At 50.7% G+C, this 115,343-nt stretch carries 108 protein-coding genes, 2 tRNA genes, 1 rRNA gene, 1 other RNA gene, 3 pseudogenes and 1 riboswitch; of the genes and pseudogenes, 46 read left to right on the top strand and 69 right to left on the bottom strand.

Annotated features, from left to right (window positions below):
• Positions 1 to 25: 25 nt before the first annotated feature.
• Positions 26 to 1,129, top strand: coding sequence for a L,D-transpeptidase family protein (locus BM191_RS00595; RefSeq protein ID WP_092873753.1), 1,104 nt, complete (start codon positions 26 to 28; stop codon positions 1,127 to 1,129).
• 52 nt (positions 1,130 to 1,181) lie between these two features.
• Here the strand turns inward: BM191_RS00595 and BM191_RS00590 are convergent, their stop codons facing one another.
• From BM191_RS00590 to BM191_RS00575, 4 genes are all read right to left on the bottom strand, one after another.
• Positions 1,182 to 2,354 carry an MFS transporter gene (locus BM191_RS00590; RefSeq protein ID WP_092873749.1) on the bottom strand — a complete coding sequence of 391 codons (1,173 nt, stop codon included), beginning with the start codon at positions 2,352 to 2,354 and terminating at the stop codon, positions 1,182 to 1,184.
• A 110-nt stretch (positions 2,355 to 2,464) separates the two neighbouring features.
• Positions 2,465 to 3,430 carry a tRNA dihydrouridine(16) synthase DusC gene (dusC, locus tag BM191_RS00585; protein ID WP_092873746.1) on the bottom strand — a complete coding sequence of 322 codons (966 nt, stop codon included), beginning with the start codon at positions 3,428 to 3,430 and terminating at the stop codon, positions 2,465 to 2,467.
• 16 nt (positions 3,431 to 3,446) lie between these two features.
• A complete protein-coding gene (rhlE, locus tag BM191_RS00580; RefSeq protein ID WP_092873743.1) occupies positions 3,447 to 4,835 on the bottom strand; it encodes an ATP-dependent RNA helicase RhlE in 1,389 nt (462 codons plus the stop codon).
• 221 nt (positions 4,836 to 5,056) lie between these two features.
• Entirely contained in the window at positions 5,057 to 5,443 is a 387-nt protein-coding gene (locus tag BM191_RS00575) for a YbhQ family protein (protein WP_092873740.1), read from the bottom strand.
• Between the two features lie 180 nt (positions 5,444 to 5,623).
• Here BM191_RS00575 and BM191_RS00570 point away from each other — a divergent pair, with 180 nt between their 5' ends.
• Positions 5,624 to 6,004: a hypothetical protein gene (locus BM191_RS00570; protein ID WP_092873737.1), complete on the top strand. Its 381-nt coding sequence runs from the start codon at positions 5,624 to 5,626 to the stop codon at positions 6,002 to 6,004.
• Here the strand turns inward: BM191_RS00570 and BM191_RS00565 are convergent.
• The 7 genes and pseudogenes from BM191_RS00565 to moaA all read right to left on the bottom strand — a co-directional run bounded on the left by BM191_RS00565 (position 5,969) and on the right by moaA (position 10,966).
• The gene (locus BM191_RS00565; RefSeq protein WP_092873734.1) at positions 5,969 to 6,679 is read right to left on the bottom strand and encodes a Bax inhibitor-1/YccA family protein; all 711 of its coding nucleotides are present in this window, start codon (positions 6,677 to 6,679) and stop codon (positions 5,969 to 5,971) included. The two genes, BM191_RS00570 and BM191_RS00565, sit on opposite strands and share 36 nt — an antisense overlap.
• A 524-nt stretch (positions 6,680 to 7,203) precedes the next feature.
• Positions 7,204 to 8,250 (bottom strand): annotated as a pseudogene (locus BM191_RS00560) (DUF1615 family protein).
• Positions 8,251 to 8,270: 20 nt separating this feature from the next.
• Complete coding sequence (gene moaE / locus BM191_RS00555) at positions 8,271 to 8,720, bottom strand: molybdopterin synthase catalytic subunit MoaE (RefSeq protein WP_092873731.1); 450 nt, start codon at positions 8,718 to 8,720, stop codon at positions 8,271 to 8,273.
• A 1-nt stretch (position 8,721) separates the two neighbouring features.
• Positions 8,722 to 8,967: a molybdopterin synthase sulfur carrier subunit gene (gene moaD, locus BM191_RS00550; protein WP_092873728.1), complete on the bottom strand. Its 246-nt coding sequence runs from the start codon at positions 8,965 to 8,967 to the stop codon at positions 8,722 to 8,724.
• On the bottom strand, positions 8,960 to 9,445 hold the full coding sequence (gene moaC / locus BM191_RS00545) for a cyclic pyranopterin monophosphate synthase MoaC (protein WP_092873725.1): 486 nt from the start codon (positions 9,443 to 9,445) through the stop codon (positions 8,960 to 8,962). Before moaC ends, moaD begins: the two co-directional genes overlap by 8 nt.
• A gap of 2 nt (positions 9,446 to 9,447) precedes the next feature.
• Positions 9,448 to 9,963 carry a molybdenum cofactor biosynthesis protein B gene (moaB, locus tag BM191_RS00540; protein ID WP_092875126.1) on the bottom strand — a complete coding sequence of 172 codons (516 nt, stop codon included), beginning with the start codon at positions 9,961 to 9,963 and terminating at the stop codon, positions 9,448 to 9,450.
• Between the two features lie 16 nt (positions 9,964 to 9,979).
• Positions 9,980 to 10,966 carry a GTP 3',8-cyclase MoaA gene (gene moaA, locus BM191_RS00535; protein WP_092873722.1) on the bottom strand — a complete coding sequence of 329 codons (987 nt, stop codon included), beginning with the start codon at positions 10,964 to 10,966 and terminating at the stop codon, positions 9,980 to 9,982.
• Positions 10,957 to 11,091, bottom strand: a riboswitch (molybdenum cofactor riboswitch). (Overlaps the previous gene by 10 nt.)
• Before the next feature lie 202 nt (positions 11,092 to 11,293).
• Here moaA and yvcK point away from each other — a divergent pair.
• Positions 11,294 to 12,229 carry a uridine diphosphate-N-acetylglucosamine-binding protein YvcK gene (gene yvcK / locus BM191_RS00530; protein ID WP_092873719.1) on the top strand — a complete coding sequence of 312 codons (936 nt, stop codon included), beginning with the start codon at positions 11,294 to 11,296 and terminating at the stop codon, positions 12,227 to 12,229.
• Positions 12,230 to 12,248: 19 nt separating this feature from the next.
• On the opposite strand, the gene uvrB is transcribed toward yvcK, so the two are convergent.
• Positions 12,249 to 14,273: an excinuclease ABC subunit UvrB gene (gene uvrB, locus BM191_RS00525; RefSeq protein ID WP_092873716.1), complete on the bottom strand. Its 2,025-nt coding sequence runs from the start codon at positions 14,271 to 14,273 to the stop codon at positions 12,249 to 12,251.
• An 897-nt stretch (positions 14,274 to 15,170) separates the two neighbouring features.
• Here uvrB and BM191_RS00515 point away from each other — a divergent pair.
• Complete coding sequence (locus tag BM191_RS00515; RefSeq protein ID WP_092873710.1) at positions 15,171 to 15,890, top strand: ABC transporter ATP-binding protein; 720 nt, start codon at positions 15,171 to 15,173, stop codon at positions 15,888 to 15,890.
• Here BM191_RS00515 and bioD read toward each other — a convergent pair.
• Genes bioD through bioB form a run of 4 tightly spaced genes read right to left on the bottom strand, consistent with a single transcriptional unit; the run spans position 15,839 to position 19,424 of the window.
• On the bottom strand, positions 15,839 to 16,510 hold the full coding sequence (gene bioD / locus BM191_RS00510; RefSeq protein WP_092873706.1) for a dethiobiotin synthase: 672 nt from the start codon (positions 16,508 to 16,510) through the stop codon (positions 15,839 to 15,841). The two genes, BM191_RS00515 and bioD, sit on opposite strands and share 52 nt — an antisense overlap.
• Complete coding sequence (bioC, locus tag BM191_RS00505) at positions 16,500 to 17,255, bottom strand: malonyl-ACP O-methyltransferase BioC (protein WP_230479467.1); 756 nt, start codon at positions 17,253 to 17,255, stop codon at positions 16,500 to 16,502. The genes bioD and bioC overlap by 11 nt, the downstream gene beginning before the upstream one ends.
• The gene (bioF, locus tag BM191_RS00500; RefSeq protein WP_092873700.1) at positions 17,242 to 18,393 is read right to left on the bottom strand and encodes an 8-amino-7-oxononanoate synthase; all 1,152 of its coding nucleotides are present in this window, start codon (positions 18,391 to 18,393) and stop codon (positions 17,242 to 17,244) included. Before bioF ends, bioC begins: the two co-directional genes overlap by 14 nt.
• On the bottom strand, positions 18,393 to 19,424 hold the full coding sequence (gene bioB, locus BM191_RS00495) for a biotin synthase BioB (RefSeq protein ID WP_092873696.1): 1,032 nt from the start codon (positions 19,422 to 19,424) through the stop codon (positions 18,393 to 18,395). Before bioB ends, bioF begins: the two co-directional genes overlap by 1 nt.
• Positions 19,425 to 19,511: 87 nt before the next feature.
• Between bioB and bioA the strand changes: the two genes are divergently transcribed.
• From bioA to BM191_RS00480, 3 genes are all read left to right on the top strand, one after another.
• Positions 19,512 to 20,807 carry an adenosylmethionine--8-amino-7-oxononanoate transaminase gene (gene bioA, locus BM191_RS00490; RefSeq protein WP_092875124.1) on the top strand — a complete coding sequence of 432 codons (1,296 nt, stop codon included), beginning with the start codon at positions 19,512 to 19,514 and terminating at the stop codon, positions 20,805 to 20,807.
• Between the two features lie 63 nt (positions 20,808 to 20,870).
• A complete protein-coding gene (locus tag BM191_RS00485; RefSeq protein ID WP_092873693.1) occupies positions 20,871 to 21,914 on the top strand; it encodes an NADP-dependent oxidoreductase in 1,044 nt (347 codons plus the stop codon).
• Between the two features lie 73 nt (positions 21,915 to 21,987).
• Positions 21,988 to 22,464: a kinase inhibitor gene (locus BM191_RS00480; protein ID WP_092873690.1), complete on the top strand. Its 477-nt coding sequence runs from the start codon at positions 21,988 to 21,990 to the stop codon at positions 22,462 to 22,464.
• A gap of 174 nt (positions 22,465 to 22,638) precedes the next feature.
• Here BM191_RS00480 and pgl read toward each other — a convergent pair whose 3' ends face one another.
• The gene (gene pgl, locus BM191_RS00475; RefSeq protein WP_092873687.1) at positions 22,639 to 23,637 is read right to left on the bottom strand and encodes a 6-phosphogluconolactonase; all 999 of its coding nucleotides are present in this window, start codon (positions 23,635 to 23,637) and stop codon (positions 22,639 to 22,641) included.
• A gap of 153 nt (positions 23,638 to 23,790) precedes the next feature.
• Here pgl and BM191_RS00470 point away from each other — a divergent pair, with 153 nt between their 5' ends.
• Complete coding sequence (locus BM191_RS00470; protein WP_092873684.1) at positions 23,791 to 24,609, top strand: pyridoxal phosphatase; 819 nt, start codon at positions 23,791 to 23,793, stop codon at positions 24,607 to 24,609.
• A 138-nt stretch (positions 24,610 to 24,747) separates the two neighbouring features.
• Here BM191_RS00470 and modC read toward each other — a convergent pair whose 3' ends face one another.
• The 4 genes from modC to BM191_RS00450 all read right to left on the bottom strand — a co-directional run bounded on the left by modC (position 24,748) and on the right by BM191_RS00450 (position 27,579).
• On the bottom strand, positions 24,748 to 25,806 hold the full coding sequence (gene modC / locus BM191_RS00465; RefSeq protein WP_092873681.1) for a molybdenum ABC transporter ATP-binding protein ModC: 1,059 nt from the start codon (positions 25,804 to 25,806) through the stop codon (positions 24,748 to 24,750).
• The gene (gene modB / locus BM191_RS00460) at positions 25,806 to 26,501 is read right to left on the bottom strand and encodes a molybdate ABC transporter permease subunit (protein WP_092873678.1); all 696 of its coding nucleotides are present in this window, start codon (positions 26,499 to 26,501) and stop codon (positions 25,806 to 25,808) included. Before modB ends, modC begins: the two co-directional genes overlap by 1 nt.
• Complete coding sequence (gene modA / locus BM191_RS00455; protein WP_407927848.1) at positions 26,498 to 27,217, bottom strand: molybdate ABC transporter substrate-binding protein; 720 nt, start codon at positions 27,215 to 27,217, stop codon at positions 26,498 to 26,500. Before modA ends, modB begins: the two co-directional genes overlap by 4 nt.
• Positions 27,218 to 27,423: 206 nt before the next feature.
• Positions 27,424 to 27,579: an AcrZ family multidrug efflux pump-associated protein gene (locus BM191_RS00450; RefSeq protein ID WP_092873672.1), complete on the bottom strand. Its 156-nt coding sequence runs from the start codon at positions 27,577 to 27,579 to the stop codon at positions 27,424 to 27,426.
• 134 nt (positions 27,580 to 27,713) lie between these two features.
• Between BM191_RS00450 and modE the strand changes: the two genes are divergently transcribed.
• The 6 genes from modE to gpmA all read left to right on the top strand — a co-directional run bounded on the left by modE (position 27,714) and on the right by gpmA (position 34,420).
• A complete protein-coding gene (gene modE / locus BM191_RS00445; RefSeq protein ID WP_092873669.1) occupies positions 27,714 to 28,496 on the top strand; it encodes a molybdenum-dependent transcriptional regulator in 783 nt (260 codons plus the stop codon).
• A gap of 75 nt (positions 28,497 to 28,571) precedes the next feature.
• Positions 28,572 to 30,047 (top strand): molybdate ABC transporter ATP-binding protein ModF, encoded by a 1,476-nt coding sequence (modF, locus tag BM191_RS00440; protein ID WP_092873666.1) that lies wholly within the window; start codon positions 28,572 to 28,574, stop codon positions 30,045 to 30,047.
• 236 nt (positions 30,048 to 30,283) lie between these two features.
• Positions 30,284 to 31,333 carry a galactose-1-phosphate uridylyltransferase gene (galT, locus tag BM191_RS00435; RefSeq protein ID WP_092873663.1) on the top strand — a complete coding sequence of 350 codons (1,050 nt, stop codon included), beginning with the start codon at positions 30,284 to 30,286 and terminating at the stop codon, positions 31,331 to 31,333.
• Positions 31,333 to 32,481, top strand: coding sequence for a galactokinase (gene galK, locus BM191_RS00430; RefSeq protein ID WP_092873660.1), 1,149 nt, complete (start codon positions 31,333 to 31,335; stop codon positions 32,479 to 32,481). The genes galT and galK overlap by 1 nt, the downstream gene beginning before the upstream one ends.
• Complete coding sequence (galM, locus tag BM191_RS00425; protein WP_092873657.1) at positions 32,475 to 33,509, top strand: galactose-1-epimerase; 1,035 nt, start codon at positions 32,475 to 32,477, stop codon at positions 33,507 to 33,509. The genes galK and galM overlap by 7 nt, the downstream gene beginning before the upstream one ends.
• A 158-nt stretch (positions 33,510 to 33,667) precedes the next feature.
• Positions 33,668 to 34,420, top strand: a complete 753-nt coding sequence (gene gpmA / locus BM191_RS00420; RefSeq protein ID WP_092873654.1) for a 2,3-diphosphoglycerate-dependent phosphoglycerate mutase — start codon at positions 33,668 to 33,670, stop codon at positions 34,418 to 34,420.
• Positions 34,421 to 34,544: 124 nt separating this feature from the next.
• Here the strand turns inward: gpmA and aroG are convergent, their stop codons facing one another.
• On the bottom strand, positions 34,545 to 35,597 hold the full coding sequence (gene aroG, locus BM191_RS00415) for a 3-deoxy-7-phosphoheptulonate synthase AroG (RefSeq protein WP_092873651.1): 1,053 nt from the start codon (positions 35,595 to 35,597) through the stop codon (positions 34,545 to 34,547).
• Between the two features lie 296 nt (positions 35,598 to 35,893).
• On the opposite strand from aroG, the gene BM191_RS00410 reads away from it, so the two are divergent.
• Together BM191_RS00410 and zitB are read left to right on the top strand one after the other, a co-directional pair.
• Positions 35,894 to 36,253 carry a protein YbgS gene (locus BM191_RS00410; RefSeq protein ID WP_092873648.1) on the top strand — a complete coding sequence of 120 codons (360 nt, stop codon included), beginning with the start codon at positions 35,894 to 35,896 and terminating at the stop codon, positions 36,251 to 36,253.
• A 402-nt stretch (positions 36,254 to 36,655) separates the two neighbouring features.
• Positions 36,656 to 37,594 (top strand): CDF family zinc transporter ZitB, encoded by a 939-nt coding sequence (gene zitB, locus BM191_RS00405; RefSeq protein WP_092873645.1) that lies wholly within the window; start codon positions 36,656 to 36,658, stop codon positions 37,592 to 37,594.
• On the opposite strand, the gene pnuC is transcribed toward zitB, so the two are convergent.
• The 28 genes from pnuC to sdhC form a co-directional block, all read right to left on the bottom strand.
• Complete coding sequence (pnuC, locus tag BM191_RS00400) at positions 37,591 to 38,310, bottom strand: nicotinamide riboside transporter PnuC (RefSeq protein WP_092873642.1); 720 nt, start codon at positions 38,308 to 38,310, stop codon at positions 37,591 to 37,593. The two genes, zitB and pnuC, sit on opposite strands and share 4 nt — an antisense overlap.
• A 31-nt stretch (positions 38,311 to 38,341) precedes the next feature.
• Positions 38,342 to 39,385: a quinolinate synthase NadA gene (nadA, locus tag BM191_RS00395; RefSeq protein ID WP_092873639.1), complete on the bottom strand. Its 1,044-nt coding sequence runs from the start codon at positions 39,383 to 39,385 to the stop codon at positions 38,342 to 38,344.
• 119 nt (positions 39,386 to 39,504) lie between these two features.
• On the bottom strand, positions 39,505 to 40,029 hold the full coding sequence (locus BM191_RS00390) for a methylated-DNA--[protein]-cysteine S-methyltransferase (RefSeq protein ID WP_092873636.1): 525 nt from the start codon (positions 40,027 to 40,029) through the stop codon (positions 39,505 to 39,507).
• 405 nt (positions 40,030 to 40,434) lie between these two features.
• Positions 40,435 to 41,244 carry an aldolase/citrate lyase family protein gene (locus tag BM191_RS00385; protein WP_092875122.1) on the bottom strand — a complete coding sequence of 270 codons (810 nt, stop codon included), beginning with the start codon at positions 41,242 to 41,244 and terminating at the stop codon, positions 40,435 to 40,437.
• A gap of 341 nt (positions 41,245 to 41,585) precedes the next feature.
• Positions 41,586 to 42,734 (bottom strand): lactaldehyde reductase, encoded by a 1,149-nt coding sequence (fucO, locus tag BM191_RS00380; RefSeq protein ID WP_092873633.1) that lies wholly within the window; start codon positions 42,732 to 42,734, stop codon positions 41,586 to 41,588.
• Positions 42,735 to 43,252: 518 nt separating this feature from the next.
• The gene (gene rhmD / locus BM191_RS00370) at positions 43,253 to 44,458 is read right to left on the bottom strand and encodes an L-rhamnonate dehydratase (protein WP_092873627.1); all 1,206 of its coding nucleotides are present in this window, start codon (positions 44,456 to 44,458) and stop codon (positions 43,253 to 43,255) included.
• 31 nt (positions 44,459 to 44,489) lie between these two features.
• Positions 44,490 to 45,758, bottom strand: coding sequence for an MFS transporter (locus BM191_RS00365; RefSeq protein ID WP_092873623.1), 1,269 nt, complete (start codon positions 45,756 to 45,758; stop codon positions 44,490 to 44,492).
• A 1,904-nt stretch (positions 45,759 to 47,662) separates the two neighbouring features.
• Positions 47,663 to 47,738: transfer RNA gene (locus BM191_RS00360), tRNA-Lys, on the bottom strand.
• 50 nt (positions 47,739 to 47,788) lie between these two features.
• Positions 47,789 to 47,864, bottom strand: a tRNA-Lys gene (locus BM191_RS00355).
• 165 nt (positions 47,865 to 48,029) lie between these two features.
• Positions 48,030 to 48,830, bottom strand: a complete 801-nt coding sequence (gene cpoB / locus BM191_RS00350) for a cell division protein CpoB (protein WP_092873620.1) — start codon at positions 48,828 to 48,830, stop codon at positions 48,030 to 48,032.
• Positions 48,831 to 48,839: 9 nt separating this feature from the next.
• Positions 48,840 to 49,355 (bottom strand): peptidoglycan-associated lipoprotein Pal, encoded by a 516-nt coding sequence (gene pal / locus BM191_RS00345; protein ID WP_092873617.1) that lies wholly within the window; start codon positions 49,353 to 49,355, stop codon positions 48,840 to 48,842.
• Positions 49,356 to 49,402: 47 nt separating this feature from the next.
• Positions 49,403 to 50,695, bottom strand: a complete 1,293-nt coding sequence (gene tolB, locus BM191_RS00340) for a Tol-Pal system beta propeller repeat protein TolB (protein WP_092873614.1) — start codon at positions 50,693 to 50,695, stop codon at positions 49,403 to 49,405.
• A gap of 123 nt (positions 50,696 to 50,818) precedes the next feature.
• Positions 50,819 to 51,952, bottom strand: coding sequence for a cell envelope integrity protein TolA (gene tolA, locus BM191_RS00335; protein ID WP_092873611.1), 1,134 nt, complete (start codon positions 51,950 to 51,952; stop codon positions 50,819 to 50,821).
• A 28-nt stretch (positions 51,953 to 51,980) separates the two neighbouring features.
• Positions 51,981 to 52,409 (bottom strand): colicin uptake protein TolR, encoded by a 429-nt coding sequence (gene tolR / locus BM191_RS00330; protein WP_092873608.1) that lies wholly within the window; start codon positions 52,407 to 52,409, stop codon positions 51,981 to 51,983.
• A gap of 14 nt (positions 52,410 to 52,423) precedes the next feature.
• Positions 52,424 to 53,110, bottom strand: a complete 687-nt coding sequence (gene tolQ / locus BM191_RS00325) for a Tol-Pal system protein TolQ (protein ID WP_092873605.1) — start codon at positions 53,108 to 53,110, stop codon at positions 52,424 to 52,426.
• Complete coding sequence (gene ybgC / locus BM191_RS00320) at positions 53,107 to 53,511, bottom strand: tol-pal system-associated acyl-CoA thioesterase (protein ID WP_092873602.1); 405 nt, start codon at positions 53,509 to 53,511, stop codon at positions 53,107 to 53,109. Before ybgC ends, tolQ begins: the two co-directional genes overlap by 4 nt.
• Positions 53,512 to 53,729: 218 nt before the next feature.
• Positions 53,730 to 54,023, bottom strand: a complete 294-nt coding sequence (gene ybgE / locus BM191_RS00315) for a cyd operon protein YbgE (RefSeq protein ID WP_092873599.1) — start codon at positions 54,021 to 54,023, stop codon at positions 53,730 to 53,732.
• Positions 54,020 to 54,124 (bottom strand): cytochrome bd-I oxidase subunit CydX, encoded by a 105-nt coding sequence (cydX, locus tag BM191_RS00310; protein WP_092873596.1) that lies wholly within the window; start codon positions 54,122 to 54,124, stop codon positions 54,020 to 54,022. Before cydX ends, ybgE begins: the two co-directional genes overlap by 4 nt.
• Before the next feature lie 17 nt (positions 54,125 to 54,141).
• A complete protein-coding gene (gene cydB, locus BM191_RS00305; protein WP_092873594.1) occupies positions 54,142 to 55,281 on the bottom strand; it encodes a cytochrome d ubiquinol oxidase subunit II in 1,140 nt (379 codons plus the stop codon).
• A gap of 16 nt (positions 55,282 to 55,297) precedes the next feature.
• The gene (gene cydA, locus BM191_RS00300) at positions 55,298 to 56,866 is read right to left on the bottom strand and encodes a cytochrome ubiquinol oxidase subunit I (RefSeq protein ID WP_092873591.1); all 1,569 of its coding nucleotides are present in this window, start codon (positions 56,864 to 56,866) and stop codon (positions 55,298 to 55,300) included.
• A gap of 692 nt (positions 56,867 to 57,558) precedes the next feature.
• Positions 57,559 to 58,434 carry a succinate--CoA ligase subunit alpha gene (sucD, locus tag BM191_RS00295; RefSeq protein WP_092873588.1) on the bottom strand — a complete coding sequence of 292 codons (876 nt, stop codon included), beginning with the start codon at positions 58,432 to 58,434 and terminating at the stop codon, positions 57,559 to 57,561.
• A complete protein-coding gene (gene sucC, locus BM191_RS00290; RefSeq protein WP_092873585.1) occupies positions 58,434 to 59,600 on the bottom strand; it encodes an ADP-forming succinate--CoA ligase subunit beta in 1,167 nt (388 codons plus the stop codon). Before sucC ends, sucD begins: the two co-directional genes overlap by 1 nt.
• Before the next feature lie 94 nt (positions 59,601 to 59,694).
• On the bottom strand, positions 59,695 to 60,918 hold the full coding sequence (gene odhB / locus BM191_RS00285) for a 2-oxoglutarate dehydrogenase complex dihydrolipoyllysine-residue succinyltransferase (protein WP_092873582.1): 1,224 nt from the start codon (positions 60,916 to 60,918) through the stop codon (positions 59,695 to 59,697).
• The gene (gene sucA / locus BM191_RS00280; RefSeq protein WP_092875120.1) at positions 60,918 to 63,740 is read right to left on the bottom strand and encodes a 2-oxoglutarate dehydrogenase E1 component; all 2,823 of its coding nucleotides are present in this window, start codon (positions 63,738 to 63,740) and stop codon (positions 60,918 to 60,920) included. Before sucA ends, odhB begins: the two co-directional genes overlap by 1 nt.
• A gap of 236 nt (positions 63,741 to 63,976) precedes the next feature.
• The gene (locus tag BM191_RS00275; protein ID WP_092873578.1) at positions 63,977 to 64,693 is read right to left on the bottom strand and encodes a succinate dehydrogenase iron-sulfur subunit; all 717 of its coding nucleotides are present in this window, start codon (positions 64,691 to 64,693) and stop codon (positions 63,977 to 63,979) included.
• A 16-nt stretch (positions 64,694 to 64,709) separates the two neighbouring features.
• The gene (sdhA, locus tag BM191_RS00270) at positions 64,710 to 66,476 is read right to left on the bottom strand and encodes a succinate dehydrogenase flavoprotein subunit (protein WP_092873575.1); all 1,767 of its coding nucleotides are present in this window, start codon (positions 66,474 to 66,476) and stop codon (positions 64,710 to 64,712) included.
• The gene (sdhD, locus tag BM191_RS00265; RefSeq protein WP_092873573.1) at positions 66,476 to 66,823 is read right to left on the bottom strand and encodes a succinate dehydrogenase membrane anchor subunit; all 348 of its coding nucleotides are present in this window, start codon (positions 66,821 to 66,823) and stop codon (positions 66,476 to 66,478) included. The genes sdhA and sdhD overlap by 1 nt, the downstream gene beginning before the upstream one ends.
• Positions 66,817 to 67,206, bottom strand: coding sequence for a succinate dehydrogenase cytochrome b556 subunit (gene sdhC / locus BM191_RS00260; RefSeq protein WP_092873571.1), 390 nt, complete (start codon positions 67,204 to 67,206; stop codon positions 66,817 to 66,819). The genes sdhD and sdhC overlap by 7 nt, the downstream gene beginning before the upstream one ends.
• 655 nt (positions 67,207 to 67,861) lie before the next feature.
• Between sdhC and BM191_RS00255 the strand changes: the two genes are divergently transcribed.
• Entirely contained in the window at positions 67,862 to 69,136 is a 1,275-nt protein-coding gene (locus BM191_RS00255; RefSeq protein ID WP_092873569.1) for a citrate synthase, read from the top strand.
• Between the two features lie 51 nt (positions 69,137 to 69,187).
• Here BM191_RS00255 and nei read toward each other — a convergent pair whose 3' ends face one another.
• From nei to BM191_RS00225, 6 genes are all read right to left on the bottom strand, one after another.
• A complete protein-coding gene (gene nei, locus BM191_RS00250) occupies positions 69,188 to 69,967 on the bottom strand; it encodes an endonuclease VIII (protein ID WP_092873567.1) in 780 nt (259 codons plus the stop codon).
• Positions 69,968 to 69,980: 13 nt separating this feature from the next.
• Positions 69,981 to 70,628: a pyroglutamyl-peptidase I gene (gene pcp, locus BM191_RS00245; protein WP_092873565.1), complete on the bottom strand. Its 648-nt coding sequence runs from the start codon at positions 70,626 to 70,628 to the stop codon at positions 69,981 to 69,983.
• A 128-nt stretch (positions 70,629 to 70,756) separates the two neighbouring features.
• Complete coding sequence (locus BM191_RS00240) at positions 70,757 to 71,500, bottom strand: type 2 GTP cyclohydrolase I (RefSeq protein ID WP_092873563.1); 744 nt, start codon at positions 71,498 to 71,500, stop codon at positions 70,757 to 70,759.
• A complete protein-coding gene (gene phrB / locus BM191_RS00235) occupies positions 71,500 to 72,933 on the bottom strand; it encodes a deoxyribodipyrimidine photo-lyase (protein WP_092873561.1) in 1,434 nt (477 codons plus the stop codon). Before phrB ends, BM191_RS00240 begins: the two co-directional genes overlap by 1 nt.
• 19 nt (positions 72,934 to 72,952) lie before the next feature.
• Positions 72,953 to 73,909, bottom strand: a complete 957-nt coding sequence (locus tag BM191_RS00230) for a DUF523 and DUF1722 domain-containing protein (protein WP_092873559.1) — start codon at positions 73,907 to 73,909, stop codon at positions 72,953 to 72,955.
• Between the two features lie 152 nt (positions 73,910 to 74,061).
• Positions 74,062 to 74,268, bottom strand: coding sequence for a DUF2517 family protein (locus tag BM191_RS00225; RefSeq protein ID WP_092873557.1), 207 nt, complete (start codon positions 74,266 to 74,268; stop codon positions 74,062 to 74,064).
• Positions 74,269 to 74,531: 263 nt separating this feature from the next.
• On the opposite strand from BM191_RS00225, the gene kdpE reads away from it, so the two are divergent.
• Complete coding sequence (kdpE, locus tag BM191_RS00220) at positions 74,532 to 75,224, top strand: two-component system response regulator KdpE (RefSeq protein WP_092873555.1); 693 nt, start codon at positions 74,532 to 74,534, stop codon at positions 75,222 to 75,224.
• Between the two features lie 77 nt (positions 75,225 to 75,301).
• Here the strand turns inward: kdpE and pgm are convergent, their stop codons facing one another.
• Together pgm and seqA are read right to left on the bottom strand one after the other, a co-directional pair.
• Entirely contained in the window at positions 75,302 to 76,942 is a 1,641-nt protein-coding gene (gene pgm / locus BM191_RS00215) for a phosphoglucomutase (alpha-D-glucose-1,6-bisphosphate-dependent) (RefSeq protein WP_092873553.1), read from the bottom strand.
• Positions 76,943 to 76,967: 25 nt separating this feature from the next.
• Complete coding sequence (gene seqA, locus BM191_RS00210; RefSeq protein WP_092873552.1) at positions 76,968 to 77,501, bottom strand: replication initiation negative regulator SeqA; 534 nt, start codon at positions 77,499 to 77,501, stop codon at positions 76,968 to 76,970.
• 249 nt (positions 77,502 to 77,750) lie between these two features.
• On the opposite strand from seqA, the gene ybfF reads away from it, so the two are divergent.
• The 4 genes from ybfF to fur all read left to right on the top strand — a co-directional run bounded on the left by ybfF (position 77,751) and on the right by fur (position 80,388).
• The gene (gene ybfF, locus BM191_RS00205; RefSeq protein WP_092873550.1) at positions 77,751 to 78,515 is read left to right on the top strand and encodes an esterase; all 765 of its coding nucleotides are present in this window, start codon (positions 77,751 to 77,753) and stop codon (positions 78,513 to 78,515) included.
• A 117-nt stretch (positions 78,516 to 78,632) separates the two neighbouring features.
• Positions 78,633 to 78,914 carry a LexA regulated protein gene (ybfE, locus tag BM191_RS00200; protein WP_092873548.1) on the top strand — a complete coding sequence of 94 codons (282 nt, stop codon included), beginning with the start codon at positions 78,633 to 78,635 and terminating at the stop codon, positions 78,912 to 78,914.
• 134 nt (positions 78,915 to 79,048) lie between these two features.
• On the top strand, positions 79,049 to 79,579 hold the full coding sequence (gene fldA / locus BM191_RS00195) for a flavodoxin FldA (protein ID WP_092873546.1): 531 nt from the start codon (positions 79,049 to 79,051) through the stop codon (positions 79,577 to 79,579).
• Positions 79,580 to 79,944: 365 nt separating this feature from the next.
• Complete coding sequence (gene fur, locus BM191_RS00190) at positions 79,945 to 80,388, top strand: ferric iron uptake transcriptional regulator (protein ID WP_092873544.1); 444 nt, start codon at positions 79,945 to 79,947, stop codon at positions 80,386 to 80,388.
• A gap of 100 nt (positions 80,389 to 80,488) precedes the next feature.
• On the opposite strand, the gene BM191_RS00185 is transcribed toward fur, so the two are convergent.
• Positions 80,489 to 80,782, bottom strand: a complete 294-nt coding sequence (locus tag BM191_RS00185; protein ID WP_092873542.1) for an RnfH family protein — start codon at positions 80,780 to 80,782, stop codon at positions 80,489 to 80,491.
• Entirely contained in the window at positions 80,775 to 81,209 is a 435-nt protein-coding gene (locus BM191_RS00180; protein ID WP_092873540.1) for a type II toxin-antitoxin system RatA family toxin, read from the bottom strand. Before BM191_RS00180 ends, BM191_RS00185 begins: the two co-directional genes overlap by 8 nt.
• 158 nt (positions 81,210 to 81,367) lie before the next feature.
• Here BM191_RS00180 and smpB point away from each other — a divergent pair, with 158 nt between their 5' ends.
• Both smpB and ssrA read left to right on the top strand, forming a co-directional pair.
• Complete coding sequence (gene smpB, locus BM191_RS00175) at positions 81,368 to 81,850, top strand: SsrA-binding protein SmpB (RefSeq protein ID WP_092873538.1); 483 nt, start codon at positions 81,368 to 81,370, stop codon at positions 81,848 to 81,850.
• Positions 81,851 to 81,897: 47 nt separating this feature from the next.
• Positions 81,898 to 82,261, top strand: a transfer-messenger RNA (tmRNA) gene (gene ssrA / locus BM191_RS00170).
• Positions 82,262 to 82,669: 408 nt separating this feature from the next.
• Here ssrA and BM191_RS00160 read toward each other — a convergent pair.
• Positions 82,670 to 83,890, bottom strand: a pseudogene (locus BM191_RS00160) (ISL3 family transposase).
• A gap of 23 nt (positions 83,891 to 83,913) precedes the next feature.
• On the bottom strand, positions 83,914 to 84,795 hold the full coding sequence (locus BM191_RS00155) for a hypothetical protein (RefSeq protein ID WP_092873534.1): 882 nt from the start codon (positions 84,793 to 84,795) through the stop codon (positions 83,914 to 83,916).
• 1,047 nt (positions 84,796 to 85,842) lie between these two features.
• On the opposite strand from BM191_RS00155, the gene BM191_RS00150 reads away from it, so the two are divergent.
• Entirely contained in the window at positions 85,843 to 86,373 is a 531-nt protein-coding gene (locus BM191_RS00150; RefSeq protein WP_092873533.1) for a hypothetical protein, read from the top strand.
• A gap of 38 nt (positions 86,374 to 86,411) precedes the next feature.
• Here BM191_RS00150 and BM191_RS16675 read toward each other — a convergent pair whose 3' ends face one another.
• Entirely contained in the window at positions 86,412 to 86,561 is a 150-nt protein-coding gene (locus BM191_RS16675; RefSeq protein ID WP_177203265.1) for a hypothetical protein, read from the bottom strand.
• A gap of 200 nt (positions 86,562 to 86,761) precedes the next feature.
• On the opposite strand from BM191_RS16675, the pseudogene BM191_RS16670 reads away from it, so the two are divergent.
• The 3 genes and pseudogenes from BM191_RS16670 to BM191_RS00125 all read left to right on the top strand — a co-directional run.
• A pseudogene (locus BM191_RS16670) lies at positions 86,762 to 87,548 on the top strand (primase-like DNA-binding domain-containing protein); the annotation flags it as partial.
• A gap of 1,465 nt (positions 87,549 to 89,013) precedes the next feature.
• Positions 89,014 to 89,370 (top strand): hypothetical protein, encoded by a 357-nt coding sequence (locus tag BM191_RS00130; protein WP_092873529.1) that lies wholly within the window; start codon positions 89,014 to 89,016, stop codon positions 89,368 to 89,370.
• Between the two features lie 767 nt (positions 89,371 to 90,137).
• The gene (locus tag BM191_RS00125; RefSeq protein WP_092873527.1) at positions 90,138 to 90,434 is read left to right on the top strand and encodes a hypothetical protein; all 297 of its coding nucleotides are present in this window, start codon (positions 90,138 to 90,140) and stop codon (positions 90,432 to 90,434) included.
• Positions 90,435 to 90,515: 81 nt separating this feature from the next.
• Here BM191_RS00125 and BM191_RS00120 read toward each other — a convergent pair whose 3' ends face one another.
• A complete protein-coding gene (locus BM191_RS00120; protein WP_092873525.1) occupies positions 90,516 to 90,980 on the bottom strand; it encodes a putative T6SS immunity periplasmic lipoprotein in 465 nt (154 codons plus the stop codon).
• 323 nt (positions 90,981 to 91,303) lie between these two features.
• Here BM191_RS00120 and BM191_RS00115 point away from each other — a divergent pair, with 323 nt between their 5' ends.
• From BM191_RS00115 to speG, 3 genes are all read left to right on the top strand, one after another.
• Entirely contained in the window at positions 91,304 to 91,744 is a 441-nt protein-coding gene (locus BM191_RS00115) for an L-alanine exporter AlaE (protein ID WP_092873523.1), read from the top strand.
• 365 nt (positions 91,745 to 92,109) lie between these two features.
• The gene (locus tag BM191_RS00110; protein ID WP_092873521.1) at positions 92,110 to 92,961 is read left to right on the top strand and encodes a nucleoside-specific channel-forming protein Tsx; all 852 of its coding nucleotides are present in this window, start codon (positions 92,110 to 92,112) and stop codon (positions 92,959 to 92,961) included.
• A gap of 141 nt (positions 92,962 to 93,102) precedes the next feature.
• Positions 93,103 to 93,663, top strand: a complete 561-nt coding sequence (gene speG / locus BM191_RS00105; protein ID WP_092875118.1) for a spermidine N1-acetyltransferase — start codon at positions 93,103 to 93,105, stop codon at positions 93,661 to 93,663.
• 63 nt (positions 93,664 to 93,726) lie between these two features.
• Here speG and BM191_RS00100 read toward each other — a convergent pair whose 3' ends face one another.
• Both BM191_RS00100 and BM191_RS00095 read right to left on the bottom strand, forming a co-directional pair.
• Positions 93,727 to 94,146, bottom strand: a complete 420-nt coding sequence (locus BM191_RS00100) for a peptidase associated/transthyretin-like domain-containing protein (protein WP_092873519.1) — start codon at positions 94,144 to 94,146, stop codon at positions 93,727 to 93,729.
• 168 nt (positions 94,147 to 94,314) lie between these two features.
• Entirely contained in the window at positions 94,315 to 94,650 is a 336-nt protein-coding gene (locus BM191_RS00095) for a DUF2002 family protein (RefSeq protein WP_092873517.1), read from the bottom strand.
• 553 nt (positions 94,651 to 95,203) lie between these two features.
• On the opposite strand from BM191_RS00095, the gene nrdH reads away from it, so the two are divergent.
• The 10 genes from nrdH (at position 95,204) to emrB (ending at position 106,693) form a co-directional block, all read left to right on the top strand.
• Complete coding sequence (gene nrdH / locus BM191_RS00090; protein WP_092873515.1) at positions 95,204 to 95,446, top strand: glutaredoxin-like protein NrdH; 243 nt, start codon at positions 95,204 to 95,206, stop codon at positions 95,444 to 95,446.
• A 4-nt stretch (positions 95,447 to 95,450) separates the two neighbouring features.
• Positions 95,451 to 95,855 (top strand): class Ib ribonucleoside-diphosphate reductase assembly flavoprotein NrdI, encoded by a 405-nt coding sequence (gene nrdI, locus BM191_RS00085; RefSeq protein ID WP_092873513.1) that lies wholly within the window; start codon positions 95,451 to 95,453, stop codon positions 95,853 to 95,855.
• Positions 95,831 to 97,981 carry a class 1b ribonucleoside-diphosphate reductase subunit alpha gene (nrdE, locus tag BM191_RS00080; protein WP_092873511.1) on the top strand — a complete coding sequence of 717 codons (2,151 nt, stop codon included), beginning with the start codon at positions 95,831 to 95,833 and terminating at the stop codon, positions 97,979 to 97,981. Before nrdI ends, nrdE begins: the two co-directional genes overlap by 25 nt.
• Positions 97,982 to 97,996: 15 nt before the next feature.
• The gene (gene nrdF / locus BM191_RS00075; protein WP_092873509.1) at positions 97,997 to 98,962 is read left to right on the top strand and encodes a class 1b ribonucleoside-diphosphate reductase subunit beta; all 966 of its coding nucleotides are present in this window, start codon (positions 97,997 to 97,999) and stop codon (positions 98,960 to 98,962) included.
• Between the two features lie 395 nt (positions 98,963 to 99,357).
• Positions 99,358 to 100,557, top strand: a complete 1,200-nt coding sequence (gene proV, locus BM191_RS00070; protein ID WP_092873507.1) for a glycine betaine/L-proline ABC transporter ATP-binding protein ProV — start codon at positions 99,358 to 99,360, stop codon at positions 100,555 to 100,557.
• Complete coding sequence (proW, locus tag BM191_RS00065) at positions 100,550 to 101,677, top strand: glycine betaine/L-proline ABC transporter permease ProW (protein ID WP_092873505.1); 1,128 nt, start codon at positions 100,550 to 100,552, stop codon at positions 101,675 to 101,677. The genes proV and proW overlap by 8 nt, the downstream gene beginning before the upstream one ends.
• Before the next feature lie 70 nt (positions 101,678 to 101,747).
• Entirely contained in the window at positions 101,748 to 102,746 is a 999-nt protein-coding gene (proX, locus tag BM191_RS00060; protein WP_092873503.1) for a glycine betaine/L-proline ABC transporter substrate-binding protein ProX, read from the top strand.
• Between the two features lie 499 nt (positions 102,747 to 103,245).
• Positions 103,246 to 103,776 carry a transcriptional repressor MprA gene (mprA, locus tag BM191_RS00055; protein ID WP_092873501.1) on the top strand — a complete coding sequence of 177 codons (531 nt, stop codon included), beginning with the start codon at positions 103,246 to 103,248 and terminating at the stop codon, positions 103,774 to 103,776.
• A 188-nt stretch (positions 103,777 to 103,964) separates the two neighbouring features.
• Positions 103,965 to 105,137, top strand: coding sequence for a multidrug efflux MFS transporter periplasmic adaptor subunit EmrA (gene emrA / locus BM191_RS00050; protein WP_092873499.1), 1,173 nt, complete (start codon positions 103,965 to 103,967; stop codon positions 105,135 to 105,137).
• A 17-nt stretch (positions 105,138 to 105,154) separates the two neighbouring features.
• A complete protein-coding gene (gene emrB / locus BM191_RS00045) occupies positions 105,155 to 106,693 on the top strand; it encodes a multidrug efflux MFS transporter permease subunit EmrB (protein ID WP_092873497.1) in 1,539 nt (512 codons plus the stop codon).
• 70 nt (positions 106,694 to 106,763) lie between these two features.
• On the opposite strand, the gene BM191_RS00040 is transcribed toward emrB, so the two are convergent.
• Complete coding sequence (locus BM191_RS00040; protein WP_092873495.1) at positions 106,764 to 107,792, bottom strand: tRNA/rRNA methyltransferase; 1,029 nt, start codon at positions 107,790 to 107,792, stop codon at positions 106,764 to 106,766.
• Between the two features lie 202 nt (positions 107,793 to 107,994).
• On the opposite strand from BM191_RS00040, the gene trxC reads away from it, so the two are divergent.
• From trxC to BM191_RS00015, 5 genes are all read left to right on the top strand, one after another.
• Positions 107,995 to 108,417 (top strand): thioredoxin TrxC, encoded by a 423-nt coding sequence (gene trxC, locus BM191_RS00035; protein ID WP_092875116.1) that lies wholly within the window; start codon positions 107,995 to 107,997, stop codon positions 108,415 to 108,417.
• Between the two features lie 55 nt (positions 108,418 to 108,472).
• Entirely contained in the window at positions 108,473 to 109,159 is a 687-nt protein-coding gene (locus BM191_RS00030) for a tRNA-uridine aminocarboxypropyltransferase (protein WP_092873492.1), read from the top strand.
• Positions 109,160 to 109,204: 45 nt separating this feature from the next.
• A complete protein-coding gene (locus BM191_RS00025; protein WP_092873489.1) occupies positions 109,205 to 111,871 on the top strand; it encodes a bifunctional acetate--CoA ligase family protein/GNAT family N-acetyltransferase in 2,667 nt (888 codons plus the stop codon).
• 105 nt (positions 111,872 to 111,976) lie between these two features.
• Positions 111,977 to 113,332, top strand: a complete 1,356-nt coding sequence (gene pssA, locus BM191_RS00020) for a CDP-diacylglycerol--serine O-phosphatidyltransferase (protein WP_092873486.1) — start codon at positions 111,977 to 111,979, stop codon at positions 113,330 to 113,332.
• Between the two features lie 44 nt (positions 113,333 to 113,376).
• Positions 113,377 to 113,697 (top strand): YfiM family lipoprotein, encoded by a 321-nt coding sequence (locus tag BM191_RS00015; RefSeq protein WP_092873483.1) that lies wholly within the window; start codon positions 113,377 to 113,379, stop codon positions 113,695 to 113,697.
• Here BM191_RS00015 and BM191_RS00010 read toward each other — a convergent pair whose 3' ends face one another.
• A complete protein-coding gene (locus BM191_RS00010; RefSeq protein ID WP_092873480.1) occupies positions 113,698 to 115,017 on the bottom strand; it encodes an MFS family transporter in 1,320 nt (439 codons plus the stop codon).
• 215 nt (positions 115,018 to 115,232) lie between these two features.
• Positions 115,233 to 115,343, bottom strand: a 5S ribosomal RNA gene (rrf, locus tag BM191_RS00005); the annotation flags it as partial.

Genomic DNA, 115,343 nt, shown 5'->3' with positions numbered 1-115,343 from the left:
CTGAAAAGGCTTTAACCAGAGAATTATGAAAAAGAGCATTCACGCAATTGTCACTATGGCCCTGGTCGTAATGGCCTGGAGTCAGACAGCTTTGGCTGTGGTTTACCCTCTGCCAGCGGCGAACAGCCGTCTGGTTGGCCAGAATCTGGAAATTACCGTTCCCAGCGACAACAAACTACCACTTGAAGCCTTTGCAGCTCAGTACCAGATGGGACTTAGCAACATGCTGGAAGCAAATCCGCACACGGACGTTTATCTGCCTGAACCGGGTTCTAAGCTGATTATCCCACAGCAGCTAATCCTGCCGAACGCACCGCGTGAGGGTATCATTATTAACAGTGCCGAAATGCGCCTTTATTACTATCCGAAAGGCACCCACACGGTGGTGGTGTTACCCATCGGCATTGGCGAGCTGGGTAAAGATACGCCGATGAACTGGACGACTAAAGTGGAAAACAAACGCGCGAATCCCACCTGGACACCCACGGCCAAAATGCATGCTGAATATGTTGCGGCGGGTACACCGTTACCAAGGGTGGTCCCGGCCGGCCCCGATAATCCAATGGGCCTCTATGCACTTTACATCGGCCGTTTGTATGCCATTCACGGAACAAATGCCAATTTTGGTATCGGCCTGCGCGTCAGCCACGGCTGCGTGCGTCTGCGTGCCGATGATATCAAATGGCTGTATGAAAACGTTCCAGTTGGAACCCGCGTGCAGTTTATCAATCAACCGGTTAAAGCGACCGTCGAGCCAGATGGTTCGCGCTGGATAGAAGTCCATAATCCGTTATCCGCTAATGAAGAAGAATTTAATTCACGCGCCCCCGTTCCGATTGATATTACCCCAGCGGTGTATAAGGTAATTTCTGACAACAGCATAAGCGCTGAGGCCCTCGACAGAGCGCTGCGACGTCGCAGCGGAATGCCGGTAGACGTTAACGGTTCTGAAGCTGCCGCCCGGCCTGTCTCTGTACAGGAAAACAGCGATGCGCTGCCTGAAGAAGAAGCGTTGACTCCGGTGACATCTCAGGGTAGCGCCGCGGTACAGCCAGGTCAGGGCCCGACGGCAGATGTTCCAGTCGATACGCCTCAGCCAAGGGGTAGCAGGTTATCCAACGCCGGTTAATCTTCTTCGCGTCGAACTGTCGAATCCTGAAAGGCCGCAATTGCGGCCTTTTTTATGCAGTTCGCAGGCGAAGCGTCAGCAGGCAGGCAATTGCCACCACAACCGAGGCCGCCAGATAAATGGCGTCAACCCCCCAGTATCCGATGATCAAACCAGCGAGCGGCCCGGTAATACCGAGGCCAAAATCAAGAAAAGCGGAATAGAGGCCAAGTGCAGCCCCCTGGCTCTGGGATGAAACCTGGCGGATCGCCGCTACGCCCAGCGCCGGAAATACCAGTGAAAAACCGACGCCGGTAAGAAACGCGCCAAGATCGACCAGCCACACACTCCCGGCATGCCAGATGATAAGCAGTCCCATCGCTTCGATAGAAAATGAAACCAACGCTACACGCACACCGCCAAAACGCGAAATAGTAGAGCTGAATATCAGCCGCGCAATAATGAAGCCAAAGCTGAACAGCGTTAGCGAAAAGGCGGCACCTTGCCACTGGTGACTGGAAAAATAGAGAGTAATGAAGGTTGCGATAGTACCAAACCCTACCGTTCCCAGGCCAAGACAAAAGCCGAAGATCCAGATACGGGAAAACACCCGGCTGAAAGGGAGGCGTTCGCCGACAGTCACATTCACATCAGGACGCTGTGATGCCAGCCAGAACCCAACGATGGCCATCAGCATAATCAGCAGCGCAAAACCAGCAATATTGAATGCATGATCCAGCAAAACCCCCAATGGCGCACCAATAGCCATTGCCAGGTAGGTAGCAACGCCATTCCATGAAATAACCCTGGCGCTCTGGGCACTGCCGACCATATTAATCCCCCAGAGTATAGAGGACGTAGACGTCAAACTTTCACCAAAACCCAGCACCACACGTCCAATCGCTAGCAGTAACAGGCTAAACAGCGGGTGTGCAGAGAACAGCATCGCCAGCACGGTAAACAATCCGCTGGTACCGCATAACAGCAAACCAACTCGCACCACTCTCTTCGGCCCAAGCAAATCCGCATAGCGCCCGGCCTGAGGCCGGCTTATCAGGGTAGAGAAGTACTGTATGCTGATGATGAGTCCGGCAATGAAAGAGTTGTAACCCAAGGTGTTATGTACATAGCCTGGCAATACGGCTAACGGTAAACCTATCGACAGATAGCAAAAGAACGTGAAAATAACAACGGAGAAAATTCGCTTATTAAGCTGTGCATTGCTCAGTGCCGGACTGTTGGTCATGATCAAACCAAAAAGATAACGTAATTTTCAGCCTATCTTACACCTGTTAAAGGCAGAGATCCCGCCTAGGATCGCAGGAATTTATCTCATCCAATCAGAAGCATGACGGGTTAAATCACTGGCTGGCGGGTTATTCGTCGGGCGTATTCGTACTCAATGGTCCTGGCGATATCCGCTGAATGATTCAGCGCACGGATTAGGGTAAACAGATCTGTCGCTTCTGCATATGCCTTGCGCAGATAGCCCAACCACTGTTTGATACGCGCAACGTGGTACTGGCCGGTATCACCCTGCTTTTCCAACTGAACATAGCGGTGGAGCAGCTGCAAAACCTGCAGCCAGGGCATAGTCGGCGCGTTTTCCTTAATCACCTGGCTGAGGTTAGGTACATTGAGCGCCCCGCGCCCCACCATCACATCCTGACAGCCAGTGATCTGTAAACAGCGTTGTGCACTTTGCCAGTCGAAAATTTCACCGTTAGCGATAACCGGAATTGTCAGGCGCTGGCGAATTTCACCAATCGCCGCCCAGTTTATGCACTCCGCTTTGTACCCCTCTTCTTTGGTACGGCCATGCACCACCAGCTCGCTGGCACCCGCCTGTTGAACTGCATCGGCAATTTCAAAGCGCCGGGAATCAGAGTCCCATCCCAACCTCACCTTAACCGTTACCGGCAAATGCGCCGGGACGGCAGCACGCATCGCCTTCGCACCGCGGTAGATAAGCTCGGGGTCCTTGAGTAAGGTCGCCCCGCCGCCACTGCCGTTAACCGTTTTTGACGGACAACCGCAGTTCAGATCCACCCCCAAGGAACCCAGCTCCACTGCCCGTGCGGCGTTTTCTGCCAGCCACTCGGGATATTGCCCCAGTAGCTGAATGCGAACCGGTGTGCCAGACGGTGTGCGGCTGGCACGATATAGTTCAGGGCAGAGCCGATAAAAAAGTTTTGCCGGCAGGCGCTGATCGACCACGCGCAGAAACTCACTGATGCAAAGATCGTAGTCGTTAACGCTGGTCAGCAGTTCACGAACTAACGAATCAAGCACCCCTTCCATCGGCGCCAGTAAAACGCGCATCTCAACGCTTTTTCCGTCAGGCGTTACCGGCCGGTTTACGGCGCGGTGGACGTGAACGGCGCGGCTGGCCGTTACCCGGCGCGGCGCTTTCGCCTTGCGGGCGTCCGCCCTGTCGGGCTGTACGTGGCCGATCGCTTCTGCCGCTCCCATCGCGGTTACCACTACTGCGGGCAGCGCCTTGACTTCCACGCCCGCCATTACCTTCTCGCGTACCATGACCGCCACGGGCTTGTCGTCCGTTGATGATCGGCTCAGCTTTGATACTCGGATCGGGATCGAATCCGGCTTCAGCAATACGCGGGATCTCACGCTTGAGCAGGCGTTCGATATCGCGCAGCAGTTTGTGCTCATCGACGCAAACCAGAGACAGCGCTTCGCCCGTGGCTGCCGCACGGCCGGTACGGCCAATACGATGAACATAGTCCTCCGGCACGTTTGGCAGCTCATAATTAACTACGTGCGGCAACTCTTCGATATCCAGACCGCGTGCGGCAATATCGGTCGCCACCAGCACGCGGATAGTATTCGCTTTAAAATCCGCCAACGCCCGTGTCCGCGCGCCCTGGCTTTTATTACCGTGGATGGCGGCGGCGGTAATGCCATCTTTATTCAGCTGCTCCGCGAGGTGGTTAGCACCGTGTTTGGTGCGCGTAAATACCAGCACCTGACGCCAGTTATCGCGGCCGATAAGATAAGAAAGCAGCTCGCGCTTACGTTTTTTATCGACAAAATGGACGTGCTGTGTGACCTGCTCCGAGGCGGTATTACGGCGGGCGACCTCAATCTGCGCCGGATTATGCAGCAGCTTTTCCGCCAGCGCCCGGATGTCATCAGAGAAGGTTGCGGAAAATAGCAGGTTCTGACGTTTCGCCGGCAGCTTAGCCAGCACGCGGCGGATATCATGAATGAAGCCCATGTCCAACATACGATCGGCTTCATCCAGCACCAGAATTTCAATCTTCGACAAATCGACGGCATTCTGGTGTTCCAAATCCAACAGTCGTCCCGGCGTGGCAATCAAAATATCAACACCGCCGCGCAACTTCATCATTTGCGGATTGATGCTGACGCCGCCGAAAACCACCAGCGAACGCAGGGACAAATATTTGCTGTAATCAAGCACGTTGTCCCCCACCTGTGCCGCCAGCTCGCGAGTTGGCGTCAGGATCAGCGCCCGAACCGGACGCCGTCCTTTTATCGCACCGCTGTTGGCGCTCAGTTTTTGCAACAAAGGCAGAGTAAAACCGGCTGTTTTACCCGTCCCCGTTTGCGCACTGGCCATCAGGTCACGCCCCTCAAGTACCACGGGGATCGCCTGACGCTGTACCGGTGTAGGCTCGCGATAGCCCTGTTCTTCCACAGCACGCAGGATATCGGCACTCAGGCCGAGAGTATCAAATGACATAAAATTGACTGACTCCGAATCCGCCCTGTCTGCAAATGGCAGCGTAGTTTCCAGGGGGAATAATGATCGCCAGGAAACCCTATCCTGACGTTTGAATAGATGCACAAACCACAGTGCGTTAGCTTGGCAGTGTAGCAGATTGAACGGAGTTCGGGGATTTATTTATCAGGCTGGCTGGCCCGATGGCGTTGGCTCAATGCCATCGGGCCAGCCAGTGCAGTTCAGCGGTGGCGGCGTTGAGAATGCGGATCTTTTGCCAGCAGCGAAAACAGCGCTGGCCCTGCTAACACCACAATACCGAGACAAGCCAGCAGCAGGTTGTTATGTACGATACGAGAAATCTGATACAGCACCAGCATTGCTGCACCGAAATAGTAGGTCGTGGTGAAATCTTCAAAAAAATCCCCGAAAGGACGCAAAGAAGCCACGCGCTGGGTGAGTAACATGCAGGCAAAAATCAGCCCATACAGCCCTAAAAGCCCGGCGCTGACCTGCATCAGCGTATGGTGCTTCCACCCCCATATCAGCGCAGCGATAAGCGCAAGATGCACCACAATGTGCAGGCAGGTTTGTCCAGTAACTATCTGAACACGGTTAAACCATCTCATTAATTTCTCCTGGCAGCTCAAACAAAGAGCGCCCAAGTGGTTTACGACCAGGTCGCAATGGGTTTCCTCAGACTAACGTAATTTTCGGAAAAAGCCGCAAATAGCCGGAAGCTACTGCCCCCTTTTGTGACTGAGACTACACTTTACTTTTGATTAGATGAAAAAAATAGCGGACTCAGTATGCCACAAAACGATGAAAAAATTTCGCTCACCGTCCTGGCCATTATCCTCCACCCTGGGTCCACGCGCTTTAATCGTCGTTTCATACTGGTCGAATTACACGATTCTGTACACGCCAGCTCCGCCGCTACCGTCTTTGCAACAGATTATGAGTATACCGATGATCCATCCGTTACGGGGGAGAACGGTCTGGAACCTTTCCACGACGTACTCCTCGCTGATTTCATGTTGAACCGTTACGCCCGTGACCGTAACGATGAGCAACCACGTTTAAACAACTTAACGGAAGCGCTAGAAAAAAGGCTGCCTGATGGCAGCCTGATTTCTGTACCTGCCTTCCGACAATCAGCGGCGGTCGCCGAGAATACGGAGCAGCATTAAAAACAGGTTGATGAAATCAAGATACAGCGTCAACGCCCCCATAATCGAGTAGCGCCGCATATTTTCGCTATCGCGGCTGTCGATATTTTCACCTATATTTTTCAGGCGCTGGGTATCATAGGCCGTCAGACCAACGAACAGCAAAACGCCAATGTAGGTTATTGCCATTGTCAGCCCGCTACTTTTGAGCCAGATGTTAACCACCGAGGCCAGTACAATACCAATAAGCCCCATAAAAAGCATGCTGCCAAAGCGGCTTAGATCGCGTTTAGTAGCATATCCCCACAGGCTCATTACCCCAAAAGTACCCGCGGTAACCGCAAAGGTACTCACGATTGAAGTCCCGGTGTAGACGATGAAAATGCTGGATATAGTCAGACCGGTTAAGGCCGAGTAGAGCATAAAAAGCGTGGTAGCCAGCGAACCGCTCAGGCGATGAACCATCCCCGACAGTACGAATACCAGCGCCAGCTGAGCGATAATCAAGCCGAAGAAGGTTATCTGACTGGAAAAAATAAACTCCTGCACCCGGATATTATGCGCAGCGAACCAGGCTACGAAAGCAGTCAGCAGCAGGCCGCTGCTCATCCAGCCATAAACCTGAGCCATGTAAGTCTCAATACCGCTGCGGGTCTGGCGCAACAGCGAGTCATCCGATCGTGAAAAACGATCCATGATAGTCCCTTTTTATTCGTTGAGAGTGACAATCTGACGTCGGGAAAAACCCGCCATCCCCGGCTAAGTCTGGCACATTTCCCCCCCAGCTGACCAGCAGCCACCGCATAATTGTTAGTAATGATAAGTTTCATTCAATTTCGCTGATGATGACATTGCTCTGGCAGTAAAATACCCACCTGTTTTACTGCTAGCAGCGTTGTCTCACCACAGGATGTCCATTTTTAGCTCACCCCGGTCTTACCATCCAGCCTCGTGAACGTCGTCTACCTGAGCTGACAGGCCTGTCATCAGCCAAACGCGCGGACGGGAAAATATTCAGGGAGATCGCCCAGATCTGCGCTTGACGAATGCATTCTGATTGATGATGCGCATGCCGTGGCACGCGGTCTGACATGTCGCCGCTACCGGTGAGCAGGCGCCCAGCACCGGGCGGATGGCATATAACGACAGACCGTGCTGTGGACGTCTGAATCAGCGTTCTGATCGTATGTGCACACTTTCCTGTCATTGTGGGTCTGAAATTATCGGCACTTGAGGCACTGCTGATAGCGACTATTCACCCGCCGATCAAAGCAGAACGTAGTGAGATTACGGGTGAACTTCGGACTCTCCAGCCGGAGGAGAGGTAATATTTCGCGTGGCGTTTTCGCGGACTCTGCTTATCGACCAGAGCAAAGACCCGCTGATACAGCCTACGGTTGGAAAACGCCGCCTCTTCGCCCTGCTGCAGTTCGTCGTGAATAACGCTGAAGCTCAAGTCGAGTCGCTCTGCCAGAGTCCGTACCGCTTTTTCGGTTGCCCCCGCACGTGCAGAACCAGGCAGGATTAAATCCCCGTCCAGCGCCAGTTTCATGCCAGTCAGATGATTAACTGCGTTCTGAAAAGCGACGTTGCGACTGGCATATCAGCCGGCATTATCATCCGCAAAGCGATAAAGCGATTCGCGGTAATCTGCCGGGTAGCCCAGCAGAGGCATTATGCCGAAATAGATGTCGCCGTTGCAGGTAAATACCTCGCGGCGAACCGTTTGATCCACCGGCCAGGGATAGCCTTCAGCGTGGGCTTGTGCAAATACAATGCCAACCTGCATCGGCCCACCGGTATGGAGCGGGTTGTGACTGCCAAACAGCGTTTGCCCCAGTGGCAGCCTATCAACCAGATCATCCACGATCGCGCGCAGACCTCGTTCATTGCGCACGTTATCCCGCCGCTCGCGGTAACTTCGTCCATCGGATGACTTAATGAGCAGCGCGGTATGCATGATAAAGGCGGGAATATGCAAGGCTGAGGTCCGGCGGTCAATCTCTTACTTAACCCTGACAACTGACGCATCAGCGTTGCAAATTCGACTCCTGCCCGGCCACGGCAATCGCGGCACACAGGTTTTCTTTCTGCAGTAGACTATGCTGAGTACTGAAGGCGATATAAATATCGCGTGCCCAGTCCTGACGATCATGGGTTCCTGCAGGTAGCTGGCGGGCAATGTGTGCTTCCACCGTTTGCGGGCTGACAGACGTTGTATTCTGCTCATGACGACTACAGCCTGCCAGTAGCGAAGCCCTGCGCATTCATGCATATTACATCACTGCTACCAGCGCTGTGCCGCCTGGTGGTCGCTATCGCGTGCCTCTACCCAACGATTGCCCTGTTCAGTGGTTTCGCGTTTCCAGAACGGTGCGCGGGTCTTCAGGGTATCCATGATAAACTCAGTAGCGGCAAAGGCCGCGCTACGGTGTGCCGCGCTGATGCCAACCAGCACGATGTCGTCACCTGGACAGAGAGCACCCACCCGATGAATAATTAATGCCCGTTGTAGAGGCCAGCGGCTGCGCGCCTCTACAACCAATTCGTCCAGCACTTTTTCGGTCATCCCCGGATAGTGCTCCAGCGTCAGTGCTGCAACACTGTCGCCGAGGTTATGGTTACGCACCTTACCGGTAAAGGTCACGATGGCGCCATCCTGTGCGTTCTGACTGAGCCAGCTGTATTCGTCAGCCAGCGAAAACGGCGCCTCGCCGATGCGGATACGGGTATTCATCTTAGCCTCCGGTAACCGGGGGGAAAAAGGCCACTTCATCGCCCGCACTCAGTGGATGATCCGGCGCAACCAGCGTCTGATTGACCGCCGCCAGCAGTTTGCCCGGTGTCAGAGCCAGCGCCCAGCGCTCATCGCGCGCCGCCAGTGCATCCCGCAGCGCGGCGACATCAGGATAGCCCGCCTCCAGCGTTAAGGATGCGGTACCAACCCGTTCACGCACCTCAGCAAAAAACAGAACGTTAATCATTGCTATTTACCTCAAAATCACCCGATTTCCCGCCGCGCTTACTTAGCAACCGCAGCTGTTCAATGACGATATCCTTTTGTACCGCTTTACACATGTCATAAATGGTCAGCGCCGCGACCGATGCTGCAGTCAGCGCCTCCATCTCAACGCCGGTTTTTCCGCTCAGACGACAGCATGACTCAATACGCACACGTTGATGTTCTGGCTGTGCCTCCAGCATCACCTCTACCTTGCTCAGCATCAGCGGATGGCACAGCGGAATAAGCTCCCAGGTCCGTTTTGCCGCCTGAATGCCAGCAATACGCGCAGTAGCGAACACGTCACCTTTGTGATGTTTGCCATCGACAATCATCTGTAACGTTGCCGGGCGCATAACGACCAGCGCCTCCGCGCGCGCTTCGCGTACAGTTTCCGCTTTGTCTGACACGTCCACCATATGCGCCTCACCCGCCTGATTGATATGGGTTAACCGCGTCATAACTACATTTTCTTCAGGTGAGAAACAAAAGTGCAGGGTCCGGTGCGCGCATCAAGCTGATCGCTAATAATGCGCTCCCACGCCGTGCGGCAGGCGCTCGTTGAACCCGGCACCGCGAAAATTAATGTCTGATTGGCCAGCCCGGCCACGGCGCGTGATTGCAGAGTGGCGCTACCTATCTCCTCCCAGGAGACCATTCTGAAAATCTCACCAAAGCCTTCCACTTCCCGATCGAGTAACGGCAGAAGCGCCTCAGGGGTACAGTTTTTAGCGTTAAATCCGGTGCCACCATTGACGATAACCACCTGCACGTCGCGGCTGGCTATCCAGTTAGAAACGACTGCGCGAATGCGGTAGAGGTTATCGGGTACTATGGCATGATCGGCCACCAAATGGCCGGCTTCGCCGATGGCTTCACGTAGAAAGTCACCGGAGGTGTCATTGCTGGCATCACGTTTGTCGGATACCGTTAGCACCGCCACATTTAACGCTGTAAATACTTCACTGCCTTTTCCCATCATCATTCTCCAAAATTCAGCCGCCAATAAATGAAAGATTCTGCGTTATGCCGGTATTGCCCTGATGCAAAAAATGCCCCTCGCTTTTCTGCTGCAAACTGCGTGCAATTCGCTGCTGCAAAGCGAGCTGCTGCTCATCGCTTGCCAGCAGATCGCGCAGCGGCACGCCACCATCGCCAAACAGGCAGAGATGCAGATTACCCAGCGCGGAAACGCGCAGTCGGTTGCAGCTGACGCAGAAATCTTTTTCATAGGGCATGATAAGGCCAATTTCACCCCGGTAATCCGTATGCGAAAAAACCTGCGCGGGTCCGGCACTACGCTGCCGTGGCTGAGCGGTCCAGCCCGAAGCCAACAGCTGGTCGCGAATGACTGCACCGGAAACGTGATGCTGACGAAATAGCGCGCTGCCTTCCCCGGTTTCCATTAACTCAATAAAACGCAGCTGAATTGGCCGCGGACGGATCCAGTCGAGAAACTGCTGCAGCCGGTTGTGATTAAGATCACGCATCAGGACGGTATTGACTTTTATCTGGCTAAAACCGGCGGCAAATGCTGCATCGATACCCGCAATCACCTGCCGTAATTTATCCTGACCGGTAATGGCATGAAACTGAACGGGATCAAGGCTGTCGATACTCACATTCAGCGCACTCAGCCCGGCGTTACGCCACCTGACGACATCACGCGCTAAACGGTAACCGTTAGTGGTCATGGCAATTTGCCGGATCTGAGGATTCTCGTTTATCGCCGCAATAATGTCGGTGAGGTCGCGCCGCATTGAGGGTTCACCGCCGGTAATCCGTACCTTTTCAGTGCCAGAGGCCGCAAATGCACGGGTAACACGGCGTATTTCATCCCGCGACAGAAAGGATTTTTGCGCCCGGCTATCGGGCCTGTAACCATCAGGCAGGCAATAAGTGCAACGAAAATTGCACACGTCAGTGATCGACAAACGCAGGTAATAAAACCGGCGGGCAAAGCTATCGGTAAATTGTGGCAAGAGAAACACCTTTCCAGAATCGGGAGATGCCGTCATTTCTTTCTGCACCCTGGCAACACTACGTTGCGGCCTGGATACCCTATCCGATGGACTTAGGTATTCAGGCTTAAGTGTCATTACACCTGCGTGTAATAATTCCTGCTGATTCTACTGCCAACAATCAACTTTGCCAAATGCCGTTTTCGCTATATATATTGATATATATCGTTTTTTTCACCGCATTCACGACGCCGAATACGTTAACATAAGCGCGACCATCAGGCAGTGATAACGGCGGATCTCTCCGTTAGGCGCTGTTTTTGTACGGACTATGATCAAAGGAAATTTATGCGTAATCGCTCATTGGCCGATCTCGACAGAGTGGTGGCCTTAGGCGGCGGGCATGGCCTGGGCCGTGTCATGTCCTCGCTCTCTTCGCTCGGCTCCCGGCTGACCGGCATCGTTACCACCACCGATAATGGCGGTTCGACGGGACGTATCCGCCGTTCCGAAGGCGGCATCGCCTGGGGTGATATGCGCAACTGCCTGAATCAACTGATTACCGAACCCAGCATTGCCTCTGCCATGTTCGAATACCGCTTTACGGGTAACGGCGAACTGGCCGGTCATAATCTGGGGAATCTGATGCTCAAAGCGCTCGATCACCTGAGTGTACGCCCCCTTGAGGCCCTTAACCTGATCCGTAATTTATTAAGAATCGACGCTTTTCTTATTCCGATGTCGGAGCAGACGGTGGATTTGGTCGCGGTCGACGCTGAAGGCAACACCGTACAGGGTGAAACGTCCATTGATCAGATGCCGCAACCGCCACAGAAGCTGCTGCTGGAGCCTGCTGTGGACGCGACGCGTGAGGCGGTCGAGGCGATCAGTGAAGCCGATCTAATCCTAATCGGTCCCGGCAGCTTCTATACCAGCCTGATGCCGGTACTGCTGGTCGCTGAGATTGCCCAGGCGCTGCGCCGTACGCCCGCCTCCCTGATATTCATCGATAATCTGGGCAAAGAACTCAGCCCGGCAGCAGCCAGTCTGACACTGGCTGGTAAGCTGGAAATAATGGAGCGTGCGATCGGTAAAAAGGTCATTGACACGTTGCTGGTCGGTCCGCATGCAAACGTCGACCCCCTTAGCGAACGTATGGTGGTGCAGAAACCGCTGGAAGCGGATGATATTCCCTATCGTCACGACCGCCACCTGCTGCATATCGCTCTGGAGCACGCCCTCCAGGCTAATAAACCGCCATTACATCACGACAAGTTGGCCTAAATCGTCAACCGCCCCAGAATCAGGAGGCGGCAATAAACTGTTCGCGTAGCTGGTGTAGCAGGTCGCGTATACGGGCCGCCTCTTCGAACTCCAGATTCTGCGCATGCTTTTGCATCTGAGATTCCAGCTGCTGAATCTTTTTTTGTAGTGCTTGTGGCGTGAGCGACTGATATTCAATATCCGATTCAGCGACAATCTTAGTTTTGGCGCCCATTCTGCCGTTTCGGCTTTTACTGACGCCCTGGCCCAGTTCGAGAATATCGGCGACTTTTTTGTTCAGTGCCTGCGGCACAATGCCATTTTCTTCATTGTAACGCTGTTGCTTTTCTCGGCGGCGCTCTGTCTCCTCAATAGCACGTGCCATTGAAGGCGTAATTTTGTCGCCGTAAAGAATGGCTTTGCCATTAATGTTACGCGCTGCACGCCCAATGGTCTGGATCAGTGAACGCTCTGAACGCAGAAAGCCTTCCTTATCGGCATCAAGGATCGCCACCAGTGACACTTCAGGCATATCCAACCCCTCGCGCAGCAGGTTAATACCGACCAGTACGTCAAACTCACCAAGACGCAGATCACGGATGATCTCCACGCGCTCGACGGTATCAATATCCGAGTGCAGATAGCGGACCCGCTCGCCATGCTCCTCCAGATATTCGGTCAAATCTTCGGCCATCCGTTTAGTCAGCGTCGTCACAAGCACACGCTCGTTTATTGCCGCGCGCTTACGGATTTCCGACAGCAAATCATCGACCTGAGTGCTCACCGGCCGGACTTCCAGCAGAGGATCAAGCAAGCCGGTAGGTCGTACCACTTGATCGATCACATCGCCGCCAGATTTTTCCAGTTCATAGTTTCCGGGCGTCGCAGAAACATAAATCGTCTGCGGTGCCAGCGACTCGAACTCTTCGAACTTCATCGGGCGATTATCCAGCGCTGAAGGCAGGCGAAAACCATACTCGACCAGCGTTTCTTTCCGCGCACGGTCACCGCGATACATACCGCCAATTTGCGGAATAGTAACGTGTGACTCGTCAATAACCAGCAATCCATCTGCCGGCAGATAATCAAATAGCGTCGGCGGAGGTTCGCCCGGTCCGCGCCCGGAGAGGTAGCGGGAGTAGTTTTCAATTCCCGAGCAGTAGCCAAGCTCATTCATCATTTCTAAATCAAACTGCGTGCGCTGCGACAGGCGCTGCTCTTCCAGCAGTTTATTGTTCGCCAGCAACGTGTTACGCCGGTCAGCCAGCTCAACTTTTATCTCTTCCATTGCCTGAAGCATACGCTCACGCGGCGTAACGTAATGCGTTTTGGGGTAGACGGTAAAGCGGGCGATCGTGCTTTCTATCTGACCGGTCAGAGGATCGAATAGCGACAGACGTTCAACCTCATCGTCGAACAGTTCGACGCGCAGTGCAATATCGTCGGATTCAGCCGGGAAAATATCGATGACCTCACCGCGAACGCGAAAGGTGCCGCGCTGAAAGGCCTGGTCGTTGCGCGTGTACTGCAACTCAGCCAGTCGGCGCAGGATAGAACGCTGATCGATAATCATGCCACGGGTAAGATGCAGCATCATTTTTAAGTAAAGATCTGGATCGCCCAGGCCATATATGGCGGAGACCGATGCCACCACCACGACATCGCGACGCTCCAGCAGCGCTTTAGTGGCAGAAAGCCGCATCTGTTCAATGTGTTCATTGATCGAGGCGTCTTTCTCAATGAAGGTATCTGAACTGGGGACATAGGCTTCAGGCTGATAGTAGTCGTAATAGGAAACGAAATATTCAACCGCATTTTCCGGAAAAAACGCTTTCATTTCACCATACAGCTGAGCCGCCAGGGTCTTGTTAGGTGCCAGCACCATCGTCGGCCGCTGTAAATCAGCGATCACATTAGCCACAGTAAAAGTTTTACCCGATCCTGTTACGCCCAGCAGCGTCTGATGGGCCAGACCATCTTCCAGCCCCTCTTTCAACCGGCGGATAGCCTCAGGCTGGTCGCCGGCCGGTTTGAAAACAGAATTCAGTTTTAAAGCTTTACTCATTTGCGCGCTGCCTGCCGTCGGGAGAAAGTGGGGAGACCACTATTCTAGTTCGCGACTAACTTTTTACCAACTTCCTTCTCTGTATGAATATACAGTAAAGGCCGATTTTACCGTATGATTTGGCTTTTACTCTTTCTTCATCGCGATAAGAAGCCTCCGCTTGCAGCAATAGGGGTTATCCCCAAAAGAGAAGAAGATTTAACAAATGTCAAGGGTAAATAGTCCGAAGTCTCATCAGGCATCAGAAAATTCTCACCCGTATTGATTTTATTTAACTTATTGATTAAAAAGATAAATTCATTTCAGATGGCTTTCGCGGCACTTCAAGCCTAACCCGCGTCCACTCTCGCTTACTGCGAGTTTTCACTCGCTAATGCACATGGTTATCCACAGGAATGGTGGATAACTGATGACAGCACTTGATGCTGCTGAGGTGTATAAATCACCATCGAATTGCGCAACGCGGGCTAAATAATTTTTTTTGTTTTTTTTTCACTGTAACGTCAGTAAAAAAATCAGTCTGGATGGGTAAAAAGTTGGCAATTTCGCCGATGCAAGTGATACTTAATCCCCCGCCGATAACAGTCTGCTCCGCTGACTGGCAATTGCACCAGCTGCCGTTTAATCCGGCACCAAAAATGTGCAATCATTTGCTGCGCTATCCTCCAATTTTTCTCCTCTTATTAACCTGATATTCGGCCGCAATGTCAGGTTTACACAGCATTCTACCCTGCGTTAATAAACTGGCCTGATAATTGCTTGGTTAACCTCGGGGCATTCAGGTTTACCGGGGGAATACCCGTGAGGCTCCAGCATCCCCGGAGTCAGCACGCATTGCCTTTTGCCAGACGACGCAGAGCGTGCGCAATCAGGTTTGAACTTTCCGGAGAAGAGAGCATGCTGAGTGTACGTTCAGTCAATCAGTTTTATGGCAAGCAGCCTGTCTTGCGCGATATCGACCTCGATCTCCTGCCCGGAACCTGCACCGCCATCATCGGGCGCTCAGGTACCGGCAAAACGACGCTGGTCAACTGCATTATGGGTCGTTTACCCATCAACAGCGGTTCTATCACTTGGCACCAGGCCGGATCACCGCCCGCTAACCTGCTCAATCAGCCTGGTGAAACCAGAGCGGCAATGGGCATCGGTTGCTTATCGCAGCGAAGCCAAATTTTTACGCAGATGACAGTGGAGGAGAATTTACTGATTGCCCTGCTGGCCGGGGTTCAGCAGCGGACCATTCCGCCAATGCTTTATCAACTGTTTCCGGTACTGTTTTCGCTGCGACATCAGCGCAGCGGCCAACTACCTGCCGACCTGCAGCGACAGCTGGCACTGGCGCGCGCGCTGGTACCGCAGCCGCAGCTGCTGATCCTTGATGACCCCACCGGGGGGATGTCCCCCCGGCGGGAAGAGGAGATGGTCACCCTGATCCATCGTCTTAATCACGATTTTGGGCTGACCATTCTACTACTTCAGCAGCGCCTCAGCCTGATCCAGCGCGTTGCCGATCATTTTCTGCTGCTACACGTGGCGTATGGTCAGCACATAGCTCACGGTATGAATCAAGGTAATCTCAGAAAACCGCTCAGATCGTGCGAGTCAGGATCAGGCTGATGGGGTAACTCGCCCAGCCACGACGCAGGCAGCCTCTGCTGCAAAGCTTGCAGGTACGCCTGATGACGTTTTCCCGGCATCACAACATCGTTAGCAATCCAGCCTGCCAGCCTCAAGCCGCAAGCACGGACGGCCTCGGCGGTCAGCATGGCGTGGTTGATACAACCAAGTCGCATACCAACCACCAGAATCACCGGAAGTTGCTCCGCGACTACCCAGTCAGCAAAGGTTTGTGAGGCTGATAGCGGCGTATACCAGCCACCGGCCCCCTCGACCAGTATCCAGTCGGCGTGCCGTTCAAGCTGGCGTAGTCCTTCAGAAAGCACCGTGAAAGAAATGGGCTGGTTCAGCGCTTCGCTGATGATGTGCGGCGCAGTCGCTTCAGCAAAGGACAGGGGATTAACCTGATCATAAGACACATTCGGCACGCTGTTGCGCTGCAAGGCCAGTGCATCCTCATTACGTAACCCCTCTGCCGTCATGTCACAGCCGGAAGCCACCGGCTTGTAACCTACCGGACAATATCCGGCTGATTTCGCCGTCTGAAGCAGCGCACAACTGACAACGGTTTTCCCTGCATCCGTATCCGTACCGGTAACGAAAAAACGTTTAACCCCCATCAATCACTCCCAGAATAATTTCATAAGTCAGCTTAAAACCCGTCGCATCGCGTGGCCAGTGCTGCGCCAGCATAGTCAGCCGACTACGGGTCAGCGGCTGACGTGCCGGAAAGCGATGTAAATGGGTCGCACCTATGCCTTTCAGCGACTGTAACGCCAGACGAATATCAGCAAAATGCAGCGTCAGTTCATCACGCCGCCAGCGCACCGCCAGTCCTGACAATTGTTGCTGGATTGCGCCCAGCGTCCTGAATGCATTTACCGGCGGAGGCGCTCCAAGCCCACACCATGCCTGACGCATTTCTCGCAGTGATTCAGCACCCAGGGTGGAGAACAGTACCTGCCCCCCCGGCCGCGTCACGCGCACCAGCTCACCGATGGCCTGACGGAGATTAGCGCACCACTGCACCGCCAGATTGCTCCAGCTCAGATCAAAACGGCCAATGTCAGATGGTATGTCTTCAATGTCGCCACAGATATAGCGCCATGCCGAGGCCTGACGTTCGGCTTCGGCCAGCATCGCCGGGGAAATATCAAGGGCGGTCACCTGCCAGCCGCCGGCGCTGAAATGGCGGCTGAATCCTCCCGGGCCGCAGCCCGCATCCAGTAAACGTCCGGGCGTTTGAATGGCGGCCAGCCGCAGCAGCCGTTCGCCGCACAGACGCTGCAAAACATCATGCTGCTGGTACATTTGCGCCGCACGGCCAAAAGCCTGAGCTACCGCGCGTTTATTAACCTGTTGCATCACCGAGCGCCTCCAGCAAACAGTCAATTTCCCGCTCACCATGCGCCGCGCTGAGCGTAATACGCAGTCGCGCACTGCCAGCGGGAACCGTCGGTGGGCGTATCGCCCCGACCCAGCATCCGCGCTCACGCAGAGCCGCAGCAAGCGCCAGCGTCGCCGTGTCATCGCCAATAAGCCACGGCTGTATCGCACTGTCGGAGTCCATTAACCTGCCCGGTAAACGGGTAGCCTGCTGGCGGAAATAGCGGATATTGTGTTGCAGCCGTTGGCGATACTCGTCGCCGTGCTGCACCAACTTTAACGCCGTCTGCAGTGCATAGATTTGTGCCGGTGGCATGGCGGTGCTGTAGATCAGATGGCGACAAAATTGCAGCAGGTATTCCGCCAGCGCCTGACTACACAGTACCGCCGCGCCGCTGACGCCGAAAGCCTTGCCAAAGGTTACCACCAGTAGGTCTGGCTGGATTTGCTGCTGCCAGCAGCTGCCGCGCCCCCCTTCACCCAGGACGCCGATACCATGCGCATCATCAATCAGCAGCCATCCCTGATGCTGGCGGGTCAGATGCTGTAAATTCACTAGCGGAGCGCTATCGCCATCCATACTGAAGATCCCTTCGCTGACGACCAAGGTCTCTCCACTGCAAGGCAATGCCAGCAGGCGCTCCAGCGCCGGAGGCTGATTGTGTGCAAAACGCCGAAGGCTAGCCGGGCTGAGTGCCGCCGCCTCTAACAGCGAGGCGTGCATCAGCCTGTCGGCAAGAATGCGATCGCCAGACGCCATCAAAGCGGCAATCACAGCCTGGTTGGCAGCAAAGCCAGAACTAAACAGTAGCGCGCGGGAATAACCCAACCAGTCCGCCAGCTGCCGCTCAAAATCCGCTTGTAAATGGTAATAACCGGTAACATGGGTTGACGCACCCGCTCCTGCACCATAGCGCACCACGCCATGCTGCCAGGCGGTTGTCAGCTCAGGATGCTGGCTTAACCCCAGATAGTCGTTACTGGAGAAATTAAGATAGCGCTTGCCAGCGATCTCGATCTGGCTACCACCGCGCAGGCTGACAGGATGGCGCTCACGCCACAGGCCCGCTGCTCGCCGCTGCTTGCAGGCTTCGTCTATCCGTTGCTGCCAGCTCATTACAGTGCCGCATTATAGAATTGCTCAGTGTCGGCATGGACTAACTGATCGACCAGAACCTGCTGCTGAAGATTATCGCCGTGCTGTGTCTGAGTAGGCTGTGGATTCAGACCCAGCTTACGGAATAGCAGTAAATCTTTATCTTCCTCAGGATTGGGCGTAGTGAGCAGCTTGCAGCCGTAAAAAATTGAATTAGCGCCAGCCATAAAACACATGGCCTGGGTCTGCTCATTCATTTGTTCACGACCGGCAGAAAGCCGGACGTGCGAGGCGGGCATCATGATACGGGCGACGGCTATCGTGCGGATAAAATCAAAGGGGTCAACATCCTCGTTTTCGGCCAGCGGCGTTCCTTTCACCTTCACCAGCATATTTATCGGCACGCTTTCAGGCTGCACTGGCAAATTAGCCAGCTGAACCAGCAGACCCGCGCGGTCACGCACTGTTTCTCCGAGCCCAATTATCCCCCCCGAACAGACTTTAATACCGGCATCGCGCACCTTATCAAGCGTATCCAGTCGCTCCTGATAGCTGCGGGTGGTGATGATGTTGCCGTAAAATTCTGGCGAGGTATCAAGATTATGATTATAAAAATCAAGTCCGGCATCACCGAGACGGTTAGCCTGCTTATCGCTGAGCGTTCCAAGTGTCATGCAGGTTTCCAGCCCCATTGCCTTGACACCTTTAACCATCGCTTCAAGATAGGGCATATCGCGATCGTGCGGATTTTTCCATGCGGCACCCATGCAAAAACGCCCCGACCCGGCGGCTTTAGCCTTACGGGCAGAGGCCAGTACGGCCTCTACCTCCATCAACCTTTCGGACTCCAGCCCGGTTTTATAGCGCGCGCTTTGCGGGCAGTATTTGCAATCTTCGGGGCAGGCACCGGTTTTGATCGACAACAGGGTGCTGACCTGCACCTGACAGGGATCGAAATGCTGGCGGTGAACCTGCTGGGCCTCGAACAATAATTCGAGAAACGGTTTTTCTAATAAGGCCTTAGCCTGCGAAACTGTCCAACGGTTGGCCATACGGCGCTCCAAAATTCTGTCGTTTGCTCATTAAGGTGTGGTTATACTTGTAAATTAAATCTTTTCAAATTGGTTTACAACAGTGCAATGAACGAAGATGATCTGACTTTTGATCGCCAGCATATCTGGCATCCTTATACGTCAATGAGCAACCCTCTGCCTTGCTACCCGGTAGTCAGCGCACGGGAGGTTATGCTACAGCTTGCGGATGGTCGCCAGTTAATCGATGGCATGGCGTCCTGGTGGGCAGCCATACATGGCTATAATCATCCGCGCCTCAATCAGGCAATAAGCACCCAGATGACGCAGATGTCACACGTCATGTTCGGCGGAATCACACACCCGTCCGCTGTCGCCTTGTGTCGACAGCTGGTAGCTATAACGCCTGACGCGCTGCAATGCGTTTTCCTTGCGGATTCGGGATCGGTTGCCATTGAGGTCGCGATGAAGATGGCCTTGCAGTTCTGGCAGGCCAGGGGCGAACAGCGCCAGCGCTTTCTGACGCTAAAGCGTGGCTATCACGGCGACACCTTCTCCGCGATGTCGGTATGCGACCCGCAAAACGCCATGCATAGCCTGTGGAAAGGATATCTGCCGCAGCATTTTTTCGCCCCCGCGCCACAGTGCCGGTTTGATGCTCCCTGGCAACAGGACGATGTCACCCCTTTTGCCCGTCTGCTGGCGCAGCATCAACAGGAGATTGCTGCGGTAATCCTTGAACCCATCGTACAGGGCGCGGGAGGAATGCGTTTCTATAACCCCGAATACCTGCGTCAGGTTAAAGCCGCCTGCGATCGCGACGGCGTCCTGCTCATCGCCGATGAAATCGCCACTGGCTTTGGCCGCACTGGCAAACTTTTTGCCTGTCAGCACGCGAAAATCACACCGGACATTCTCTGCCTCGGCAAGGCGCTAACCGGCGGTACTATGACGCTCTCAGCCACCATCACCACCCGGCAAGTGGCTGAAACGATCAGCAACGGCGCGGCCGGATGCTTCATGCATGGCCCGACCTTTATGGCCAATCCTCTGGCCTGCGCGGTCGCCTGCGAAAGCCTGGCATTGTTGCAGGAAAATCGCTGGCCTGCGCAGGTGGCCGCCATCGAGCAGCAGCTGCGCGCAGCATTAATGCCGCTGCGTGCGGAAGCGTTAGTCGCAGACGTGCGGGTGCTGGGCGCAATCGGCGTGGTGGAAACGCACTGCCCGGTCGATATGGCAGCCATACAGCGCTTCTTCGTTGCGCGTGGCGTCTGGATCCGCCCATTCGGTAAACTTATTTATCTGATGCCGCCTTATATTATCTCTCCTGACGCGCTAAGTCGGCTGACCCAGGCGGTGGCGCTGGCGGTAAAAGACGCCACGCTGTTTCTGACCGCTGAGTGACGCCCGGCAGGCGCGGCGTAAATACGCTACAGTTTCAGGATCATCGCTAACCAAGGAGAATCTATGGCACAGCTTCGCGATACTCACCGTCGCATCGTACTGGCCTCACGGCCACAGGGTGCGCCGGTCGAAACCAACTTTCGTCTTGAGGTTCAGCACCCACCGCAGCCCGCAGAAGGTGAAATTTTACTGCGTACCGTCTGGCTGTCACTCGACCCTTACATGCGCGGTCGGATGAGTGATGCCCCTTCTTACGTTCCGCCAATCGCTATTGATGCCGTCATGGGAGCCAGTACCATCGCGCGGGTAGAAAAATCGCGCCATGCTGGCTTCAAAGAGGGCGAATGGGTCGTCAGCCAGAACGGCTGGCAGGATTTTGCTCTCTCCGATGGCCGCAGCCTTCAGCGCCTGCCTGACGCCGCGTGCAAACATCCTTCATGGGCACTCAGCCTGCTGGGAATGACCGGTTTCACCGCCTATATGGGCCTGCTGGATATTGGCCAGCCACAGGCCGGAGAAACGGTGGTGGTGGCCGCAGCAACCGGTGCCGTCGGCTCGGTTGTTGGACAGATTGCCCGCCTTAAAGGCTGTCACGTCATTGGCATAGCTGGCGGTGCGGAAAAGTGCCATTTCGCCGAGCAGACGCTGGGATTCGATCGCTGCCTGGATCACCGCGATCCGGCTCTGGCCGAACAGTTGCGTCGTTATTGTCCTGACGGTATTGATGTCTATTTCGAAAACGTTGGCGGTAAGGTGTTCGACGCAGTACTGCCGCTAATGAATCCCCGTGGTCGCATTCCACTGTGCGGCCTGATTGCCGATTACAACGCCATCACACCCTCAACGCTGCCGGACCGTCTACCCTCCCTGCAAGGCGCACTATTACGGAAGCGGTTGCGCGTTCAGGGCTTCATCATTAATCAGGACTATCCGCACCGTTTCGACGAGTTTATCCATCAGATGGCCCAGTGGGTAACGGAAAAACGCATCATAATGCGTGAGGATATCTATGACGGCCTGGATAACGCACCGAAAATTTTCATCGATATGTTAGAAGGGCGTAACTTTGGTAAGGTTGTAGTCCGGGTTGCGCCGGATCAGCCCTGAACCGGCTGTCAGATCTACCGGCGCATGAACAAATCGCTCTTTCGCGCCCCGCTTTATTTTTAAGGGAGAAGTTATGAAGCTTTACAGCCACGATTTCAACGACGGCGACAGAATGCCTGAACGCCATGTATTTAACGGCATGGGCTATCAGGGAGATAATCTTTCGCCCCACTTGGCCTGGGATGAGGTTCCCGCCGACACGAAAAGTTTTGTCGTAACCTGTTTTGATCCCGATGCCCCTACCGGCTCCGGCTGGTGGCACTGGGGTGTGGCAAATCTGCCAGCAGATACCCGCGCCTTGCCACAGGGTGCCGGATCTGGCAGCGCCGGGCTTCCCGACGGTTGCGTGCAAACCCGCACCGATTTCGGCCGCAGCGGTTACGGCGGTGCGGCGCCGCCAAAAGACGAAAGCCATCGGTATATTTTCACTGTTTATGCGCTGGACATTGATTGTCTTGACGTCGATGCCCAGTCCAGCGGCGCACTGTTGGGCTTTAACGTTCATTTCCACAAGCTGGATAGCGCGACCATAACCGTAAATTACAACTGAGGCCCGGCAGGATGTCTGTAACGCCCATGCCTAACCGCTGGCTACGACATCGCAGAAACGGGGAGCGATCCCCCAGGTATGGGTAGGGGTTAACGACTGATGAGGCCTGCACGCTTCTGACGCACCACATAAAGATAGCGGGAATACCAGTCGTAATCCCGCTAACTGAAGCGACTATTTCAGCGCGTGGATAACTACCCACATCGGCCCTTTGCCAACGGCATAACGCATCAGCGGTTGCAACAGCCCGCGCGTTGGCTCAATAGCGTACACCTCAATGTGATCCGATTTTTGTCCGGCTGCGATCAAAAATCTGCCGCTGTTATCGATATTAAAACCGCGCGGCTGAGTTTCAGTCGGCTGATGCTCTTCAAGCGCTATCAGGCCACCATCTTCACTGACACTAAAAATGGCAATCGTACTGGCAGTACGATCACAGCCGTAGAGAAAGCGGCCATCGGGCGTCAGATGGATATCGGCTGCCCAACGCGTACCACTGAACCCGGCTGGCATCATATCCAGACTTTGCACCCGTTCGACCTTGCCGTGAACGTTACGGAGATTCCACACATCAACCGTGCTATCCAGTTCGTTGATGCAATAAGCATACTGCCCACCGGGGTGGAAGGCCATATGACGCGGGCCGGCACCCTCCACCGTGTCCACCTGTTTCTGTGGCGCGTCCGTAAGCTCTCCGTTGTCATTCAGCGTATACAGGCATATGCGATCCTGTTTTAGCGCCGGGACAAACAGCGTCCGGTTATCAGGATCTATATTAGCCGAGTGGCAACCAGCTAATTCGCTAATAACCTGAGAAGGCGCAAGCGGCACGCCACGCTCGTCCATCGGGCTGATGCTGACGCAAGCATCGTTATAAGAACCACAAAACAGGAAGCGCCCCTGGTGGTCAGTCGACATATAAGTAGGACTGCCTGGCAACGGCGCTTCAGCTTCATGAGTCAGCTGACCGTCTTTGTTAATGGCGTAGGTCACCACGCGAAATCCCGGACGCACGCCCACATGCAGCCAACGGCCATTGGGGTTTACCACCATTGGCTGCACCTGCCCCGGTGCCTCAACCACCTGCATCAGTTTAAGCGTGCCCGCGCTGTCCATCTGCCACACATGTATCTGATGGCTTTCAGGGCTAGCCGTATAGACAACTTGTTTCATGAAGGCTCCTTTTTTCGTGATATTTGTGAACATGGCCAGGGTTAATATGACAGGATTTCCATATCAGAGGCCTACTTTTATGGCGATGATCTGTTGGTCAGACCATGAGTGCCATGTAAACTCGGGCGTTTGCCAACGCCTTTGGGAATTTTTATGCGCTATCGCGTTATTGCACTCGACCTTGACGGCACTTTGCTGACACCAGAAAAAACGATATTGCCTGAGTCCATCGACGCGCTGGCTAAAGCCCGCGCTGCCGGGGTGAAAATTGTAATCGTCACCGGACGCCATCACTGCGCTATACACCCTTTTTATCAGGCACTGCAGCTTGATACACCTGCAATTTGCTGTAATGGCGCCTATTTATACGATTATCAGGAAAAAAAAGTGTTAGCGGCCGATCCTCTGCCTGTGGATCAGGCTAAACAGGTCATCCGGTTGTTGGATGAACACCACATTCACGGGCTGCTGTATGTCGATGATGCCATGATTTATCAGGAACCGACGGGCCACGTTATCCGTACGCAAAACTGGGCACAATCCTTGCCAGAACATCAGCGACCGTTGTTTGTCCGCGTAACCTCACTGCGACAGGCCGCCAGAGAGGCAAACGCCATCTGGAAATTCGCGCTTTCGCATCCTGATACCCGTGCCCTGCAACATTTTGCCGACGTGGTTCAACATGAGATGGGTCTGGCCTGCGAATGGTCATGGCATAACCAAATCGATATTGCCCGCGCCGGCAACAGCAAAGGGAAACGCCTTGCTCAGTGGGTCGCTTCACAGGGGCTGACGATGAACGATGTCATCGCTTTTGGCGATAACTATAATGATCTTAGCATGCTGGAGCAGGTCGGCCTCGGAATTGCCATGGGAAATGCCGATGAGGCAATCAAAGAGCGTGCTGCGCGTACCATCGGCAGTAATCTGGAGCCGGCTATTGCCGACATGATTTATCAGGAAGTGCTTTAACAGATGAAGGGCCGTCCAGGGACGGCGCTTAAATGCCAATGGCAGGGACTATCCCCTTGCAGGAGACATCCTCATTAACCTGCCTGGCGCGCTGCAAGAAGTGAGCAACCTTCTGCGGGTGCTAACCCAGTTAACGCGTTAATAGCTAACCGAGACGCCTTTAATCTGAGCAAAAAGCCACATGTCAGGCTTAATCATCAGGTCGTCCCGTGCCCAGGGCGTGATCCGCGCCCAAAGTTTACTTTGCCCAATACGCAGCCTGACTTCGACGTGATCGTCGATATCAAGCAGCGCTTCGACCTGGGCCGGAATAACGTTACGCACCGAGCTATTGTGCGGTGGCTGCAAACTAAGGGCAACGTCTGTCGCCTGAATGCGAATACGCAACGGCGTACGTTGTGGCAGCGCGATACGGCTTACCCAGATATGCTGATCGCCAAGCGACAGCGCCGTCATCGCATAGTCCGGGTGCTGCTTCAGTACCTGTACACGCAGTATGCTGCTCTGTTCGGCTCGGGGTAGCCAGCAGCGCATCGCGCTGCTATTCCACACTTTTTCCAGGGGGCCAAACGCTTTAACCTCCCCCGCGTCCAGCACCAATACGTTATCGGCCAGTTGCAGGATCTCGTCCAGACTGTGGCTGACATACAGCAGTGGGATATCGACCTGGCGTACAAGACGTTGCAGCCAGGGGAGCAGTTCGCGCTTACGTGGCAGGTCAAGCGACGCCAGCGGCTCATCCATCAGCAGAATATTTGGCGTCGACAACAGCGCGCGACCAATTGCGACCCGCTGCTTCTCGCCGCCGGACAGAGAGTGCGGGAAACGGTCCAGCAGCGGAGCAATACCTAACAGCGTCACCAGCGCATCGTATTGATCACGCTGACGCTTATGACTGCCGTACAACAGGTTACCGCGCACCCGATAATGAGGAAACAAGCGGGCGTCCTGAAACACATAGCCAACTCGTCGCTTTTCTGGTGGCAGATTAATCTGCTGTTCGCTGTCGTACAACACCCGATCATTGAGCGCAATGCTGCCGCTTTGCGGCGCGGTCAGTCCAGCGATAGCATTAATTAATGAGGTTTTTCCCGCGCCTGAAACGCCGAAAACGGCAGTGATACCGTGGGCGGGTACCTTCAGATCCAGCACCTGAATATGCCCGCCAAGACGTTGGGTAAACGCTAACTCCAGCATCAGTTAAGGCCCCCCCATTTTTTACGTCCCCAGCGGCTAAGCCATTCAGACATCAATAGCGAACTGAGCGCCAGTAAGATGGCGATTACGCATAAGCGCGCAGCAGCTCCCTCCGCACCCGGCGTTTCAATCAGCGTATACATTGCCGAGGGGAGCGTGCGCGTTTCACCGGGTATATTCGAAACAAAGGTAATTGTCGCCCCAAATTCACCCAGTGAGCGGGCAAACGCCAGCACGGTACCGACAATCACACCGGGTAACGTTAACGGCAAGGTGATGGTGAAAAAAACCCGCCAGCGCCCGGCACCCAGAGTACGGGCGGCCTGCTCCAGGCGGCTATCTACCCCTTCAAGCGCAAGGCGAATGGCTCTGACCATTAGCGGAAAAGCAACCACCGCCGAAGCCAGTGCCGCACCTCGCCAGCTGAAAGCGAAGGTGAAGCCAAACCAGTCATAAAGATACTGACCGATGAAACCTCGTCGACCAAAACCGAGCAGTAACAGATAGCCGACCACGACAGGCGGCAACACCAGCGGCAAATGGATCAAACTATCAAGCAGGGCTTTACCCACAAACTGACAGCGCGCCAGTATCCAGGCGATCAGTATCCCAAAAGGCAGGCTGCAGCCAACCGCCACGATAGAAACTTTTAAACTCAGGATCAGCGCCTGCCATTCGGGTTCACTCAGGATCATTTACGCGGTATGAATCCATATTTTTTGAAGATCGCCGTCGCTTCTGGCCCCTTCAGGTAACGATAGAACGCCGTTACATCGGCTTCATTATGATCTTTAACGATGGCCATCGGATACTCAACGGGTTGATGGCTTGACTCAGGAAAGCGCCCCACTAGCGCGACTTTGTCGCTGGCGAGGGCATCTGAGCCATAAACAATACCGTAAGGCACTTCGTTACGTTCCACCAAAACCAGCGCAGCCCGCACACTGTTACCAGGAGCCAGCATCGACGACACCGTTTTCCAGGCTCCGAGGTGTTGCAATGCCTCTTTCGCATAAAGTCCGGCCGGCACGTGTTCCGGATCGCCAACCGCCAGGCGCTGGTCTTTCAACAGGCTTTTCCAGTCAGTTTGCTTATTTATAGTCACGGATTGCGTATTTCCCGCCAGAGGTGCCACCAGAACCAGATCGTTGCCAAGCAGTGTATAGCGGCTACCGGTATCAATCGTTTTTTTTGCGGCAGCGTAATCCATCCACTGCTGATCGGCAGAGATAAATAGATCGGCAGGGGCGCCCTGTTCTATCTGGCGTGCCAGGGTAGAGGACGAAGCGAACGAAGAGACAATTTTTATCGGCCTGCCTTGCTCATACAGGTTGGCGATATCCTGTAATGCATCAGTTAAGGACGCAGCGGCGAATACGTTAATACTTTCTGCCGCAGTCGTTCTGTCCATCAGCGTGATGCTCAGCGCCACGCTAATAGCCCAGCAACTCCAGGTGGATCTCATTCCGTTCTCCTGCCATTACGTTATGTAACAAGCAATATAACGCAGTAACAATTTCTGTCATGAGAATTATCGGCAACAGCAGAATAAAAATGAGGGCTGAGTGGAATAAAATGACCAACCCGGCGGGAAGCCGGATTTGGCAGGAACCGGGATCAGGAGCGATCGTTAGCGGTACGATCCTTCGGATGACCAAATTTGGAGATAAGGTTAAAGAATTCGCCCAGGCCGTAGATTAAGCCCAGTATGACAGCCATCACCACCGGCACCATCAGAATAGCTATCAACAGGCTCTTAATGAGTTCCAGCATCTAATCCCCACTGAATTTGGTCAAAAACGCATTGTATCCATTCAGTTAAAAAGTGCACGCGCGTTTCGTGCGTTTTACCTTTACTGACAAAGCCTGCCGCTCCGGCCTAGAATGTCTTTTTCTCCGGAGGAAATATGCAGAGCGAACTTTCCCTGATCATCAAAATGCAACAGCGGCTGTTTGCTGATCCTCGCCGTATTGAACTGCTGCGCCAGATAAAAGCCACCGGCTCTATCAGTCAGGGCGCTAAGATGGCCGCGATTAGCTATAAAAGTGCATGGGACGCGGTTAACGACATGAACCAGCTGGCCGACGGTCCGCTGGTTAGTCGGGCAACTGGCGGCAAAGGGGGTGGTGGTGCCGCGCTGACAGCATACGGTGAAAGGCTCATTCAGCTGTTTGATCTGCTGGAACAAATTCAGCAAAAAGCCTTTGATGTACTGCAAGACGATCGGGTTCCACTGGACAGCCTTCTGAGTGCAATTGCACGTATTTCATTACAGACCAGCGCCCGCAACCAGCTGTCCGGCATCGTCACCGGGCGCGATGAGCAGCATGTGCGCCAGCATGTTCAGGTTCTGCTGGCAGACGGTGTGACCCGGTTAAATATTGCGGTGACCGAAACCAGCGCCAGGCGGCTACAACTGGAGAACGGCAAGCAGGTTTTAGTCTTGATTAAAGCCCCCTGGATCGTACTGGAAACCCCAGGCAGCGCGGCGGAAAACAACCTTAAAGGCCGCATACACAGTATTGAGCATAGCATCAGCCACAGCGAGGTACTCATCGATTTATCGGACGGTCAGCAGCTTTGCGCTTCGTTGGATCGCCAGCTGCTGCAACAAAAAAATCTGCATCCGGGCGATGAAGTAACGGCACATTTTGCCGCCGATCAGGCAATTATTGCTACACTGCTCTAATGCCAGTGACGGATTTGACTTTGCACTTCATCAGGCATAGTTATGGAACAACTAATACAAATAATGGAATAAAAGATGTCATCACTGCACATTTCGCAAGGCACGTTTCGCCTTAGCGACACTCGCGTACTCAACCTGCAAAACCTGAATATTAACGCCGGAGAGAGCTGGGCCTTCGTTGGCAACAACGGCAGCGGTAAATCATCACTGGCACGCGCCTTGTCCGGCGAGCTGCTACCGCTCACCGGTACCGTCGAAAGCCGCTTTATCCACCCTGCCCGCATCTCATTCGAACAGTTACAGAAACTGGTCAGTGATGAGTGGCAACGCAACAATACCGACCTGCTCAGCGCCGATGAAGATGACACCGGACGCACTACCGCACAGATTATTCAGGAAGAGGATCAGGATGCCGCACGCTGCGTCCGACTTGCCGAGCAGTTCGGCATAGGCTCTCTGCTTGAACGTCGGTTTAAATATCTCTCTACCGGCGAAACCCGTAAGGCGCTATTGTGCCGGGCGCTGATGACCGAGCCGGATCTGTTGATTCTTGATGAACCTTTTGACGGTCTGGACGTGGCCTCACGCGCCAGCCTGGCTGCGCTGCTCAGCGAATTGCACCGGCGGGGCTATACCCTGGTGATGGTGCTAAACCGCTTCGATGATATCCCCGATTTTATTCAGCATATCGGTGTTTTGGCGGAGTGCACCCTCACCCATACCGGCGAACGCCCGGCTATTCTGGCCGAAGCCCTGATTGCACAGCTTGCTCACAGCGAGCAGCTGGCGGGTATTGCGCTGCCTGAGGCTGATGAGCCAGACGCCTTGCCGCAGCTGACTGCGAATATCTCGCCGGTCATTCTGAAAAATGGCGTGGTTTCCTGGAACGATAAACCCATTCTGCATGGCCTTAGCTGGGAAGTTAAACCTGGCGAGCACTGGCAAATTATCGGCCCTAACGGCGCAGGAAAATCAACGTTGTTGAGCCTGGTGACCGGTGACCACCCACAGGGCTACAGCAACGATCTGACGCTTTTTGGCCGCAGGCGTGGCAGCGGCGAAACTATCTGGGATATCAAACAGCACATTGGCTATGTCAGCAGTAGTCTGCATCTGGAATATCGCGTAAGTACCACTGTACGTAACGTGATTATTTCCGGCTACTTTGACTCAATTGGCATCTACCAGGCAGTTTCTGACCGGCAAAAAGTGTTGGCCCAGCGCTGGCTGAGTTTGCTGGGATTTGATGCTCAGAGCGCCGATGCGCCCTTCCAGAGCCTTTCCTGGGGCCAGCAACGGCTGATCCTGATAGCACGGGCGCTGGTGAAACATCCTACTCTGCTCATCCTTGATGAGCCACTTCAAGGGCTTGATCCAATTAACCGCCAGCTGGTGCGCAGGTTCATCGATATTCTGATTGGTGAGGCACGAACCCAGCTGTTGTTCGTTTCGCATCATGCTGAAGACGCGCCGGGCTGCATTACCCACCGTCTGAGCTTCGTCCCGCAAGGGGAAATTTATCAGTACCAGCAGGAGAAACTCCATTCCTGATCGGCCAGGGGGCCGCGAAATCGTCCCCCATCTAAAATAAACTTCATGTGTAACCGTTTTCAAATTACCGACTAAATTATCTATCCATAATTAATATCTTGCGTTTTTAGTCTGATTTTACCCTTTTTTGCGCAGTGTAAACGATTCCATTTATCCAGACTGGATCACGCTTTCATTTTTCAGCCTATGCTACTTTTTACCCATCGAAAACCGTAAGCAGGTTATCAGGACTCAGTATGCAAAAATTTAATCCGGTTGATCACCCGCATCGCCGCTACAATCCGCTATCCAATCAATGGGTGCTGGTTTCTCCACATCGGGCTAAACGCCCGTGGCAAGGTGCTCAGGAAACGCCCTCGCAAAATAGCTTACCCAGCCACGATCCTGACTGCTTTCTTTGCCCTGGAAATATCCGCGTTACGGGCGATAAAAATCCGGATTACACCAGCACGTTTGTCTTCACCAATGATTTTGCCGCGCTGATGACTGATACGCCGGATGCACCGCAAAGCGATGACAGGCTGATGCGCTGCGAAAGTGCGCGCGGTACCAGCCGGGTTATCTGCTTCTCTCCCGACCACAGTAAAACGCTGCCAGAGCTAAGCATAGACGCGCTCATCGGCGTGATCTGCGCCTGGCAAGAGCAGACCGCTGAGCTGGGGCAGCAATATCCCTGGGTGCAGGTTTTTGAAAACAAGGGTGCGGCGATGGGATGCTCTAACCCCCATCCTCACGGGCAGGTTTGGGCCAATAGTTTTTTACCGAACGAAGCAAAACGTGAGGATGATCTCCAGCGCCGTTACTTCAAACAGAACGGCTCACCGATGCTGGTCGATTATACGCAGCGCGAATTGCGAGATGGCGCCCGCTGCGTCATTGAAACCGAACACTGGCTGGCAGTCGTGCCCTGGTGGGCCGCCTGGCCTTTTGAAACACTGCTGCTACCGAAAACAGCGGTAAAACGCCTTGTCGACCTCACCAGCGCACAACGTGACGATCTCGCGCTGGCATTGAAAAAGCTCACCAGCCGTTATGACAATCTTTTCAAATGCTCTTTTCCTTATTCTATGGGGTGGCATGGTGCCCCCTTCAACGGCGAAGAGAATCAGCACTGGCAGCTACACGCCCATTTTTACCCGCCTCTGCTGCGTTCAGCCAGCGTACGCAAATTCATGGTGGGTTATGAGATGCTGGCGGAAACCCAACGTGATTTAACAGCCGAACAGGCGGCGGAGCGTTTGCGCGCCGTCAGCGATGTGCATTTCCGTGAATCCGGAGCAGAATAATGAGCTTAAAACAAACCACGACAACCCTTTTCAATGACATTTTCGGCTATGTCCCGACCCACAGCATTCAGGCTCCCGGACGGGTCAACCTTATTGGCGAACATACCGATTATAATGATGGTTTTGTTTTGCCCTGCGCCATTGACTATAAAACGGTCATTGCTTGCGCAAAGCGTGAGGACCGCACCGTACGGGTGATTGCTGCAGATTATGATAATCAGCAGGACTGTTTCTCACTGGATGAGCCGATCCTCACCCATCCCGACCAGATGTGGTCCAACTACGTACGCGGAGTGGTAAAACATCTGCAGCAACGTAACCCGACATTCGGCGGCGTGGATATGGTGATCAGCGGCGACGTTCCGCAAGGGGCCGGTCTTAGCTCTTCTGCTTCGCTCGAAGTCGCGGTGGGATACGTATTCCAGCAGCTTTATCACCTGGCAATGGACGGTGGCGAAATTGCGTTGAACGGTCAGGAAGCGGAAAACCAGTTTGTCGGCTGTAATTGCGGCATCATGGATCAATTAATTTCTGCACTCGGCAAGAAAGATCACGCTATGCTGCTTGATTGTCGTACTCTTAGCACCCGCGCAGTGCCAATGCCAAAAGATATCGCGGTCGTGATCATTAACTCCAACTTTCGCCGAAACCTGGTAGGAAGCGAATACAACACCCGTCGCCTGCAGTGCGAAACCGGCGCGCGTTTTTTTATGGAAAACTCGTTGCGCGACGTTAAAATCGACCAGTTCCGCACGGTGGAAAACGAACTTGATCCCATCGTTGCCAGGCGCGTGCGCCACGTACTGACCGAAAACGCCCGCACTCTGGAAGCGGCCGATGCGCTGGCCAGTGGCGATCTGGCACGTATGGGGATACTCATGGCGGAATCCCACGCCTCGATGCGAAGCGATTTTGAAATCACCGTACCGCCGATTGATACCCTGGTGAAAATCGTTAAGGCGACCCTTGGCGAACAGGGTGGTGTACGTATGACCGGCGGCGGTTTTGGCGGCTGTATCGTTGCGCTGATGCCGCTGGATTTGGTCGACAAAGTCAAACATGCGGTTGCCAGCCAGTATGAAGCAAAAACCGGCCTGAAAGAGACGTTCTACGTCTGTAAAGCCTCAGCAGGAGCCGGGCAATGCTAAACCAACCAGATCAGCTGGCACCGGATGATTCCCCCTGGCATATCACCACCCTCAGCAATTCACTGGGCATGGTGGTAACGTTCATGGACTATGGGGCAACCTGGCTTTCAGCACGTGTACCTATGCAGGACGGCAGCGTACGCGAAGCACTGCTTGGCTGTGAGCGCCCCCGGGATTATTTGCGTCAGGATGCCTACCTCGGTGCGACGATAGGTCGCTATGCAAATCGTATCGCTAACGCTACTCTGACTCGCACTGGCACCCAACTGGACGCTAATCAGCCACCACATCAGCTTCACGGTGGTTCGCAGGGCTTCAGCCATCGTCGCTGGCAAATAGTGGCGCAGTCACCACAAGAAGTCAGCTACCAGCTTGATTCACCGGACGGTGACCAGGGTTTCCCTGGGAATCTGATCGCGACGGTACATTACCGGCTGGAGGACGATAACACGCTGAGCATCGTCTGGCAGGCGACGGTTGATCAATCCTGTCCGGTAAACCTGACCAGTCATGCCTATTTCAATCTCGATGCCGTTCACGGCGATGCCCGCCAGCATCAGTTACAACTGATGGCTCAGCGCTATCTACCCGTTGATTACAGCGGCATTCCATCGCGGGATTTGACCCCGGTTAACGCCAGCAGTTTCGATTTCCGTCAGCCCAAAACGCTGGCGAAGGATTTTCTCACTGATGCCGATCAACAGGCGGTAAAAGGCTATGACCATGCCTTTTTGCTTGATGCGGCGGGCGATAGCAGGCAGATCGCCGCCCGTCTGACATCGTCAGATGGCAAGCTGCAACTCACGGTGGAAACCTCAGCACCCGCGTTGCAACTCTACAGCGGCAATTATCTGGCCGGCACCCCGGCCCGCGGATCGGGTATATACCAGGCGTTCAGTGGTATCGCACTGGAAAGTGAATTCCTGCCTGACTCACCCAACCATAGCGACTGGCCGCAGCCTGACTGCTGGTTGCAGCCTGGTCAGCGCTATCAATGCATAACCCGCTATCGTTTTACTGCCGCTTGACTGACATCATGTAAGCGTCTGAAAAACATCCGGCGCTGAAGCCCAAATTTACGCGCCGGATTGAACTCCGCTAAGGTAATGCACTATCAAATTGCCGCGTATCGGTAATATAATATTCAGATTGTTATAGAAACCGAAAATCAGGAAGGAGTGAATCTATGGCTGTATCTAAGCTGGTTCTGGTGCGCCACGGCGAAAGCCAGTGGAATAAAGAAAACCGTTTTACAGGATGGTATGACGTTGATCTGTCCGATAAGGGCCGCACCGAAGCGAAAGCAGCAGGTCAGCTGCTGAAAAAAGAGGGCTATTCCTTCGATTTTGCCTACACCTCGGTATTAAAACGCGCCATTCATACCCTGTGGAATATCCTTGATGAAGTCGATCAGGTCTGGCTGCCTGTCGAAAAAAGCTGGCGTCTTAATGAACGCCACTACGGCGCGCTACAGGGCCTTAACAAAGCAGAAACCGCCGAGAAATATGGCGATGAGCAGGTTAAACAATGGCGTCGTGGTTTCGCCGTTACCCCGCCAGAGCTGGATCGCGACGACGCGCGCTTTCCTGGCCATGACCCGCGCTATGCAGGACTGAGCGCCGGACAGTTACCGACCACCGAGAGCCTGAAGCTGACTATCGATCGCGTTCTGCCTTTCTGGAATGACAGCATTCTGCCACGAATGAAAAAGGGTGAAAAAGTGATTATCGCCGCCCACGGCAACTCACTGCGCGCGCTGGTTAAATATCTCGATAACATGAGCGAAGACGAAATTCTCGAATTTAACATCCCCACTGGCGTGCCACTGGTGTATGAATTCGACGAGAACTTCAAACCGCTTAAGCGTTATTACCTCGGCAACGCTGACGAGATCGCCGCCAAAGCCGCTGCAGTAGCTAATCAGGGCAAGGCAAAGTAAGTCATCCGAAATGATTTGAACAAACGGCCCGAAAGGGCCGTTTTTTATTACGCCGTTGCCGCTGCGGAATCGATGACATCAGCTATCAGCGGTGTTAACGCGCGGGGCCAGCCCGGACGACAGATTAGCAGCGACGGGCTTTCACTGCTTCCGCCAGCTGCCGCAGTACCTTTACAGTGTCCTGCCAGCCGATGCAGGCATCGGTGATACTTTTGCCATACACCAGCGGTTCGCCGCTCTCCAGACTTTGACTGCCCTCCACCAGGTGACTTTCAATCATTACGCCAATAATGGCTTTTTCACCACCGGCGATTTGTCCGGCAACATCGTCGGCGACAGTCAGCTGTTTCTGAAACTGTTTGCTGCTGTTTGCGTGGCTGAAATCGATCATCACCTGCGCCGGCAGACCCGCTTTATCCAGACCGGCTTTAACAGTACTGACATGATGTGCGCTGTAATTAGGCTCTTTACCACCACGCAGAATGATGTGGCAGTCCTCATTACCGCTGGTTTCGACGATTGCCGAATGCCCAAACTTGGTCACGGAAAGAAAACAATGTGGCGCACTGGCGGCTTTAATCGCGTCGATCGCCACCTTGATGGTACCATCGGTGCCGTTTTTAAAACCAACCGGGCAGGATAACCCGGAAGCCAGTTCCCGGTGAACCTGAGATTCAGTGGTACGGGCGCCGATCGCACCCCAGCTCATCAGGTCAGCCAGATACTGCGGCGTGATCATATCAAGAAATTCGCCAGCAGCGGGTAACCCGCTGTTGTTGATTTCCAGCAGCAGCTTGCGTGCAATGCGCAGCCCTTCATTAATCTGGAAGCTACCGTCCATATTGGGATCGTTAATCAATCCCTTCCAGCCAACAGTCGTCCGCGGTTTTTCGAAATAGACCCGCATAACCACTTCAAGCTCGCCTTTCAGCTCATCGCGTAGCGCCAGCAAGCGCTCACCATACTCTTTTGCCGCTTGGACATCGTGAATTGAGCAAGGCCCAATAACCACCAGCAAGCGATCGTCTTCATGTTTAAGAATGTGATGAATAGCCTGGCGAGCGCGCGCTACCGTTTGCGCCGCTTGCTCACTGGATGGGTACTTTTCCAGTAGCGCCACTGGCGGCAAAAGCTCTTTAATTTCTCTGATTCTCAAATCGTCGTTCTTATAATCCATTTTAATTCCAGCGTGATTTAGCACCTGGCTGTACGCCAAGTAGTACTGCTTAAATTTAACCGTCCGGGCTGGGCGTGTAAATCGTTCGCGTGTTTTTACCAGCGGAAAATTTGATATTTCACCGCTGCTAACTACACTTTTAACCGTAAATACTTAAAAAAAAGCATTTACCTCAAGGAAATATCATCCAGTTAACGCAAGGCAGCGGTTTATTATGCCTTACTCAGGTAACGCGTTTTAACCCAATTACCCTATTCGTACAGAACTAAACAATTTCATTAATTAACGGGAGCAGAATGATGAATAAGTTTGCAATTGCAATTTTGACGGCAACAATGGCATTGGGTAGTGGCGCAGCACTGGCAGCGGGTGGCAACAACGGTAACTCAAACCAGGCCGCAGCTGCAGGTGCCGTTTCTGGCGGTGCCAAACAAACGCTGGCACCAAAACTGGTTGATAACAGCAAAATCAATGGAGGCAGCCATAACACCGCAGGCCATCCGACACACAAAAATAAAATGAAACACCATAAGCACAAAAAAATGGATGCCAACCAGATTAACCGGAATTCACAGTGCAAAGACGGTAAATGCCCCAATGTGAATGAGAAAGTAGGCCCGGGCGCTAATACCAGGACTGACGGTACAACGCAGTAAGCTGCCGGCAGATCCCCTATTCTTATTTATGCGAAAGGAGAGCATTGGCTCTTCTTTTTGTTTTCTCGCGCTGTCAGGCATTGCCTTTTCTCTTAATTGACTCACGCCATCATTCTGCTATTCCCCGCGCTCACAAAGTGAATTCCACGCAGGATAACCATCATTTCATCGTTGTTGATAAGCGCTCGCTGGTGCAGTACCTTTAGCTGCGTTGAACGTTCAGTAATGCGCGGGCAAGAACGTCGCTGTTTAGGGTATATGTTCGCCCGTTAAAATGGATGAGGATACGGACGACGAAGCGCTGTCAACGGCTGCCCAGGAGCAAACCGACGAAACTCGCGAAACACGTATTCGATTTACTGTTACGATTACCTGATACTCTGGCATTCTGACTGGAAAACGATGGTGCATAATCACTCACATTCACACAACGGCGATGACGCCAACCGCGCACGATTGCTGGCCGCTTTTGTGATCACCGCTCTGTTTATGGTGGCTGAGGTTATTGGCGGCCTGCTTTCAGGCTCCCTGGCCCTGCTGGCTGATGCCGGCCACATGCTTATCGATACTGCTGCGCTGTTGATGGCATTGTTGGCCGTACAATTTGCGCAACGTAAACCTAGCAGCCGTCATACTTTTGGTCTGCTCCGGCTCACTACACTGGCCGCATTTATTAACGCCATTGCGCTGCTGGTTATTACGTTATTGATCTTCTGGGAGGCGATTGATCGCTTCTATCATCCTGAGCCAGTAAAAGGTGGGCTGATGATGGGAGTTGCCATTAGCGGCCTGCTGGCAAACCTGGTTTCATTCTGGCTATTACATCGCGGTGGGGAAGAAAAAAATCTCAACGTGCGCGCCGCTGCGCTACACGTACTGGGCGATTTGCTTGGCTCGGTAGGGGCCATAATTGCTGCGCTGATTATTATTTTTACCGGTTGGACACCTGCCGATCCGATTCTGTCGATTCTGGTATCTTTGCTGGTCGTACGCAGCGCCTGGACGCTGCTGCGGGAAAGTCTGCATGAACTGCTGGAAGGTTCTCCGCAGTCGCTGGACGCCAATCGGCTGGCGCGAACGCTGACCCAATCAATTCCTGAAGTGCGCAATGTTCATCATGTCCATGTGTGGCAGGTGGGTGAAAAACCCGTTATCACCCTGCACGTTCAGGTGGTTCCTCCTCACGATCACGATGCGCTTTTACAGCGCATCCACCGGTTTTTGCATCAGCACTATCAGATTGAACATGCGACAGTGCAGATGGAATATCAGCGTTGCGATACCGCTGACTGCCTGCTAACACTGAGCACAACGGAGCAGGATCACTCGCATCATCATTAAGATAGCGCTTGTGATCCATGCTGCTGACGGGCATTTTTTATCCACAGCCAGCAGCCGTTAAGCGCAATCAGCGTCAGAATAACGTATTCCAGTGCCATCGCATACACGCCCTGACGGGCAAAAATCACCACGCTTATTACGTTGATAATTACCCACAGCAACCAGTTTTCAACGTACTTACGCGTCATAAGGATCATCGCCGCCACCGAGAGCACCATCATAGCGGAATCCCAAAAGGGAAAAGCATCAGGCTTAAGCGCGGGCATGGTGACCGTTAGTCCCAGTGCCCCCATTATCGTCACCGACAGGTGGGTAAGAAAGGCAAATACCGGATTGATGAAAATCGTCATCAGACCAATAGCCATTGCGCATGCTGCCAGCCATGCCATCGCTTTAGGCAGAGGGAGCCAGCGTATTTTAAGCGCACTCTGATTATCCGTGGTCTGCCGACTCCAGACATACCAGCCATAGATATTAGCGCAAAAGAAGAACAACTGTAGCAACAGGCTGGCATAAAGCTGAATTTGGAAAAAAATCACCGCGAACAGCGTCACGTTGAGTAAACCGAACGGATAGTTAGTGATTTTTTCCAGGCTGGCCAGCCAGATGCACATCAAACCGGCTAAGGTGCCAATCGCTTCAATCCAGGAGAGATCGTAGCCCCCAGCCCCAAGCGGGATATGAAACAGAATATTTTGCGTGCTAAAAAAATCCATCCGTTATGATCCTTATTGCGGTTACGTTCGCTTATCGTTTCAAACCTGCAGCAAAGGTTAGCATACGTTCAAGCGGGCGCAACGCGGCGACTCGCAGCTCAGGTGCAACCCGGATTTCATGGCCGATGCCCCCCTGCTGCAAACCATTGGCAATTGCCGCCAGGCCGTTCATCGCCATCCACGGGCAGTGCGCGCAGCTGCGGCAGGTTGCACCCTCACCAGCGGTTGGGGCCTCCAGTAACGCTTTATCCGGCACCGCCTGTTGCATCTTGTAGAAAATACCGCGGTCAGTTGCCACTATCATCTGCGGGTGAGGTAAGTGCTTTGCCGCCTGTATTAACTGGCTGGTTGAGCCGACTGCATCAGCCAGATCAACCACGGCCTGCGGCGATTCGGGATGAACCAGCACCGCAGCGTCAGGGAAAAGCGCTTTCATTTTTTGTAATGCCTGGGTTTTAAATTCGTCGTGAACGATGCAGGCACCCTGCCAGCAGAGGATGTCGGCGCCGGTTTGCCGTGCTACGTAGCGCCCAAGATGGCGATCGGGCGCCCAGATAATTTTTTCGCCGAGGCCATCAAGATGTTCAATTAAATCCACCGCGATGCTGGAGGTAACGACCCAATCAGCACGGGCTTTTACTGCCGCGGACGTATTGGCATAGACAACGACAGTCCGATCCGGGTGCTGGTTGCAAAAATCGTTGAAGTTATCAGCAGGACAGCCTAAGTCCAGCGAACATTCCGCCTGAAGGGCTGGCATCAGAATACGCTTTTCCGGGTTGAGAATTTTCGCCGTTTCGCCCATGAAACGCACCCCGGCAACCAGCAGCGTGGAAGCCGGATGCTGGCTGCCAAATCGCGCCATTTCCAGTGAATCGGCTACGCAGCCTCCGGTTTCCTCCGCCAGTGCCTGAATATCAGGGTCAGTGTAATAGTGTGCAACCATCACAGCATCCTGCTCACGCAACTGCCTTTTTATTTTCCTGCGGTAGTTCGCTTTCTCCACCTCGCTGAGCCTGGCTGGCTTTGCCGGAAACGGATACATCGCATCTTCAGAATCAAACATCAGGCTCATATCGCTATCTCGTTTTTTTCATTGAACACACCGCCGTATTATCCGTGTTACAGTGGAAAAAAACCGGTCAGTTTGTTTTATATACTAAACAAGATGACCTATCATGACCAGTAAAGTTATCACCTGTCTCCATTCTGCCCATTCGAAAGTTTTTTCTGCGACGAGGTGATGCTTTCGAGGTTCAGCAATAATGCCTTAACCTCCAGCCCTCCGGCATAACCGGTCAATTGACCATTACGACCAATAACCCGGTGACAAGGTACCACCACGCTAAGAGGATTTTGGTGATTAGCGGATCCTACAGCACGCACTGCTGCCGGGCGGCCGATCTGGGCAGCGATAACCGCATAACTTCGTGTTTCTCCGAACGGGATTGTCAGCAGCGCGGCCCAGACTTTTTTTTGGAAATCTGAGCCAATAAGATCCAGTGGCAGATCGAATATTCGTCGCTCGCCAGCGAAATACTCTTCGAGCTGACGCGCCGTTTGCAGCAAAACAGGATGCTCAGGACGATTAACAATTGGCGTACGTTTGAGACGTATCGCCCTTTCGTGCTCCCAGAGAATGGCTGACAACCCTTTATCACTGGCGATCAGTTCCAGTTCACCTACCGGGGTGAGCGTAGTTTTACGGTAGTAGCTCATTCGACTTTCTCCTGCAGCCTGATCGCGCCATGATCTATCTGGCCGCGATGATTAAGATCATCATAATACCTTAACGTCTTGACTGAGGCCCATCGTGACAATGAGCAACGATTTCGTTACTGAATTATGGGGATACAGATCGGCTGGCTAACGGCGGTAGTTCATGCCTCCCTTTAACCTCAAACCGATAAGGGCTGTAAGAGCTTCATTTGTTTTCGATTTCCAAGAATGTCAGACAATCAGACCTCAATCATGCGTTAACATTATCCTCTTATTAATCTAACCTGTTGCCCATATTCATCAGCCCTTTTCGTCTTATCATCCGGAAATTACTGCAAGATAATGATTAGCAAACCGCTGAAGCACGATTGAGTTTACTAACCATCAAGATTAACGAGATAACGTTCAATAACTGCTTTGGTTTTTTGGTTTTGACAGACTGTCACTGGTTTTATAATCAGCAAGACAGGTATCAAGCGCCTTAGTGTAAAGCAGCAGATCAACCCCCACGGCGACAAATGTCGCTCCCCAGTTTATGTATTTTTTCGCTGCTTCCGGTGCAACAGACAAAATACCGGCAAATTTACCTGCCTGACGTATCCGCTCAATGCTTTGTTTGATTGCGGCCTGCACCTCCGGATGATCGGCGTTGTCCGGATGGCCTAACGACGCGGAAAGATCGGCGGGGCCAATGAATAAACCATCAATGCCCTTGACGGATAGAATTTCGTCCAGATTATTGAGCGCTTCCTGACTCTCAATCTGAATTAAGATGCAGAGCTCGTCATTCGCGTTGCTCATGTAGTTATCTATCCGCCCCCAGCGCGCTGCGCGCGCTACGCTGGCCCCTACGCCACGAAACCCTTCCGGAGGATAGCGAAACGCTGCTACAACGTCCTGTGCCTGTTGAGCACTCTCGACCATCGGGATCAGCAATGTTTGCGCGCCAAGATCGAGAAGCTGCTTGATATTAGCCCGCGTGCCTTCTAATGGGCGCACTACAGCATGGCTGGTATAAGGTGCTACTGCCTGCAATTGCTGAAGATAACTGGTTACCGAATTAGGTGCATGTTCACCATCAATTAATAACCAATCATAGCCAGAAGTTGCAGCAACCTCCGCTAAATAAGGGGATGCACTACTTAGCCATAACCCTATCTGCAACGCGCCACTGTTCAGCTTTTCTTTGAAATTGTTTTTAACGTTATTCTGCATAATTTCCTCAACTGTCAGTACCATCCAGCAGGTACCGAAGTTTATTGTGATCAACGATTCTGGCTGACAGCATAAACTGTAACGGCCATATTCCCTCAGCTTCGTTAGCTTTGTATCCGCCGATGTTGCGGCGAATTAGCACGTGCTGAATGTCATCGAGGCTATTGGCGCCCTCTTCGATACCTGTTCAGACCTGCGACACACCAAAGAGACGCGTTGAAACCTGCGTCCCTGAAGAGTCTTAGTGCGTTTAGTATCAATCAAATCGTTTGCCAAATTTACCTTTCCGTGATTTTTGTAACAGCACGCTGCGATTTGCCGGTGGCTGGAAGCGATACGGATCAAAGTGCTTCCAGGTAAAGCTCGCGCACTTCATCGCGACTGGCGACACGGGGATTACATTGCGCACATGGGTCGGCAAGGGCTTTGTCCAGCCAACCTTCAATGTCTGAAGAGGTTATCCCTAGCTTACTGAATCCAGTGGGAATACCGACGCGGGCGCTGAGATGGCGAATAGCGTCTATCGCCATCATGCTGGCCGCTTCAGCATTCATACTGGAGGTATCTACACCCATCGCTTTCGCCACACAAACGAAGCGATCTATCCGTTGAGGACGATTGAAATTTTCGACAATGGGCAGAAGCAGGGCATTACATACCCCGTGGGGCAAATTGTGTGTTGCTCCCGGCTGATGCGCCAGAGCATGGACCAGGCCAAGACCTGCACTGTTGAAAGCCATCCCCGCCAGATACTGACCATAAGCCATTTGCTCACGTGCTTCGAGGTTATGACCATCATCGACCGCTATTGGCAGCCACTGGCTAATCAAACGAATCGCCTCCAGTGCGTTAGCATCGGTCAGCGGATGAGCCCCGACCGAAACATAGGCTTCAATGGCATGGGTTAATGCGTCCATCCCGGTAGCTGCTGTCACAGCGGGGGGTATTGCCAGCATTACGCTGGCATCGTCAACGGCGATATCCGGAATGATATTGGTATCGATGATAACCTCTTTGACTTTGCGTTCGCTGTCGATGATCACCGCATTGCTGGTCATCTCCGCAGCGGTGCCTGCCGTGGTGTTAATCGCGACTAAATGAACGCCAGGGTGGATAACGTTACCCACACCGGAATAGGCTGTGGAAGGACCGGGATTGGCCGTCAAAATTTTAATTGCCTTAGAGGTATCGATTGGACTGCCGCCGCCAAAAGCGATGATGTAATCACATTGCGTCTGTTGATAAACCCCATAGCCTTTTTGCACCAGGGCTTCCGTTGGATTTGGGAAGACTTCATCAAATAAATGATAGGGCATCTGATGCGTGTCAAGCGCTGTGAACAAGCTATCCAGCAGGCCAAGTTTAACCAATTGTCCGTCAGTAACAATCAGGGCTTTGCCCCATTTTTTGCCCGCTACTAACTTCACCATATCGCCAATCGCACCTGCACCGTGCAGGCTTATTTTAGGTAACGCCAACATAAAACTCATGACAATTCTCCTTAGATGTTACTTATCGCTTTCAGCAGCAGAGACGAGAGCCTTAACAGTTGCCTGCGTTATGTCTTTACTGACTTTCACTGCTCTTATTCTCAGCGTCACAGCGAATATTTGCTCCGGCTTGCCAGGGTAACAATCAATAGCGTTACTGCGCTATGTGATCCGCTTTTTTCAATGCGCGGCAAAAATGTCCTTATCATCATCTTTAGCGTTCATCCGCATACTCCTGCGTTAATTGAGATAGCAAGGTGAGTGTCTGCCGCCAGACAATCTTTTTTTCCATCAGCTGGCTGCGGTGATAAAGCTGAGCAGGGTTTATTTTCACGCCATGCCCAGCAATACGCTTAATGAGGTCAGATAAGTGGCTATCTTCCCGTTCTTCTCCCGATCGATATCGCATTAAAATCGCGACACCGCTAAGAATTTATATTCCACTCTGCCAGCAAAAATACGAGATCAAGCTCCTCAACCTATTTATGTCGCAATAGCCATATTCCAGGCTGAAAAGATTAATGCGTGTAAGGGCGCTTGAGGTTGAGTTGACGATTCAATTCAACGCCAAATCCCGGCTTATCAAGAGCGGTTTTATGCATGCGTCCTTTAACAGGAACCGGCTCATTTAATAAAATTGGATCAAACTGTGGGCGCATTGTCGAGCAATCCGGGCTAGTCATCAAAAACTCACTGAAGGGTGTATTGGTAAAAGTGATAACTGCGTGATGAGAATAAACAGAAGATCCATGCGGGACGACTAACTGTCCGCGTGATTTGGCAATGGCCGCCACTTCAACTAATGTTGTGAGACCACCACACCAGCCTACATCAGGCTGCATGATGTCGATGCCGGTTTCAGAAAGTGTCCTGAACGATTGCAGCGTTCCATGATGTTCACCACTGGTAACCATCATGCCTGCTGGTGCCAGACGCTTTAATTCACGATAGCCTTCGTATTGCTGAGGTGGCAGACACTCTTCAATCCATTTGAGATTGTAAGGTGCGCAAGCATGAGCAAGTTTAGTTGCATAATTCACGTCCTGGCTCATCCAGCAATCCAGCATCAACCAAAAATCTGGGCCACATTTTTCACGAAACTCAGCCACCATTGCGGCATCCTTACGAATACCTTCATCGCCATCATGCGGCCCCCAATGCGTCGGCATCTTACCGCCGATGAAACCCAGCTCCTTCGCGAGGTCGGGCCGAGAACCGGTAGCATAAAATTGGATTTCGTCTCGTACCGCGCCACCTAATAGTTGGTAAACAGGTAAATTAACCACTCTGCCAAAAAGATCCCACAAGGCGAGATCCACACAGGAAATGGTGTTCATCACCAGACCACCTGAGCCAGAATAGTATAGAGTGGCATTCATCATTTGATCATGAATTAACTTAATATCGCTGACAGACTTACCTTCAATAAATCGGTTAAGATGTTTCTCAACAATGAAGCATCCCATTTCACCAGCAGTAGTTACAGCAAATCCTGTCTGGCCATTATCCGCTTCAACTTCAACAACCAACGTGCCGAGTACGTTAATACCAAACGACTGGCGTGATTGTTCATACGCCTTATATTTACTCATCGGTGTAGCGATATGATCATCGATCCAATGCTTCCCTTCCTGATCATGATAATCTGCACCTCCGCTACCTTTCTCTGCGGTTGCTCCTCCCAAAAACCAGGCGCGCACGTGTTTAATTTTAGGTAATGACATGGTATTACTCCTGTAAGCTCAACGCGTTAATTTAATCTAAAACCCGGTTTATTCGTGGTAGTCCTACAATCATAATGACACCAAGCAAAGAAATTATGGCTAATGCAAGAAGACCGGCACTTTGATTACTGAAGAGTTTGTCGGCATATACACGAATAATTGGCGCGAAAAATCCACCAAGGGCGCCAAAAAGATTGATGAAACCAATGGCTGAAGCCAAGCCGGCGCCAGAAAGAATTTGTGCAGGCATTGTCCAGAATACGGGTTGTACAGCTATAAAGCCAATGGCTGCAAAACAGAGTGCGATAACAGCCAGGAATGGACTCACCAAACCAGAAATACCTATCCCAACCGCTGCAGACAGTAAGGTGAAAGCAGCCACACTGACTCTTTTTCCACAGGCATCAGAATAGCGGGGAATAAACCAGGTTCCTAACAATGCAGCAATCCAGGGAATTGCTGAAACCATTGCTGTTTTGATGCCCATGCTTGTGCTCAACAGTGCTGAAACCTGTGAAGGCAGAAAGAAAATCAACCCATAAACACCTATCTGAATACTCATGTAAATAAGTGCTAAATGCCATATACGACTATGCCGCATGGCAGCAAGCAGATTTCCAGCGCTTTTATTTTTGGTTTCCAGCGATAATATATTTTGTAATTCTTCTTTCTCTTTTTTATCCAGGAAATTAGCTTCTTGCGGAGAGTTTGGTAGCCAACATAGCGTGAATATACCGGAGGAAAAAGCCAGCGACCCTTGAATTAAGAACATCCAGAACCATCCGGGCTGCCCCAGCAAACCTTTCAGCTGCAATAACGTACCCGCAAAAGGAGCACCTAACACCAGGGCGAGCGGAGCACCCATATAAAAAAGCCCCATGATTGCCCCCCGATTTTTTTCAGGGAACCATTGTGTGGCAAGATAGATCATGCCTGGAAAAAAGCCAGCTTCAGCAGCACCCACCAATACCCGGATAGTGAGAAATTTAGCTTCAGTATCGGCAAGACTCATCGACATCGAAAAAATACCCCACAGGATAGCCGTCATACCTATCCAATTTCTCGGGCCAAATTTGCGCAGAAACACGTTAGCGGGAACACCGAGCACGGCATAAACAATAAAGAAAAGCCCCGCACCAAGTGCATAAGCCTCATTACTCAACCCAGTATCTAATTGATATGCCTCTTTGGCGAAACTAATTCCAGACCTGTCAAGAAAAGCCAGAATATAGAGTGTCATCATAAAAGGAACCAAACGGATACGACTCTTTTTCACAGCCTTTTCCAGAATTACAGTCATGTTGTTAACCCTTCTTGTCATAATAATGATTCGGGAGCGTCTGAACGTAGAGCTGCACGATGCTGATGAAAAAATGACATGCATTTTCTCTTCAAGGGAGCTAACCGACACGATTAGTTTTAATCAGCTATCGCTCTGAAGACTTTTTTCTCACAATATTTTTACCACGGCTTATACCGTTTTCATACCTACTGGCAGCGTGAAGAATCGTGACACTTTGCGCAGTGCATAATCCAGGCTTTTCAGAAATAAAAATTTCCCGCTCATGAATTTGAACCGATATTTGACAGATACCAAGACGTTCACCATCGCTTATTGCTTCTTCATCTGGCTCACTCCGGCTATCCATATACCTGAACTTAATATTACTATCAGGATATTTTTGAGTTCTGATAGCTTAACTTAAGCAATTTTAAAATAGGAAGTAAATATTTTTTTCAGCGAGTCAATCCAAATAAAATTCTCAATACTTGCAATCATGACATCATCCTGTTAATTGATTCGTTTAATCACTGTGAGCGTACAGGTTGAGCAAATCAATGAAGTTTCATAGCAACCAAAAAATTATGGTAAAAATGAGTATAGACAATAGATGGTTTGCCGCTAATTTTCTTTCTGATTGGCGGTGAGAATAATGCCATATTAGCCTGACAGGCGGCAAAATTAATCAGGAATTCACTATACTTAAATCAAATTATGAAGAGCCAGATAAAATAGAACATTGTATCAATAATTTGCAAAGCCTGTGAGTTTCAGACGGATGTTAAAATCTTAACATTGATACCCGACAACCTCAAAAAATTGCGCAATGAATTATCATCGTATCACTCGATGTTCCCTGATCCTACACCTAAGTAAATTCAGCATACCATCCCCCGCTCCTATTAAAATCACCTGGAAATATATTTAATGCTGAGCCAATTCTAGCAATAAAGAGAGAATTGTTAATTCGACATTGTTCACATTTAAATGAATATAATAAAAATATAATCGAAATTACTGATTTGAATCATTATTAATGACGTTATGTTACATAGTTCACCCCCTGCCGTACCATTACTGATGGTTCAATCACCATCAACACTATCATCCTGTCAGGGTAGTAGTAGCGCGCACACTGATCTATCGTTGATTGACAAGCAGCGATTGTATCGCCATTGACGATCCGTATCTCTCGGCCATAGCTCATCCAGTTCGTACTCAAGGTATTTTGCAAGCATCGCCTTCAGAGAATTGATTTAACGAGAAAAAATAAGTGAGAAGCATGCAAACTGACGTATCGCTTTCCTGCGTCATGACTGTTGCTCATCTCATAAGCGATATTTGCGAGAGGAACTCCACTACTCAGGGCAGAACGTTATTGATAAATTGTTGCTGGCGAAGATCGCATGTTCAACCGTTCATGAAATGCTGTTGACGACAGACAAACTTCGCCTAAAACGCTCGAAGTCATTAACAGGGCTATGCAGGGATAAGCCTGGAAGAAAACGGTTGATCTTTAGTTTTCAACGCGTAAAAGGCTGTTGTGTATTGCTTTACACACTGACTCAGATTTGCAAACCTGATGACACTACGCTTTGTTCTCTTAACGAGCTTCACCTGGTTTGTCCACAGACTATGTTATCAATCAGAACAATGACAATGGCACCTGTGAGCATCTCAACGGGTTACGGCACCACGTGCCGTTTGCGGCCAGGATAAGCTGACTGGAAACTTCAGTAGTTATCAACGCCTCTGCCAGACTTCAAGATTAGTATGGATAGCTGCCGACGGGCGCGCAGCCACTGCCTGCATTCAGTGCCCCCCTCTGACAAATCGTTTGCGAAAAGAGAGCGGCTAATGGGAGAGGTAACGATTGATGAGGCTCATAGAGAAAAAGGCGTCTCAAGAGCGCCTTTTTGAAATGGTGGGTCGTGCAGGATTCGAACCTGCGACCAATTGATTAAAAGTCAACTGCTCTACCGACTGAGCTAACGACCCGCTGCGTGTACATGCCTGGTTGGATAACCAGTTATTATTAACACTCAAAGTGGTGGGTCGTGCAGGATTCGAACCTGCGACCAATTGATTAAAAGTCAACTGCTCTACCGACTGAGCTAACGACCCACTTTTCTTACCTGCCGAACTACTTTCCAAATATCCCGGCAACGGCGGCATATATTACTGATTTGACGTTTCAGCGCAACCCTTATTTTTCAATAAGTCAGTCAACTGCTTACCTTTCATGCGGCATGACCAGAAATGCAACGAAATCGGGTCAAACCGTCGGTATCACGATGAAGAAAGGCGTTTTTCGGCCTGTTTGGCAGCGTTAGTGTTCGGATATTGTTTGACCACTTGCTGATAAACGGCTTTCGCTTTGCCGCTGTCACCCTTTTCCTGCATGATAACACCGACCTTATACAAGGCATCGGCGCTTTTAGGCGACTTAGGATAATCTTTCACCACGGTAGCAAAATAGTACGCCGCATCGTCTTTTTTACCCTTGTTATAACTTAACTGTCCTAACCAGTAGTTGGCATTAGGGATATAAGTGGAGTTGGGGTATTTTTTGACGAATGACTGGAAAGCGCTGATTGCTTTATCGTACTGGTTTTTTTCGAGAACCAGTGACACGGCCGAGTTATAGTCAGTATTCGCATCGCCGCTTTGCACCGTGGCAACGGCCTCTGCACCACTGCCGGTTTCAGCGTTGCTGCCTGGTGCAGTGTTAGCGGCACCGGTATCAGTGCCAGGTTGCTGAGTGCTGCTACTGGAGGCTGAACTGTTAAGTTTATCTACCTGCTGATAGAGATCTTTCTGGCGCTCTGCCATCTGGCTCAGCTGATACTGATTCTCCTGAATCTGACCACGCAGAGAATCCATATCGCTTTGCATTGAAGAAAGTTGCTGCTGAAGCTGTTGCAGAAGCTGCGACTGTCCATTGGAAATGCGCTCAAGGGTGGTGACCCGGTTTTCCATCGAGCCTGAACCAACGCTACTGATTGACGCCTGGGCATTAGCGGCCCCGAGAGCCGCTACGCCAATCAATAACGACAGACTCAGTAAACGAGATCTGAAGTTACTAATCATATTGTTCTCTTAATAGACCAGTACGGCACGACGGTTTTTAGCATAGGCTGCTTCGTTGTGACCCAGTACGGCAGGTTTTTCTTTTCCGTAAGAAACGACAGACATCTGATCAGCAGCGACGCCCTTACCCTGGAGATACATTTTAACGGCATTTGCACGACGCTCGCCTAAGGCAATGTTATATTCCGGCGTGCCGCGTTCATCAGCATTACCTTCGATAGTCACCTTATAAGACGGGTTGTTACGCAGGAAAGCCGCATGCTGATCAAGCATCTGCATATATTCAGGCGTGACAGCGTATTTATCCAGACCAAAGTATACGATGTTATTTCTCTGTAGCTGCTGCATCTGCAGGCTGGCCTGCTCAGATGAAGACATGTCTCCATTGGTCATACCAGCGCCGTTAGCGCCATCAGCGCCCATGCCGGACTGATCATTGTTATTATTTTTATGCGAGCTACATGCAGCGACAGCGATAACTGGCAGTGCCAGCATAAAGCCTTTAAGCACTTTGTTCAGTTGCATTGTTTCATTCCTATTATTGTTAGTTTGCTATACATAGTATATATGCATCACAGATACGGAGACCAGGCAGGTGCTTTAACCTGTCCATCTGTCGCCGGAAGGAGCGCTTTAAAACGACCATCGGTGGACACCAGATTAAGCACCGATCCCATACCCTGAGTAGAGCTGTAGATAACCATTGTGCCATTTGGCGCCAGGCTTGGCGTTTCATCCAGGAACGTATCCGTTAATGTTTGCACGGCTCCCGTTTCCAGATTCTGTATGGCAACGTGCTGCGCACCATTCGCGGTGCTTATCATCACCATTGATTTGCCGTCATAGCTCACGTCAGCATCTTGATTCTGGGGGCCATTCCAGGTCAGACGCTGTGGCGCGCCGCCGTTGATATTAATTTTATAAATTTGCGGGCGACCAGCCTGGTCAGAAGTATAAGCCAGGGTCTGACTATCAGGGAACCACGTAGGCTCGGTGCTATTGTATGAAGCATCGGTAATCTGTCGAATTTTCCCTGTGGCCAGATCCATCACGTATAAGTTCAGACTCCCGGTTTTTGACAACACAAAAGCCAGCTTGGTCCCGTCAGGTGAAAATGCCGGAGCGCCGTTATGTCCAGGAAAAGAAGCGACTTTCTGAATCGCACCTGTCGCCAGCGTTTGGATAACCAACGCGGAACGACCGCTCTCAAAAGTGACATAGGCAAGGCGTTTGCCATCCGGTGACCAGGCAGGTGACATCAATGGCTCTGAGGCTTTGTGCACAACAAATTGATTATGACCGTCATAGTCTGACACTCGCAGTTCCCAGGGATATTTACCGCCATTGGTCTGAACAACATAGGCAATACGCGTTCTGAAAGCGCCTTTAATGCCAGTCAGCTTCTGGAATATTTCATCGCTGGCCGTGTGGGCGGCATAGCGCAACCACTGACCAGTCACCTTGTATTGATTCTGTGCCAGTACGGATGCCTGCGCGCCGGAGGTATCAACCAGCTGCCAGGAAACGGTATAGCTGCCATCGGTGTTTGGCTGAACCTGACCAACCACGACGGCGTCGATTCCCAACGCTGTCCATGCAGCGGGTTGTACTTCTGCCGCCGAAGTTGGCTGCTGAGGTAAGTGTGATTGATCCAGAGGGTTGAACTTGCCGCTGTTCCGCAGATCGGCGGCAATAATATGGCCAACGTCTTGTGGAGGAGATCCCGCGCCTTCCCATTTGAAAGGCACCACACCAATAGGACGAGCCGTATTTACCCCTTGGGTGATTTCGATTCGGACTTCTGCGTGCAGCGCGGCTGCGAACAGAAGTAGAAAGCTTAACGCGACACGAAATACCTGCTTCATCTTTTCTCCCTTATCTGAACTCAACGTTCACGATAAATAGCCGTCTTTTAGCAACGATAGTAACAAACCAGTTCAAAGAGTATGGCACGCAGAGCGCTGATCCAAATGCCATGCCGTTGGTAATTATTGCGGCTTGAAATAAACCGGGGCGTTTTTAAGCGCCTCATACACCGCCTGACTGGGTGGTTTAGGAATAATCGCCTGCCGGGCTGCGGCCAGTGCCGCCTGACACAAGGCAGGATCACCACCCTGAACCTGAACGTCGATCAACGAGCCGCCGTTGGGCGCCAACCTGACTTTTAACGTGCACACCTGACCTTTAAATGAATCAGCATCGTAAAACTTACTTTGAATCGCTGACTGAATCTGGCTGGCATAGTTACTGACATCCGCACCATTTGCCCCGGCCTTTCTCTGATTGCCCTGCCCTGCAGCAGCGCCTCCCGCCCCTTGTTTCGGCGCGTTCTTACCTGATGTCAGACCACCGAGCAAATCTTCTACCTCGCCTGTTACTTTTTTTGCTTCCGCCGCTGATTTAGCTTTCGCTGCTGCTGCAGCCTTTTTTTCCGCCTGCGCTTTAGCCTTTGCTTCCGCCTCTGCTTTGGCTTTAGCTAGCGCTTTTTCTTTCTTCTCTGTCGCCGCTTTAGCTTCCTGAGCCGCTTTTTGCCTGGCGACCTGTCTGGCCTTCTCTTCCGCCTGCTTTTGCGCAGCAGCTGCCGCGCTCTTCGCTTCGGCTTCAGCCTTTGCTTTAGCGTCCGCAGCAGCTTTTGCCTGGGCATCGGCCCGGGCTTCAGCATCTGCTTTAGCTTTTGCCGCTGCGGCTTCAGCCGCCTTTTGCTGCTCCTGAGCCTGCTTGACTGCTTGCTCAGCCTGACGTTGCTGCTCGGCCTGTTTTTCCGCCTGCTGCTTCGCCTGTTCCTGAGCCTGAAGGCGTTCTTTTTCCATCGCTTTCAGACGCTGCTGTTCTGCGGCCTGTTGCTGCTGTAATTCTTCAGCCTGCTGCTCAGCCTGATTTTTACGCTGCTGCTCCGCATGCTGGCTATCTGCTTGCTGATTTAGCTGTCGATTGTACTGGTCTACAACCGCACCAGGATCGACCATTACCGCATCAATATCCCCACCGCCACCACCAGCGCTGGCATCAAAATTTTCATCAAACGAACTCCAAATCAGCAGCGCAATCAGCAGAATATGCAGCACTACCGAAATGATGATCGCCCGTTTTAATTTGTCGTTCTGTCCGGTTGCCTTTGACACTCTTGCTTTCCCAAACTGATTCGCTGAGTTAAATCGGGTGCGTCATCAGACCCACGGATTTAACCCCCGCCTGATGCAACAGATTCAACGCTTTAATAATTTCATCGTAAGGCACTTCCTTTGCCCCTCCAATCAGGAAGACAGTTTTTGGATTTGCTACCATTCGACGTTGCGCTTCTGCAATAACTTGCTCGGGGGGTAACTGTGTCATGCGGTCGTGGTCGACCACCAGACTGTACTGCCCGACGCCGGACACCTCCAGGATGACCGGTGGAGTATCGTCATTTGAAACCGTTTTAGAGTCGGTTGCATCAGGCAAATCCACCTCAACACTTTGCGTGATAATCGGCGCTGTTGCCATAAAAATGAGCAGCAACACCAACAGCACATCAAGCAGTGGAACGATGTTAATCTCCGACTTCAGGGCGCGACTGTTACGACCTCGCGATCTGGCCATACGCAACCTCCTGCTTATTTACTATTCTCGCTGGAGAAAGCCTGACGGTGCAAAATCGCGGTAAACTCTTCCATGAAGTTGTCATAGTTGAGTTCCAGCTTATTCACCCGCTGATTAAGACGGTTATAGGCCATAACGGCTGGGATAGCAGCAAAAAGACCGATGGCAGTAGCGATTAGCGCCTCAGCGATACCAGGTGCGACCATCTGTAAGGTAGCCTGCTTAACCGCACCGAGCGCAATAAAAGCGTGCATAATCCCCCAGACTGTCCCAAAAAGGCCAATGTAGGGGCTAATTGACCCCACCGTGCCAAGAAACGGGATATGCGTTTCCAACGCTTCGATCTCACGGTTCATGGAAATTCGCATCGCCCGCGACGCGCCCTCAATTACAGCTTCAGGTGCGTGGCTGTTTGCTCGGTGCAGTCGTGCAAATTCTTTGAAACCAGCGTAAAAAATTTGTTCAGAGCCGGAAAGCTCGTCACGACGCGCCTGGCTTTCCTGATAAAGACGAGATAGCTCAATCCCCGACCAGAATTTATCTTCGAAAGCACTGGCCTCACGCCCTGCGGCGTTCAGAATACGCGTTCTTTGAATGATTACCGCCCAGGAAGCGATAGAGAAGCCGATCAAAATCAACATGATAAGTTTCACCAGAAGGCTGGCCTTCAGGAACAAATCAATAACGTTCATGTCAGTCACTGCTTGAACTCCGCGACAATAGACTTAGGAAGCGCAATAGGCTTCATCTGATAGGGATTGATGCAGGCGATCAGAACTTCTGCCTCATTCAGCAGCTGACCACCTGCATTAATGATTCGTTGGGCAAACGTCATAGTAGCACGAGACATTGCAGCTATTTCACATTGGACTTCCAACAGGTCATCAAGCCGGGCGGCGGCATAATATTCCACCGCCATGCGTCGAACGACAAATGCGATCTGCTGTTCTAACAGGGCCTGTTGGTTGAAATGATACTGACGCAGCATTTCCGTTCTGGCTCGTTCATAAAAAGCAATATAGCTGGCATGGTAAACCACACCACCTGCATCAGTGTCTTCGTAGTAAACCCGTACCGGCCATCGGAACAACGCTGTACTCACTTTACATCCTGGTATTGCTCGTTGACGTTAACACTAAAAACGTAGCTACTATACGCAAGAGATTATCCCTTTGGAATGGATTCACCGGGAGTGAGTGAAATAAATATCTGTTACTGACAAGCAGAAAGATTTTTGAGATAAGTCTTAGACAAAAACTGACAAAACTGGACAGAGTATTCGAAGAATCGCGGGGCGCGGCTATCGCACCCCGAAGAGTATCAATGATAGAAAAAAACTAACCCACAGACTACGACGACAATTGCAGGCAAAGGCAAAAACAGCATCTTCCAGCGCAGCCTCTGCGGCTGAAAGCCAACACCAAATATGACGCTTGCACATATCGCCCACATGATAACCAGCCCCTGCCAAAGTGACAGCGTGCTGGTGTGGGAGGCAAACCGTGCCGGCGCCCAAAACAGGCAGCCGGCCAGCCAGAGCGCCAGCAGCAGGGACAGTAAGCGTAGAGGCCACCTGTCCATTCGCTGCCAAATTTGTGCAATCAGCTTTTTCATTCTTTTGTTTTAGACGTTTCGAGATGCTCAAGCGCAAGCGCAGTAATAATACCGAAGGCGCATGCCAGCAAGGTGCCGAGAATCCAGGCGAAATACCACATGTTTCGTCTCCTTAAACTCAGTATAGCGAGTGCGAGTTGCTCTCGATATGTTCTTTAGTGATACGTCCGAACATTTTGTAGTAACACCAGATGGTGTAAGCCAGGATGATCGGTACAAAGATAATGGCCGCATACAACATGACTTGCAGCGTTAGCTGGCTGGAAGTTGCATCCCACATAGTCAGGCTACTGGACAGTGACGTACTTGACGGCATGATGAACGGGAACATCGCAATACCAACGGTCATAATAACGCCGACGATAGTCAGTGAAGAGAACAAAAACGCCCAGGCTCCCTTCCCGGCCCGAGAGCAGAGCGTCGTCAGCAGCGGCATTAACACACCAAGCAGCGGAAACAGCCATAAAACAGGCGCATTATGGAAATTCGCCAGCCAAGCACCGGCCTGACGCGCAACTTCTTTAGTCAGCGGGTTAGAAACCTCGTCGATGTTGATAGTCGAAGTGATGACATAGCCCTTGATGCCATAAGTCACCCAGACACCAGCCAGAATAAAGCACACCATCATCACCAACGATGAAACCTGAGCAAAGGTACGCGACCGTAGATTCAGTTCACCGTTAGTCCGCATCTGAAGGTACGTGGCGCCTTGCGTCAAAAACATCATCAGGCTGACGATACCGGTTAACAGGCCAAAGGGGTTCAGCAACTGGAAAAAATTACCGGTATAAAACAATCGCAAGTCGTTATCAAAGTGGAATGGCACGCCTTCAAGCAGATTGCCAAAAGCAACGCCGATGACCAGCGGCGGCACCAGACTTCCGATGAAAATGCCGATATCCCACATGCCACGCCAGCGTGTGTCTTCAATTTTCGACCGATAATCGAAACCAACCGGGCGGAAATACAGTGAGGCCAGCACCAGAATCATCGCAACATAGAAGCCAGAAAAGGCAGCTGCATAGACTAATGGCCAGGCAGCAAACAGCGCGCCACCAGCAGTAATCAGCCATACCTGGTTGCCGTCCCAGTGCGGCGCAACGCTGTTAATCATGATACGGCGTTCAGTATCCGTGCGCCCTATCAGGCGCGACAGCATACCCACTCCCATATCAAATCCGTCGGTGATGGCGAAGCCAATAAACAGCACGCCGACTAGCAGCCACCAGATAAAACGCAATACATGATAATCTAACATCTTGTGGACTCCTGTCTTAACGAACCGGCTCTGAGGCTACGTTTGACTGCTCATAATGATAACGCCCTGTTTTCAGGCTACTTGGCCCCAGACGCGCGTATTTGAACATCAGATACATTTCAGCCACTAAAAACAGTGTGTATAAGCCACAGATTAAGATTATTGAGAACAGTACATCTCCTACTGTTAGTGAGGAATTCGCTACCGCAGTTGGCAGGACCTCACCGATTGCCCAAGGCTGGCGACCATACTCGGCAACGAACCAGCCAGATTCTACGGCGATCCACGGCAGCGGAATGCCGTACAGTGCACAGCGTAACAGGAAGGTACTTTTACCAATACGATTACGCAGTACTGACCAGAAGGAGCAGCCGATAATCAACAACATCAGCCCACCGCATAGCACCATGATACGGAATGAGAAGTACACCGGGGCAACGTCGGGGATGGAGTCCTTGGTCGCTTTTGCGATCTGCGCCTCGCTGGCGTTCGCCACATCGGAGGTATAGCGCTTGAGTAGCAAGCCATATCCCAGATCTTTCTTGGATTTTTCAAACGCTGCACGCACTGCGGGATCGGTATTACCGTTACGCAGTTCCTGCAACAACTGGTAGGCTTTCATACCATTGCGAATCCGGATTTCATGCTGCGCCATCAGTTCTTTCAGACCGATTACTGGCTTATCCAGAGAGCGGGTTGCAATCAAACCCAGCACATAGGGGATCTGGACGGCATAGGTATTCTTTTCAGCATTCTGATGGGGTATACCAAACAGGGTAAAGGCCGCAGGTGCAGGCTGTGTTTCCCACTCTGCCTCAATCGCCGCCAGCTTGGTTTTTTGCACATCGCCAATTTCGTAGCCGGACTCATCGCCGAGGACAATAACAGACAGAACCGCTGCTATACCGAAGCTTGCAGCGATAGCAAACGAGCGCTTAGCAAAGGCAAAGTCTCGATTGCGTAACATATAGTACGCGCTGACGCCAAGAATAAACATAGCACCCGTGGTGTAACCAGCCGCGACGGTATGGACGAATTTAACCTGGGCGACCGGATTAAACAGCAGACCAGAAAAGCTCACCATTTCCATACGCATTGTTTCATAGTTGAACTCAGAGGCTACCGGATTTTGCATCCAGCCGTTGGCAACTAAAATCCAGAGCGCCGAGAGGTTCGAACCCAAAGCAACCAGCCAGGTTACGGCCATATGCTGTACTTTACTTAGCCGATCCCAGCCAAAAAAGAAAAGCCCAACAAATGTGGACTCGAGGAAGAAAGCCATCAGACCTTCGATAGCCAGCGGAGCACCGAAGATATCGCCGACGTAATGGGAATAATAAGACCAGTTAGTACCGAACTGAAACTCCATGGTCAGCCCGGTTGCCACACCCAGAGCAAAGTTAATACCAAATAACTTACCCCAGAATTTGGTCATATCTTTATAGATTTGTTTGCCAGACAGCACATAGACCGTTTCCATTATCGCCAGCAAAAACGCCATACCTAGCGTTAGCGGGACGAAAAGGAAATGATACAACGCCGTCAGAGCAAACTGTAAACGCGACAGCTCGACGATATCTAACATCTTGACTCCTTGCTCCTGGCTTTGAGTATCCGGGACAAGCGTGCAGTCAAAACGCCCGGATAAACTTTAGCCTGCTCAAATAACACTAAGGAGATAAACACGGATGTTACCTCCAATCTTGATTAACTGGTTATAAATGGCATTTTAGCCACTCAGAATAACCCTTCCCGAAACACAGGTCAGAAAATCGGATAATCCATATCCGCACTAAAACTGTATCTAGCGCAATTTTATGATTTTTAGTTATCTTACCCAGATTGATGGGAGACAATTAAATCGAAAAGGTTCCGCCTTTTCCACAATAAACATCGCCTATAAATACCAAAATATTGACGTAAATCAAGGCATAAATGCGATTCTCATAGGAAATAATAAGCGTGTTAAATAGATGTTTAGTCGACGCTAATGAATCACGTAAAACATAACCTCATGTTATTTTATATTAACAATAATATTCACATGTATTTAACCTGAGTAAATAAGTTCACCCATCTACACTCGGTAGCGTTTTTATTAAACCGCTTCGATGATAGCCCAACGCAAGCCTCAACCACAAACCAGCAAATGCCACTCTGCATTTAGATTAGGCTGTTTGATACGTTTAGTAGAATTTCCGGAAAAATGTTTTTTTGAGGGTATGGCATTAAAAAAGGCCACCCAAAGGCGGCCAGTAGATCGAGTAAATTTAATAGCTATTTAGCGGGTAATACCGCTTTTACGGCATCGCCGATGTCAGCCAGGCTGCGAACCGTTTTAACACCCGCCGCTTCAAGCGCAGCAAACTTTTCATCTGCGGTGCCCTTGCCACCGGCAATAATCGCGCCGGCATGGCCCATACGCTTACCTTTAGGCGCGGTGACCCCCGCAATGTAGCCCACCACCGGCTTTGTGACGTTCGACTTAATAAAGGCAGCCGCTTCTTCTTCCGCACTGCCACCGATTTCACCAATCATAACGATAGCGTCGGTTTGTGCATCATCCTGGAACATTTTCAGGATATCGATAAAGTTAGATCCAGGGATCGGATCGCCACCGATGCCCACGCAAGTAGACTGACCATAACCAATATCCGTCGTCTGTTTAACCGCTTCATAAGTCAGGGTACCGGAGCGGGAAACGATCCCAATGCAGCCAGGCTTATGAATGTGGCCAGGCATGATGCCGATTTTGCATTCGCCGGGCGTGATGACGCCTGGGCAGTTCGGCCCGATCATTCTTACGCCCGCTTCATCCAGCTTTACTTTCACCGTGAGCATGTCCAGCGTCGGAATGCCTTCGGTGATAGTGATGATCAGCTTAATACCGGCATCAATCGCTTCCAGAATACCGTCTTTGCAAAATGGCGCCGGTACGTAAATAACCGTCGCTGTCGCACCGGTGGCTTCCACCGCCTCACGCACCGTATTAAAAACCGGCAGTCCAAGATGGACCGTACCCCCTTTACCTGGCGTAACACCGCCAACCAACTGCGTACCGTAAGCCAATGCCTGTTCCGAATGGAAAGTACCCTGTCCACCGGTAAAGCCCTGGCAAATTACTCTGGTGTTTTTGTCGATCAGGATGGACATTATTTACCCTCCGCTGCGGCAACAACGCGCTGCGCCGCGTCAGTCAGACTGTTTGCTGCAATAATATTCAAACCGCTTTCTGCCAGACGCTGAGCGCCCAGCTCTGCATTGTTCCCTTCGAGACGCACGACAACCGGGACGTTTACGCCAACTTCGGCCACTGCCCCGATAATGCCATCAGCAATCAGGTCACAGCGAACGATGCCGCCAAAGATGTTAACAAATACGGCTTTTACCGAGGCATCGGAGAGAATGATTTTGAACGCTTCGGTGACGCGCTCTTTCGTTGCGCCGCCGCCAACGTCAAGGAAGTTAGCCGGTTGGCCACCGTGATGTTTAACGATGTCCATAGTTCCCATAGCCAGGCCCGCACCATTGACCATACAGCCGATGTTGCCTTCCAGGGCGACGTAATTAAGTTCCCACTGCGCTGCATGCGCTTCACGTGAGTCCTCCTGGCTCGGATCGCGCATTTCGCGCAGTTCCGGTTGACGAAACAGGGCGTTACTGTCAGCCCCCAGTTTACCGTCCAGGCAGACCAGGTCACCCTCTTTAGTGATAACCAGCGGATTAATTTCAACCAGCGCCAGATCGCGCTCAAGAAACAGCGTCGCCAGACCCATAAAGATTTTCGTAAACTGACTGACCTGTTTGCCGGTCAGACCCAGCTTAAACGCCAGCTCGCGGCCCTGCCACGGCTGAGGCCCGGTCAGCGGGTCCAGCGCCATTTTATGGATCAGATGCGGGGTTTCCTCCGCAACTTTTTCAATTTCTACGCCACCTTCAGTTGAAGCCATGAAAACCACACGGCGCGAACTGCGGTCTACCACCGCCCCCAAATAAAGCTCTTGGTCAATATCCGTCGCCGCTTCAACCAGAATCTGATTAACTGGCTGTCCGTCAGCATCAGTCTGGTAGGTCACCAGGCGCTTACCCAACCAGTTTTCTGCGAAAGCACGAATATCTTCCTTGCTTTTCACTACTTTTACGCCGCCCGCTTTACCCCGGCCACCAGCATGTACCTGACATTTTACCACCCAGGGACCGGCACCAATTTTTGATGCCGCCTCTTCAGCTTCACGCGGAGTTGTGCAGGCATAACCAGTCGGCGCCGGCAGACCATATCTGGCAAACAATTGTTTGGCCTGATATTCATGTAAGTTCATGATGTTCTATCCATTCAGGTCGAAAATGAGTGTGGTCGCGATTAAAAGCGACCTCATGAAATCATGGGCGCATAGTAAAAACGCGCCCGACGGACTACACGTCCAGCAACAGACGGGCGGGATCTTCAAGCAACTCTTTAATGGCTACCAGATAACCGACCGATTCACGCCCATCGATCAGACGGTGATCGTATGAAAGCGCCAGATACATCATTGGCAGGATCTGTACCTGGCCGTTAACGGCCATCGGCCGCTCTTTGATGGCATGCATACCGAGAATAGCACTCTGCGGCGGATTGATGATCGGAGTGGACATCAACGAACCAAATACGCCGCCGTTGGTGATAGTGAAATTGCCGCCGGTTAGCTCATCGACCGTCAACTTACCGTCGCGCCCTTTAACCGCCAACTCTTTAATTTTCTTCTCGATATCAGCCATGCCCAGTGTATCAACATCGCGCAGAACCGGCGTTACCAGCCCACGCGGCGTGGAAACCGCTATGCTGACATCAAAATAGTTGTGATAAACCACATCATCGCCATCAATGGAGGCGTTGACTTCCGGGAAGCGTTTAAGCGCTTCGACTACCGCTTTGATGTAAAAGGACATAAAGCCCAGTCGAATGCCATGACGCTTTTCAAACACTTCACCGTACTGCTTGCGTAGATCCATGATCGGCTTCATGTTTACTTCGTTGAAGGTCGTCAGCATAGCGGTGCTGTTTTTGGCCTCCAGCAGGCGTTCAGCAACGCGCTTACGCAGGCGGGTCATCGGCACGCGCTTCTCACTGCGATTACCTAATGACGGCGCAATGGCGGCGCTGGAAGTAGCCGACGCCGATTTGCTTTCCGCTGGTTTTTTTGCCAGATGTTTTTCCACATCTTCGCGGATGATACGACCACCAACACCGCTGCCCTTTATGGCAGAGGCGTCAAGATTATGCTCAGCGATCAGGCGTCGGATCGCCGGGCTGAGCGCATCGTTACTTTCGCTATCCTCCAGCGAAGCCGTCTGACGTTCAGCCGGGGTGGGTTCTTTTTTTTCTACTGTGGCCGAGGTTTCTTTACCGGTGCTGTTGCCCTCAATCAGGCGCCCGAGCGCCTGACGCGATGTCACCGTCGCGCCCTCGTCCTCAAGGATCGTATCCAGAATGCCATCAGCAACTGCCGGCACTTCCAATACAACCTTATCAGTTTCAATTTCTACCAGCACCTCATCGCGCTTGACGCTATCACCGGCTTTTTTATGCCAGGTTGCGACGGTTGCATCAGCAACGGACTCAGGCAGGTCGGGAACAAGAATATCTACGCTACTCATTATTTATCCTTTAATTGATCAACGCTCAGCGCATCATTAACCAGATCTTGCTGCTGCTGCTGGTGAACGGACATGTAGCCTACGGCTGGCGAAGCCGACGCTGGGCGGCCGGCATAACGTAATGAAGCGCCAAAGGGCACCGCTTCACGGAAATGGTGCTGACTACAGTACCATGCACCCTGATTCAGTGGCTCTTCCTGACACCACACAAAATCATGCACGTGCGCATAGGGCTGTAATACATCCTGTAATACCTTTTGCGGGAATGGATACAGCTGTTCTATACGAACGATAGCAACGTTAGTCTGCTCGTTCTTACGGCGCTGTTCTAACAGGTCGTAATAGACCTTACCGGAACAGAGAACAACGCGTTTAATGCCCTGTGGGTCCAGATCGTCGATTTCACCGATAGCTGGCTGAAATGTGCCGTTGGCTAAATCATCCAGGCTGGAAATCGCCAGTGGATGACGCAGCAGCGATTTAGGTGACATAACCACCAGCGGACGGCGCATACCACGCAGCGACTGACGTCGCAGCATGTGATATACCTGAGCCGGCGTTGAGGGTACACACACCTGCATATTCTGTTCAGCACAAAGCTGAAGATAACGCTCAAGGCGAGCGGATGAGTGCTCTGGTCCCTGACCTTCATAGCCGTGCGGCAAAAGCATAACCAGGCCACACATACGACCCCATTTTTGCTCGCCGGAGCTGATAAACTGGTCGATGACCACCTGCGCTCCGTTGGCAAAGTCACCAAATTGCGCTTCCCAGATGGTCAGCGTGCGTGGCTCAGCCGTGGCATAGCCATATTCGAACGCCAACACTGCCTCTTCAGAGAGTACGGAATCCCACACTTTAAATTCGCCCTGACCACTGTGAATATGGTGGAGTGGTGTATAGGTGGACCCGTTGATCTGGTTATGGATCACCGCATGACGATGGAAGAAGGTGCCGCGTCCGCTATCCTCACCGGAAAGACGAACCGAAATACCTTCGTCAACGAGGGTTGCATAAGCGAGGTTTTCAGCGCCCCCCCAGTCAAACGCTTTATTGCCCGAGGCCATTTCTGCGCGGTCGTTATAGATCTTTGCCACGCGTGACTGCATCTCAACGGCTTCCGGCACCTGACTGATGCGTTTCGCAAGCTCCTGCAGACGTTTCATATCAACGGTTTCGGGATAGCTCTCATCCCATTCATGATTGAGATACGGCGACCAGGTAAAAGAGTGCAGGCTCATCGGGCGCCATTCAGGCACTACGCATTCACCGGCATCCAGCGCGTCACGATAAAGATTAACCATTTCAGTCGAGTCTTCGATTTTCACCACGCCAGCGGCCTCCAGGCGATCGGCGTAAATTTTACGCGGCGTCGGATGTTTTTTAATTTTTTGATACATCAGCGGCTGCGTGGCACTCGGCTCATCAGCTTCATTGTGACCATGACGGCGATAACAGAACAGATCGATGAATACGTCACGCTTGAAGGTATTACGATAATCCAGCGCCAGGCGGGTAACAAAAGCCACTGCTTCCGGATCGTCAGCATTAACGTGGAAAATCGGCGCCTGCACCATTTTGCCGATATCGGTACAATAGGGCGTGGAACGCGCATCACGCGGATTAGATGTGGTAAAACCAACCTGGTTATTGATGACAATACGTACCGTCCCCCCCACCTCGTAGCCGCGCGCCAGGGACATGTTCAGCGTCTCCTGTACCACGCCCTGCCCTGTAACGGCAGCATCGCCGTGGATAGTGATCGGCAATACCTGATTGCTGCCCGGCTTATCCAGACGATCAAGGCGGGCACGTACGGACCCCATCACCACCGGGCTGACAATTTCCAGATGTGACGGGTTAAACGCCAGCGCCAGATGCACCATCCCCCCCGTGGTTTCCACATCCGATGAGAAGCCCATATGGTACTTCACATCGCCGGTACCAAGGTGCTCTTTATGTTTACCTGAAAATTCGTCGAACAGATCCTGCGGTTTTTTACCTAACACGTTGATCAGCACGTTCAGGCGACCACGGTGCGCCATGCCCAGCACCACTTCGCGAGTACCACTTTTACCCGCATGATGGATCATTTCGTTAAGCATAGGCACTAAAGCATCACCCCCTTCCAGCGAGAAGCGCTTAGCGCCAGGGAATTTTGCCCCCAGGTAGCGCTCCAGCCCTTCCGCCGCAGTGAGCTGCTTGAGAAAACGCGTTTTCTCTTCATCAGAAAACGTCGGCAGACCAACGATTGATTCAATACGCTGCTGTATCCAGCGTTTCTCTTCAGTGCTGGTGATATGCATATATTCAGCGCCAATCGAACCGCAGTAGGTTTGTTTTAGCGCCGCGACTAAATCCGCCAGCTTCATCGTCTCTTTGCCAATGGCAAAAGAGCCGACATTAAACGACTCCTCAAAGTCTTCAGCACTCAGTTCATGAAACGCCGGATCGAGATCGGCAACCCTCTCCTGCTTCCATAAACCAAGCGGATCAAGAGCCGCGTGCTGATGACCACGGAAACGATACGCGTTGATCAACTGCAGGACTTTAACCTGTTTCGAATTGGTTGCGGGATCGGAGACTGAAGCGGTGTAACGGGTGCTATCTTTCGCCAAACGCCGAAAATATTCACGCGTCTGGGAGTGAAACTGTTCAGGTTTGACTCCAGTGCCGGGTAACTGCTGGAAGAGCGTCTTCCAGACCGCATCCACAGAGTCAGGATCGGTGAGATAATCCTCATAGAGCTGCTCTATGTAGGACTGGTTTGCGCCAGCCAGCCAGGAAGAGTCCAGCCAGAGTTTCATCGCGCTGTTCTGCATGTTGATGCCCTTAAGCATTTTCTGCTTTCTTTCCGTGGTGATAAATGGGATCCCAGAGGATCACTCGCCGCATTAACGGCTTGCCGTAGTAGAAAGTTCAACGATACGAGTCGAACTACAGATGCATTCGTCCCGTATGGGAACCCTGGTAAGGCTAGTCTGACCGCCTTTGCCGACAGGCCTTACCGGGGTTTCCAGCAGCAGACGGGCGGACTCACCCGTCTGAATCACTTCAGTTAAGCGCCGCGCTGCAGCAACATCGATTTGATATGACCAATGGCACGGGTCGGGTTCAGCCCTTTTGGACAGACGTTGACGCAGTTCATGATGCTATGGCACCGGAAAACGCTAAAAGCATCGTTGAGGTTATCAAGACGCTCATTGGTTTCAGTATCACGGCTGTCAGTTAAAAATCGATAGGCTGCCAACAACCCGGCAGGTCCGATAAACTTATCCGGATTCCACCAGAATGATGGACAGGAAGTAGAGCAACAGGCGCAGAGAATGCATTCATACAAACCATCCAGTTTTGCACGCTGGCCCGGCGATTGCAGATGTTCTCGTGCAGGCGGGTTCTCTCCGTTGTTCAGTAAAAACGGTTTGATCTTTTCATACTGGGCATAAAACTGGCTCATATCAACAACCAGGTCACGAATAACCGGCAGGCCAGGTAGCGGTCGAATGACGATTTTCTTCTTGCCGTTGCCCAGCGCAGAAACCGGCGTAATACAGGCCAGACCATTTTTACCGTTCATATTCAGGCCGTCCGAGCCGCAAACCCCTTCACGACATGAACGGCGAAAAGCCAGAGTTGGATCGTTATCTTTCAACTGCATCAGGGCGTCCAGCAACATCATATCGCGCCCGTCTTCCGCCTCCAGCGAATAGTCCTGCATACGCGGTGCGTCATCAACCTCAGGGTTATAACGATAAATAGAAAATTCGAGTCTCATCGTTTTCTCTCCGCAATTAATAGGTTCGCGCTTTTGGCGGGAATGCCTCGCGCAGTTTCGGTTGCATATTCACCTTGCGGCGCGTCATGCTCTCCGATTGCGGCATATACAGGCTATGGCACAGCCAGTTGGCGTCGTCACGTTCCGGGTAGTCAAAACGGCTATGTGCGCCGCGACTTTCGGTGCGGTAATTCGCTGCGACCGCAGTGGCATAGGCGGTTTCCATCAGGTTATCCAGCTCAAGGCATTCAACCCGCTGCGTGTTGAAATCACTGGAGCGATCGTCAAGACGGGCATTTTTCAGCCGCTCGCGCAGTTCTTTCAGCTCCTGCAACCCTTTCGCCATCGCATCACCTTCACGGAAGACCGAAAAGTTGTGCTGCATGCAGATCTGAAGCGCTTTGCGCAGTTCGGCGGGATCTTCACCGGATCGGTTGTTATCCCAACGATTATAACGTGCCAGTGCGGCGTCAATCTCTTCCCCGGTGGCATCCTTCAGTTCGCCCTGCTGGGCAATAGATTCCTGCAGATGCAGGCCGGCAGCACGGCCAAACACCACCAGATCGAGCAGAGAATTACCGCCGAGACGGTTAGCACCGTGAACCGATACGCAGGCAATTTCACCTACAGCAAACAACCCAGGTATCACAACATCCTCACCCTGTTCGTTAACACCCAACGCCTGACCCGAGACTTTGGTCGGAATACCCCCCATCATATAGTGGCAAGTTGGGATCACCGGGATCGGCTCTTTGACCGGGTCAACGTGGGCAAACGTACGCGACAGCTCAAGAATACCAGGCAGACGCGCCTCCAGTACCTCTTTTCCGAGATGATCCAGCTTGAGCTTAATGTGCGGTCCCCACGGGCCTTCGCAACCGCGACCTTCGCGGATCTCAATCATCATTGAGCGGGCGACCACGTCGCGACCGGCCAGATCTTTGGCGTTAGGCGCGTAACGTTCCATAAAGCGTTCGCCGTGCTTATTGAGCAGGTAGCCCCCTTCGCCGCGGCAGCCTTCAGTGACCAGCACGCCCGCACCGGCGATACCGGTAGGATGGAACTGCCACATTTCCATGTCCTGTACCGGCACGCCGGCACGCAACGCCATGCCAACACCATCGCCAGTGTTGATATGGGCATTGGTCGTTGACTGAAAAATGCGCCCGGCACCACCGGTAGCCAGCACCGTCGCTTTGGCTTTAAAGTAGACCACTTCACCAGATTCAATGCAGAGTGCGGTACAACCTACCACGGCACCGTCGGCATTTTTGACGAGATCAAGGGCATACCATTCGGAGAAGATCGTCGTTTTATTTTTAAGGTTTTGCTGGTAGAGAGTATGCAACAACGCATGCCCAGTACGATCGGCAGCAGCCGCAGTACGCGCAGCCTGCTCACCACCGAAATTTTTTGACTGACCGCCGAACGGACGCTGGTAAATTCGGCCGTCATCAAGACGGGAAAAAGGCAGCCCCATATGTTCCAGCTCCAGAATAGCTTCCGGACCGGTTTTGCACATATATTCAATTGCGTCCTGGTCGCCGATGTAGTCGGAACCTTTGACGGTGTCATACATGTGCCATTCCCAGTTATCTTCGTGGGTATTACCGAGGGCCACAGTAATACCGCCCTGAGCGGAAACCGTATGGGAACGCGTTGGAAAAACTTTTGATAATAAGGCACAGCTCTGACCGGACTGAGAGATTTGCAGTGCAGCACGCATCCCAGCCCCGCCAGCACCAATCACTACGGCATCAAACTCTCTGACAGATAATTTCATTACACACCCCACACTACGACGGTTCCATAAATCGCATAAACAAACAGGACAATGACAACAACCAGTTGCAGCAGCAACCGGACGCAGACCGACTTGACGTAGTCGGTGAGCACTTGCCACATACCAATCCAGCCATGCACCAGGATGGAAAATAGTGTCAGAAGGGTAAATACTTTAGTGAAGTTAGACGCAAAGAATCCGTGCCAAACGTCATAATTCAGCGGTGCGGATATAATGACAAAAGCAAGAATATAGAGCACATAAAACGCGATTATCATGGCCGCACCGCGTAGCAGCAACCAGTCATGAATACCGTTACGCCCCAGCGCAGAAGCATTGCTTACCATACGAGGACTCCAGCGAGAATAGACAGCACGACAGTGATAATGAAAGAGATTTGCGCGGAGCGCGTTCCGGCTTCCAGTGTTTCTCCCAGAATACCGAAGTCCATCAGCACGTGACGGATCCCGCCCGCGATGTGATAAGCCAGCGCAGTAAGGATGCCCCAAATGATGAATTTGACGATAAAGCTTTCCATGATTGCCGCAGCCTGCATGAATCCTTCAGGCGATGAGAGCGAAAGACCCAGTAACCAGAGCAGAATGCCAACGGCAATGAAGGTGATGACGCCTGACATGCGGTGGAGAATGGATGCAATTGCGGTAACAGGAAAACGGATCGTAGTGAGATCCAAATTGACAGGTCTTTGTTTTTTCACAGTTTTGCCCACACAGCTTTTTTTATTTTGCTTCCTCCGGTCCTGAAGGCTAGCCAGACAGTACCATTGTCTGATTCGAGCTATGTCACCAAAACAGCAACATCCAGTGTCATTGACGTGGTAAAACGCTGGGTGGCTCCTGGTGTCAGGGTATTCCGGAGACCTGACCGAAGTATAGGGCGTTCACATTCTTATTACAATTACCCTACAAACTCTTTGGTCACATTTAGGTGAAACAGTGATCTTATTCACGATTTCATTATTTAATGCAATTTTAATTATCTGATTTGACAAAAGTTAAACATTTTTGTTACAAACAAGCGGATAAAGAACCTTTGGTGCACAAAAGTTATGGGGATACACTTTCCCCTAAGCATACGTTATGTAACATTGAGCAATTTGTTAATCTGTAACGCTCATCAGTAAAGTAAAAAACTTCTAACTATCAGATTTTGATTAAATCTGTATGAGTAGGTCATGATCACATCGAATCTTTAACATCCTTGAAACGCAAAATTAACGCGCTCTCCTACTGACATGCGCGTTTAGCTTTGTACCCTAAGGCACACGCCTCAGAGTCACCAGGCTGCCATTGGCGAGAGCAATACCGGGCATGGTGCATTTCAGAGGAGGAAGATTCCAACCATAAGGCGCTAAGGAGACTAAAATGGCTGATAAAAAAGCAACGCTTACCCTTGAAGGTGGAACGCCTATTGAGCTGAAAGTGCTTAAAGGCACCCTCGGCCAGGAAGTAGTAGACGTACGTACTCTGGGTTCCAACGATCTGTTTACTTTCGATCCGGGATTTACTTCTACCGCATCCTGCGAGTCAAAAATTACTTTTATTGATGGCGATGAAGGTATCCTTTTGCACCGTGGTTTTCCTATTGATGAGCTAGCAACACGCTCAAATTATCTTGAAGTTTGCTACATTTTGCTTAATGGCGAAGCACCCAGCAAAAAACAGCTTGAGGAATTCAAAACCATCGTTACCCGTCACACAATGATCCATGAACAGATAACCCATCTGTTCCGGGGTTTCCGCCGAGACTCGCACCCGATGGCGGTAATGTGTGGTGTTACCGGCGCACTGGCGGCGTTCTACCATGACGCTATGGATGTGAACATTGAACGCCACCGTGAAATCGCAGCGTTCCGGCTACTATCCAAAATGCCGACAGTAACCGCAATGTGCTACAAGTACTCGATTGGTCAACCTTTCGTTTATCCCCGTAATGACCTCTCTTACGCTGGCAACTTCCTTCACATGATGTTTTCAACACCCTGTGAAGAGTATAAAATCAATCCGGTACTGGAAAAAGCAATGGATCGCATCCTGATCCTGCATGCCGATCACGAGCAGAACGCCTCAACATCTACCGTTCGCACCGCAGGCTCTTCCGGTGCTAACCCCTTCGCCTGCATCGCTGCGGGTATTGCCTCACTATGGGGACCGGCGCACGGTGGCGCCAATGAGGCCTGTCTGCGCATGCTGGAAGAGATTGAAACCGTTGATCATATTCCGGAATTCCTGCGGCGGGCCAAAGATAAAAATGACTCTTTCCGCCTGATGGGCTTTGGTCACCGCGTTTATAAAAACTACGACCCCCGCGCTACCGTCATGCGTGAAACCTGCCATGAAGTGCTGCAGGAACTGGGTATGAAAGATGACCTGCTTGAAATCGCTATGGAACTGGAACATATCGCTCTCAACGATCCCTACTTCATCGAACGTAAGCTCTATCCAAACGTGGATTTCTACTCAGGGCTGATCCTGAAAGCGATGGGCATTCCGATTTCTATGTTTACCGCCATTTTTGCCATGGCGCGCACCGTCGGCTGGATCGCCCACTGGAAGGAGATGCATGACGAGGAAATGAAGATCGCGCGCCCACGGCAGTTGTATACCGGCTATAAGAAGCGCACTTTTAAACCTGCGTAGAACTTAACGGATTTCAGATTTTGATAGAAACGGGTGCGATGGCACTCGTTTTCATTTCTGGCAGCCCGGACACCAAAAATAGGGCCGCGAGGCCAGCGTGGCTTTATGAATTATCTCACCGCAGCGGCGACATCTCTCCCCCTGCCGTTGAAAAACCTCGAAACGAAATGCCGCGCCTTTTTCCATCGTGCCACGTGTCTGATAAGAGAAGCGTGGTACTGCAATCAGCGCCTGAGACAAAACCCGGCACTGCGGCGGCGTCAGGTCCATTCCACGATGTGTAGCTAGCAACCCCGCGTGCCAGAGAACTTCTGCCCGTAAATAGTTACCTAATCCGGCAAGGAAGGACTGGTCAAGAAGCAGAGCGCTGAAGCGGCGGCGTCGGAAACCTGTCGACAGCAGCCGTTGGGCAACCTGTTCCTCGTCAAGTCTGGGATCAAGCACGTCCGGCCCGGCTCGCTGTAAAAAAGGATGCTGAATCAGCCCCTCAGCGTTAAGAAGTTCGATGTCTGAGGCGCTGTAAAGCAACGCTTGTTTTTCGCCCGTTGCCAGTTTCACACGCAGCACCCGCCGGGTATCCACCTTCTCATCAACATCAGTAATTCGCCAGACACCGTACAACTGATTGTGGCTATAGAGTGTCAGGCCGTTACTGAAGTGGGTAAGCATCGCCTTACCCCGTGTTTCAATATCAGTTATCTGCTGGCCTTCCAGTGCTGGCTCATAGGTTTTCAGCGCCGGGAATGCAAACCACACGTCGGTCAACGGCTGCTGACCAACAGCTTCCTCCAGCCTGTCAGCCAGTCGCCTTATTTCTGGTCCCTCTGGCATCATCGCATCCTGATTAGTGAGTTGCTCCGCCCGTCTGGCGGATATCATGTTCTGTGCTGAGCGCAGTGATCAATGCCGCCTCCAAAGCACGAATAACGTTGTCGGACGACATGCTGGCCTGCCCCTGGCGTGCAACCACCTGTTCCGGCAGGTAAGGAATATGGATAAAGCCGCCGCGAACCTCCGGCATGGCGTGATGTAAGTAGTGCAGCAAGCTATACAATACGTGATTACATACGTACGTGCCGGCAGTTTGCGATATAACCGCAGGGATGCCTGCTTCGCGAATAGCAGCAACCATCGCTTTGATGGGCAGCGTGGCAAAATAGGCTGCCGGTCCCTCTGGCACAATTGGCTGATCAACAGGCTGTCTTCCGCGATTATCCGCAATACGTGCGTCATCAATATTGATGCCAATGCGTTCGACGCTCACCTCAGATCGTCCCCCTGCCTGACCAGTCGCCATCACCAACGTTGGCCGCAAACGATTAATCGCCTGCTTTAGCACCACCAGCGATTGCCCGAATTCGCAGGGTAGAAGGCAGGCAACGACTGTCGCCCCCATCAGCTCACGTTGATCCAACTGACGTACCGCTTCCCATGATGGGTTCACTGTTTCACCATCAAAAGGCTCGAAAGCGGTGATTAATACCGTTTTCAATGCAATTTCTGTCCTTTTTTCACTGCGCAAGCTTATTGCGTAATACGACTAACAGATAAGCACTGGAAGGCGGTGGGCTATCAGCGCCCTTGCCGTGATCCCAGAGGGGAGAAGCTGCTGCGCATTGTTCAGGCTGGATTATCAATATCGATAAAGGTGACGTCCAGCCCGTGCTCACTCGCCAGCCACTCCCCCAGCGCCCGAATGCCAGCCCGCTCGGTGGCGTGGTGACCGGCTGCATAAAAATGCAGTCCACATTCGCGTGCAGTATGGATGGTTTTTTCGGAAACCTCCCCGCTGATGAAAGCATCAACGCCGAACGCCGCCGCATCGTCGATAAAGCTCTGACCACCGCCGGTACACCAGGCAACACGACGAATGATTTTCGGTGCGTTGTCGCCGCAGTGCAGCGGTTGACGCTTCAGCACCTCGCCTATGCGCTGCGCGAGCGCCGTGCCGTCAAGCGGTGTGGTCAGTTCGCCCCAGAGTACCAGCGGCATAATTTCACCCCGGACCTCAATATCAAGCATATCAGCCAGCTGTGCATTGTTGCCAAGCGAGGGATGTGCATCAAGCGGGAGATGCCAGCTAAAGAGATTAATATCATTGGCAAGTAGCGTCTTTAAACGCCGGCGCTTCATTCCGCTAATGATTGCGGGTTCTGATTTCCAGAAAAAACCATGATGGACCAGCACCGCATCTGCCTGCCGACGTACGGCCTCATCCAGTAGCGCCTGACAGGCAGTCACGCCGGTCACAACGCGCTTTATTTCCGCCCGCCCTTCAACCTGCAATCCATTCGGTGCGTAATCCTGGAAGCCAGCCGTGTTTAGCTGACGGTTAACAATCTGCTCTAATTCACTATTGCGCATCAGGTATCCTGTTGATTCTTCGCTGCCTCGAAGGCATCCAGCGTCTGTTTTCTTGCTGCTTTATGTTCCACAATTGGTGCCGGATATGCGAGTTTTTGACGATTTTTTTTTGCCCATTCATGAGGCGCGTGAATATTTTTATCGGGTACGTCTTTCAGTTCAGGAACCCATCGGCGGATAAAATCGCCGCTGGCATCAAAACGCTCGCTCTGCGTTGTCGGGTTGAAAATACGAAAATAGGGTGCCGCGTCAGTTCCCGTTGAGGCGGCCCACTGCCAGCCACCATTATTTGCAGCTAGGTCGCCATCGATCAGATGCTCAATGAAATGACGCTCGCCTGTTCGCCAGTCCAGCATGAGATCTTTGACCAGAAAGCTGGCACTGATCATACGCAAACGATTATGCATCCAGCCGAGGGTTTTGAGCTGACGCATTGCAGCATCAACAATGGGATAGCCTGTCTTTCCCTCACGCCATGCTTGCAGATGGTGTTCATTCTTCTGCCAGCGAATGTTACGCGTCCAGTTAACGAATGGCCTGTGCTTACATAAATCAGGCCAGGCGACCAGCAGATGGCGATAAAACTCACGCCAGATGATTTCAGTCAGCCAGACAAGAGCCGCTCCTCCGTCGAGCACACGCGGATGCTCTGCCAGCACACGGTGCAGGCACTGACGCGGAGAGAGAACCCCCAGAGCCAGATAAACCGACAGACGGCTGGTGCCGTCCTGCGCCGGAATATCGCGCTGCTTGGGATAATCAGTAACGGATGTACGGCAAAATTGACGCAGTCGCTCCATGGCGGCCTGCTCGCCTGAAGGAAACACCGTTTCGTCGTACTCCTCACAGGGGTAATCGAATTTTTTAAGTAAAGGTTTACGCGTTATCGGCGCACTTTCACGAACGGTGGGGGCATTGACACAGGTGGGTAGCTCCTGATGCAAACGCTTAATGATTGCCTGAGAGAAGGGGGTAAACACTTTATACATTGCTTGTCCGCCGGTCTGTATGCTCCCTGGCGCAAACAACACGCTGTCATCGAATCCCTGGACCTCGACGTCAGCGTCACCCAGCTCGCATTCAGCCTGCGCATCGCGATCGCGTTCATTGACCTCATACTGATAATTGTAAAACAGGCGGTCAACGTTATGTTTTTTACAAAAAGCCACCAATTTTTTTACTGCAGCATGAAAATCATCGGCACTCTCCTGATAAAGCGCAATCCCCTTTTGCGCCAGCGAATCCTGTACATCCTGTAAGCTGTGCCAGAGAAACAGCGCCTGCCGTGGCGCCATGCCATGCTTTTTCCACTGACCAGGGGTATCAATAAAAAGCGCAATAACGTTTGCCTGACTATCACGACATGCGGCGTGTAACGCATAATTATCATGGGTTCGCAAATCGTTACGCAGCCAGACCAAGTGAGTATTCATAAAAACTCCTTAGCGAGCATCAATGCCCATAACGTAGCCGTAAGGCTTCCGGATAGGGTTCAAAATAGCGCTGTTGCGCCAGCCAGGAATTGGGATACTCCGCCATATAGTGTTTAAGCAGCGTAATTGGCGCCAGCAGCGGCTGAAGTCCACGTCGGTAATGGTCGATAAGCGAAGCCAACTCCTGACGCTGTGGAGAGTTTAGCTCACGGCGGAAATACCCCTGTACGTGCATCAGGACATTGGTGTGATTGCTGCGGGTAGCTTGGTTTTTTAGTAAATCCATCAGGCGCTGGCGATATTCACAGGTGTACGCTTCCAGCGAGTCCCAGTTGTCAATAGCTGCAACGAAACGCCCGAGTTCGCGATAAGCCTTCTGGCTGTGCGCCAATAAAGAGAGTTTGTAGCGACTGTGAAAAGCGATCAGCTTTGAGCGAGTCAATCCACTGCGCCACAGCTGGTTAAGTTCATTTAATGTGAAGATCCGCTCGACAAAATTTTCCCGAATCGCCGCGTCGTTAAGGCGTCCCTCCTCTTCGACTGGAAGCCAGGGGAATGCCGCCATCAGCTCCGCGGTAAATAAACCACGCCCCGCTTTACGGTTGACATTACTATCTGGCTGATAAAGTCTCACGCGCTCCATGCCGCAGCTTGGCGATTTTGCACAGACGATATAGCCACACAGATGGCTGAGCGTCGCGACTTTACGCTGCGAGAAACTTCGCATCTGCCGGGTCATGGGTTCACCCTTGCCATTACTGAAATTTAGCGAAACTTCGCCTCCTTGCAGTTCAACCAGCCGCAGTGCCGGGCGTGGCGTATCCAGCCCGATAGCGATTTCCGGACAAACGGGTTCATAGCGAATATAAGGCGCGAGCTCATCGGTGGCAAAATTACAGCGCTTGTGTCCGCCATCAAATCTGACATTTTCACCCAGCAGACAGGCACTGATTCCTACAGGGATTTTCTCATTCATAGTTGTACAACCTTTTCATCACTGTATAAGTTAGAGTGTAGCGCAAAGTCTGTCTACTGGCGTGAAAAAAATGGTCGGAGCCCTTTGACAAAAATAAAAAAATCCCGCCAGAAGCGGGATTATAATTTTCTGGATCGACTGAAACCGGCAGATCAGTAGTAGTAGGCGCCGGTTGATTCAGCCTGCGACAGCCAGACCGGCTTGTTGCTGGTTTTTAACCAGTAACGGTGCAAATAGCTGTAAAAGCGGGCGCGATCGCGGCGATGTAGCATAAAAGGCAGTGTCAGCACGCCAATGACCACCGCAGTCAGACGACGAAAAAAAACACGAAGTGGTGAATATGAATGATAGAGCGCCATGTATCCTCCCACAGTGAATGGCTTCTGATTAAATAAAATAATACCGTCGTTGATATAAAAAACCACTCATCCGACCACAATGAACGGGCAAATCGTGCGCTTATTTACCAGAATAAAACCTTGTATTATTCTGGTAAATAAGAGGTTAAATTAACGTAAATACAACCGCGATTTTTAGTCCTGATTTGCATTACTTTTGTCAAAAACATGGGCTTGTTTGTTAGATTGATTGTCTACTCAATAAACGATTGTTCAGATGTCATATGAGCCAGAACCAAATCAGCATTCTTATCGTTGAAGATGAAAAAGAGATCCGACGTTTTTTACGTATTACGCTCGAATCCGAGTCGCTGCGGGTTTATGACGCGGAAACCTTACAACGCGGACTCATTGAGGCAGCAACCCGCAAGCCGGACTTAGTTATCCTCGACCTCGGCCTGCCAGATGGCGATGGCAATCTGTTTATTCGCGACGTTCGTCAATGGTCGAACGTCCCCATTATCGTGCTCTCCGCACGCAACGACGAACAGGATAAAATTACCGCCCTGGATGCTGGCGCCAACGATTTTCTCACTAAACCCTTTGGCACCGGCGAGTTGATGGCAAGAGTCCGTGTCGCGCTGAGACACCGGAATAGCCAGCAAGCGGCGGCAAGCAGCACTATCCGGCTCGGCGAGATTGAACTGAACATTGCTGAACGGCAGGTCAACCGTGGCGATGAACCTCTTCATCTGACGCCGATAGAATTTCGCCTGCTGACGGTGTTGATGACACATCCAGGTAAAGTGCTGACACAGCGCCAATTGCTCAATGACGTCTGGGGGCCAAATGCGGTTGAACATAACCACTATTTACGCATCTATATGGGCCATCTGCGACAAAAACTGGAAATCACGCCAGCAAAGCCACGCTACCTGCTCACCGAACCCGGCGTAGGCTATCGCTTTATGCCCTAAAAAAACCCCGGCGACATACACTGCCTGCCGGGGGTTTACCTTATCGGGCTAATCGGTACGAGCCACCTGCGTTAAAATCAGGCGTTCCTTAGCACTTCGTTAACGATTTCAACGGCTTCTCTCTCGATCATCAAACGGTGCTTTTCGCCCAGGAAGCTTTCGCAATAGATTTTGTAGGCATCTTCTGTACCCGACGGGCGCGCCGCAAACCAACCGTTTTTAGTCATCACTTTAAGCCCGCCAATGGCGGCACCGTTGCCCGGCGCCGCCGTCAGGCGTTCTGTGATAACATCACCGGCCAACATGTCAGCACTGACCATTTCCGGTGAGAGCCTGGACAGCGCGGCTTTTTGCGCCGACGTTGCCGATGCCTGCAGACGATTATAACTCGGCGCACCGAAGCGGAGGGCTAGCTCATCGTAATGCTGCTGCGGGTTTTTGCCGGTAACCGCCGTTATTTCTGCTGCCAGAAGGCAGAGAATAATACCGTCTTTATCAGTAGACCAGGGTGTACCGTCAACACGCAGGAAAGAAGCGCCTGCACTCTCTTCACCACCAAAGCCAAGGCTGCCGTCAAACAGACCATTTACAAACCACTTAAATCCAACCGGCACTTCAACCAGCTTGCGGCCGATGTCGTTAACAACCCGATCGATCATGGCGCTGGATACCAGCGTTTTACCTACGGCAACCTCTTTGCCCCATTGCGGACGATGCTGGAAAAGATAGTTGATTGCAACAGCAAGATAGTGGTTGGGATTCATTAAACCCGCCGGTGTAACGATACCGTGGCGGTCGTAGTCCGGATCGTTGCCGAACGCCAGATCAAACTTATCACGCAGCGCCAGCAGACCAGCCATTGCACATTCTGAAGAACAGTCCATACGCACTGCACCGTCTTTATCCAGATGCATAAAGCGGAAAGTTTGATCGATGGCATCGTTCACGATAGTCAGATCTAAATTGTAGTGCTCAGCGATACGCTGCCAGTAGGCCATGCCTGAGCCGCCAAGCGGGTCGACGCCGATTTTCAACCTTGCTTTTTTAATCGCGGCAAAGTCAATAACCTGTGCCAGCCCCTCCACGTAGGGCTGGATAAGATCCTGCTCACTGATGTGCCCGCTAGCCATCGCCTGATCAAATCGCAGCCGTTTAACCTCTATCAAACCTTTGGCAATCAGCTGATTAGCACGCTCTTCCACCATTTTCGTCACGTTGGTATCAGCCGGACCACCGTTAGGCGGATTATATTTAATACCGCCGTCGTCCGGAGGATTATGTGATGGCGTAATAACAATGCCGTCAGCCAGGCCGCCGCCACGCTTATTATGTTCAAGGATCGCATTGGAGATCGCCGGCGTAGGCGTGTAGCCATTTTCCTGCTGCACAATAACGTCAACACCGTTAGCGGCCAGTACTTCCAGCACCGAAATAATCGCCGGTTCGGAGAGCGCATGAGTATCTTTGCCTACGTAACACGGGCCGGTAATGCCGTTCTTTTTACGCTCTTCAGCTATCGCCTGGGCTATTGCCAGAATATGAACTTCATTAAAGCTTTGACGAGCAGCGCTGCCGCGATGGCCGGAGGTCCCAAATTTTACCGCGTGCTCTGCATTACCAGCTTCCGGTTCCAAAACATAATACTGAGACGTTAACTGCGCGACGTTAATTAAATCACTTTGCCGGGACGGTTGACCTGCTCGTGGGTGATTAGCCATTGACTCGACTCCCTGAAACGCTTCATTAGATGGTGCCGCAAACCCGCTCTGCCAGCTCTGCCGGTAGCTGCATGGCCAACATGATATGTTCGACCATACTGCGTTTACGACCTGTATTGGTGTTGGTAATTACCCAGTATGGCGTGCCGGGAACGTGCTTAGGTTTGGTCTGGGTCCCATTTTGAAGCAACGTTTGTTCATCGCCGGCAAAATAGGTCCGCGTACGGCCATGCAGCGATTCTGTACCCGCCTCAAACGCACTGGCGTCAAGTGAATAGAGTGTCGAGAGGATAAGCATAAAACGATTCACTGCTTTCTTCTGCTCGGCATATTCATCAGAAAGCAGGAGTTCGCGCACCGCACGAACCTTATCCTGAGGACGCTCAACCGCCTTGCTCACCTTTTTGCTTAAATTTTCAATATTTGCAGCAGGCGCATTTGCACACTCAGCCGTGAATTTCAGCATACGCCGTAAAATATCCGAGGCACTCTCGCCAATATGTTGAGTGTGGCTGGCAATATAGCGGTATAGATCTTCGTCGACTTCTATCGTTTTCATCTTTATCCATTACGATTATTGCTTCATTAATCGCCAGTTATGGCTGGGGCCTACAGCGATGCTTCAGCACTAAGTGGCTCTAAGGTGAGGATTATAAAGTTAAAACCTATCGGGGTGTAGTACCGCAACCTGTTGCGGGCAAAAGTCAGACGATGCCGCAAAAGCAGAGTAACCTTCAAATTCCCGACGGGCAGCGCAGATAAAAATCATGATAACCTAAGCGCCCCCGTAAGCCGTAAGAACTTTGCTATGAATTTAAACGTCCGCCTGCTAACTATACAATCTGAAGCAATGCATCGCCCGATTCTGCTGATCCATGGTCTGTTCGGCAACCTTGACAACCTCGGCGTTCTGGCGCGTGACTTACAGCACCAGCGCCCCATACTTATGGTCGATATACGGAATCACGGCGCCTCACCGCGCTCAGAAGAAATGAGCTATGCCCTGATGGCTCAGGATCTTATCGATACGCTCGATCGGCAAAACATTACACAGGTGGACGTCGTTGGCCACTCTATGGGTGGCAAAATCGCTATGGCACTGACAGCATTAGCACCTGAACGCATCGGCCAACTGGCAGTGATAGATATTGCCCCGATAGCCTATCAACAACGCCACCATGATGATGTGTTCGCAGCGCTACGCGCCATTACTCTAGCCGGCGTATCCACGCGCAGCGAAGCCAGTGCCATCATGCGTCACTCGGTTAAGCAGGAGGGGGTCATCCAGTTTCTACTGAAATCGTTCGATCGCGGTGAGTGGCGCTTTAATGTCGATGCATTGTGGAATAATTACCCTGCACTCATTGACTGGCAAACATTGCCAGCCTGGCAAGGCTCTGCATTGTTCATTCGCGGCGAACGGTCAGACTATTTGAAAGATCAATACCGCGAGGCCCTGCTTGCGCAATTTCCGGCAGCGAAAGCATATGTGGTGGCCGGAGCGGGGCATTGGGTTCATGCGGAAAAACCGCAGGCGGTGCTCCGCGCACTACATCGCTTTTTCGCGCTTTGAAAAATCAGCGTTTCACGATTGTTCTCTCTCCGTCGCGTAGGTTATCATGTCGCGCTGATTTTTCTGCCTGGCGGCAGACTCCGCTTATCCTTATGACTTCCAGCCCCGAACAACGCTATGGCAAAAGAAAACACCGACCGCACGACCATCGATCTGTTCGCCGACGAACGCCGTCCGGGACGGCCGAAGACCAGCCCGCTATCACGGGATGAGCAGCTACGCATTAATAAACGTAATCAGCTCAAGCGTGACAAAGTGCGTGGATTACGCCGTATCGAACTGAAAATGACAGCAGAAGCAGTTGATACGCTAAATCAACTCGCCGAATATCGACAAATTAGCCGCAGCGAACTGATTGAAGAAATGCTGACGGCACAGCTGGCTAACAGTCGGAAATAGCGGCTCTGGAAGGCACAAAGCGACAAACCAGGCGGCATTACAGATTTATCCCCCTGACGCGCTCTGTTATTATTGGCGCTATCTTTCTTTAAGGCACTCGCCGTATCATTGAGAATCAAGAGGTTATCAGACACATGGCAATCGTAGGCATTTTCTTTGGCAGTGATACAGGCAATACTGAAAACATTGCAAAAATGATCCAAAAGCAGCTGGGTAAAGAGGTTGCAGAGGTTCACGACATTGCCAAAAGTAGCAAAGAAGATCTGGAGGCCTTTGATATTTTATTACTGGGCATCCCCACCTGGTACTACGGCGAAGCCCAGTGCGACTGGGATGATTTCTTCCCTACTTTGGAGGAAATCGACTTTAACGGCAAACTGGTCGCACTGTTTGGTTGCGGCGATCAGGAAGACTACGCAGAATATTTCTGCGATGCGATGGGCACTATTCGCGATATAATCGAACCAAATGGGGCAGTAATCGTAGGCCACTGGCCCGTTGCTGGCTATCATTTTGAAGCATCTAAAGGTTTGGCTGATGACGAGCATTTCATTGGGCTGGCAATTGATGAAGACCGTCAGCCCGAGCTGACCAACGAACGCGTTGATAAGTGGGTTAAGCAACTTCATGAAGAGCTACAGCTGCACACCATCATCGAAGCCTGATCGATCAGAAGTAGGGATGTGGGCGCGCGCCCGCATCTCGCTATTGAACTTCCCTATAGAAATAATAGATACATATTTGTAACTTTCATCTGCATAACTGTAAAATACCCCTACTGGAAAAAAGTGTTCTCAGCGCCCGTGATCATCCCGGCCACGCATGATGAGGCAGCAAAATGTCGAAGCAGCATGATTTGGCGCGGTATTAAGGCAACATAAAAAAACCTTACTCTTGTCAGAGGAATTGCCCCCGGTCATTTTCATTTCATCTCATAGGTTCTATAATGAGACGCAATTTCGTTCGGCAGGACCAGTAATGCCCACTTACAGCCCTAAAATGAACTGAAAAGTAACAGGACAATATCCGCATGACTGACAATAACACCGCATTAAAGAAGGCTGGCCTGAAAGTTACACTTCCACGACTCAAAATTCTGGAAGTCCTTCAGGAACCTGAGTCCCATCACGTCAGTGCGGAAGACTTATATAAACGTCTGATTGACATGGGTGAAGAGATTGGACTGGCGACGGTTTATCGCGTACTCAACCAGTTTGATGACGCCGGCATTGTAACTCGCCATAACTTTGAAGGCGGCAAAGCTGTTTTTGAATTGACTCAGCAGCATCACCACGACCATCTCATTTGCCTGGATTGCGGTAAAGTAATTGAATTTAGCGATGAATCTATTGAAGCACGCCAACGTGAAATCGCCACGCGCCACGGCATTAAGTTGACCAACCACAGCCTTTATCTTTATGGTCATTGTGCCGCAGGCGACTGCCGCGAAGATGAATCGCTACACGACCAGTGATCTTTGGGTTTAATAAAAAACCGGCTCTTGTCGGTTTTTTTGCCGCTAAAACAACTGTCTAAAAATAAAATTAATTACTCCAGGATGCTTTTGGCACACCCTACGCCTTATTTTTAGCAGCGCGGTCGGCGCGCTGACGGCGCAGTTCTTTCGGATCTGCAAGCAGCGGACGATAAATTTCCACCCTATCCCCGGCATCAACAGTATCGGTAAGTTTTACCGGGCGACTGAATACACCAACCTTAGTCTGGTTAATATCAATCTCAGGCCGTAGCTCCAGAATTCCGGAGTGCTGAATTGCCTCGGCCACGGTAGCGCCCTGCTCCACTTTCACCGTATACAGATACTGTTTTTCCGGCAGCGCATAAACCACTTCAACAGCGATATCAGGCACGATAAACCTCTTTTGCCCGCTGAGTGAATGCCTGAACCATATTGCCTGCCAGTTCCTTAAATATGCGCCCGAACGCCAGCTCTACTAAAATATTGGAAAATTCAAACTCAAGATTAAGCTCAACCTTACAGGCCTCAGCACTTAACGCAACAAAGCGCCAGCCCCCGGTGAGCTTGCGAAAAGGGCCATCAACCAGCTGCATATTAATACTTTGATTATCCACCAGCGTGTTACGCGTCACGAAAGTTTTACTAATGCCAGCCTTAGAAACATCCACCGCTGCGGTCATCTGTTGCTCGCTGGTATCCAATACACGGCTTCCGGTACAGCCGGGAAGGAACTGAGAATAACACGCCACATCGTTAACAAGTTTATACATTTGTTCAGCGCTGTAAGGAACCAGTGCTGAACGACTAATCTGGGACATAACCATTCCTGTTGAACATTAGTGTTAAAATAATACCATCGACCTGATGTAAACAAAAATTCCGCGCCCGATGCAGCGTGTTAGAATACACGGCTATCCCGCCCCGGTTGGTTCAGGGGATGCCATTTGAACCCGCTTAATGTAGACTACGCTTTACTATGACAAAGAAAAAAGCACATAAACCCGGTTCAGCCACGATTGCTCTGAACAAACGCGCCCGGCATGAATATTTCATCGAAGAAGAATTTGAAGCGGGGCTTTCCCTACAAGGATGGGAAGTAAAATCACTTCGCGCTGGTAAAGCGAACATTAGTGACAGTTATATCCTGCTACGTGAAGGAGAAGCCTATCTTTTTGGCTCTACCTTCCAGCCACTTTCAGTCGCTTCATCACATATCGTTTGCGACCCTACCCGTAGCCGAAAACTACTGCTCAAGCAGCGTGAGCTGGATTCGTTATATGGCCGCGTGAACCGTGAGGGTTACACCGTCGTCGCCCTGTCTCTTTACTGGAAAAACGCATGGGCCAAGCTGAAAATTGGGGTTGCACGCGGTAAAAAAGAACATGATAAGCGCGACAATATCAAAGAACGCGAGTGGCAAATGGATAAAGCACGCATCATGAAACATGCTAACCGCTAACACACTGGCTTTGCGGCATTGTTTTTTGCTATACTACTCGTCTACTTGGGGCTGATTCTGGATTCGACGGGATTTGCGAAGCCCAAGGAGCATGCCGAGGGGCGGTTTGCCTCGTAAAAAGCCGCAAAAAAATAGTCGCAAACGACGAAAACTACGCTTTAGCAGCTTAATAACCTGCTCAGAGCCCTCTCTCCCTAGCCTCCGCTCTTAGGACGGGGATCAAGAGAGGTCAAACCCAAAAGAGATCGCGTGGACGCCCTGCCTGGGGTCGAAGCGTTAAATCCAATCAGGCTAGTCTGTTAGTAGCGTGTCCGTCCGCAGCTAACCGGCGAATGTAAAGACTGGACTAAGCATGTAGTGCCGACGGTGTAGTAATTTCGGACGGGGGTTCAAATCCCCCCAGCTCCACCAAATAAAACAAGGGGTTACGCGAATGCGTATCCCTTTTTTCTTTGCAGTGGCGACAAAATGGCGACAGCCAAAACGCCGCCATTAATGACTTTTATACAAATGCTGCACTACAAATTTGTAGGCCGCTCGCTCGTCTGTTGCGTGAGAATGGATTACCAGCTGCCATACCTCACCGTTGTGAACCGCAGCGATCCACATTTTTCCAATCGGCCAAATCACATAAACTGGATTTCATTTATTACAAAACAACTGCTTTTTGGTCAGTCTCTCACCATATGCCATGAAATAAATCATCACGTTGCAAACTAGCAACGAACGCATAAAAACCTCTATTTTTCGTGGCCATAATTGCACTAAGTGCGCAAAATACTGTATAAATAAGGGTCTTCCCCGATCATGGTGGGACATTCATATCTCCATATTTAACCTGCCGTAGTGGAACATCACGGCCACTTTGAAGCGTTCCCTGTTCCGGTATCCCCGAGACTTGATCCTGAGTAGTCGTATTTTGCTGTTCAGCGACTCTGCATTGCCATTTGATACACGATGCTTCATCGCATTGAGGATACCGTAAAGTCGTTTGCGCAGCGTCCTAACCGCGCTGGTCAGCAACGGAACACCAACTGCATTTGCCCTCGCCATCCACTCCAGCCACAGATATCTGCTGTGCTCATCGTAGCGGCGGTGCCAGAGTTCACGGGCCAGTTCCTTCATTGCCCAGCACTGACTGGTTTCCGGAAGGACCTGTTGAGCTGCCTCAAGCCTTTCTTCTCTCTGACCATGACGGTTTTTGCTTCCATACAGCCACAGATAGCGGGAGCGGTGTGCCTCTTTTCTGGCCGGTAACGGGATACCTTTCATCTCTCCCTGCCGGGTTTTATCGACGATGGAGCAGAGCATTTTTGCAACATGGAAGTGGTCGAAGGCGATTTTATCCACTGCGTTGGGCAGGTGTATCCGGGCCGCACTGATATAGGCGGGATACATGTCCATGGACAGTGTTTTGATGGCATTCAGTTGCGGATCACTCAGGCTTTTCAGGTACCCCGCCAGGCTATCCATCCGGCGATCATCAACCAGCGCAAGAGCCTGCCCCTAAGTGTCCGATATGACGGTGACATACTGATGGCCCTTTTTGAACGCCACTTCGTCCACGCACATATGCCGTGCTGATTGAGGCCTTTTTCGGCGGGTAAGCCCACGTTTCACCGCCCGTTGCATAATGTTGTCAACGGCATTCCAGCTAAGCTTAAGCTGCCTGCGTACTGCGTCCACCGTGCTTATTTTCAGCCATGAAATAACAAAAGCTTCGAACAGCAGAGTATAGCGACTGCCGGTGCCAGCCCAGGGAACAGGAAGCGTCAGGCATCCATGTTCGGGGCACATGATACGGGGAACATCGGCCTCAATCAGCGTGGTGAACTGGCAGGTATCAAGATGACGCCATTTGCGATGCCGGTGATCGTGAATAAGGCAGGATTTACCGCAGGCCGGGCGAGATAATGGCGTGTTTTCAGCGATTCCGACAATGACAGTAACAGACCCTGCATTTTCATCGAGGGTAAGGGATGTAACAGCCCACATTTCTGACAAGTTAAGTAGGCGAGAGTAAAGTTCATTTTCATTCATTTAATTTAAAAAATTCTTGAATGTTAATTATTTGGATTAAGTCTTTGAAATACAGAACCCTCGGTGGCAGTAAGCTTAACATCGCCAGAGAAAATATCTTTTATATCGTGCCTGAAAGGATGTTCAGAACTTTTAAGCCTAACCAAGGTGATTATATCTCGCTCGGGTCTTCCATCAGTTATATGTATCTCTTTTACTTTGAAAGGAGTATCTGGTGCGATTAATATATGATCTGGTAGCATTCCCCCTGCCGCCATTTTTTTTGATGCAGTTTCATCGAAAACGAGAATGAGCTTTTCCATACCATATCTATGATCCTGACAGGTCCATGTTTCTAACCAATCTATTGAATTCTTTGGTAAAGCTGATGCTGACATAAACCCTTCATCCATAACAACATCATTTATTTTAATTTTTCCACCATATGTACCAGCAGGCACGACCACTGATCGGTAAGCGGGAGCATTATAATAATTTAGCTTACTAAATACTTCCTTTAACTCATCTGACAGCCTTTTCCCTTCTTCCGAGGGGGAAATATTCCTTAAGTGTTCATTTATAGTTTTGTATAAACCACTTCCACCTTCGATATATTCTGCCAGTATCTCAAAATCCTTTCGATTTTTCTCTGAGTTCAAGGTGGCAAGAATTTCAATATTATCTGCCCTTTCTTTTGCAGTTTGTCTACATCCAGACGACAAGTCTTGGTTATCCTGAGCTAAATAGAGCCTGCGTAATTCATTACAAAGGGTAGAGTTTTTTTCACGGTAAACGGAAAGAGATTCGGAGCTATTGAAGCAGCCAGCTAGATGACGCAAAAACGAAGTGGAGGGGGGCCTATCAGCTTCATTTTTTTTGCCAATTAATGACGTGGCCACCACAGGTTGATTTTGAATTCTATTCATGTAAAAGGCTCCTTAGGGGAAAGCCTATTACTATACACAGCCACCATATCAGGGGAAGACCCATAAATAAACAGTAAATCAATTTCACAGATTTCATTTTTTCATATCTACTTTAATTCGTCCGCAGTCCTTGCTGCGCCTGGCTTCACCACATTTTGATAGTATTTCCATGCGATCTATTTCAAACGATTCACGATCCACGCAATTTATAAATAACCCTTTATATTCATAAACTTATTAAAATTTACCACAACGGCACGCGATCTAATAACAAAAAATACTGAAATTCGTTTCACTCTTTTCAGTCTGGGTGCCCCAGCAACGCCCCAGCAGCGGCGCAGGCTGGCGTAATGATTTGTAGAAAAATAAAACTGAAAAATTTTTATGATCCAAAACGCGCAGGGGGGTGCGGTGTAGCGACGTTTTCGTCACTTCAGCCCTTATTTCGTCAACATCAGGCTGCACTGGTGCGAAGGTTTATTTCTGTGCTGCTTATATGAAGGAGTATGGTTGGATGTGATAAGCAACGCTCCGAAAGCGTGAGATGATGTTTAACCCAAGAAATTAATATTCCTGTTCAATTTTAAGCATGTTTCGAAAGTCTGAGTAATCGTATTTTTCGATATTTAGATACCACATAGCACCCCGAATTATGGCACGTTAAGGGGCATTATATTGGTTGATGGCTCTTTAAGTGCCCCGCTTATACGCTTCTTAAAGTTTAATGAACTGAAGCACACAAGGCAGCGAAAGCAGTCATGACCTCAAGGCTTATGACCATGATTCTCACCTGAGAAGATTAAGAAGGTGAAAATAAATTTTAATGATGAATATAAAATAGCTTCAAAACCCTACGTAATACATATTACCTAATCAGTTAGACGCATTCAATAAAACCCGCAACTCACTACTGAGCGGCAATTAACTCTTAAAATAAAAAAATTCTTACTGAATTTTAACAATCATTACTTTTTTTTTATTATAACGAATTAAAATGTATTGGATACATGGAGTTAACCTGCATTTACAAAACTAAAAAGGAAAAAAATGAGAATCATAAAGCACATTATCCCGCTATCATTAGTAATATCTTCAAATATCAAAGCTTATGATTACAAAGAAAAAAATTTCACAGTGATTAACCCCGGAACTACCGAAAATTACGATCTCGCAACTTTGGATATACTTTCCGTTCTTAGGGAAAATGCAAAAGAGGCAAATAAAAGCCACATAAAAAAAGAATATAATGACATGGGAAAATCAGAAAGTAATTTTAATCGCTCCGGACCATCAGGTGTCGATAATAGCGTAACAATAAGTTCAACCAATAACAAGCCAGATTTATCAGGGAATGAAAATTACTTCAATAACCACTACAATAATTACTACAACAACTTCTACAATAACTTTTACAACAATCAATACAATAACAACTACAACAACCACTATAACAATGATTATAATAACAACTACAATAACAATCACCACAACAACAATGGAAATAACAATGGAAATAACAACAATAATAATAATGGAAATAATAATAAAAAAAGTTACACAGAAAGAAAGTTCTCCTGAAGTGAGTAGATAAAGCCTATTAGCAGAATCTATGTATTTTAAAAATATTGGCGACTTTCAATGGGTCTAACCTGGAAACTGGCCCTTTTAAGAGCCATAATCATATTACCTGATACGCCATCAAGATTGTCACCCGTCAGCATCATCGCAGCAGAGTACACCGCCGATGGCATCGGAATGCCCTTCATCAGCTCCACGAGCGTGGTAGTCAAATCACTGCTGGAAGTAAATACCCATGCTCTGGCGCTTTCTCCCTGCAACGCGTCCAGACTGCTGGCGACATCTCTAAGCAGACCATCGCGCAGACGGGTAAATCGTTCAGTTGCTTCTTAAGCGCCCCGATATCGATCATTGCGGCGGCTTCTTGCTGTGCTTGTTTGATCGCCGCACCGGGAAAAGTATTCTGGCCGAAATTGCGAGCATACTCGCCGGGGAAGATAGCGCCACATCGGCCACCATCGAAAGGCTGGAGTCGCCACGTGAACGTGCTCCGTTGATAAGCTTTTCGTTTATCCGTCGGCCTGACCAGTAAAAATGGAGCGGTGACAGGGCAGGACTTAAGGCCATCACTGGTGAGGATGCGGTATCGGTAGACCCGAAATACAAGGATGCGTACTCTACCCATATTCCGACGGTGATTCCGACCGTGAACAATAATCCGATGCGCTTTACCGTCCGCAGCGGTGGTGTCTCCCGTCGCCGGATGATCACGCATTTCCCGGAGCAGATTGCTCCGGAAGAGCGCGACTCGCAGCTTAAGAACAAAATCGCCCGCGAGCTTGCTGTAATTGCGCGCCAGCTGATGCAGACGTTCAGAGATCCGATGACCGCGCGTACACTGTTCCAGTCACAGCAGAACTCCAACGAGGTGCTCAGTATTAAACGCAAAGCTGACCCGACCTTTGATTTTTGTGGTTACCTTAAATCGCTGTCGGAGCCTGACGGTATGCATATTGGCCATGCCCATATCATCCGCGTTAACCGTGCCTGTATCTGTATCATGCCTATCTGGCTTACATGGAAGCCCACGGTTACAGGAATACCCCTTGCTGACCATGTTCAGCAAGGGGCTGTCAGCGATGCTGAAAGAGTATGAACTGAGTTATGAGAAGCGCCGTAAAAATCAGGGCATACAAACCAATGTGGCGCTCAGGGAGGGAAGCCACGCCGACTGACTGCCGAAATGCGATGACTCTCTGTCGAAAGAATCCCCCGTAGACAAGCATTGCTGGTCTTTTACCTTTAGGTCAGCAGGCTTACTATGCTGGTGTTTGAAGGCCAGGGCTAGGCGGCCGCTTTTCGCAATATCCTTGGCTCCGCAATAATTTTATTCTCAGTTTTACCGTGGAAGGTTGACATTCCTACCATTGTTTTCTTGTCGTTATAGACTGTAAATACATAAGTTCCTGTATCAAAACCGATACCTTGTGCATCTTCGAAAACCAACGTTATCTGACAACCGCTGATGGACCCACGATAATTGAACTTTCTATCGGAGTTGTTACCGTCACGAGTCTTAGTTCGCGTACTTGTACCTGTTAAGCGACATCCGTGCTGCTTTAGCTCAAGCCTACCTACTGTCTCGCTTTTGCCATTTCGCTCTTCTATTACATCCCATATCCCTTCAACCCAGACACCTTTGTACAAAATTTATCATTAAAGTTAGGCCATAAACATTCAGTGACGAGAGCAATCAAACCTGCTGCAATGATGCTCCCGACAATCCCTACTAAGAGACTCGCTATATCCACTTGATATTCCCAATCAAAATTCACACCAGAATTTTAAACTATATATGTAGTTACTTATTATCTCATCACGCAGCATCTCTCACCAAAGTATACTGATAGAAACGCGGACCTCCTCAAGGATCTGGTAGGCCGTAACGAACAAACAACTCCTACCAAGGATATCAGTTTTTGTCGCAGGAACATGAGTAAAAGTGAACAGTAAAGTGTTCATTGTTCACCAACCATTCATTACGTAATAGAATGTATATTTATGATTAAAATCGCACTGTGAACAGTGTGAACCGTTTTTCTAAAAAAAGTTTTTTCTTGATCTGATTTATTCAAAAATAGATTCACTTAATCACAGTAAACACGGCAACAAATCGCCATTGGTATACGCTTAGGTATTCCAATGAAAGTTGAATTGGCTAAAACAATTTAATAACAGATAGTTGCGTGAATCTTTCAGACTCCGTCAATTCAAAATTCTCCATCAATGATTACCAGAGTCATCCGATGAAGTCTCAAGAGCCCGCATGGCGCAAGCCCTGCAGGCTTTGTTGTGCCTTCGATTTGTCCCGCGAAGTCTGAAGCCAACTAATTTAATCCGAACCTTTTGGGCCCGTTGATAGGCCGAACGGAAAGCTCTATTGTTTACGTTAGACTTGGACGCATGGATACGTTCATAGCCAGAAAGACTGAGCCATCAACCGATAGCCTGATGAAATACAGAAAGGCCACGTGACACAAGCTCTGTGGTTTTTTGTGCTGACAAAGCCTATAGGAAATAGCAAAAATCGACGTCTTTCAGAACAGAGGGATCGATTTACGGTTTTTTCCTAAGGCATGAAGCTTTATGCTGTACTAAGCTTTACATGCTTAAAGATAAACACCGTTTAATGAGGATATTATGAAAAAAACAGTGATGGCACTTTCTGCAATTCTGCTGGCAGCCCCGGCTTTTGCCGCTACCACACACGCAACCGATGAGACAGTAGCTGCAGCACATAAAGGTGAAAATACCGCTAAGGAAAAGTTGCACGAGGCACAGGATAAGGGCAACGAATTGAAGCTTAAAGCTGAACATGCTGCTGAAGGCAAAAGCAACACTACCGGTAGCAAGATGAGCGAAAGCTCCCAAAAAGCCTGGCATAAAACCAAACAGGGTACCGAGAAAGGTTGGGATGCGACCAAAGAAGGTGCTGAAAAGGGCTGGAATAAAACCAAAGATGGCGCGCAGTCTTTGAAGAAAAAAGTCAGTGAATAATGCGTGACTGATTATGTTGAAAAGCCGCGATTGCGGCTTTTTTTCATTGTTCGATCGCAGACTCATTTTAAGCTATCTGCGTCCCGTCAAAGTACATAAAATTTGCAGGCGTTACCTCTCCCTTAACCTCCATCCTTCTAAACCAATAAACGGCAACATTGCTTGACCCTTAGTAATAAATTAGTCGGCATAAATCTGCGCTATCGCTTATTTCTCAGTTTGACCACCAGCCAGCTTTTCATCATAGGGGCGCGGAAAAACAGAATATTATGAATGCCGGCCCCGGCGCTCCACGGTTTCAGTAAGAGTGCAGGTACCTGGCCTCGCAAATTTTTCATCCAGTATGCTATGCCTGCCATCAGAGGCATGATGCGCTATATATCCACCTTTTAATGATGCCGTCGGAGAGCGTCGCGAAGTGAATATGCGGAGAGCAGCTAATTATTAATCCAAAATGCATTTCTGCTGTGTTGTGTCAAAGAGCGTGTTGCAGAAGCCAGTTAGCTGGAAATTATCATTATAATAAGAAGACAGGTCACCCACGTGATGACAGGAGTGAATGGCTTGTGCTATTGATAAAAAATGACCCGGCTCGTTCATCGCTTATCTCGTCGAAGCACTTCAGTACGCGTCGCCATAGCGGGCTTGGAGCCTTTAGCGTGCGGCCCTGCGATTGCCTGCAGATAAATAGCTATGTTGCCAGAGCCGCCGTATAGCTGCTGGCAATACGGGCTGAAGCCAACATCCCATACGTACCAGGAGGGAACTTGAACGTTCTGACTCAGGCTTTTTGTATCAGCACCGCGTTACTCTGCACATCCTGTGCCGAAAACGATATCACTTCTGAGAGGATGTCACCCAACTGGCGGCAAAACCCGCAGTTAAACCATGCGCCGCCGTATAGTGATAACCTCTACCGTGATGATGGCTATCTGAACCCGGAATACCGCAGAAGAGTACATCAGGAGCTGCGCGAGCAGCGTCTGCGTCATCGCGGCATGATCGATAACAGCACCGATTCAGGAACCGGGTTTGGTCAAAGGCCGGACACCTCAGGCTGGTAGTCGTTTTCAGCTGGCGAATGCCATCAGTAGCACCATCGTCCTGGCTAACTCTCCCCAGGACGCTGATATCACTAGCAAGATTTATATTACCGGCACCACGTGCAATTTTTGCCCGGCGCGCCACAGGGCGAAGGCCCCGCTGTAAACCCGTCCTTGCGTTGCCCCGCTTATGGTAGCGACAGCAGGGTCGGCAACCTGAATTGCTACGTCATAGCCGCGGCCAATAACGTAGGGGAAATTAAAATCGTTAACACATTTTCCCGCTACAGCCGCCTGATACTTACCTTTTTGCCACGGGTACTGCCGTATGATGAACCGGTCAGGGTTGCCACGTTCGCTGATGTAAATACTGAAGAGCTTTTCTCCACTGTGCAAATGCGGCAGGGTGATACACACTTTGTTAGCCACGACTTTGGCATAGGTCCGGTAGACTTGCGATTGTCCTGCCTGCTGATGGGCGCAGCCTGCCAGCATTGTACTGGCAATAATTAATGCCGCGCTGCTCAGCTTGCGCATCGCCCTGCTATCTCGTTTGTTGTTTTTCATCTTAAGCATCCTTAAAAATTTTTTACTATTCCGCGTTAAAGGCTGCCAGTAGCCACAGTTTTTCATTCAAATCGTTAAAAAAATTATCTATCTGATTTATATAAACTTTGCATAAATATACCGATTAAATCGCGCGTTCCGCATTGTTTTTTCGTCTGAGGCAGCATTTCATCGAGAAAATGTCAGAAAATAAAGATCTTTCGCCAATTGCCATAACCTGTACAGAGATATATTTTACAGCGAAGGCAGAAAAGCAGAAATAAACATCGCGCTATTAGCCTTTAACGTTGTTAAAATCCGGTTTAATTTACAAGGTGCAGTTTATGATCTTCCCATTCCGTATACGTCATGCTGTGGCCGACATTGTGGCAATGGTGATTTATTGCTTTGTTACCGGCATGATCACCGAGATCTTCGTTAGCGGAATGAGCTTCGACCGCTCTCTTTCATCACGTCTGTTTGCCATTCCAGTCAACATTTTTATTGCCTGGCCTTACGGTTTATGGCGCGACATGTTGTTAGCGAAAGCCCGCAAGGCCAGCCCGGCAAGCTGGATGCGCTCACTGGCGGATGTCATTGCCTACGTCAGCTTCCAGTCGCCGATCTATGCATTGATACTGCTGTGCATTGGTGCAAATATGCAGCAAATTATTGCCGCAATAAGCTCGAACATTCTGGCTTCATTGCTACTCGGCGGGATATATGGTTACTTCCTTGATTTTTGCCGCCGTCTGTTTGGCATCCGGCAGGCAGCGATCGTTTGAGCATCAATGTAGGTAAATCAGTAACGCTCCGTATGCGCATCATAGCCAAGCTGCCCTCCCCACATTTCCGCTTCCACGCCATGCCCCACTGAACGCACCACGCAAACGTTTAAACCGGGACGAGCAGATGCCTGCAAGGCCCGCAGTTAAAAAAACGTGATCTTAATCACTATGAATACAAAAATTACTGAAACAAAGTTTGACAAGTATGATGAAAAATATATTTTCTTATCCGCGTCAGCAGGCACATTGCGGCAGCGATATTGAGAGGTGAATGCTGTTTAAATCACCTCTGTTAACCTTCCGGACTCTCGATTCTGGCATAAAGAACCGTACGCCCGGATTATCAAAAATGTGGTAATAGAATGAAATATAAAATAGTGATAGCGAGTGTACTTGCGGCGGCTTCCTGGAGCGCGACAGCAAACAATAATCCGGAATACCTTTCCGACTGGTGGCATCAGAGCGTCAACGTGGTTGGCAGCTATCACACCCGTTTTGGGCCACAGTTAAATAATGACGTCTACCTCGAGTATGAAGCCTTTGCGCACAAAGACTGGTTTGATTTTTACGGCTACGCTGACATGCCAAAATTTTTCGGCGCCGGTAATGGCAACGATAAAGGCACCTGGGATAACGGTTCACCACTGTTTGTAGAAATAGAGCCGCGCTTTTCGATCGATAAGCTGACCGGCACCAGTCTCGCATTTGGCCCATTCAAAGAGTGGTACTTCGCGAACAACTATATCTATGACATGGGCGATAACCCTGGTAACCGACAAAATACCTGGTATATGGGTCTCGGTACCGATATTGATACGCACAGCGACATCGGCTTGTCGATGAACGTCTATGCCAAGTATCAGTGGGAAAACTACGGTGCAGCCAATGAGAACAGCTGGGACGGCTACCGTTTCAAAATTAAATACATTGTACCGCTGACCAAACTGTGGGGCGGCAATCTGAGCTATATTGGCTTTACGAATTTTGACTGGGGCTCCGACCTGGGCAATAGCGCAAATCGCACCAGCAACTCCATCGCGTCAAGCCATATTCTTTCGTTGAGTTACAATCACTGGCACTATTCACTGGTTGCTCGCTATTTTCATAACGGCGGACAGTGGGACAACGGGGCTAACCTGAACTTCGGCAACGGTCCGTTTGAAGTTAAATCCACCGGCTTCGGTTATTACTTTGTCGTGGGTTATAACTTTTAAAATTCCTCCTCGCGGATGAACAGGGCGTCCTGGACGCCCTGTTTTACTTCCTGAAATAGATCCTTATATCTTCACCGACCTCTCGCTATACTGGATGAGCAGCAACACGCCTGCGTCAAAGGAGATGATATGTCAGCTCAAATGACAGACGCGAATATTATGCTTCGCCCACTTGAACGTGAGGATCTGACTTTTGTCCATCATCTGGATAATAATGCCAGCGTCATGCGCTACTGGTTTGAAGAGCCCTATGAGGCTTTTGTCGAACTTTCAGATCTCTATGACAAACATATTCATGACCAGAGCGAACGCCGTTTTGTGCTGGAGCATGACGGTGATAAAGCGGGCCTGGTTGAGCTGGTCGAGATTAATCACATTCACCGGCGCGCTGAATTTCAGATTATTATCGCCCCTGAGCATCAGGGCAAAGGTCTGGCAAGCCGGGCGGTTAAGCTGGCAATGGATTACGGCTTCTCGGTATTAAATCTGTATAAACTTTATCTGATCGTTGATAAAGAGAACGCTAAGGCCATTCATATTTATACCAAGCTGGGATTCGAGATTGAAGGGGAACTCAGGCATGAGTTCTTCATAAACGGTGAATACCGTAACACTATCCGCATGTGTATTTTTCAGGATAGCTATATGGAAAAACATAAGCCAGCTGCTGGCAGTAATTTATTAAAACCAACCGCCCAATAACCCCCTGCGGAATGCACTGCATTCCGCTTCTTACTGGCTGCTTTCACATTATTAAACCGGCTGTTAACCACGAGCACCGACCGGGCTCAATGTGTGTTGCAACCGTCCCGGCTGTATTTGGTACATCCCGCCGTAAAACGGATCGACCAGCAACCAGCCAGGAAAGCCGCCTAACGGAATATTACCGAGCAGGTACCATAGATTTACGCGCTCTGTCAGCGGTAACGTCTGTGGAACATAACCCGGTCGCTCAAGCATGACCTGATAGTTTTTCTTGCCGAAATAGCTTCCGTTAGATTTGGCCAGCACTACCGTTTTTGGCGTAGTGCCCTGAGCGACAATCTGCCCCGTTTCATCCTGAATCACGAAGCGCGCGCCCGGTGGTTGTGTGTCAATTGTCACATGTTGCGACTCGTGACCAACAATGGTCGCGCAGCCATTTAAAACGCAGAGAGACACCAGAGCCAGTATTAGCGCTTTCATAGTTAATTCCGTTGCAAGGTAATGAGGTTATTTTAAGCACTGGATGCCAGCTTTTCATCAAATACGTACGCGATCAGATGGCAAAGCAAACCAAATTTTTAGTCAATTATTTGTTTCGCTAAACCAGGTAAGTCATACCATCAACTTTGCTGTCTACACGATCTTTAATTAACCAAAGACGTGTTCGAGGTAGCGCTCAAGCTGCATGCGAGAACTAAAACCGTGTGGAATACCATAATGATTATTGCTGTTACCAGCCAAATAGAGTGGAAAACGGATGTAGTGATCGCACGTTTTAATATCTGACGACGGTTCGGTGAAATTAAGGCTTCTTTCTTTCAACGTCGGATGGATGACCAGTGCGGTCCGGCCCATTCGGGCTTCACGATTAACATAGACATAATCATCCCCACGCTGGTAGCCATAGGCTTTTTGCGTAATGGTCTCTACCTCAAATCCTGCGCGTTCCAATACGCGTGCTACTTCATCAGGTCGTAAATACATTATTAATCCTCAATGCCAGTTTTTTCAAATTCGCTGTAAGCCTATAACAGCCGCTGGCACCGGGCTTTCGGAATAATCCATAAACCACTATAAAACTAAGACGTTATGCTACCCGCCGCAAAAAAATTATAGCTTGCAGGATACATTTTCGACGGTTGGGAAAGGGCATTATTTACCTATGTGAACAAAACCATAGAATTAAACTCAATAGGTACGTCAGAGTGCTGGCCCGCAAATACTATCAATACGCCATCAGGCGGGTTCATTGATGCCGTATCAGTATGTACTACACCGGACGAAACTGACTAAAACCTCGCAACATATTCCCCCCCGCCTCAGCGATTTAATTTATTTTTTGCACAAATCCATTAGCCGTACGGCTTCGCTAAGAAATTGCGCATACTACTATATATTGTGTGGTTGCATTCAATAAAAACTACATCTAGTATTTATACCTAAAGCACTCCGCTATATATTGATGTCAAAGGGGGCTTGAACGTGACTTTAACTCACCGTCAAGTCATCACCTTATCCTGATAGAGAAATACAAATCATGCGCATTGTTATTTACACAAAATTCAACTGCGTTCAGTGCAACGCGACAAAAAACGCCATGGATAATAAAGGCCTGACTTACGAACTGGTCCATCTCGATAACGATCCACAAGCGGTCGAATGTTTACGCAATCTGGGCTATCGCCAGGCACCTGTAGTGATGACAGATGAAGAGCACTGGAGCGGTTTTCGTCCGGATAAGATCGCCGCCCTTCAGGCGCAGCTAACACTTCCGGGGTGATTTCATGCATCCGCTGGTTTATTTCTCTAGTCAGTCTGGTAATACCCGACGCTTTATTGAAAGGCTGGGATTACCGGCTGAACGCATTCCTCTGGCTGGAGAGGCACTACAAGTCGATCATCCTTTTATTCTGATCGTGCCCAGCTATGGCGGCGGCACCGTCAAAGGCGCGGTGCCAAAACAAGTAGTCCAGTTTCTTAATCAAGATCATAACCGGGGATTGCTTCGCGGCGTGATCGCCGCCGGCAACCGTAATTTTGGCACGGCATTCGGCCTTGCCGGCGACATTATATCGCGCAAGTGTCAGGTGCCCTGGCTCTATCGTTTTGAACTGATTGGCAGCGAGACCGACCTCGTAAATATTCACCGGGGAGTGAAAAAATTTTGGCAACGACAACCCATAAGCTGAGTAGCGGTACTACAGACAACGGCGATTATCATGCGCTGAACGCTTTGCTTAATCTGTATAACAACGCTGGCGATATCCAGTTTGAGAAAGATCGCGAAGCGATAAGCCACTACTTTTCGCAGCATGTTATTCCCAATAGCATTAGTTTTGGCAGTATCGCAGAGCGTCTGCAATATTTGGTTGATGAAGGCTATTATGATGCCTCAATACTGAATGCCTATAAGTTCTCCTTTATCTGCCAGCTCTTCCAGCAGGCATATAATTATGATTATCAGTTCCAGACCTTTCTTGGTGCCTGGAAGTTTTACACCAGCTACACGCTGAAAACCTTTGATGGTAAGCGTTATTTGGAAAACTTTGCCGATCGGGTCTGTATGGTTGCCCTCACACTGGCTCAGGGGCAGGAAGCTTTTGCTTTATCGCTGATGGAGGAGATGCTTAGCGGTCGCTTTCAGCCAGCAACACCAACTTTCCTTAACTGTGGAAAACAGCAGCGCGGCGAGCTGGTATCCTGCTTTTTGCTGCGTATTGAAGATAATATGGAATCGATTGGCCGTTCGGTTAACTCGGCGTTACAGCTGTCAAAGCGCGGTGGCGGCGTGGCGTTTTTGCTCTCAAATCTGCGAGAGTCAGGCGCACCAATCAAGCGTATTGAAAACCAGTCATCTGGCGTGATTCCGGTGATGAAAATGCTGGAAGATGCTTTTTCATACGCCAACCAGCTGGGTGCACGCCAGGGAGCCGGGGCCGTATACCTGCATGCCCATCATCCCGATATCCTGCGTTTTTTGGATACTAAACGCGAAAACGCAGATGAAAAAATCCGTATCAAAACCCTGTCGCTTGGCGTGGTGATCCCCGACATTACCTTTCAGCTGGCAAAGGATAATCAGCAGATGGCGCTGTTTTCTCCCTACGACGTAGAACGCCTGTACGGTATGCCTTTTGCTGACATCAGCATCAATGAACAATACGGCCAGTTGCTGGCTGATGAACGGATATGCCGCCGCTATATTAACGCACGTGACTTTTTCCAGGCGCTGGCGGAAATTCAGTTTGAATCCGGTTATCCCTATATCATGTTTGAAGACAACGTTAACCGCGCAAATCCGATAGCCGGACGGATCAACATGAGTAACCTCTGCTCCGAAATTTTGCAGGTAAATACGCCCTCAGAATACAATGATGACCTGAGTTATCACCGGATCGGCAAAGACATTTCCTGCAATCTCGGCTCGCTTAACATCGCACGTGCGATGGACTCAACCGACTTTGCCCGCACGGTGGAAGTGGCGGTACGCGGATTGAGCGCTGTTTCCGATATGAGCCACATCCGGTCAGTGCCGTCAGTGGCTGAGGGCAATGCGAAATCGCACGCTATCGGCCTCGGCCAGATGAATTTGCACGGTTTTCTGGCGCGCGAAGGAATTGTTTACGGTTCACCGGCCGCGCTGGACTTCACCAATCTCTACTTTTATGCAGTCACTTACCATGCTTTGCGCACCTCAAACCGTCTGGCGCGCGAACGTGGTGAGCATTTTGCCGGTTTCAGCCAATCACGTTATGCCAGCGGGGAATATTTCGAGCGTTACATTAAGCAGAGCTGGACGCCGCGTACGCCTGAGATAAGCGCGCTGTTTGAACGCTTCAACTTTCATTTGCCAACCCGTGAACAGTGGCAGACGCTGCGTGATGACGTAATGAAAGACGGGCTGTATAACCAGAATTTACAAGCGATCCCACCTACCGGCTCTATTTCCTACATCAATCACGCAACCTCCAGCATACACCCGATCGTTTCACGCATTGAGATACGTAAAGAGGGCAAAACCGGACGCGTTTATTACCCTGCCCCCTATATGACCAATGACAATTTACCTCTCTATCAGGATGCTTATGAAATTGGGCCTCAGGCAATTATCGATACCTATGCTGAGGCCACACGCCATGTCGATCAAGGGTTATCACTGACACTCTTTTTCCGTGATACCGCCACCACGCGCGATATAAACAAAGCGCAGATTTATGCCTGGAAAAAAGGCATTAAAACCCTTTACTACATCCGTCTGCGCCAGCTGGCGCTGGAGGGCACCCAAGTGGAAGGCTGCGTCTCCTGTGCGCTATAAATTCGGAGTAATGATATGAACAGTACGAACCACCGTCTGCAGGCAGTGAACTGGAACCAGATCGAAGATGAAAAAGATTTGGAGGTATGGAACCGCTTGACTGCAAACTTCTGGCTACCGGAAAAAGTACCACTGTCAAATGATATCCCCGCATGGCAGAACCTTAGCCGGAATGAACAACAGCTTACTATCCGGGTTTTCACCGGTCTGACGCTGCTTGATACCCTGCAAAATACCGTCGGCGCCCCTGCGCTGATGGCCGATGCCATAACCCCCCATGAGGAAGCGGTATTTTCAAATATCTGTTTTATGGAGGCCGTTCACGCCCGCTCCTATAGTTCGATTTTCTCAACCTTATGCCAGACGCCGGACGTTGATGCGGCCTATGCCTGGAGTGAGGCCTGCGAAGCTTTACAGCGTAAAGCCGGGATCGTGATGGCACATTACAATGCACAGGACCCACTCAAGAAGAAAATCGCCAGCGTATTTCTCGAATCATTTTTGTTTTATTCCGGTTTCTGGCTACCGATGTATTTCTCCAGTCGCGGTAAGCTGACGAATACTGCCGACCTGATACGTCTGATCATTAAGGATGAAGCGGTGCACGGCTACTACATTGGCTATAAGTATCAGAAGGCGTTGCAGAAGGCATCCGTTGAGCGGCGCGACGAACTGCAGCAATTTGCTGTTACGCTACTCATGTCGCTGTATGAAAATGAACTGATTTACACTGATGAGCTTTATGCTGGCCTTCCGTGGGCTGAAGATGTGAAAAAGTTTCTGCATTACAACGCCAACAAAGCCTTAATGAATCTCGGCTACGATCCCCTTTTTCCGGCTGATATGGCCGAGGTTAATCCAGCGATCCTCGCAGCGTTGTCGCCAAATGCCGATGAAAATCACGATTTTTTTTCCGGTTCCGGCTCATCGTATGTGATGGGGAAAGTGGAAGAAACTCAGGACGAAGATTGGGCCTTTTAAACGTCCTTGCGTGGCGATTAAGATAAATCGCCACGGTTAAAGTTAGTTAAATTATATTTATTATTTAAAGTCATTCATTGAATGATAATATTTGAAAAAATCGACGTCTTATTCCGGATAAATCTTCTTTGATATTTAGTCACTATTAATTCCGCCAATCAAGAACCAGGAGCTTTCTCAAAAAATTACGCACCTTTTTTTTAAAATATTCCACACTCCTTTAGCCCTTATCATTACTGACGTTATGTCTCATTTTCAGCAAACTCCAGTGAAATTTCATAAAATGTCAAGGGTTGCCATCCATTTTCAGTGTGCTACGGTATGGACTGTTAATTTCTAACCGAGAATAGACCGCATAAAAAAATCATCACTCTTAACCCGGATTTAATTATCGAATGGCAATTAGACTTGAAGTAAAAAATTTATATAAAATATTTGGTGATCACCCTGAGCGCGCTTTTAAACACATTGCGAAGGGAATAAGTAAGGAGGCATTACTGGAAAAAACCGGGCTGTCACTTGGCGTAAAAGACGCCAGTCTGGCCATTGAAGAAGGCGAGATATTCGTCATCATGGGATTATCCGGCTCAGGAAAATCCACTATGGTTCGCCTTCTCAATCGTCTGATAGAGCCAACCCGTGGTCAGGTAATTATTGATGGCGTCGATATTGCAAAAATATCTGACCGGGATCTCCGTCAGGTTAGACGAAATAAAATCAGCATGGTATTCCAGTCATTTGCATTAATGCCGCACATGACGGTGTTAAATAACACTGCCTTCGGCATGGAATTATCCGGTGTACCACTGGAAGAACGACAGCAAAAAGCATTAGACGCGCTGCGTCAGGTAGGGCTGGAGAATTATGCTCACGCATATCCAGATGAACTTTCTGGCGGCATGCGTCAGCGCGTTGGACTGGCACGGGCGCTGGCGATCAACCCTGATATATTATTAATGGATGAAGCTTTTTCTGCACTTGATCCCCTGATTCGTACAGAAATGCAGGATGAATTAATTAATCTGCAATCGCGCCACCAGCGCACTATTGTATTTATTTCTCACGATCTTGATGAAGCAATGCGCATCGGCGATCGGATTGCTATTATGCAAGGCGGTGAAGTGGTGCAAGTAGGTACGCCTGACGAAATACTCAATAACCCTGCCAACGATTATGTCCGCACCTTTTTCCGGGGCGTGGATATCAGCCATGTATTCAGCGCCAGAGATATTGCACGACGCAGCGCGTCAGCCCTGATGAGAAAATCGCCCGGCTTTGGGCCACGTTCAGCATTGAAAGTCTTGCAGGATGAAGACCGGGAATTCGGGTATGTGCTTGAACGCCAGAAGTTTCTCGGCGTCGTTTCTATCGAATCCCTGAAATCAGCTCTGGCTGCTGGCGCGGGGCTTGAGCAGGCTATGCTGCCAGAACCTGCACCGGTCCCCGCAGATACCTCCCTTAATGAACTGCTGTCTCACGTCGCCCAGGCACCCTGTGCAGTACCGGTGGTCGATGAAGATAGTCGTTACGTTGGGATTATTTCCAAAGGCATTTTACTACAGGCGCTGGACCGTGAGGGGGCAACCTATGAGTAAACAAGATACTAATCCGTGGCAAGTTGCTTCGGTTGATAGCCAGAATGCATCCCAGAGCGCCGTTGATATCACCAGCCAGCCAGCTGCCAGCAGCGCAGCTTCTCCTGGTGGCGATGCCGGGAGTGCCTGGAGCAACCCCGGCGGTGCAAGCAGCGGTGGCAGTAGCGACTGGTTAAACAGCGCACCTGCACCGCAGGCGGAACACTTCAATATTATGGACCCATTCCATAAAAAACTGGTGCCACTCGATCACTGGGTTACCGAAGGAATCGACTGGATAGTGTCGCATTTCCGGCCGGTGTTTCAGGGCATTCGTGTACCGGTAGATTACATACTAAGCGCCTTCCAGCATCTGCTCATGGGCATGCCGGCACCGATGGCTATTATTATTTTTGCGCTGATAGCCTGGCAACTCGCCAGCCCGGCTATGGGTGTGGCTACCCTTATTTCGCTCATCGCCATCGGCGCAATCGGCGCCTGGTCGCAGGCGATGGTAACCCTGGCACTGGTGCTTACCGCTCTGCTTTTTTGCGTTGTCATCGGCCTGCCGCTCGGCATCTGGCTGGCTCGCAGTGAACGCGCGGCACGGTTTATTCGCCCGCTGCTGGATGCGATGCAAACAACACCGGCTTTCGTCTATCTGGTCCCTATCGTTATGCTATTTGGTATCGGTAACGTGCCCGGTGTTGTCGTGACCATTATCTTTGCGTTACCGCCGGTAGTACGACTGACGATCCTCGGAATTAAACAGGTTCCCGCTGATCTCATCGAAGCGGCAGAGGCGTTCGGTGCCAATCCACGCCAGCTGTTATTTAAGGTACAGCTGCCGCTCGCGATGCCAACAATCATGGCCGGTATAAACCAGACGCTAATGCTGGCGCTGTCAATGGTAGTTATCGCCTCAATGATCGCCGTAGGCGGGCTTGGACAGATGGTACTTCGCGGTATTGGTCGTCTCGATATGGGTCTGGCTAGCGTCGGCGGAGTTGGTATCGTTATCCTCGCGATTATTCTTGACCGACTGACTCAATCCTTAGGTCGGGATGGCCGTAGCCGCGGTAATCGCCATTGGTATACCACCGGACCTATCGGCATTCTGGTTCGTCCCTTTAAACGTTAATTTTCCGGCGGCGTAGCGATGCGCCGCCCGCGTCCCATGCACTGACAATCATTAATATAAGGATAACGTTATGCGCAAGATTGCTTTAATCGCGGCCGCGTTTACCTCGCTGGCTAGCTTATCTGTTTCCGCCACTGATCTGCCGGGTAAGGGTATCACGGTCAAACCGGTGCAAAGCGCAATCGCAGAGGAAACCTTCCAGACGCTACTGGTCAGTCGTGCGCTGGAGAAGCTGGGTTATACGGTTGAAAAGCCCAGCGAAGTCGATTACAACGTCGCATATACCACCATTGCAGCTGGCGATGCAACCTTCACCGCTAACAACTGGAAGCCATTGCATGACGACATGTATGATTCTGCGGGCGGAGATAACAAATTTTATCGTCAGGGAACGCTGGTGCAAGGTGCTGCACAAGGCTATCTGATTGATAAAAAAACCGCAGAGAAATATCACATCACCAACCTTGCTCAGCTTAAAGATCCCGCGCTGGCAAAGTTATTTGATACCAATGGCGACGGAAAAGCCGACCTGACCGGCTGTACGCCAGGCTGGGGTTGTGAGGCGGTGATCAATCACCAGATTAACACATACGGCCTGAGCAATACCGTGGAACATAATCAGGGCAATTATTCAGCAATGATTGCCGATACCATCACCCGCTTTAAACAGGGCAAGCCTGTTCTTTATTATACCTGGACACCGTACTGGGTGAGCGATGTGTTAAAGCCCGGACGAGACGTAGTCTGGTTACAGGTGCCCTTCTCTTCACTGCCGGGTAAACAACGCGGTGTGGATACCAGGCTACCTAACGGCGCTAACTATGGCTTCCCGGTGAATACCATGCACATCGTTGCCAACAAAGAGTGGGCCAAGAGAAATCCGGCTGCTGCAAAACTGTTTGCTGAAATGAAGCTGCCAGTGGCAGATATCAACGCTCAGAATGCGCACATGCATGAAGAGGGCCAGTCATCTGAAGATGCGATTAATGCTCAGGTTGACGGTTGGATTAAAGCGCACCAGTCAACGTTTGATAATTGGATTAGCAACGCACAGGCTGCTGCCAGATAAGGGGTTATCCTCCTCAATTTATGACCTCAAAGCGACCTTGCGATCGGTTTGAGGTCATCTCCTCTGCAACGCAGGCATCCGACACGGCAAGACCTGATTTCAGCGCTCATTACGACTGACCTTATGTGCTTAAGAAAACGCAGAAAGCGTAAAAGTATATTTATCAGACTCTCCTAACTGTTATCCGCACATCGAGTCTGGTATCTTTATTCAACTATTAATTGATAGCAGTTATTTTTTCACAGTAAATTATTTAGCTGCTAATGAGAAGCGCGATTGGTCAGCTAACGGCAAATATTGACGCTAATCCAGCTGAAAATCCCCGTTAGATTTTATTTTTTATCCGTAGCAAACACTCTGGTTACAAGCCAGCAGGTCAGGGAGTGATGTGGTTATCAGGATCGTGAGATGAGTAACGCAAACAGTTTTCCATGCAATCTGCGAACGTCTCGGATCACAGCATTGTTACGACCCGTTGCAACAAGTGAGGCCCAATATAATGGAAAGCTCGTTTACACCCATTGAGCGAATGCTGAATTTTCGCGCCAGCCGCCATAAAGATTTTCCCCTGCAAGAAATTTTGTTGACCCGGCTATGTATGCATATGCAGGGTAAACTGTTGGAAAATCGCAATAAGATGTTGAAAAATCAAGGAATTAATGAAACCTTGTTTATAGCATTACTCACCCTGGACGCACAGGAAAATCAACGTATTCAGCCCTCTGAACTTAGCTCCGCCCTGGGCTCCTCCCGCACAAATGCTACGCGTATCGCCGATGAGCTGGAAAAGCGCGGCTGGATTGAACGCCGTGAAAGCAATAACGACCGCCGCTGCTTGCATCTTAGCCTGACGACCAAAGGTAATGAGTTCCTGCAAAAGGTTTTGCCACCTCAGCATCAGAGTCTTCAACTACTCTGGGATGCTCTGAACGGCACCGAGAAAGCACAACTCGAGGCAATAACTCGCAAACTTCTGAATAGGCTTGATAAAATGGATTCAGAGGACGCTGTCAGCAATTTATCCCGCTAATATTTCCCTGACACAGCAATAGCGCCTGTCACTAATAGCATATTGTGCGACATTTTTTTTTCCGTAAGTCGCTATGTTAAGCGCCCAGATTTCATGTCTTATGCCAGCCTATTCGCGCTGGCATTTTTCGCGCCGGATATTTGAATAGGGATGTTCTCTCCGGATGATTAGGCAAACAGGAGAGTACTATGAGTGTGAATGCGGAGATGCAGACACCCCAACAGCCGAGAACGAATAAAAACAAGCGTAAAGGCGCGCTGATTTTACTGGCCTCACTATTTATTGTGATTGGCGTTGCCTGGTTTTTTTACTGGTTTCTGATACTGCGCCACTTTGAAGAGACTGACGATGCGTATGTCGCCGGTAACCAGGTTCAGGTCATGGCCCAGGTCTCCGGCAGTGTCGATAAAGTGGTATTTGACGATACTGACTTTGTTAAAAAAGGTGACGTACTCGTCACACTCGATCAGACCGATGCACAGCAAGCATTTGAAAAAGCAAAAACTGCGCTGGCGACCAGCGTACGCCAGACTCATCAGCTGATGATTAACAGTAAGCAGTATCAGGCCAACATTGAGCTGCAAAAAACGGCACTGGGCCAGGCCGAAGCGGATCTACGCCGTCGCCTCCCTCTTGCCAATGACAATCTGATTGGTCGCGAAGAGTTACAGCATGCTCGCGATGCCGTTGCCAGCGCTAAAGCGCAGCTCGATGTGGCGATTCAGCAGTACAACGCTAATCAGGCCATGATCCTTAATACCCCTTTGGCAAATCAACCTGCCGTCCAACAAGCCTCTGCTGAACTGCGTGACGCATGGCTTGCGCTGCAACGCACGCAAATCGTCAGTCCGGTAGACGGATACGTTTCACGCCGCAGTGTTCAGGTTGGCTCGCAAATTTCTCCTTCCACACCTTTGATGGCTATTGTGCCTTCTACAGGCTTATGGGTTGATGCCAATTTTAAAGAAACCCAGCTGGCGAAAGTGCGTATCGGTCAGCCTGCCACCGTAGTCAGCGATATCTACGGCGATGATGTGGTGTACCACGGTAAAGTGATCGGGCTGGACATGGGGACGGGCAGCGCCTTTTCACTGCTGCCCGCGCAGAACGCCACTGGCAACTGGATTAAAGTGGTTCAGCGCCTGCCGGTGCGTATCGCGCTTAATCCTCAGGAGCTGAAACAGCATCCTCTGCGTATCGGGCTCTCAGTGTTGGTTAACGTAGATACGAGCGATACGCAAGGCCCGGTCCTGGCGACTAAAGTGCGTAGTACGCCAGCATATGTCAGTAATGCTCTATCGCTTAATCTGGCACCGGTAAACCAGCTGATAAGCGAGATTATTAAAGCCAATGCGGATTAATCACGCGAGAGATTGTTATGCAACAAAAAACGCTTGAGGGAATGCCGCTGGTTCTGATGACGATTGCGCTGTCACTGGCGACGTTTATGCAAGTACTGGACTCCACCATCGCCAACGTTGCGATCCCAACTATCGCAGGTAATCTCGGTGAATCTAATTCTCAGGGTACCTGGGTTATCACCTCGTTTGGGGTTGCGAATGCTATTTCAATTCCCATTACCGGCTGGCTTGCCCGCCGGATTGGCGAAGTTAAACTGTTTGTCTGGTCAACGGGTGCCTTCGCCGTTGCCTCATGGCTTTGTGGTATGTCAGAGAGTTTGACTACGCTGATTTTCTTCCGCGTCATTCAGGGGATCGTCGCCGGCCCCCTGATCCCGCTGTCGCAGAGTTTGCTGCTGAATAACTATCCCCCCGCTAAGCGCAGCATTGCTCTGTCGCTTTGGGCCATGACGGTCATTGTTGCCCCCATCTGCGGCCCAATTCTCGGCGGCTGGATCAGCGACAATTACCACTGGGGCTGGATCTTTTTTATTAATGTGCCGATTGGCGTTATTGTTGTACTCCTTACGCTGCAAACGTTGCGTAACCGCGAAACACCCATCACCATCGCTCCTATCGACATGGTTGGTCTGGCGCTATTAGTGATCGGCGTAGGTTCACTTCAGGTTATGCTCGATCGCGGTAAGGAACTCGACTGGTTTAGCTCTACCGAGATTATCATCCTGACGTCGCTGGCAGTTATAGCGCTACTGGCACTCTTGATATGGGAGCTAACGGATAAGCATCCGATCGTCGACCTGTCACTATTTGCCGGGCGAAATTTTACCATCGGCTGCCTGTCAATCAGCCTCGCCTATATGTTGTATTTCGGCTCTATTGTGTTACTACCTCAACTGCTACAGGAGGTATACGGCTACACCGCCACTTGGGCAGGGCTGGCGTCAGCGCCGGTGGGCATCATTCCGGTAATACTGTCGCCGATTATCGGCCGGTTTGCCCATAAGCTGGATATGCGCCGCCTGGTCACCTTCAGCTTCATTATGTATGCCGTGTGCTTTTACTGGCGCGCATATACCTTTGAACCAGGAATGGACTTTGGCGCGTCGGCCTGGCCGCAGTTTATCCAGGGCTTTGCTGTAGCCTGCTTTTTCATGCCACTGACCACTATTACGCTCGCCGGTTTGCCTCCCGACAAGATTGCGGCTGCATCGAGCCTGTCAAACTTTACTCGTACTCTGGCGGGCTCCATTGGCACATCGATTACCACCACAATGTGGTCCGATCGCGAGTCAATACATCATGCACAGCTAACGGAATCAATTACGCCGTATAACCCCAATGCGCAACAGATGTATGAGAAATTGCAGGCGCTGGGAATGACGCACGATCAGGCATCGGCCTGGATTGCACAGCAAATAACTAACCAGGGGCTAATCATCTCAGCAAATGAGATATTCTGGGCCTCGGCGGGCGTTTTTCTTGTGCTGCTTGTGCTTATCTGGTTCGCCCGTCCGCCCTTCACTTCGAGCAATAACAGTGGCGGTGGAGCCCATTAATCTGCTACAAAAAACCGGATGCTGAAAACATCCGGTTTTTATACCAGCAGGTCAACAACACCGCGGCGATTTAGCCGTTATTCTGACGCCACCATTCTGCCAGCAGAATACCCGTAGCAACCGATACGTTCAGGCTTTCAACTTTGCCAGTTCCGCCGATCGAAATAGCCAGATCGCTTCGTTGAAAAACGCTGTCGGACAGGCCATCATGCTCCTGGCCAAGCACCAGCACCATTTTTTTTGGCAAGATGGCCTTATTTAACGCCACCCCACTATGGCTGGAGGTGGTCACAATGGTGTAACCCGCTTTACGGAAAGCATCAAGGCTGCCGGAAAAATCTTTATCGCCAATGGCCTGAACGTGCTCAGCACCGCCTTCTGCGGTACGCACTGCCGCGCCAGACTCCAACACTGCCGCATCATCAACCAATATTCCCTTCACGCCGAAATGCGCACAGCTACGCATAATCCCGCCAACGTTGTGCGGGTTGCCAATATCTTCCAGCGCCAGTACGCAATCCTGCTCTCCCGCCAGTTTCAGCCAGTTAGCAACCGGAATTCCCATCCGTTTTTTAATTAAAAAACAGACGCCACCGTGGTGCTCGGTGCCGGAAGCTTTGGCGAGTTCTGCATCATCAACAACATGATATGCCTTGCGATTAGCCGCCAGCCACTTAAGTGCATTACGAAAACGCGGCGTAACGCTTTGAATAAACCAGGCACGAACGATAGCCTCAGGACGGCTGTTAAATAGTGCCTGACAAGCATTTTCACCGTATACCCGGGTTTCTTCCAAGCGCTGGCGACGAAGCTGCTCCGGATCGATAAAACTTTTACCACTGATCCCCCTATGGTCGGGTCTCTCATCAGTCGGTGTGCGGCTGACGGTGCGCCATGGTGAGGATTCATAGGTATCATCGTGTTCATGCGGGCCACGACCTTTACCTTCATGGCGGTCGTTACGCCAATCGCTATCTTTCGGCTGGCGAGTGCCTCCTTTACCGGTACGCGGGTTCTGCCCGCGATTTTCTTTTTCTTCATCTCCGCGAACATACATCACTTTAACCTTGCTACTTTTACCCTTCAGCTCGTCGTTCATCAACTATTCCCCCTGGCTGAGCGCGAAGCGCGCAGATTACCTGATGTTTCCTGAGTTAGCCATCACCTTTAGCTAAAAGCTATCAGCTATTATAGTCATTGAAGGAATCACATTGTTGCCCCGACGCCCATTGAACATACTGCATATTCTGTCGTTTAAAAAACCAGCTTTTCGCAGTGATTTCCGTGGTCATGAGGTAAAAATGAAAACAGTCTGTCCTTTCTGCCAGGCAACTAATCGCCTGCCCAGTGAGCATGCCAATAAAGAAACGGCTACATGTGGCCGATGCAACGAGCAACTGTTTACGCAGGACGTCATCAATGCCACTGCCGCCACGCTGGATAAATATTTGCAAGACGAGCTACCGGTGATAATTGACTTTTGGGCGCCCTGGTGTGGCCCCTGTCTCAACTTCGCGCAGGTTTATAAAGAGATAGCATCAGAACGCAGCGGCAAAATACGCTTTCTCAAAATAAACACTGAAGTGGAGCGGGCGCTGAGTAGCCGCTTTGGCATTCGCAGCATTCCAACGATCATGGCATTCAAGCAGGGGCAGATGGTCGATATGATCAACGGTGCCATGCCAAAAGCGCCTTTCAGCGAGTGGCTGGACGAGACGGTTTAATTACTGCCTCTTTATAGCAGCCAGGGTAGAATGGTGTTTTTAGCCCTTATTGACTATGACTGAAAACGCCGTTCTTCTTCTGCGTGCCGAGCGTCTGGCTCGCGCCACCCGCCCCTTTCTTGCCAGAGGTAATCGCGTATGCCGCTGCCAGCGCTGCCTGCTACCACTGTCAAACTGTCTGTGTTCAGGCATCGTGACGCAACAGGCTCGCAGCCGGTTTTGTCTGGTCATGTTCGATACGGAACCGATGAAACCCAGTAATACCGGTCGTTTAATCGCCGACATTCTGCCTGACACCTTGGCCTTTGGTTGGTCACGGACAGAAATAAGCGTTGACCTGCTCAAAGTGGTTAATGATGCCAGCTATCAACCTTTTGTCGTATTTCCCGCCAGTTACGCTGCCACTGATCGTCAGGTAGAAAACAAACCGCCGATTCAGGGTAAGCCACCTCTGTTTATTATGCTGGATGGCACCTGGAGCGAAGCACGTAAAATGTTTCGCAAAAGCCCGTGGCTGGATCACTTTCCCGTGCTGTCGGTTGACGTAACCACGCCCTCAGCTTATTCCCTACGCGAAGCTCATGCTCCCGGTCAGCACTGTACTGCCGAGATAGCGGTGGCCTTGTTGGCACAAGCTGGGGACAGTAGCGCTGCACAAGCGCTTTCGCAACATTTTCAGCTGTTTCGTGATCGCTACCTCACTGGAAAAGCGCTTCCCAGGCAATTTACGGAAAAAGCGTGAGAAAAAGTTTAAAATCATCCTGTTTCTCATTGTCAGGAGCGCACTATGAGCCAACGCGGACTGGAAGCACTACTCAGACCTAAATCAATCGCCGTCGTGGGTGCCTCAGCAAGGCCGCAGCGGGCCGGTTGGCTTATGATGCGTAATCTGCTCGACGGTGGTTTTCAGGGGCCTGTGCTGCCTGTCACGCCTCGCTATAAAGCCGTTTGCGGCGTGCTAGCCTGGCCGGACGTTGCCAGCCTGCCAATGGTGCCAGATCTGGCGATCATCTGTACCCATGCCAGCCGTAATCTCTCCCTGCTTGAAACCTTAGGTCTGAAAGGGTGCAAAGCCGTCATTATTCTTTCCGCCCCAGCTGAGCAACAGGACCCGTTACGTGTCTGCGCGGCGCGCTTCCAGATGCGTCTACTGGGACCAAATAGCCTTGGATTACTGGCACCCTGGCAGGGACTGAATGCCAGCTTCTCACCCGTTAGCATTCTACCCGGAAAAGTGGCCTTTATTTCGCAGTCTGCAGCGGTTTCTAATACCGTCCTTGACTGGGCTTTGCAGCGACAGCTAGGGTTTTCATGGTTTATTTCGCTCGGCGACAGCCTGGATATTGACGTTGACGACCTGCTCGATTTTCTGGCCAGAGATGGCAAAACAACCGCTATATTACTGCACCTTGAAAGTCTCAGCGACGCGCGACGCTTCGTCTCTGCTGCGCGCAGCGCTTCGCGCAATAAGCCTATTCTTGTGATAAAAAGCGGCAGGAGTTCGCAGGCACAACAACTACTGCGTAAACCGTCTGGCATGGATGCAGCCTGGGATGCGGCAATACAGCGCGCAGGCCTGCTGCGCGTTCGTGATACTCACGAGTTGTTTTCTGCAGTAGAAACGCTCAGTCATATGCGCCCGCTCCGAGGCGATCGGCTAATGATTATAAGCAACGGTGCCGCACCAGCAGCCCTGGCATTGGATGCGCTTGATGCCCGTAACGGTCAACTTGTACAGCCAGATACTCTGCTGTGTACAGCATTAAAGTCAGCGCTCCCGGCAAACTTCAACATCGCAAACCCACTGGATCTTCAGGATGACGCGACGCCTGAGCGCTACCTCGCAGTGATTAACGCACTGCTCGACAGCCCTAGCTTTGATGCGTTAATGATCATCCATTCACCCAGTGCGGCTGCACCAGCGACGCCGACCGCAAAGCAGCTCATCGCGCAGATTAAGAGGCATCCTCGCGCAGCCCTTGTTACGCTCTTGACGAATTGGTGTGGAGAATACTCATCACAGGAATCGCGGCGCTTGTTCAGCGAAGCGCATATTCCAACCTATCGCACACCAGAAGGCACCATTAGTGCCTTTATGCACATGGTAGAATATCGCCGCAACCAGCAGCTGCTGCGTGAAACTCCGGCGCTTCCGCCTTCACTACCCCAGGACTCGGCCCAGGCCCATCAGCTGATACAACAGGCACTCAGCTCAGGCTATCTCTCTCTTGATACCCATGAGGTACGGGATATTTTTCAGGCTTATGGCCTGTACGTACCGCCGACATGGATTGCCAGCGACAGTGTCGAAGCGGTACAAATTGCTAACCAGATCGGCTATCCGGTAGCACTCAAGTTACGTTCTGCTGATATAGCGCATAAGTCCGAAGTTCAGGGTGTCCTGCTTTATTTACGTACTGCTGAGGAGGTTCAGCGTGCAGCCGATGCCATTCTTGACCGTGTCCTGCAAAGCAAGCCTGGCGCACGTGTAGAAGGATTGCTGGTACAGAGCATGGCGAATCGGGCCGGTGCCCAGTCGCTACGAATTCAGGTTGAGCACGATCCCGTATTTGGCCCGTTAATCCTGTTGGGTGAAGGTGGATCTGACTGGCAGCCGCATCTTCAGGCAGTCGTTGCCCTGCCACCATTAAATATGACTCTCGCTCGCTATCTGGTTATCCAGGCGATTAAAGATGGCAAACTTCGTAGCCGGAGCGCACTGCAACCGTTGGATATCACTTCGCTAAGTCAGGTATTAGTCTACGTTTCTAATTTAATTATCGACTGCCCGGAGATACGCCGGCTGGATATTAACCCTCTGCTGGCTGACGGCGAGAAGTTCGCCATGCTAGATGTCACCATGACGCTGGCCCCCTTCAGCGGTGATGCCGATGCTCGCCTGGCAATCCGTCCTTACCCACATCATCTTGAAGAAAAGGTCATGCTAAAAAATGGGCTCAGCTGTCTGTTCAGACCCATACTGCCCGAAGATGAGCCTCTGCTTCAACGTTTTATCAGTCAGGTGAGCAAAGAGGATCTCTATTATCGCTATTTCAGTGAGATCAATGAGTTCACTCACAACGATTTGGCGAATATGACACAAATTGACTACGATCGGGAAATGGCGATCGTGGCAGTCAGAGAGTCAAATAATCAGCAGGAAATTATTGGCGTAACCCGTGCAATTTCCGATGCTGACAATATTGATGCAGAATTCTCGGTATTGGTACGATCCGACCTCAAAGGATTGGGAATGGGGCGAAGGCTGCTGGAAAAAATGGTCACCTATACTCAAGTGCATGGTCTGAAACAGCTGAATGGCATAACGATGCCGAACAATCAGGGGATGATTGCTCTCGCTCGCAAACTGGGTTTCAGCGTCGATTTTCAACTGGATGAGGGTATGGTCAGCCTGACGCTGTCATTGTCAGATGCGGTAAGCGGATCTTTCTAAACGTAAATCACACCCCTTTGCTTCCTACTAATGATACTATTTGCAGTCAGGCTCATGATTTTTTGGCAAAAGAGGCCATTATGAACAGAGAAGAAGCGTACTGTGATGTTGTCCAAGCCCAAGTGTAATAAACACCAACAGCACCTTGCTCAATTGCCTAAACTGGCTCAATCTGCTGCAGAATTCACCACGCTATACACCGCTGCCGATTTTCGCCAGGCTTTGATGGATAAGATCGCCGGTGCCAGACTGCGTATTTTTATTGTCGCTCTCTACCTGGAAAAGGATGACGGTGGCCGCAGCATACTTTCTGCACTTTATGACGCCAAACAGGCTCGCCCCGAACTGGATATTTGTGTGCTGGTTGACTGGCATCGGGCGCAACGTGGGCGCATTGGCGCCCGACAGGGGGCGACCAATGCTGACTGGTATTGCGAAATGGCGCGTCAGCATCCGGGTATTGAGATACCGATTTATGGCGTACCGGTTAATACTCGCGAAGCACTGGGCGTGCTGCACCTCAAAGGCTCAATTGTGGATGATACGGTGATTTATACTGGAGCCAGCCTGAATGATGTCTATCTTCATCAGCATGATAAGTATCGGTATGATCGCTACCAGCTGATTACTAATTCCTCTCTTGCTGATTCTATGGTTTCCTGGATACATCAGCACCTTATCGAAGCAGAGGCCGTTCACCAGTTAAATCGTCCGGAACGGCCTAAAAGTCCAGAAATTAAAAACGAAACCCGGCAGTTTCGCCAGGATCTTCGCGGAATAGACTATTGCTATCAACCCAACGCCGATAATAATCAGTTATCATTGGCCCCGCTAGTTGGACTTGGCAAACGCAGCTTACTGAATAAAACCATTTATCACCTGATGCCCTGCACCAGGCAAAGGCTCACCATTTGCACACCTTATTTCAATCTGCCCGTCGTTCTGGTGCGTAATATCATTACACTACTGCGCCAGGGCAAACAGGTTGAAATCATTGTCGGCGATAAAACCGCCAATGATTTTTATATTCCACCTGACCAACCATTTAAAATTATCGGCGCACTCCCCTATCTTTATGAAATTAACCTGCGCCGTTTTCTCAGCCGTCTACAATATTTCATTAATAGCCAGCAACTTACGATACGCTTGTGGAAAGATGGGGAAAATAGTTACCATCTGAAAGGTGTCTGGGTGGATGATGAATGGATGATTATTACCGGTAATAATCTCAACCCACGAGCCTGGCGGCTCGATCTCGAAAATGCGATCCTTATTCACGATCCGCAACGCCAGCTGAGCGGACAGCGCACCAGAGAGTTGGCGTTAATACGTACTCATACCACTATCGTGCGTCATTTCCGTGATCTGGAAAGCATCGCTGATTATCCGGTCAAAGTTCGTAAATTAATCCGCCGACTAAGGCGCATTCGCATAGATAAGCTAATCAGCCGTATCCTGTGACAGATAATGCCCTCCTATCGCAGGGCTTTTTTAAAAGGTTACCCATGCGTCTTTGCTGCCTGCTTTTCATTTTCAGCTGCTGTGGATGTGCTCATATGGCCGATGACGCCTGGACCGGTAAAGATAAAGCTCAGCATTTTGTCGCCTCAGCTCTGCTTGCAGCAGCGGGCAGCGAATACGCTAAGCATCAGCACATTAACGGCAGCAGCAGTGCAGGCATTGGTTTACTTTTTTCACTGAGCATCGGCGCGGGGAAAGAGGCATACGACAGCCGCCCTTCCGGCTCAGGCTGGAGTTGGAAGGACTTTAGCTGGGACCTCGCCGGTGCGGCCACCGGCTATACGTTATGGACGCTTAGCCAGTGATCATAGCTTAACCCCCATTCCCCGACGATGAAGCATCAGTGACACAAGGAAAGCTAAAGCGCCCATAATCGAAACATACCAGAAAAAGCTGGTTTCACTGCCCGCTGCCTTTAACGATAGCGCAACGTACTCCGCTGACCCACCAAATATGGCATTTGCCAGCGCATACGACAGTCCTACGCCCAACGCCCGCACTTCCGGAGGAAACATTTCAGCTTTCAGGATACCGCTGATGGCCGTGTAGAAGCTGGTTATCAACAACGCTAATATGACCAGCACAAACGCAACCCATGGGGTGCTCACACTTTGTAGCAGCGTCAGGATAGGTACGGTACATATGGCAGATAAACCACCAAACAGCAGCATTAAGTTACGCCGTCCTATCTTATCGGATAATCCGCCGATAACCGGCTGTAATACCATAAAAATTAACAGCGCTCCGGTCATCAAAGAGCTGGCTGTCCGAGCATCCATCCCTGCTGTGTTGACCAGGTATTTTTGCATATAGGTGGTAAAGGTATAAAAACTTAGAGATCCACCTGCGGTAAATCCTAGCACCATCAGAAAAGCCCGACGATGCTTCCACAGGCCAATCAACTTTCCGGCATCTTTTCGCGCCCGGACCTTACTATCAGACGTTTCATTTAGCGAGCGACGCAACAACACCGCCACCACCGCTAACACCGCACCGATGAAAAAGGGTATACGCCATCCCCAGCTTTTTAACTCATCGTCACTAAGGATAAATTGCAGAATAACCACCGTCAGCACTGCCAGCAGCTGACCGCCAATGAGGGTGACGTACTGAAAGGAAGCATAAAATCCTTTTTTTCCTTCTTCAGCGACTTCACTCATATAGGTTGCGCTGGTGCCGTACTCTCCGCCGACCGACAGCCCCTGAAACATCCTGGCCAGTAGCAGCAGCACCGGTGCCGCAACACCGATTGTAGCGTAACCCGGTAGACAAGCGATAACCAGTGAACCTAAGCACATCATGAGTACTGAGATCAGCATCGATTGTTTACGGCCATATCTATCCGCAATAAAGCCGAAAAGCCAGCCACCGATGGGACGCATCAGAAAACCGGCAGCAAATATCCCCGCCGTTTTTAACAGTTGCGTCGTGCTGTCACCAGTCGGAAAAAAAGCCTGTGCGAAATAGATAGAGAAAAATGAATAAACGTAAAAATCGAACCATTCAACCAGATTTCCCGAAGAGGCCCCAAAAATCGCCCAGATGCGTTGTCTTGCACTCAGATACCCGGCGCTATGCGTTTCCGATGTTCCGGGATTTGGCTTTATATTAGTTTCTTCCGTCATAATAATACCTATGATTGCTTCCTGCTGATAATCAGCCAGATGAATATGAAACGATTCAGTAAAACCCAGCTTTGCAATATTGATAAAATACTTTATTTAAGCAACGGTAAATTTTGTGAACTCGATGTAACTCTGTTTATTTTCAGCATTTGTTCGTATGCTGCAGACACAAAAAAGCCCCGTACTTATGTACGAGGCTTTTTTGTTTTTTTTATGCCTGGCAATTCCCTGCTCTCGCATGGGGAGACCCCACACTACCATCGGCGCTACGGCGTTTCACTTCTGAGTTCGGCATGGGGTCAGGTGGGACCACCGCGCTGTTGCCG

Source organism: Izhakiella capsodis (assembly GCF_900115045.1).
Classification (GTDB): Bacteria; Pseudomonadota; Gammaproteobacteria; order Enterobacterales; family Enterobacteriaceae; genus Izhakiella; species Izhakiella capsodis.
This window is presented reverse-complemented; position numbering and strand designations above follow the sequence as displayed.

Bases quoted from the DNA above. Each gene is read 5' to 3' on its own strand.
- BM191_RS00595 (WP_092873753.1), top strand. From the start codon at position 26: ATGAAAAAGAGCATTCACGCAATTGTCACTATGGCCCTGGTCGTAATG.
- BM191_RS00590 (WP_092873749.1), bottom strand. From the start codon at position 2,354: ATGACCAACAGTCCGGCACTGAGCAATGCACAGCTTAATAAGCGAATT.
- dusC (WP_092873746.1), bottom strand. From the start codon at position 3,430: ATGCGCGTTTTACTGGCGCCGATGGAAGGGGTGCTTGATTCGTTAGTT.
- rhlE (WP_092873743.1), bottom strand. From the start codon at position 4,835: ATGTCATTTGATACTCTCGGCCTGAGTGCCGATATCCTGCGTGCTGTG.
- BM191_RS00575 (WP_092873740.1), bottom strand. From the start codon at position 5,443: ATGAGATGGTTTAACCGTGTTCAGATAGTTACTGGACAAACCTGCCTG.
- BM191_RS00570 (WP_092873737.1), top strand. From the start codon at position 5,624: ATGCCACAAAACGATGAAAAAATTTCGCTCACCGTCCTGGCCATTATC.
- BM191_RS00565 (WP_092873734.1), bottom strand. From the start codon at position 6,679: ATGGATCGTTTTTCACGATCGGATGACTCGCTGTTGCGCCAGACCCGC.
- moaE (WP_092873731.1), bottom strand. From the start codon at position 8,720: ATGAATACCCGTATCCGCATCGGCGAGGCGCCGTTTTCGCTGGCTGAC.
- moaD (WP_092873728.1), bottom strand. From the start codon at position 8,967: ATGATTAACGTTCTGTTTTTTGCTGAGGTGCGTGAACGGGTTGGTACC.
- moaC (WP_092873725.1), bottom strand. From the start codon at position 9,445: ATGACGCGGTTAACCCATATCAATCAGGCGGGTGAGGCGCATATGGTG.
- moaB (WP_092875126.1), bottom strand. From the start codon at position 9,963: ATGGGAAAAGGCAGTGAAGTATTTACAGCGTTAAATGTGGCGGTGCTA.
- yvcK (WP_092873719.1), top strand. From the start codon at position 11,294: ATGCGTAATCGCTCATTGGCCGATCTCGACAGAGTGGTGGCCTTAGGC.
- uvrB (WP_092873716.1), bottom strand. From the start codon at position 14,273: ATGAGTAAAGCTTTAAAACTGAATTCTGTTTTCAAACCGGCCGGCGAC.
- BM191_RS00515 (WP_092873710.1), top strand. From the start codon at position 15,171: ATGCTGAGTGTACGTTCAGTCAATCAGTTTTATGGCAAGCAGCCTGTC.
- bioD (WP_092873706.1), bottom strand. From the start codon at position 16,510: ATGGGGGTTAAACGTTTTTTCGTTACCGGTACGGATACGGATGCAGGG.
- bioC (WP_230479467.1), bottom strand. From the start codon at position 17,255: ATGCAACAGGTTAATAAACGCGCGGTAGCTCAGGCTTTTGGCCGTGCG.
- bioF (WP_092873700.1), bottom strand. From the start codon at position 18,393: ATGAGCTGGCAGCAACGGATAGACGAAGCCTGCAAGCAGCGGCGAGCA.
- bioB (WP_092873696.1), bottom strand. From the start codon at position 19,424: ATGGCCAACCGTTGGACAGTTTCGCAGGCTAAGGCCTTATTAGAAAAA.
- bioA (WP_092875124.1), top strand. From the start codon at position 19,512: ATGAACGAAGATGATCTGACTTTTGATCGCCAGCATATCTGGCATCCT.
- BM191_RS00485 (WP_092873693.1), top strand. From the start codon at position 20,871: ATGGCACAGCTTCGCGATACTCACCGTCGCATCGTACTGGCCTCACGG.
- BM191_RS00480 (WP_092873690.1), top strand. From the start codon at position 21,988: ATGAAGCTTTACAGCCACGATTTCAACGACGGCGACAGAATGCCTGAA.
- pgl (WP_092873687.1), bottom strand. From the start codon at position 23,637: ATGAAACAAGTTGTCTATACGGCTAGCCCTGAAAGCCATCAGATACAT.
- BM191_RS00470 (WP_092873684.1), top strand. From the start codon at position 23,791: ATGCGCTATCGCGTTATTGCACTCGACCTTGACGGCACTTTGCTGACA.
- modC (WP_092873681.1), bottom strand. From the start codon at position 25,806: ATGCTGGAGTTAGCGTTTACCCAACGTCTTGGCGGGCATATTCAGGTG.
- modB (WP_092873678.1), bottom strand. From the start codon at position 26,501: ATGATCCTGAGTGAACCCGAATGGCAGGCGCTGATCCTGAGTTTAAAA.
- modA (WP_407927848.1), bottom strand. From the start codon at position 27,217: ATGGACAGAACGACTGCGGCAGAAAGTATTAACGTATTCGCCGCTGCG.
- BM191_RS00450 (WP_092873672.1), bottom strand. From the start codon at position 27,579: ATGCTGGAACTCATTAAGAGCCTGTTGATAGCTATTCTGATGGTGCCG.
- modE (WP_092873669.1), top strand. From the start codon at position 27,714: ATGCAGAGCGAACTTTCCCTGATCATCAAAATGCAACAGCGGCTGTTT.
- modF (WP_092873666.1), top strand. From the start codon at position 28,572: ATGTCATCACTGCACATTTCGCAAGGCACGTTTCGCCTTAGCGACACT.
- galT (WP_092873663.1), top strand. From the start codon at position 30,284: ATGCAAAAATTTAATCCGGTTGATCACCCGCATCGCCGCTACAATCCG.
- galK (WP_092873660.1), top strand. From the start codon at position 31,333: ATGAGCTTAAAACAAACCACGACAACCCTTTTCAATGACATTTTCGGC.
- galM (WP_092873657.1), top strand. From the start codon at position 32,475: ATGCTAAACCAACCAGATCAGCTGGCACCGGATGATTCCCCCTGGCAT.
- gpmA (WP_092873654.1), top strand. From the start codon at position 33,668: ATGGCTGTATCTAAGCTGGTTCTGGTGCGCCACGGCGAAAGCCAGTGG.
- aroG (WP_092873651.1), bottom strand. From the start codon at position 35,597: ATGGATTATAAGAACGACGATTTGAGAATCAGAGAAATTAAAGAGCTT.
- BM191_RS00410 (WP_092873648.1), top strand. From the start codon at position 35,894: ATGATGAATAAGTTTGCAATTGCAATTTTGACGGCAACAATGGCATTG.
- zitB (WP_092873645.1), top strand. From the start codon at position 36,656: ATGGTGCATAATCACTCACATTCACACAACGGCGATGACGCCAACCGC.
- pnuC (WP_092873642.1), bottom strand. From the start codon at position 38,310: ATGGATTTTTTTAGCACGCAAAATATTCTGTTTCATATCCCGCTTGGG.
- nadA (WP_092873639.1), bottom strand. From the start codon at position 39,385: ATGAGCCTGATGTTTGATTCTGAAGATGCGATGTATCCGTTTCCGGCA.
- BM191_RS00390 (WP_092873636.1), bottom strand. From the start codon at position 40,029: ATGAGCTACTACCGTAAAACTACGCTCACCCCGGTAGGTGAACTGGAA.
- BM191_RS00385 (WP_092875122.1), bottom strand. From the start codon at position 41,244: ATGCAGAATAACGTTAAAAACAATTTCAAAGAAAAGCTGAACAGTGGC.
- fucO (WP_092873633.1), bottom strand. From the start codon at position 42,734: ATGAGTTTTATGTTGGCGTTACCTAAAATAAGCCTGCACGGTGCAGGT.
- rhmD (WP_092873627.1), bottom strand. From the start codon at position 44,458: ATGTCATTACCTAAAATTAAACACGTGCGCGCCTGGTTTTTGGGAGGA.
- BM191_RS00365 (WP_092873623.1), bottom strand. From the start codon at position 45,758: ATGACTGTAATTCTGGAAAAGGCTGTGAAAAAGAGTCGTATCCGTTTG.
- cpoB (WP_092873620.1), bottom strand. From the start codon at position 48,830: ATGATTAGTAACTTCAGATCTCGTTTACTGAGTCTGTCGTTATTGATT.
- pal (WP_092873617.1), bottom strand. From the start codon at position 49,355: ATGCAACTGAACAAAGTGCTTAAAGGCTTTATGCTGGCACTGCCAGTT.
- tolB (WP_092873614.1), bottom strand. From the start codon at position 50,695: ATGAAGCAGGTATTTCGTGTCGCGTTAAGCTTTCTACTTCTGTTCGCA.
- tolR (WP_092873608.1), bottom strand. From the start codon at position 52,409: ATGGCCAGATCGCGAGGTCGTAACAGTCGCGCCCTGAAGTCGGAGATT.
- ybgE (WP_092873599.1), bottom strand. From the start codon at position 54,023: ATGAAAAAGCTGATTGCACAAATTTGGCAGCGAATGGACAGGTGGCCT.
- cydX (WP_092873596.1), bottom strand. From the start codon at position 54,124: ATGTGGTATTTCGCCTGGATTCTCGGCACCTTGCTGGCATGCGCCTTC.
- cydB (WP_092873594.1), bottom strand. From the start codon at position 55,281: ATGTTAGATTATCATGTATTGCGTTTTATCTGGTGGCTGCTAGTCGGC.
- cydA (WP_092873591.1), bottom strand. From the start codon at position 56,866: ATGTTAGATATCGTCGAGCTGTCGCGTTTACAGTTTGCTCTGACGGCG.
- sucD (WP_092873588.1), bottom strand. From the start codon at position 58,434: ATGTCCATCCTGATCGACAAAAACACCAGAGTAATTTGCCAGGGCTTT.
- sucC (WP_092873585.1), bottom strand. From the start codon at position 59,600: ATGAACTTACATGAATATCAGGCCAAACAATTGTTTGCCAGATATGGT.
- odhB (WP_092873582.1), bottom strand. From the start codon at position 60,918: ATGAGTAGCGTAGATATTCTTGTTCCCGACCTGCCTGAGTCCGTTGCT.
- sucA (WP_092875120.1), bottom strand. From the start codon at position 63,740: ATGCAGAACAGCGCGATGAAACTCTGGCTGGACTCTTCCTGGCTGGCT.
- BM191_RS00275 (WP_092873578.1), bottom strand. From the start codon at position 64,693: ATGAGACTCGAATTTTCTATTTATCGTTATAACCCTGAGGTTGATGAC.
- sdhA (WP_092873575.1), bottom strand. From the start codon at position 66,476: ATGAAATTATCTGTCAGAGAGTTTGATGCCGTAGTGATTGGTGCTGGC.
- sdhD (WP_092873573.1), bottom strand. From the start codon at position 66,823: ATGGTAAGCAATGCTTCTGCGCTGGGGCGTAACGGTATTCATGACTGG.
- BM191_RS00255 (WP_092873569.1), top strand. From the start codon at position 67,862: ATGGCTGATAAAAAAGCAACGCTTACCCTTGAAGGTGGAACGCCTATT.
- nei (WP_092873567.1), bottom strand. From the start codon at position 69,967: ATGCCAGAGGGACCAGAAATAAGGCGACTGGCTGACAGGCTGGAGGAA.
- BM191_RS00240 (WP_092873563.1), bottom strand. From the start codon at position 71,500: ATGCGCAATAGTGAATTAGAGCAGATTGTTAACCGTCAGCTAAACACG.
- phrB (WP_092873561.1), bottom strand. From the start codon at position 72,933: ATGAATACTCACTTGGTCTGGCTGCGTAACGATTTGCGAACCCATGAT.
- BM191_RS00230 (WP_092873559.1), bottom strand. From the start codon at position 73,909: ATGAATGAGAAAATCCCTGTAGGAATCAGTGCCTGTCTGCTGGGTGAA.
- BM191_RS00225 (WP_092873557.1), bottom strand. From the start codon at position 74,268: ATGGCGCTCTATCATTCATATTCACCACTTCGTGTTTTTTTTCGTCGT.
- kdpE (WP_092873555.1), top strand. From the start codon at position 74,532: ATGAGCCAGAACCAAATCAGCATTCTTATCGTTGAAGATGAAAAAGAG.
- pgm (WP_092873553.1), bottom strand. From the start codon at position 76,942: ATGGCTAATCACCCACGAGCAGGTCAACCGTCCCGGCAAAGTGATTTA.
- seqA (WP_092873552.1), bottom strand. From the start codon at position 77,501: ATGAAAACGATAGAAGTCGACGAAGATCTATACCGCTATATTGCCAGC.
- ybfF (WP_092873550.1), top strand. From the start codon at position 77,751: ATGAATTTAAACGTCCGCCTGCTAACTATACAATCTGAAGCAATGCAT.
- ybfE (WP_092873548.1), top strand. From the start codon at position 78,633: ATGGCAAAAGAAAACACCGACCGCACGACCATCGATCTGTTCGCCGAC.
- fldA (WP_092873546.1), top strand. From the start codon at position 79,049: ATGGCAATCGTAGGCATTTTCTTTGGCAGTGATACAGGCAATACTGAA.
- fur (WP_092873544.1), top strand. From the start codon at position 79,945: ATGACTGACAATAACACCGCATTAAAGAAGGCTGGCCTGAAAGTTACA.
- BM191_RS00180 (WP_092873540.1), bottom strand. From the start codon at position 81,209: ATGTCCCAGATTAGTCGTTCAGCACTGGTTCCTTACAGCGCTGAACAA.
- smpB (WP_092873538.1), top strand. From the start codon at position 81,368: ATGACAAAGAAAAAAGCACATAAACCCGGTTCAGCCACGATTGCTCTG.
- BM191_RS00155 (WP_092873534.1), bottom strand. From the start codon at position 84,795: ATGAATAGAATTCAAAATCAACCTGTGGTGGCCACGTCATTAATTGGC.
- BM191_RS00150 (WP_092873533.1), top strand. From the start codon at position 85,843: ATGAGAATCATAAAGCACATTATCCCGCTATCATTAGTAATATCTTCA.
- BM191_RS16675 (WP_177203265.1), bottom strand. From the start codon at position 86,561: ATGAAGGGCATTCCGATGCCATCGGCGGTGTACTCTGCTGCGATGATG.
- BM191_RS00130 (WP_092873529.1), top strand. From the start codon at position 89,014: ATGAAAAAAACAGTGATGGCACTTTCTGCAATTCTGCTGGCAGCCCCG.
- BM191_RS00120 (WP_092873525.1), bottom strand. From the start codon at position 90,980: ATGAAAAACAACAAACGAGATAGCAGGGCGATGCGCAAGCTGAGCAGC.
- BM191_RS00115 (WP_092873523.1), top strand. From the start codon at position 91,304: ATGATCTTCCCATTCCGTATACGTCATGCTGTGGCCGACATTGTGGCA.
- BM191_RS00110 (WP_092873521.1), top strand. From the start codon at position 92,110: ATGAAATATAAAATAGTGATAGCGAGTGTACTTGCGGCGGCTTCCTGG.
- speG (WP_092875118.1), top strand. From the start codon at position 93,103: ATGACAGACGCGAATATTATGCTTCGCCCACTTGAACGTGAGGATCTG.
- BM191_RS00100 (WP_092873519.1), bottom strand. From the start codon at position 94,146: ATGAAAGCGCTAATACTGGCTCTGGTGTCTCTCTGCGTTTTAAATGGC.
- BM191_RS00095 (WP_092873517.1), bottom strand. From the start codon at position 94,650: ATGTATTTACGACCTGATGAAGTAGCACGCGTATTGGAACGCGCAGGA.
- nrdH (WP_092873515.1), top strand. From the start codon at position 95,204: ATGCGCATTGTTATTTACACAAAATTCAACTGCGTTCAGTGCAACGCG.
- nrdI (WP_092873513.1), top strand. From the start codon at position 95,451: ATGCATCCGCTGGTTTATTTCTCTAGTCAGTCTGGTAATACCCGACGC.
- nrdF (WP_092873509.1), top strand. From the start codon at position 97,997: ATGAACAGTACGAACCACCGTCTGCAGGCAGTGAACTGGAACCAGATC.
- proV (WP_092873507.1), top strand. From the start codon at position 99,358: ATGGCAATTAGACTTGAAGTAAAAAATTTATATAAAATATTTGGTGAT.
- proW (WP_092873505.1), top strand. From the start codon at position 100,550: ATGAGTAAACAAGATACTAATCCGTGGCAAGTTGCTTCGGTTGATAGC.
- proX (WP_092873503.1), top strand. From the start codon at position 101,748: ATGCGCAAGATTGCTTTAATCGCGGCCGCGTTTACCTCGCTGGCTAGC.
- mprA (WP_092873501.1), top strand. From the start codon at position 103,246: ATGGAAAGCTCGTTTACACCCATTGAGCGAATGCTGAATTTTCGCGCC.
- emrA (WP_092873499.1), top strand. From the start codon at position 103,965: ATGAGTGTGAATGCGGAGATGCAGACACCCCAACAGCCGAGAACGAAT.
- emrB (WP_092873497.1), top strand. From the start codon at position 105,155: ATGCAACAAAAAACGCTTGAGGGAATGCCGCTGGTTCTGATGACGATT.
- BM191_RS00040 (WP_092873495.1), bottom strand. From the start codon at position 107,792: ATGAACGACGAGCTGAAGGGTAAAAGTAGCAAGGTTAAAGTGATGTAT.
- trxC (WP_092875116.1), top strand. From the start codon at position 107,995: ATGAAAACAGTCTGTCCTTTCTGCCAGGCAACTAATCGCCTGCCCAGT.
- BM191_RS00030 (WP_092873492.1), top strand. From the start codon at position 108,473: ATGACTGAAAACGCCGTTCTTCTTCTGCGTGCCGAGCGTCTGGCTCGC.
- BM191_RS00025 (WP_092873489.1), top strand. From the start codon at position 109,205: ATGAGCCAACGCGGACTGGAAGCACTACTCAGACCTAAATCAATCGCC.
- pssA (WP_092873486.1), top strand. From the start codon at position 111,977: ATGTTGTCCAAGCCCAAGTGTAATAAACACCAACAGCACCTTGCTCAA.
- BM191_RS00015 (WP_092873483.1), top strand. From the start codon at position 113,377: ATGCGTCTTTGCTGCCTGCTTTTCATTTTCAGCTGCTGTGGATGTGCT.
- BM191_RS00010 (WP_092873480.1), bottom strand. From the start codon at position 115,017: ATGACGGAAGAAACTAATATAAAGCCAAATCCCGGAACATCGGAAACG.